Raw genomic sequence first — 113127 nt, 5'->3', positions numbered from 1 at the left:
CCTGGAGCTACGCGTGGCTGCGCCGCTTCCACGCCGCGGCGAGCGGCACCATGGTCAGCACGCCCTCGCTGGAGCGGGAGCTTGCGGGCCGCGGCTTCACCCGCCTGATGCGCTGGACCCGGGGCGTCGACACCGACCTGTTCCGCCCCCGCGGCGAGGACACCGGAGCCGACCTCTTTCCGCACCTGCCCCGGCCGATCTTCCTCTCGGTCGGGCGGCTGGCGGTGGAGAAGAATCTCGCTGCCTTCCTCGCCCTCGACCTGCCGGGCTCCAAGGTGGTGGTCGGCGACGGACCGGATCGGGCCCGGCTCCAGGCGCTGGCGCCCGACGCCCATTTCCTCGGCGCGCTCACCGGCGAGGCGCTGGCGCGGGTCTATGCCGGCGCCGATGCCTTCGTGTTCCCGAGCCTCACCGACACCTTCGGCATCGTGCTGCTCGAAGCCCTGGCCTCGGGCCTGCCGGTCGCGGCCTTCCCCGTCACCGGTCCGCTCGACGTCATCGGCGGTACGGGGGCCGGCGCCCTCGACACGGATCTGCGCGCCGCCGCTCTCGCCGCGCTCGCGATCCCGCGGGAGCGCTGCCGGGCGGAGGCCCTGCGCTACACTTGGAGTGAGAGCGCGCGCCAGTTCTACGACAACATCGCGACCGCCCACGCGCTCGGGCCGATGCACCGCGCCGCCCGCCCCCCGAACGGTGCCGCCCTGCCCCGCCCGGGCTGATTCTTTTCCGTCACAGCCCTCCTTGTCCGCAGGGCGTTCGCCGCCCGCGGGATGACGGGCACGCGCGGGGATGCGAGGGTCCGCGCCATGGCCCCTCGACCGAAACCCACACAAGCCCCGTCTCCCAAAACCTTGCCCCCGAAAGCCCTGCGCCCGTTCGATCCGGCGCGCGCGGCGACCTATCCGGCGGTGATCGGCTGCGACGAGGTCGGGCGCGGCGCCCTGTGCGGGCCGGTGATGGTGGCCGCGGTCTGGTTCGATCCCCTCGCCTTTCCCGCGGAGATCCTGGCCCGGCTCGACGACAGCAAGCGTCTCGACCGCGCGACCCGCGAGGCTCTGACGCCGCTGATCCGGGCGCATGCGCGGGTCTCGCTCGCGGCGGGCTCGCGGGCCTTGGTGGACCGGGTGAACGTACGCGGGGCGACCCTCGATGCCATGCGCCGGGCGGTCGCCGGGCTCGGCCTCGACGCCGCCGTGCTGGTGGACGGGCGCGACGCGATTCCCGGCCTGGTCCAGCCCTGCCGCGCGGTGGTGGGCGGCGACCGTCTCGTGCCGCAGATCGCCGCCGCCTCCATCGTCGCGAAGACGTGTCGCGACGACCTGATGCGCCGGCTGGCGCTGCGACACCCGGCCTATGCCTGGGAGCGCAATGCCGGCTACGGCACCGCCGCCCACCTCGCAGGGCTGACCGCGCAAGGGCGCAGCCCGCATCACCGCGTGAGCTTCACGGGACGCTTCGCGGCCGCGGGCGTCGTGTCAGGTTCGTCACGTAGCTCCAACGACTGAAGTGCCCCTCCCCGCAAGCGGGGAAAGGGAGGCACTCTCAACACGCAGTGCCCTCAAAACAGCGCGAGTTGGTCCCCCGCCGCCTCCGGCCTGCGAAACAGCGCCGTCGTCTGGCGGAGTGGCTCGTCGGAGTAGCCGAGGCGGCGCTTGGCCAGGGCGAACCGGCTTCGGATCAGATCGGCGTAGGGGCCCTGGCCGATCATGCGGGTGCCGAAGGCGGCGTCGTAGGTCTTGCCGCCGCGGGCCCCGCTCAGGAGCGAGAAGACATGCGCCTTCCGCCCCGGATAATGCTCGGTGAACCAGTCGCCGACGAGGTCGTCGAGTTCGTGCGGCAGGCGCAGCAGCACGTAGCCGGCCTCCCGCGCCCCCGCCGCCCGGGCCGCTTCCAGGATCGCCTCGATCTCGTGATCGTTGAGCGAGGGGATGACGGGAGCGGTCAGCACCATCACCGGCACGCCCGCTTCGCTCAAGGCGCGGATCGCCTCCAGGCGCTTGCGCGGATGCGGCGCGCGGGGCTCCATGCGGCGGGCCAGATCCGGATCGAGGGTGGTGACCGAGATCGCCACTTTCACGAGATCCTGCGCCGCCATCGCCGCGAGGAGGTCGCGGTCGCGCAGGATCAGGTTCGACTTGGTGACGATGCCGACCGGATGGCGGAAGCGGGCCAGCACCTCCAGCACGGAACGGGTGAGGCCGTGGCTGCGCTCGATCGGCTGGTAGGGGTCGGTCGCGGTCCCGAGCGCGATGGTCCGCGGCCGGTAGCCGGGAGCCGACAATTCGCGCTCCAGAAGGGCCGCCGCGTCGGGCTTCGCGAACAGCCGCGTCTCGAAATCGAGCCCCGGCGAGAGGCCGACATAGCCGTGGTTCGGCCGGGCGAAGCAGTAGATGCAGCCGTGCTCGCAGCCGCGATACGGGTTGATCGAACGGTCGAACGAGATGTCGGGCGAGGCGTTGCGCGTGATGATGTGGCGGGCGCGCTCCGGCGTCACATCGGTGCGCCGGGCGCCCGCCGCCTCCTCCGGCCAGCCATCGTCGAAACCCTCGCGCCGGGTCGCCTCGAAACGCCCGTCCGGATTGGCCGTCGCCCCGCGCCCGCGCCGCGCCTCGGGCGCGATCCGCGCGCCCTCCATCCGGCCCCGAGACGGCGTTCGTTCCTCACCCACACCCGATCCCCTCGCCATGCCAGCGCTCCGCTCGCCCCTGCCATAGGAACAAATAGAGAACATGGAAAGCGCGAATGCACAAGTTTGATGCAGGCGCGGGCTTTGTCGGCCTTTCCGGGCGCGTCTTCGGGAATGGTCGTGCAACGAATGCTTTGCAGCCGCGGAAAATCGGTTATTCGCCCGGCATGATCTCCGGCCTCATCCACGTGGCGCGCTCCTCCGACCCGGCTGCGATCGAGTGCCTCGCCGACACGCTGAGCGCGCTCGTCGCGGGCGTGGCGGCCGGGCTCGTGGGCGATGCGGTGATCGTGACGGCGGAGGCCTGCCCCGCCCTGGAGACCGTGGCCGAGGGCAGCGGCGCCACCCTGGTGGTGTGCCCGCCCGGCGCGAACCCGTGGGGCGCGGGGGCCAAGGCGGCGCGGCGCGAGTGGCTGCTGTGCCTGGAGCCGGGCGACATCCCGGCCGAGGGCTGGATCCGCAGCCTGGACCGGTTCGTCGGCACCGCCCGACCGGACATCGCCCTCGGCCGGATGCGGCGGGCGCACGCGGCCTTGCCGGACCGGATCGCCGCGCGGGGGGAGCGCGTCGTCGGCGCCCGCGGGCCGCGGGCGGGCGACGTCGTGCGGCGGGCGCACCTGCTCACGGGCCTGCCGTTCTCGCCCCGCCTCACGGTACGGATGCTGTCGGTCCGGCTCGACCGCGCCTGACCGCGGCCCGGATGAATCGGGATCAGCCGACCCGGAACCACGTCGGCGCGGCGCGCACCAGCACCATCAGCGCGGCCGCGGCGAGCGCGGCGCTGATGGTGATCTCGGCCGAATGCGCGTAGCCGGCGCGGTCGAGGGCCGTAGCGGCGGAGGCGATCGTCAGCGCGATGCCGGCGGGAACAAGATGCGAGGCAGAGGCGTTCATACCTTTCGGTCTACACGATCTCGCTTGCACGGGGATGGCCTCGACGCCGCGGCGGCGTGACAAAATCCCGCGAGGGTGATCGCCCGGCGCCTCGTCCCACGCGTCCAATTCCCATGCCTCTCCCATGCCTCGAACGCAAAAGGCCGCCCCGTCACCGGAGCGGCCTCGAACCATCCGCGAAGGGATGGAAGCGAAAGCGGGATCGAGCCCTGCTTACTTGATCTTGGCTTCCTTGAACTCGACGTGCTTGCGCGCGACCGGGTCATACTTCTTCATGACCATCTTCTCGGTCTGCGTGCGGGAGTTCTTCTTCGTGACGTAGAAGTAGCCCGTATCGGCGGTCGAAACGAGGCGGATCTTGACGGTAACGGCCTTGGCCATGGCTGGGCGCTCCTAAAGCGGGTCGAGGGGCGATTCGCTGGTGGCGCGCCAGCGCGGGCGAAACGCAAAAGGCCGGGAAGCCCCGGCCGAATTCCGGCGCGGTCAATGCCCGATGAGGCCGGTTTCGTCAAGCCGCCAGCGGCCCGGCGCCTTCACCGCGGCGGGTAGGTGTGCCCGTCCGCCGGGAAGCGGCCCGCCAGGACCTCGTCGGCATAGGCGCGCACCGCCTCCTCGATATGGGCACGCAGCGAGCCGTAGCTCTTGACGAATTTCGGCACCCGGTCGCTCAGGCCCAGCATGTCCTCGAGCACGAGGATCTGCCCGTCGCAGGCGGCGGTGGCGCCGATGCCGATGGTGGCCGCGCGGATCGACGGATCGGTGGCGATGGCCCGGGCCACCGGCTCGACGATGCCCTCCATAACGATGGCGAAGGCGCCCGCCTCGCTGATCGCCCGGGCATCCGCCCGCAGGCGGTCCTCGTCGCCGGCCCCGTGCCCCTGGACCTTGAAGCCGCCCATGGTGTTCACGGATTGGGGGGTGAGGCCGATATGGCCCATCACCGGCACGCCCCGCTCGGTCAGGAAGGCGACCGTCTCGGCGAAGCGTGCCCCGCCCTCCAGCTTGACCGCCCCGGCCCCCGTCTCCTTGAGGACGCGGGCGGCGTTGAGGAAGGCCTGCTCGCGGCTCGCCTCGTAGGAGCCGAACGGCATGTCGACCACGACCAGGGCGCGCGCGGTGCCGCGCATCACCGCCTGGGCCTGGAGGATCATCATTTCCAGGGTCACCGGCAGCGTCGATTCCATCCCATGCATGACCATGCCGAGGGAATCGCCCACCAGCACGAAGTCGCAGTAGGAATCGACGATGTTGGCGGTGTGCGCGTGGTAGGCGGTGAGCGCGATGATCTTGCGCCCCTCGGCCTTGCGCTTGATCAGATCGACCGCCTGCAGACGACGGGTGTGGACGACCTGCGACATGGCTCGTGATCCGGAAGGCTAGCGATCCCGGGAGCGTCCGGCGGGCCGGACGCGGCGTGACGGAACGCCTCTATAAGCCCGTTCGTCCCTCGCCAAAGGGGCATATGGGCCGGTTCCGGTGGATCGGAAGGAAGTGTCACGGCGAGAAGGGGCACCCGGAGGGGCAAGGCCTTCTCCTGCGGCGACGATCCGGTTCCCTCACGCCATGGCCACCGGGAGCGGCAGCCGACGGCACTGTAAGATCTGGTTCGGTCGTCGCCTCTGCCCTTTTCGGGCCTTTCCTCCCTAGACTTCGAGCCGCCTCCGGGCTTGCCGTTTTTCCGCCACATCCGGGCCGGTGTCAATGGCACGGATGGACGGTCGAGGCGATTGAGATTGCTGCCGTTTCAGCCGTGCTGACCGGCCTCCGCAAATTGTGGCGGAATCGTGTCACAGCGCCCTTTCGAGGAGTTGCTCGATCCATTCCGCCTGGGTCTCGCCGACGGAGCGGGCCACCTCGGCGGCGCCCTTGTAGACGATGAGCGTGCTCTGCATCTGCGCCCCGAACCGGCGCACGAGGTCGCGCTGGCTGTCGAAGTCGATCGTGAAGATCGCAAGGTTCTTGAAGCGCGGATCGGCGGAGAACGTCGCCAGGATCGGCTTCTGCGCCCGGCAGATCGGGCACCAGGGCGCCGAGATCTGCACGAGGATGGGGCGCCCCTCGGCCTGCGCCGCCGCGAAGGCTGCCGGGTCGAAGGCGACGGGGGCGGCGGCCTGTCCGGCAGCGGGCAGGCCGCCCGCCATGAGCGCGGCCGCGAGGACGAGGACGTGGCGGCGGGTCGTCATCGGTTCATCCTCACGGCGTCTCGCGTCGCGGCCTCAGCGCTGGGCCGCACGCTCGCTGGCGGCGGCCATCCAGGCCGGGTCGGGCCGGGCGACGGCGGTGTCGTGATCGTCCTGCCAGCCCTCGACGCCGAGGGGGAACCAGTGGACGCGGCTGTAGCCGGCCGCGACCAGCCGCTTGCCCGCGTTCCAGCTGCCCCAGCATTCCGGCCGGCAGAAGGTCACGATCGGCTTGGCTTTGTCCCCGCCGGTCAGCGCGGCGACCCGCGCGAGGAAGGCGTCCTCCTTCTCCGGCGCGAGCGGCGCGGCGCCCGCCCCCGGCATCCAGACCGCGTCGGGGATCGAGCGGTGGGTCGGCAGCCAGGGCCGGTCGGCGGGCAGGCCCGCCGGCCGATGGTCGGCGAGCACCACGTCGATGAGAACCGGCCGCTCCGGCAGCAGCGCCTCGAGGCCCTTCAGGTCGATGACCGTCGCGCCCTTGAGGGTCGCCGGCGTGTAACCCCGCGGCGGCCCGGTGTAATACCCCTCCGGCTCCGGCACGTTGACCGGCGAATCGGCGGGACCGGCCGCGCCGAGCATCAGGCCCAGCGCGGCGAGCGCCGCGCCTCTCGCAATCACCCGCATCCGCATCGACATCCCCACCGGCGTCAGTTGCTGGCCGAGGGAACCGGGAAGCTGTGCTCCCAGCGCCCCTCCTGGTTGTCGGAGGCCACGACCTTGAGCGAGCCTTGCCCCTCCGGCTTGAAGGCGAAGTTGATGACCGGGTTCGAGGCGATGGAGATGTCGCCGTCGAGGTGGAACACGAGCTTGTCGCCGTAGGTGACGTCGAGCTTCTGGATGTAGCGGGCCGGGGTGTAGTCGCGGGTGAGCTGGTTCATCTGCATCCCGGAGAAATTCGGGTGGCGCACCATCAGCGTCGCCTCGGCCGGCTTGCCCGGCTGGACGTCGCCGACGAACTTCATGCGCATCTCGCCCATGCCCTTCATCGCCTCCTCGTCGCTCATGCCCATCGGCGCCGAGCAGCCGCCCGAGGCTTTGACGAACTTCGCCGATTCGAGGAGCCGCCCGTCCTTGGTCTCCACCACCGCGTGGACGTTGGTGTAGTTGTTCACCCGCACCCGCATCTTGATCTCGCCCGGATCGGCCGCCGGCCCGAAGGTGAAATGCGCCGCGTAGGGCGAGGGGTTGTCGTCGATGATGAAGTAGAGGCCCTTGACGCTGTCCTTGTCGGCGAGCGTCAGGCCGATCGGCACCAGGGCGGCGTCGAGGGCGCGGGCGGGGGCGTCGATGGTCACGGCGCTCGGGCTGGCCTCGACCTTGCGGTCGCCGAAGATCGACGCCTTGATCTCGGACCAGCGGGCGGCGCGCTCCTCGTCAGTATCGGTGGCGCCGGCCCTCACTGGGGCCGGCGCGAGCGCGGCGGCCGAGAGCGTGAGGCTGAGGGCGAGCATCAGGCGTTTCATGACAGGGCCTTTCATGGCGTGTCTCCTTCCGGCGAATCCCCCGAACCGTGCGGCGGTCATTCCCATTCGAGTTCTTGGTAGGCCTGGGTGACGTTGCGGCCGTTATAGGTGTCGAACAGCGCCCACCTGTCCTTCTCCCCCAGCGCCACGCTCTGGACCGCGGCCTCGATCGGCACGCCGGAGGCCACCGCCTTGCGGGTCTCGTCGCGCAGCGCCGTGAGATAACGCGCGAGATCGGCCATCGCGGGGGCGAAGGCGACGCGGGTCGGGCCGTGGCCCGGCACGGCATCGGCGGCGCCCATCGCCTTCAGACGCTCGATCTCCTTGAACCAGCCGAGCAGGCTGCCGTCGAGCGAGGGGATGCGGCCGACGAAGAGCAGGTCGGCCGGGAACAGCAGGCCGCTGCCGGTATCGAGCATCGACAGGTCGCAGCTGGTGTGGGCGCTGCCGTGGGCCGTGAGCCGCAGGGTCCGGTCGCCGAGATCGATCTCCGCGCCGTCCTTCACCTCCATCGTCGGATAGACCACCTCCCCCGCCTTGTCTTCGCCGAGGATCTCGGCGAGGCGCTGGCGGTAGAACGCGCCCCGGGCATCGAGCGCCCCGCGCAAGGCGGCGTGGCCGACGAAGGTCGGGTTGTCGCCGCGGAAGGCGGCGGCGCCGAAGACGTGGTCGGGATGCACATGGGTGAGCATCACGTAGCGGATCGGCTTGTCCGTGCGCCGGGCGATTTGTTCGCGCAGCCATTGCCCGTCGGCGAGGCTGCCGCCGGATTCGGTGACGAGCACCCCGTCGCGGCCGACGATGAAGCCGATATTGGCGATGCCGTCGGCGTTCTCGGGGGTCGCCTCGGCATCGGGGCCGCGCCGGATGAAGGTGCCGGGCGCGACCTCCTCCATCGACAGCGCGTCGACGGCGAAGCCCGGCCGCGGCAGGCAGCACAGGCAGAACCCGCCGAACAGGGCGGCGCGGCGCGTGACGGACGCGCTCAACGCCCGCCTCCGGCCGGCTCGCAGTTCCGGCGTGCAAGGGCCGCCATCGGCCGATCCTCCCGGCGAATTTATCGATATAGTGCAAACCATCTAGTAGGTAGATTTTTGGTGCGTCAAGTGCCACCATCACCCAGCGTACGGGTCCGTCGCGATCACGTGATCGACCCCGCACGGATGGATGAACCGCGAGCGGACGGACGTTGAGAGACAGGCGATGAGAGACACGCGCGCATCGCTGCTCAGCGAGGCCGAGATCCTGGTGCGCGGCCGGGGCTATTCCGGCTTCAGCTACGCCGATCTCGCCGAGGCCGTCGGCATCCGCAAGGCGAGCATCCACCACCATTTCCGCACCAAGGAAGCGCTCGCCCAGGCGCTGATCGAGGCCTACGACGCCCGCTACGACGCGGCGCTCGACGACATCTCGGAGCGGACCCGGGACGGAGTGGCGCGGATCGTGGCCTATGGCCGGCTCTATCTCGGCGGGGTCGAGCAGGGGCTGGGCTGCCTGTGCGCGGCGCTCGCCGTCGAGCTGGAGACGCTGCCCGAGGCGCTGCGACGGGCCATCACCGCCTTCTTCGACAAGCACATCGCCTGGCTCGCCGGGGTGATCGAGGAGGGGCAGTTCGACGGCAGCGTCCGCGCCGGGCTCGACCCGCAGGGCCATGCCCGGATGATCGTGGCGGCGCTGGAGGGGGCCTTGCTGCTGGAGCGCTTCCTGGCGGGGCCGGAGGGGTTCGGGCGGACGCTGGCGGCGCTCAGCGAGGGGCTGCGGCCGGCGCCCTCCGGCAGCCAAGCCTGACAGGAGGCTGCGTTGCGTCGACGCGGCCTTTCATGAACGCCGGATGATACAATATGACAGCCTGACACCCCGTCACCGAACAAGCTGCCCAGGTCCCTCATGTCCGACGCCTCTCCCGTCTCCGCCTCGTCCGAAAAGATCCCGGTGACGGTGCTCACCGGCTATCTCGGAGCCGGCAAGACGACGCTGCTCAACCGCATCCTCACCGAACAGCACGGCAAGCGCTACGCCGTGATCGTCAACGAGTTCGGCGAGATCGGCATCGACAACGACCTCGTCGTCGGCGCCGACGAGGAAGTGTTCGAGATGAACAACGGCTGCGTCTGCTGCACCGTGCGCGGCGACCTGATCCGCATCATGGACGGGCTGGTGAAGCGCCGCGGCAAGTTCGACGCGATCATCGTCGAGACCACCGGGCTCGCCGACCCCGCCCCGGTCGCTCAGACCTTCTTCGTCGACCAGGATGTCGGCGAGGCGGCCCGGCTCGACGCGGTGGTGACGGTGGCCGACGCCAAGTGGCTCACCGACCGGCTCGCCGACGCGCCCGAGGCCAAGAACCAGATCGCGTTTGCCGACGTGATCCTGCTCAACAAGTCCGACCTCGTCTCGGGCGAGGATCTCGACCGGGTCGAGGGCCAGATCCGCGCGATCAATCCCTGGGCCAAGGTCCACCGCACCGAGCGCTGCGCGATCCCGCTCGATCAGGTGCTCGACCGCAATGCCTTCGACCTGTCGCGCATCCTCGATGTGGAGCCCGACTTCCTGGAAGAGGGCCACCACCATCACCACGACGAACAGATGCAGTCGGTCTCGGCCAAGATCGACGGGCTGGTCGATCCGGAGAAGTTCATGCCGTGGATCTCGAACCTGACTCAGGTCCAGGGGCCGGACATCCTGCGCTGCAAGGGCATCGTCGCCTTCCCCGACGAGCCGAAGCGCTTCGTCTTCCAGGGCGTGCACATGATCCTCGACGGCGACGTCCAGGGTGAATGGGGTGCCGACGAGCCGCGCGTCTCCCGCGTCGTCTTCATCGGCCGCAACCTCGATCCGGAGGCGATCCGCGAAGGCTTTTTCGCCTGCAAGGCGTGAGGCGAAACCGCGCCCCTTGCAACCGCGCACGAAAAAAGGGCCGCCCGTCGGGGCGGCCCTTTCTCATGGATCGTCATCTCGACCGGGCGACGGTCGGACGGAGGCCCCTGCCATCAGAGGTTGAGCAGCAGGTTCGCGGCTCCGACCACCGCGGTCGCGAGTCCGAGGGCGAACACACCGATCATTCCGTAAGAAAAGGCCTTCATCATCCGCATACGTCGCGTTTCCTCCGTTCGAGATCGGCGGCAGCGGGAGCGCGCCGCCTTTTAGGGTCAGTCGGGGCAAAGAAGGCCCGATCCCGCAGGATCGGGCCGGCATCGTGATCTGAGCCTTGGCCAGAGCCTTGGCCGTGGCCGGCCTTAGCAGCGATAGCCGCCGGTGGTCTGACCGTACTGCTTGACCGGGAAGTTCTGCTGGTTGGCATTGCCTTCCGCGGCGGAGTTCATCGGGCAGGCGGCGTAGAACGGGCCGTCGTGAACGCCGAGCGGCGCGGACCAGCCGGTGACCAGCGGAGCCGGACGGGTATAGCTCTCGCTGAAGGCCAAGGCGGAGGTCACGGGGGCAATGCCCAGAACAACGGCGGCGACGGCGGCGGCAATACGGGTCTTCATCTGTTTTTCCGATCCTATTCTCAAGAGAGACCCGATCATCCGGCCTCGTTTCGTCTCGATGAATTGGATATGGGGACGCCTCGCCCGGCGTGACGTGTCATGGCGCACGCGATGAAGCGGAACAAACGCACCGCCGATTTCTGTCTGTCTTGTCGTGCATTCGAGAGCGGCGCCGCTCGATCAGTCTCTCCCACGAATCCGACGTCGCGCGGGGCAAAACCTCGTCCCCTGCATGGTGGCCGGCATCGTGGCTGAACCGGTCTCAGCGCATCCCTTCGACGGCGATGCCCGGCCGCTCGATCCACCCGGAGCGGCCCTCGCAGGCGGGTCTCCGGAGGGCAAGCGGCGGATCCGAGCCTCTCGGCGCAGGGCGCCATGCCCTGGAAGGAGCGCGGTTCGTCCGCCTCGGTTCATTGGGCAAAACGCAACCTTTCAGTGGTTCGATCAGCCCGGTTGAAGGGTCCGCAATCCTGCCGGGCGCCGCCTCGCGCGGTTCCGGCGGGTGGCGTGCGCGGCGCCCCGCGAGAGTTCGAGTTCGCCGATGTCCTCCACGACAGTCGCGCTGACGGGCGCGACGGCCGACCCGTCGCGATCGGCCGCGGGCTCATCACCATGGGCCGCAGGCACTTCGCCATGGGCCGCAGGCGCCTGGGGCCGCGTCCCCGTCCTGCGCGCGGTCCAGGGGCTGGCGAGCATCCTCCACGCGGCGTTCATCTTCTTCGCCTGCTTCGCCTTCTCGGACGCCTCGCCCTACGACCTCGTGGCGATCCCGACGATCGTGCTGTGGCTGGCGCTCGGCATCCGCCTGCACCGGGGCGCGATGCCCCTGGTGCTGCTGCTCCTCGCCTATCTCGCCTCGATCGGAATCGCGCTGCTGCCCTATCTCAACGAGCCGCTGTCGGTGTCGTGGACCGTGCAGCTCGCCTACCTCGTGGTGACGTGCATCTTCTTCGCGATGCTCTACGCCGACGACACCCGGGCGCGCATCGAGGTCGCGCTCAAGGCCTATACCGCGAGCTGCGTGCTCTCGGCGGCCCTGGGCATCGTCGGCTACCTCCAGCTCCTCGGTATCGAGGACCTGTTCTACAAGTACGGCCGGGCCTCGGGCACCTTCCAGGACCCGAACGTGTTCGGCTCCTTCCTGACGCTCGGCGCGCTCTACCTGATCCACGGCCTCCTCTCCGGCTCGACCCGGCGGCCGCTGTTGTCGCTGGCCAGCCTCGTCGTCGTGATGGCGGGCATCTTCCTGTCCTTCTCCCGCGGCTCCTGGGGCGGCACGGTGGTGGCGGTGGTCGTGATGGTCGGGGCGCTCTACGCGACGAGCCGATCCCGCGCCCTGCGGCGGCGGATCGTGACGCTCGGCCTCGTCACCGTCGGCTTCGGTGCGGTCGCCCTCGCCGGGCTGCTGTCGATCGACAGCGTCGCCCAGACCTTCCAGACCCGCGCCGCGGTCACGCAGGACTACGACGAGGGCGAGACCGGCCGTTTCGGCAATCAGATCCGCGGCATGGGCATGCTGCTGGAGGAGCCGTTCGGTTTCGGCCCCTTACGCTGGCGCCAGATCTTCAACCTCGAGCCGCACAATTCCTATATCGGCAGCTTCGCCAACGGCGGCTGGGTCGCGGGCACCGTCTTCATCGCCCTCGTGGCGGCGACCACCTTCGTCGGTGTCCGGCTGATGCTGCGCCCCTCGCCCTACCGCGCCTACGCGCAGATCGTGTTCCCGGCGCTATTGATGTTCTTCCTCCAGGCCCTGCAGATCGACGTGGAAAAGTGGCGCCATGTCTACATGATGCTGGGGATGATCTGGGCGTTGGAGGCCGCCCGCCTGCACGCAGCAGGCTTACCTCTGATTTCACCCCTGATTTCACCCTTGACCGGCCCCTTCCGGGGGCGCATCGCAGGACATCCAAGCGTTGCAGTGCCGGCCGGAACGGACGGAGGACGCGAGGTGGGAGGCGGAGGCGAGCGCACGGTGTCCGGAGCGAAGGTGAGGCCGTGACCACGGAATCGGCGAGCGAGGCCGAGCGCCTTGCGGCCCTGCATGCGCTGCGCCTCCTGGACAGCGATCCGGAGACGCCGTTCGAGGCCGTCTGCCGGACGGCGCAGCGCCTGTTCGGGGTCGCGGCGGCCTATATCTGCCTGGTCGATGCCGAGCGGCAGTGGCTCAAGGCCTGCTCCGGCACGATGCCGGTGGAGACGCCGCGAGAAGGCTCCTTCTGCGACCGGACGATCGAGCAGGACGCGATCCTCGTGGTCCGCGATGCCCGCCGCGACCCGCGCTTCTCCGGGCTCGGGATCGTGACCGGCCCGCCCCACGTCGTGTTCTACGCTGGCGCCCCGCTGATCCTGCGGCCGGGGGTGCGGCTGGGCGCCCTCTGCCTGGGCGATTCGCAGCCCCGGGACTTCACGCCGGACGACGCGGCGGCCCTGCGCGATCTCGCCGAGATCGTGACGGCGCAGATGCGGCTGCGGCGCGACAATCTGGTCACCGCCAGCGAGAAGGCCCTGCGCCGAATCCACGAGAGCACCATCCGCGCCCAGGGCGTGGAGATCGAGCAGCGGGCGAGCGCCAACTCGCTGCTCACCATGGCCGAGCAGATCGCTCAGGTCGGCCATTGGCGCATCAACTTCGTCAGCGGCCACCCGCTCTACTCGGAGAGCCTGCTGCGCATCGCCGGCCTCGACCCCGAGGCCCCGGCGGCGCAGCATCCCCACCTCGCCGAACTGTGCCACCCCGCCGATCGCGGGAGGGTCGATGCGGTCATCGCCGCGGCGATCGCCGGTGGGGGCGACTTCGAGTTCGAGGCGCGGTTCGCGCGCCCCGACGGAACGGTTCGCGACGTGATGGTGCGCGGCACCGGCAAGACCGACGAGGCCGGCCGGACCATCGGGCTGTTCGGCATCCTCATGGACGTGACCGACCGGCTGCGGATCCAGGCGGAGATGCGCCACAGCGAGATGCGTTACCGCAGCCTCTCCGACGCGCTGCCGCTGCTCGTCTGGACCGTCGATCCGGAGAGCGGCGAGGCGACCTACGTCAACACGCGCTTCGCGGACTATTACGGACCGATCGGCCTCTCACGGGAGCAACGGCTCGCCCGCAACCATCCCGACGACGCCCCGGCAATGGAGGCGGCCTGGGAAGCGGCCCGGACGAGCGGCCAAGGGTACGACGGCCAGTGGCGCCTGAGGGCACGGGACGGCTCCTACCGCTGGCACAAGCTGTCGCTCACCCCGATCCGCAGTGCGGCCAATCCGGCCGAGGTGACCGAGTGGATCGGCACCGCGCTCGACATCGACGAGATCGTCTCCGCCCGCCTCGCCATGGAGGATACGAGCCGCCTGCTCGGCATCGCCCTGGAGGGCGCGGAGGCCGGCACCTTCGACTGGAACCTGCGCACCGGCATCACGCTGCTGTCGCCGGAGAGCGTGCGCCTCTACGGCCTGCCCGAGACCGGCGGGCCCCGCGCCCTGTCGCCGACGGAATGGACGGCGACGATCCATCCCGACGACGTCGTCGAGGCATGGAATCATATCCACCACGCCGTCGACAGCCGGAGCCGCTTCACGGCGGAGTATCGCGTGGGCGAGCGCTGGCTCTACACCTCCGGCCGCACCCTCTACGACGGCGAGGGCCGGCCCTACCGGATGCTCGGGCTGCATCTCGACATCACCGACCGCAAGGCGGCGGAGGCGGCTCTGCGGGCGGCCACTGCCGAAGCCCGGGCCGCCACGGTGGAGGCGGAGCGGGCGAGCGCGGCCAAGAGCGAGTTCCTCGCGGCGATGAGCCACGAGATCCGCACGCCGCTCAACGGCATCCTCGGCTACGCCGACCTGCTCCTCGACCGTCCCGAGCGGGATCCGGAGGATCAGCGCCGGCTGGAGCTGATCCGCGTCTCGGGCGAGGTCCTGCTCACCGTCGTCAACGACGTCCTCGACGTCTCCAAGATCGAGGCCGGCCAGCTCGCGCTCGACCCGCTTCCCTTCGCCCTCGGCAAGCTGATCGAGGACACCGTCGCAATCATCCGGGGCAGCGCCCTCAAGAGCGCGCTGACCGTCGAGGCGCGGATCGATCGGAACCTCCCCGCGAGCGTGATCGGCGACGCGAACCGCCTGCGGCAGGTGCTGTTCAACCTGCTCAACAACGCGGTCAAGTTCACCCCGGCCGGCTCGGTCACCCTCACCGTCCGCTACGAGGGTTCCGTCCGGGACGCGGAGGGCGGGCGGCGGGAGGCGCTGCGCTTCGAGATCCGCGACACCGGCATCGGCATCGCGCCCTCGCAGCAGCACCGGCTGTTCAAGCCCTTCAGCCAGGTCGACGGCTCGATCAGCCGCCGCTTCGGCGGGTCGGGCCTCGGCCTCGCGATCTGCCAGCGCCTCGTCACCATGATGGGGGGTGCGATCGGGGTCGAGAGCGTCGAGGGGGTCGGCTCGATCTTCTGGTTCACCCTGGCCCTGCCGGCCGGCGCCCCTCCGCGCGCCGCCGAGGCCGCGCCGCAACGCCTGGAAGCGGCGCGGCCGGCCCGGCTGCTGCTCGTCGAGGACGTGCCGATCAACCAGACGCTGGCCCGCGCCGTGTTGGAGGTGCAGGGCTACCGCGTCGACGTGGCGGGCGACGGACACGCGGCGCTGGCGGCGATCGAGGCCGCCTACGGTCCGGAGGCCGGAACCGACCCCTACGCCGTCGTGCTGATGGACGTGCAGATGCCGGGCATGGACGGTCTGACCGCGGCCCGGCGGATCCGGGCCATGGCCGGCCCCGCGGCCCGCCTGCCGATCGTGGCGATGACCGCCAACGTTCTCGACGGGCAGGTGCAGGAGTTGATCGCAGCGGGCATGGACGACCATGTCGGCAAGCCGTTCAAGCGCGCCCAGCTCTGCGCCGTGATCGAGCGCTGGCGGGTCATCGGGGCGCAGCGGGCGCGGGACGGCGCGGCTGCGGCCCTCCCGCCCGCGGAACGCGTCAGGACCCGATCCGAATGGCCGCGCGATGGGGATCGCGCGCACGGCGAGGGCGGCTTGGTGCTCGACCGCGCGACCTTCGCCGCCGTGCAGGACACGATGGGCCGTGAGCGTGTGCTGTCGCTCCTGTCCCTGCTCGAACTCGACCTCGAACTGCGCTTCCTGCCCGAGGGCGCCGAACCGGGTCGGGGCGATTTCGACCGGGAGCAGCTCGCCTACGACGCCCACGCCATGGTCGCCGCGGCAGGCGCCCTCGGCTTCGTCGCGCTCTCCGATCTATGCCGCGAGATCGAGGCCGCCTGCCGGGACGGCGGCGACCTTCCCGACCTGATCCACCGCCTCGCGGCGCTGCGGACGGATACGCTGGGAACGATCCGGGCCCTGCGCGCGGCGTGACGCACGAGGGCGTCTCCGGAACCTCTTGCAGCCTTGCTCAAACGAGCTATTTTGTTGCTCGAAGGAGCAGTCGCGATGACGGACACGACGGCCAAGGCCGTGGTCAAGCGGAGGAAGTCGCGCGGTCCCGATGCGCCTTCCGGCACGCATCCCGGTGCACATCCCGGCGCGCGGCCCTTCGCCTATCTCGATCTCTACCGCGCCTCACCCTTCGACCGCATCGAGGTCATCAAAGCCGGGGTTCCGGCCAGGACGGTCAAGGGCTTCATCACCGCGCTGCATCTCGACCAGCAAGTGATGTTCGATGCCCTCAACCTGAAGACGGCCACGGTGAACAAGAAGGCGGCGAGGGACGAGGCCCTCTCGGCCGAGGACAGCGAGCGGGTCGTCGGCCTCGCCAAGCTGGTCGGGCAGCTCGAAGCGATGATCCAGGAATCCGGCACGGCGCAGGATTTCGACGCGCCGGGCTGGCTGTCGCGCTGGCTGCGCGAGCCCCTGCCGGCGCTGGGCGGCGGCAAGCCGCTCGACCTCCTCGACACGATGGAAGGCCAAGCTCTGGTGTCGCGCGCGTTGGCGCAGATCCAGAGCGGAGCCTATGCGTGAGCCGGTCGCTGTGGCGGATCGGGACGGACGCCCGGTCCTACACCGCCGACGATATGTCGGGGACCGGCGCCAAGCTCTCCGGCGGTCGCTGGAACGACGTCGGAGTCGCGCTGGTCTACGCGGCGGGCAGCCGGGCCCTCGCCTGCCTCGAAACCTTCGTCCACCTCAATGCCGGCGGCCTGCCGCTGAACCGGTACCTCGTCGAGATCGACGTGCCGGACGACGTCTGGGCGTCGGCCGAGGTCGCAACGCCGGACACCCTGCCCGTCGGCTGGGATGCCGAGCCGGCGGGCCTCGTCAGCCTTGCCTTCGGCACGGACTGGGCGAACGGAAACCGGTCGGCGCTCCTGCTGGTCCCCTCCGTCATCGTCCCGGAGGAACAGAACGCCCTCATCAATCCCGCCCATCCCGACGCGGCGAAGATCACGGCGCGCAAGGTCCGGAAGTGGCTCTACGACCCGCGCCTCGACCGAGACCGGCTTTCGTTCGCGTGAGGGGGGACCTTCCGGTCCAGAGCGGACGCATCTTGAGATCGCCGCGCTTGCGCGCCACCTGACAGCCCGTCCCGCTTCCCACCGAAGCCCGCCGCCCGAGCCCGCCTTGCCGCCCCTCTTCGACTACGCCGCGCAAGCGGGTTCCGCGATCAAGGCCTTCGCGGAAGCCTCCAGCGACCTCCTGATCCAGCCGACGCTGCGGCTCGGCGTCACCGGCCTCGCCCGCTCGGGCAAGACCGTCTTCACCACGGCCCTGATCCACCACCTCGTGGAGGGCCATGCCCTGCCCGCCTTCGAGCCGGCGCAAGCCGGCCGCCTGCGGCGGGCGCGGCTCGTGCCGCAGCCCGACGACGACGTGCCGCGCTTCCCCTTCGAGGAGAATTTCGCCGCGCTCACCGAGGCGCGGCGCTGGCCCGGCTCGACCGACCGGATCAGTCAGTTCCGCCTCGCCATCGAGTACGAGCGCGCCGGCGGTTGGCGCACCGGCCCGGCCACCCTCATGCTCGACGTGGTGGACTATCCCGGCGAGTGGCTGCTCGATCTGGCGCTGGTCGATCAGAGCTACGTCGCGTGGTCGCGCGCCACCATCGCCGGCACCCGCCGGGCGGGCCGGGCCGGGATCGCCGCGCCCTGGCTCGCGCTCATGCAGGAACTCGACCCCGCAGCCCCCCTCGACGAGGTGCTGGCCGAGCGTGCCGCCAACGCCTTCAAGGCCTATCTCGGGGCGCTGCGTGCGGGCGCGGAATCGGTGGCCACCACGCCGCCGGGGCGCTTCCTGATGCCCGGGGATCTGGCTGGCTCGCCGATGCTGACCTTCGCCCCCCTCGACCGCCTGGAGGAAAGCCAAGTCCCCGGCAGCCTCGGTGCGCTGATGGAGCGGCGGTTCGAGGCCTACAAGAGCAAGGTGGTGGAGCCGTTCTTCCGCGAGCATTTCCAGCGGGTGGATCGGCAGATCGTGCTGGTGGACGTGCTCTCGGCGGTCGATTCCGGGCCGGCGGCGCTGGCCGAACTGGAGGAGGCGCTCGACGCGGTGCTGCTCGCCTTCCGGATCGGCCGCAACAGCCTGCTCTCGCGCTTCTTCGCGCCGCGGGCCGACCGGATCATGTTCGCCGCGACCAAGGCCGATCACCTCCACCAGTCGAGCCACGACCGGCTCGACGCGCTGCTGCGCCTGCTCGTCTCCCGCGCCATGCGCCGGACCGAGGCCGCGGGCGCGCGGGTCGGCACCGTGGCGCTCGCCTCCGTCCGCGCCACCCGCGAGACCACGGTCCACGATGGCGGCGAGGTGCTGCGCGCGGTCTCCGGCACGCCGGAGGCGGGCGAGCATGTCGGCGACGAGATCTTCGACGGTCTCTCGGAAGCCGCGGTGTTTCCCGGCGAATTGCCCGCCGACCCGCAAGCGGTGCTCGATGGGGCGGTCCCGCCGGGCTCGTTCCGCTTCCCCCGCTTCCGCCCGCCGCCGGTCCGGCCCGACGCCCTCGGACGGCCGGGCCACCTGCCGCAGATCCGGCTCGACCGGGCCATGCAGTTCCTGATCGGGGATCGGCTGACGTGACCAACCCGCAGCGCCCGCGCGCCTTCCGCATCCCCTCCACCGACCAACCGCCGCCGGAGGCCGCGTCCGCCGAGGCGCCGCCGCGGCCCGAGTTGCGGCCCGATGTGCGGCTCATCGACGAGCCCTACGAGATCGTGGACGCCGCCGACGGCGTCGCGGTGCCTGTGGCGCCCCGGCGCCGGGCGCCGTGGCTGTCGATCCTGTTCAGCGCGCTGGGCGGCCTCGTCACCATCGCCGTCGGTCTCTCGGTCGAGCGCCTGATCACCGACCTGTTCGCCACCGCGCCCTGGCTCGGCTGGGTCGCGCTCGCCCTCCTCGCCGTCGCCCTGGTCGCGCTCACGGCCCTCGTCGCCCGCGAGGCGCTCGGGGTCTGGCGCGAGCGCAAGATCGAGGCGTTGCGCGGGCGGGCGCTCGCGGCGCTCACGGCCCGCGACCACACCGCGGCACAGGGCGTGGTGCAGGAGCTGCGCGGCTTCTACGCCGACCGGCCGGCGCTCGCGCCCGCTCTCCGACGCCTCGACGCGGTGGGCGATGCGATCCTCGACGTGGACGACCGGCTGGCGCTGGCCGAGGGCGAGTTGCTGAGCCCCCTCGACCGGCAGGCCAAGGCGGCGATCGCCCAGGCGGCGAGCCAGGTTTCGGCGGTGACGGCCTTGAGCCCGCGGGCGATCGTCGACGTCGCGTTCGTGGTGTTCTCCGCCGCGCGGCTGCTGCGCCGGATCGCGGCGATCTATGGCGGGCGCCCCGGCCTGCTCGGCTTCCTCCGGCTCGCCCGGGCCGCGCTCGCCCATCTCACCGTGACCGGCGGCATGGCGGTCGGCGAGGGCATGCTGCATCAGGTGCTCGGCCTCGGGCTCGCGGCCCGCGTCTCGGCCAAGCTCGGCGAGGGCGTTCTCAACGGCCTGATGACCGCCCGCTTCGGCCTCGCGGCACTCGCCGTCTGCCGTCCCCTCCCCTTCGTGCGCGTGAGCCCACCGACGGTCAACGACGTCGCCGGCCAGCTTTTTCGCAGTGGCGAGGGTCAGGAATAGCGGGATCCCAAAGGGATCATTCCTTTGGCGGGGATTGGGGCTGCGCCCCAAAAAGAAGCTCCCGGGGCCGAATGCCCCGGGAGCTTCTTTCCTTTACGGCTCAGGCGCTGCGATCAGCAGTCGTCGCCGCCCTTCTTGTCGCCGAGCTTCTGGTCGTGGCCAGCGGCGTTCATCGCGCCGACCGTGCCCGGCGCTGCCGGCTGCTCGCCGCCCGCGGTGTTCTTGGCGGAAGCCGTCTGCTCGGAACCCGGCTTGTTGCCGACGCCCTGGCCGGCGCCGACATTGTTCATCGCACCGACCGTGCCGGGCGAAGCCGGCTGCTGGCCGCCCGCCAGGTTCTTCGAGCCGGCATCGGCGCCGCTGCCGGTGCTGCTGTTGGCGGCGGTGGAATCGCTCGGAGCCTTGGCGTTGGTGCTGCCGGTGTTGCACGGCGCGGCGAGCGCGGAACCGGCGATGAAGGCGAAGGCGGTGGCGGTAGCAATGGTCTTCGTGAGCGTCACGTTTGCGTCCCTCCGGAATTGTACGACCGGCTTTGCCGGCCGGTCTGCCCGGAGAAAGCAATTAAGGAAATTTAAGTTCCCAATTTATCCTGGGTCAAAGAATATTTTTAGAGCCGCGTTCCCACGCATTTGATGAAAATCGGCCCAAGCCCCTGAGCGGTAATACACTATTCGAGCAGCCGCCAACGGCTCCGCCGCCTCAGAGCGGGGCGAGGAAGCCCGCCAGCCGCATCAGGCCTTCCGGCCAGGGGCCGTGGCCGCTCGCGACGTTGATGTGGCCGGCCTCGCCCGCATCCACCAGCGCCGACCCCCAGGCATAGGCATAGTCCTCCGCCCGCTCGTAGGTGCAGTGCGGATCGGTGCGGCTGGCCACCAGCAGCGAGGGGAAGGGCAGCGGATCGCGCGGGACGGGGGCGAAGGCGCGCACGCTCTCGGGCAGGTCGGCGCCCGCCTCGATGTCGGGGAAGGCCACCAGCAGGGCGCCGCGCACCACGCCTTCGGGAAAGCGCGGCGCGGCCTCGACCGCCGCGACCACGCCGAGGCTGTGGGCGATGAGGATCACCGGCCGGGTCGCGGCCTGCACGGCGTCCACGACGCGGCTGCGCCACGCCTCCGGGTCGGGCCGGTGCCAGTCGTCCTGCGCAACGATCCGCGCGGTCTTCAGCCGGGCCGCCCAGCGTGCCTGCCAATGCTCCTCCTCGGAGCCGGCATAGCCGGGCAGGATCAGGATGTCGCAATCGGCAGTCTTCATGAGCAATCTTTTGAGGTTGGCAACACCCTTACGCAACGGGCAGCGGGCCTTCCGGCTCCGCGGCGATCCTCAGGCGAGCCAGTCGGGCAGGCGGTCGAGGCGGATCAGGTCGTCATAGCTCGGGCGCGGGCGCACCACCGCCGCGCGGTCGCCGCTCACCAGCACCTCGGGCACGAGGCGGCGGCTGTTGTAGGTGCCGGCCTGGACCGCACCGTAGGCGCCCGCGCTCATCACCGCGATCAGGTCGCCCGGCGCCGCCATCGGCATCTCGCGGCCCAGCGCGAGGTAGTCGCCGCTCTCGCAGACCGGGCCGACCACGTCCGCCGTGAGCCGGGGCGTATCGGGGGCGGGCTCGCGCAGCGGGCGCAGGGCGTGGAACGCCTCGTAGAGCGTCGGGCGGATCAGGTCGTTCATCGCCCCGTCGACGATGACGAAGGTCTTCTCGTCGGTGGGCTTCACGTAGATCACGCGGGTGACCAGGATGCCGGCATTGCCGGCGATCATCCGCCCGATCTCGAAGACCGGGCGCAGGCCGAGCGGCTTGAAATGCGGACGCAGGATCGCCGCGAGCGCCGCCGGGTCGGGCGGGGGCGCGTTGTCGTCGCGGTAGGGGATGCCGAGGCCGCCGCCGAAATCGACATGGTGCAGCCGGTGACCGTCGGCGAGGAGGTCGCGGGCCAGTTCGCAGAGCAGGCGCGCGGCGTTGTCGAAGGGGGTCAGGTCGGTGATCTGGCTGCCGATATGCGCGTCGACGCCGACGATCTCCAGGCCCGGCAGACGCGCCGCCCCGGCATAGACCGCGCGGGCGCGGGAGATCGGGATGCCGAACTTGTTGTCGGACTTGCCTGTGGAGATCTTGGCATGCGTGAGCGCATCGACATCCGGATTGACCCGGATCGAGACCGGCGCCTTGCGTCCGCGGGAGGCCGCGACCTCCGACAGCGCGGCGAGTTCGGGCTCGCTCTCGACGTTGAAGCAGAGGATGTTCGCGTCGAGGGCGGCGGCCATCTCCTCGCGGGTCTTGCCGACACCGGAGAAGACGATGCGCTCGCCCGGCACGCCCGCGGCGAGCGCCCGGCGCAATTCGCCCTCGGAGACGATGTCCATGCCCGCGCCCTGGCGGGCGAGGGTGGCGAGCACGGCCTGGTTCGAATTCGCCTTCATGGCAAAGCACACCAGCGCGTCGTCGCCCGCGAAGGCTTGCGCGAAGACGCGGTAATGCCGCTCCAGGGTGGCGGTGCTGTAGCAGTAGAACGGCGTACCGACCTCGTCCGCCAACGCGGTCAGGTCGACGTCCTCGGCGTGGAGCCGTCCGTCGCGGTAGTGGAAGTGGTGCATCTCAGGAAAATCCGCCGGCCCGCCCGGCCCGCTCGAATGACGCGTCCGGCGACGCGCTGTCTACACCGAACCGAACCCGGCTCGCGCGGACTCGTGCGCTACAGGATCGAGTCGAGGATGAAAGGCTCCTTGGGAACCCTGTAGCCGCGCTTGGACCCGCGGGAGGTCGTGACCGGAACGCCGTCGCCGCCCGCGGGGATCGCTGCGGCACTCAGTTCGTCGCCCGCCTGCACCGCCTCGGGATCGGGGGCGGCGCCGCGATCGCCCACGGAGATCGTGCTGCCCGGCAGGCTCCGCGCCGAGGCCGGAACGCCGGGGCGCGTGCCCGGCGCGGGCTCGGACACGGCCGCGCCCGGCGGCTCCAGGCTGCCGCGCCGGCCGCAGGCCGAGCAGGCCAGGGCGAGGCCGAGCGCGATCAGGATCGAGAGGCGGGCGGAGCGGGCGGGCATCGGGATTTCCGGCGATTCTTTCCGGCGAGGCGGCGTGGCAGCGGTCTGGCCGCGCGAGCTTAGCCGTTGAGGCCCCGTCCCGATAGGGCGTGACCGCCACGGCCCCGCAGCGCGCCTCAGCCCTTCTTGTTGCCGCGCGCGGAATCCTTCGGCGGGGTGTAGGCGTCGATCGCCCGGCGGCAGTTCTCGGAGAGCTTCGACCAGTTGGTCTTGAAGCACTGGTCGGTGGCCGGATCGTCCGGATCGAGATTGCCGCAATAGCTGAGGTAATCGCCGGTGCAGTACTTCTTGAGCGTCTCGTTGCCGCGCTTGGACTGCTGCGCCTGCACGGGAGCAGCCAACAGGACGGCCGCCCCCGTGAGGGCGAGAACCAGGGGCGTCAGCTTCAAAGCCATGATGTTCGCTCGATCGCGGTTCGTGGGAAGAGAGTTGCGAGAGGAGATCCCGGCGCGATGATGCCCCCGCATGGTCGAAACAAGGCGGGTCCGGGGCAAACGCAAGATGGTTACGGTGCTTACGGACTCGTGCCGGAGGCCGCAAGGGACGCGACCGGGGATGAGGGCAGGATAGGCCGCGGCCACGCTTCGTTCGGTGCGTTTCGGCTCCCGGCGTTTCGGCTCCTGGCGTTCGGGTTCTCGGCGTTTCAGCTTTCGGCGAGCGCCGGGGAGGCGGGCGGGAAAGCACCGGCCTGGGGCAGACGGTCGCGCCGGGCGAGCGCGTCGGCCACCTCGGAGATGCGGCGGCGCAGCTCGGCCGTGTCGTCGCTCCCCCGCGCGGCCAGGGCGGCCTGGGCCGCCTTCAGCTCCGCGCGCAGGGCCTCGACCTCGGCCTCGATGCCCGCCTGCGGCGAGATCTCCGCGTCCCCGGCGATCGACGGCGCGCTCGCCCCATGCGTCCGGCGTGTGGCCTTGAGGTCGTCGAGAATCGCGCGGTGGGCCTCCTCCAGGGCGTGGAGGGTGGCGAGCCCGGTCTCGCCCTCGGCGCGGGCCTGGGCGAGTTCCCGGTCGAGCCCGGCGATGCGCTCGAGGGCGCGGGCCACCTCGGCCTCGCTGAGGATCCGGGCCGCGACCGCGGCCTCCGCCTCCATGGTGCGGGTCCCGATGGCGGCCATGTCGGCGTGGCGCCGGGCGGCGACCGCCTCGGCCTTGCGCTCCAGCCGGCGCTGCGCGACGGCGAACTCCGCCCGCAGGTGGTCGCGCTCGGCCACGACCTCGGACACGCTGACCGGCAGGGTCGCCTCGATCCGCCGCCGGGCGAGGCGGGCGGCGCGGGCATTCACGGTCGGCAGGATCGTCAGGGCGCACAGGCTCGCCAGGAGGAAGCCGAGCCCGAAGATCATCACGGTCTCGATCACGAACGGACCCTCACGCCGCCTCGGCCGGCAGGTCCGGCCGCCGCGTCTTTTGCCTGTCTTGCCCGCGCGGAGGCAAGCGCCCTGTCTTCGTCTCGAGCCTTAAGCGTCGGCAACCGCCTCCGCGGGCGCTTTGCGTGCCCGACCGCCGGCCCCGTCACCGGACAGGCGACTGCGGCGCGCATGCCCGGTTGCGGCAGGAGTCGACCGGAGGGAGATCAGAACGGGTTCCAGGTCGGGCGGCCGGTAAATTTCAGGTAGCCGACATTGATCCCGAGACGGGCGCCGACGCCGGAACGGATCGGCACCACGATGATGCCGCCATCGGTCACGGCCGTCATGCCGAAGCCGCCGATGAAGTAGGCCGAGCCGTCGACGCCGCCGAAGCGGCGGTAGAGGTCGCGCACGGCAGGCAGGTTGTAGACGAGCATCATGGTGCGCGCGCCATCGCCGCCGACGTCGAAGCCCAGCGTCGGGCCCTGCCAGTAGATCCGGCGCTGCCCGGCATTGCGGGTGTAGAGCGTGCCCTCGCCGAAGCGCAGGCCGCCGACGATGGCACCGGACGCCTCCTGGCCGAGGATGTAGCCGTTGGGCTCGCCCCAGCGCCGGGTCGCCTCCTCGACGGTGAGGGCGAGGCCGCGGGACACGCTGCCGAAGAAGCGGTGGCCGTTCTCGACCACCTCGGACGCACGGAACGAGTCCGGGCGGACGCCGTCATCCTGGTAGGCCGCGGCGGGGACGACCGCGCCCAGAAGTCCGCTCGAGAGCCCGGCGGAGAGGCCGAGCAGGGCGGCGCGGCGGGTCGTCGCAGCGGGTCGGATGGGATCGTGCGGCATGTCGGTCTCCCTTAACCGGCTCCCTCCGACCGGTCTCCTCCACCGGTGTCCTTGCCCGCCTCTCCGGCCGGGTCCTGCCCGGCGCACGGGTGCTTCCATCGGCGGAAGCGACATCGGATCGAGGCCCGCAGGGAGCGCGCAGTCTCGGTGCCGATCAAGTCAAGTTTGGGTTAACGGCCGGTTAAACCCGCCGTCAGGAGCCCTTTGCCGCATCCGGCGCCACCAGTTCCCCCGCCCGGCGGCGGTCGAAATAGGACACGGCGCTCTGTCGCGGCAGGTCGAGGGCGTCGCGGTAAGCCGACGAGGCGAGCGCCGCGAAGGGGCCGTTGCGGTAGAGGCGGGCGTGATGGCCGTAGGTGATCGTCGCCCCGTCCGGCCCGACGACGCATCCGCCGGCCATGGTGAGCACGTGGTCGCCGGCCGCCGTGTCCCACTCCATGGTGGGGACGCAGCGCACGTAGAGATCCGCCTCGCCCGACGCGATCAGGCAGAACTTGAGCGCCGAGGAGGCGACCCGACGCTCGCCGATGGGTAGCCGCTGCAGGCAGGCATCGGTGTCGCTGTCGCCGTGCAGGCGGCTGACGAGGGCGACGAGACCGTCCGCGCGCGCCGCGCGCACGCCCACCGCCCGGAACGTCCCCGGCCGCCCCTCGCGGATCGGCGCCTCGCGGGCGGTGGTGCCCGCCGCCCAGACCCGGCCGAGGCCCGGGGCCGCCAGCGCCGCGGCGATCGGGCGGTCGCCCTGCACGAGGCCGATATTGACACAGTATTGCGCGTTGCCGGCCAGGAAGTCGCGGGTGCCGTCGAGGGGATCGACGAGGAAGAACAGGGGCGCGGCCCGCGCGGTGCAGGAGGTCTCCTCCGCGATCACCGGGATGCCAGGGAAGGCCTGCGCCAGCGCCGAGACGATCAGCTCCTCGGAGCGCGTGTCCGCGAGGCTCGCGGGCGAGCCGTCGGGCTTGATGACGTGCGGACAATCGCCGCCGTGATAGCCCCGCAGGATGCGCCCCGCCTCGCAGGCGATCCCGGCGAGCTGTTCCGCGATGGCGTCCCGCATCGCGGCCGGAACGGGCGCCGTCAGGGAAACCGGCGGGATGGCCGGAGCACCGGCCGGAGCGGAGGCCGGGATGGAGGCGGGGGCGGTCATCACACTGTCATCAATGACGGAAGGGGGCTTGTCGATCCGAAAGCCGGCCAATCCCCTGTGCACGCTTTCGTGACGCGGCCTCCATGCGCGCCGGTTGCGGCGAATTCGGGACCTCGTGCCCTGCGGGCGCTGCCTCGCCCCGCGGGCCACCGAGACCGGAGGCCGCCGCCCCGCCGTCGCCCGCACGGCGCGCAAGCAGAGGGCGCGCAAGGATTCGAACCTCGGGATCGATGTCCGCGGCTTTCCAAAGTGGCCGGCGGTGACTATTCGCTTGGGCCCTATCCGGTGCCCGCCGCATCCGAGGGGCGGCTCACCGATCGACGACACCTCGCGAACCCTCTTTCGACAGCCGGACGACAGGCCGGGAACGGAGCGCGCCATGAGCGGTAGTATGAGCGGTACCACGAGCCTCACCCTCGACGCCCTCGACCTCTCGGCCCTGCTGTGCTCGCGCGTGTGCCACGACGTGATCAGCCCGATCGGTGCGATCGTGAACGGCCTCGAAGTGCTGGAGGACGACGACGACCCCTCCATGCGCGAATTCGCGCTCGAACTGATCCGCAAGAGTGCGCGCACCGCCTCGGCCCGGGTGCAGTTCGCCCGCATCGCCTTCGGCGCGGCGGGCTCGGCCGGCGCCTCGATCGATCTGGCCGACGCCGAGAAGGTCTCGCGGGCCATGTTCGCCGACGAGAAGACGCAGATCACCTGGAGCGCTCCCCAGGCCCTGTTCCCGAAGAACAAGGTCAAGCTCCTGCTCAACCTCGTGGTCATCGCCTCCAGCGCGATCCCCCGCGGCGGCGTGATCGACGTGGCGGTAACCGGCGGCGGCGACGCCCCGCGCCTCGTCCTCCGCGCCAAGGGCAGCCACGCCCGCATCCCGCCCCATGTCGAGGCGCTGATCGCCGGCACGCCCGAGGGCGGCAGCGTCGATGCCCACGGCATCCTGCCCTTCTATGCCGGCCTCGTCGCCCGCGCGGCGGCGATGGATGTGCGCTTCGCCATCGAAGGCGACGAGGTGACGGTCACCGCCACGCCCACCGAGGCCGCGGTGGGCCTGCCCGGCGCGCCCGCCCCCAGCGTCGAGGACGAGCGCCCCTCCGACAGCGCCCCGCCGGACACGCAGCTCGCCTGAACCCCTCGCCTTAGGCCTCTCGCCGCAGGCCCGCCGCGCGGTGGCCGGCGGCCGGAGCGTCCACGGCCGATGACCGGTGGGTCCGAAGGATCCGGGCCTCTGCCCGGACGCCTCTTCTTCCGGAACCCGGCCTGCTCTTTCTAAAAACAATTGTGAAGCGGGCCCCGCCCTCAACGCTTCACTAACTTTCCAAGGCGAGAGTGCTCGTCGCACGCCTCTTTGTGCGCGTAGACGAGTACCCCCCATGGACGATCTGCTTCGCGAGTTTCTGGTCGAGAGCGCCGAGCATCTGGACACGGTCGATGCGGAGCTGGTCCGTTTCGAGCAGGATCCCAACAACCAGCAGATCCTGCGCAACATCTTCCGGCTCGTCCACACCATCAAGGGCACCTGCGGCTTCCTCGGGCTGCCGCGGCTCGAAGCGCTGGCCCACGCGGCCGAGACGCTGATGGGGCGCTTCCGCGACGGCTATCCCGTCAGCGGCGCCTCGGTCACCCTGATCCTCGCCACCCTCGACCGGCTCAAGGCGATCCTCGCCGATCTCGAAGCCACCGGTTCCGAGCCCGCCGGCGCCGATGCCGACCTGATCGGCGCCCTGGAGGCGATGGCCTCCGAGGAGGCGCCCGCCGCCGCGGCTCCGCCGCCCCCGCCGCTGCCCGATCTGCCGCCGATCGTGGAGCGTGAGCTGAAGCCCGGCGAGGTCTCGCTGGAAGACCTGGAGCGCGCCTTCATGGAAGCGCCCGGCCCCGATGACTTTTCCGCTCCGGCCGCTCCCGCGCCCGTCTCTGCGCCGGCCCCCGCGCCCGCGATCGAGCCCGTCCTCGAAGCCGCCGAGCCCGATTTCGAGAGCGCGCCGGAGCCGACGGCACCCGCCCAGGCTCACGAGCGCCCCGCGGCCACGGCGCCCGCCTCCGAAGGGAGCGGGGAAGGCCCGGTGGCCAAGGTTCAGACGATCCGCGTGAACGTCGACACCATCGAGCACCTGATGACGATGGTCTCGGAACTGGTGCTGACCCGCAACCAGCTCCTCGAGATCGCCCGCCGCCACGAGGATTCCGGCTACAAGGTCCCGCTCCAGCGCCTCAGCCACGTCACGGCCGAGCTGCAGGAAGGCGTGATGAAGACGCGCATGCAGCCGATCGGCAATGCGTGGCAGAAGCTGCCCCGCGTCGTGCGCGACCTCTCGGCCGAACTCGGCAAGGGCATCGACCTCGTGATGTCGGGGGCCGAGACCGAACTCGACCGCCAAGTGCTCGACGTCATCAAGGACCCGCTCACCCACATGGTGCGCAACTCGGCCGACCACGGCATCGAGGCCACCAACGAGCGCCTCAAGGCCGGCAAGCCCGCCCGCGGCTCGATCCGCCTCTCCGCCTATCACGAGGGCGGCACGATCACGATCGAGATCGCCGACGACGGCAAGGGCCTCGACCTCGCCGCGATCCGCAAGAAGGCGATCGAGCGCAACCTCGCTCCCGCCGCCGACGTCGAGCGGATGACCGACGCGCAGGTCGCGAAGTTCATCTTCCACGCCGGCTTCTCGACCGCCAAGGCGGTGACCTCGGTCTCCGGCCGCGGCGTCGGCATGGACGTGGTCAAGACCAATATCGAGACCATCGGCGGCGTGGTCGACATCGCCACCGAACTCGGCAAGGGCACGACCTTCACCATCAAGATCCCGCTGACGCTCGCCATCGTCTCGGCGCTGATCGTCAAGGCCGGGGAGCAGCGCTACGCCGTGCCGCAGATCGCGGTGCTGGAGCTGGTGCGGGTCGATCCCAAGGACGAGAACAAGAGCACGAACTCGATCGAGCGCATCCACGGCGCGCCGGTGCTGCGCCTGCGCGAGCGGCTCCTGCCGATCGTCACCCTCGACGGGCTGATGCGCGGACAGGCGATCGCCGAGGAGAGCGAGATCGTCGAGGCGGGCTTCGTGGTGGTGGCCCAGGTCGGCCGGCAGCGCTTCGGCGTGCTCGTCGACGAGGTCTTCCACACGGAAGAGATCGTCGTGAAGCCGATGTCGTCGAAGCTGCGGCACATCCCGCTGTTCGCCGGCAACACGATCCTCGGCGACGGCGCGGTGGTGCTGATCGTCGATCCCAACGGCGTGGCCAAGCTGGTGGGCCAGAGCGCCCAGTCCGGCGCGGCGACGGAGGCCGAGACCGAGGAGGTCGAGGCCGGCGACGCCAAGGCGACGCTCCTGGTGTTCAAGGGCGGCGCGGGCGGCTTCAAGGCGGTTCCGCTCTCCCTCGTCACCCGGCTGGAGGAGATCGACGCCTCGAAGATCGAGCATCTCGGCGGGCGCCCGCTGATCCAGTACCGCGGCCGCCTCATGCCGCTGGTGCCGGCCGATCCGGGCATCGCGATCCGCTCCGAGGGCAGCCAGGCGCTCGTCGTGTTCTCCGACGGCGACCGGGCCATGGGCCTCGTGGTCGACGAGATCGTCGACATCGTCGAGGAGCGCCTCGACATCGAGATCTCGGCCGATCGCTCCGACCTCATCGGTTCGGCGGTGCTGCGGGGCCGGGCGACCGACATCATCAACATCGCCCACTTCCTGCCGCTCGCCTACGACGACTGGGCGCGGGGCCCGCGCAAGACCGTGGTCAAGGCGCCCTCGCTCCTGCTGGTCGATGACTCGGCCTTCTTCCGCGACATGCTGACCCCGGTGCTCAAGGCCGCCGGCTACAGCGTGACCACCGCGGCCTCCGCCGACGAGGCGCTCGGCCTGCTCAAGGGCAATGCCGGCATCGACCTCGTGGTCAGCGACCTCGACATGCCCGGCCGCAGCGGCTTCGACCTCGTCGCCGCCATGCGCGGGACCGGGGGGCGGCTGGCCGAGATGCCGGTGATCGCGCTGACCGGGACGGTCGCCGCCGATGCCATCGACCAGGCCCGCCGCCTCGCCATCAGCGACCTCGTCGCCAAGTTCGACCGCAGCGGCCTGCTCGCGGCGCTCGCCGAGATCGGCGAGGCCGGCCAGCCCGCCGACACCCGCGCCGCCGCCTGAGACCCGAACGGACCGGAAGAGGACACGCCGCCATGCAGGCCGCCAACGGAAACGCCGTTCCCACCGACACCACCGACTACGTCACCGTCTTCGTCGGCGAGACGATGTTCGGGCTCACCATCGACCGGGTGCACGACGTGTTCGTGCCCGCCGGCATCACCCCGGTGCCGCTGGCACCGCGGGAGATCGTCGGCCTCCTGAACCTGCGCGGGCGCGTCGTCACTGCCCTGTGTCTGCGCCGCCGCCTCGGCATTCCGGGGCGCGAGGCGGGCGCGGCCGAGATGGCCATCGGCCTGGAGCAGGCGGGCGAGACCTTCGCCCTCATCGTCGACGGCGTCGGCGAGGTGCTGAAGCTCGGCGCCGACACGCAGGAGCCGGTGCCGATCAACCTCGATGCCCGCTGGCGCGACATCTCGCTCGGCGTCCACCGTCTCGACGGACGCCTTCTCGTCATCCTCGACGTCGATGCGCTGCTCGCCTTCGGCGACGCCCGCGAGGCGAAGGTCGCCTGAAGCCGAGGAATGCGCCCATGAAGACCGGTTCGGCCACAAGCGCCATCAAGACGGCCCTGATCGTCGACGACTCGGCGGTGATCCGCAAGGTCGCCCGCCGCATCCTGGAGACCCTCGACTTCAGCGTCCGCGACGCCGAGGACGGCGCGACCGCGCTGGCCCTGTGCGCCGAGGCGATGCCGACGGTGATCCTGCTCGACTGGAACATGCCGAACATGGACGGCTACGAGGTGCTGCGGCAGTTGCGGCAATCGCCCCTCGGCGACCGGCCCAAGATCCTGTTCTGCACCACCGAGAACGATGTCGGCGCCATCGCCCGGGCGCTGCGCGCGGGCGCCGACGAGTACATCATGAAGCCCTTCGACCGGGAGATCATGATGGCCAAGCTCGACCAGGTCGGCTTCGCGGTCCGCCCGTCCGAAGCCGCCTGATTTGTCTCCGGGGGCCCCTCCGGGTCTCCGCCCCTGTTCGATCCCCGGAAACGAGTCCCCCATGTCGGCATTCCCGGCCGTCGCACACGCTCCGGCGGCCCGCAGCCCGATCAAGGTGCTGGTCGCCGACGATTCGGCCGTGGTGCGCGGGCTCGTCTCGCGCTGGCTCGGCGAGGCCGGCCACGAGGTGGTCGCCACCGCTCCCAACGGCCGCGCCGCCGTGGATGCGCTCGCCCGCTGCAACCCCGACGTCGTGCTCCTCGACATCGAGATGCCCGAACTCGACGGCATCCAGGCTCTGCCCCTCATCCTCGCCAAGCAGCCGGGGGTGCAGGTCGTGATGATGTCGACGCTGACCCAGCGCAACGCCGACGTCTCCCTGCGCTGCCTCGCGCTGGGCGCCGTCGATTACATCCCCAAGCCCGAGAGCAACCGCGGCGTCACCACCTCGGACGGCTTCCGCAACGACCTGATCGAGCGCATCCGCGTCTTCGGCGCCGCCCGCGCCCGGCGCCGCCCCGCGCCGACCGCGGTCGAGGCCGCCGCTTCCGCCACCCCCGCCGCGCCGGCGGTCTCGCGCCTGTCGGGCACGGTGACGCTGCGGCCGAAACCCCGCACCGTGGCCCCGCCCCGCGTCCTGCTGATCGGCTCCTCCACCGGCGGCCCGCGGGCGGTCGGCGAGGTGCTGGAGAAGATCGGCGCGGCCACGCTCCGTCGCCTGCCGGTGCTGATCGTGCAGCACATGCCACCGGTCTTCACCGCCGTCTTCGCCGAGCATCTCGGCGCCCGGATCGGCCTCCCGGCGGCCGAGGGCAAGGCCGACGAGCGGATCCAGCCCGGCCGCATCTACGTCGCCCCCGGCGGGCGCCACATGCGGCTCTCCGGCTCGGCCGCGGACACCGTGATCCGCCTCGACGACGGGCCACCGGTGAATTTCTGCCGCCCGGCCGTGGACGTGATGTTCCTCGACGCCGCCGCCCTCTACGGCGGGGCGACGCTCAGCGTCATCCTCACCGGCATGGGCTCGGACGGAACGGCGGGCGCCCGCGCGCTGGTCGAGGCCGGCGGCACCCTGCTTGCTCAGGACGAAGCGACGAGCACGGTCTGGGGCATGCCCGGCAGCGTCGCCAAGGCCGGCCTGTGCCACGCCGTCCTGCCGCTCCCCGAGATCGGACCGGCCCTGCGCAGCGCGATCGCGGAGCGGGTCTGATGACCGAGGCGGATTTCGCGTTCCTGCGCGACTATCTCAGGAAGCGCTCCGGCTTGAGCCTCGGCGCGGAGAAGCGCTATCTCGTCGAGAGCCGGCTCACCCCCGTCTGCCGCCGCTTCAACATCGCGACGCTCACCGACCTCGTCGGCACCCTGCGCCTGTCGCGGGAGGGGGCGCTGGAGAAGGCGGTGGTCGAGGCGATGACCACCAACGAGACCTTCTTCTTCCGCGACCGGGCTCCGTTCGACCTGTTCCGCGACGTGCTGCTGCCCAAGGCCATCGCCGCCCGCGCTTCGCAGCGCCGCCTGCGGATCTGGTCGGCGGCGGCCTCCACGGGGCAGGAGCCGTACTCGCTCGCGATGATGCTCCACGAGGCCGCGGCGCAGCTCGCCGGCTGGCAGATCGAGATCGTCGGCACCGACCTCTCGACGGAGGTTCTGGAGAAGGCGCGGCTGGGCCTCTACAGCCATTTCGAGGTGCAGCGCGGCCTGCCGGTGCAGCTCCTCGTCAAGCACTTCACCCAGGTCGGCGAGCAGTGGCGGATCAGCCCGGCGCTCGCCGGGATGGTGAGCTTCCGGCCGCTCAACCTGCTGAGCCCGTTCGAGCATCTCGGCCAGTTCGACATCGTCTATTGCCGCAACGTGCTGATCTACTTCGACGCGCCGACCAAGACCGACGTGCTGGAGCGGATCGCCAAGGCGCTCGCTCCCGACGGCGCCCTGCTGCTGGGCGCCGCCGAGACGGTGATCGGCCTCACCGAGGCGCTGGTGCCCGATTCCCAGCATCGCGGCCTCTACCGGCAGGCTGCGGCGGCCGGGCGTGGGGCGATGCCCCACCGCCTCGCCGCCGGGTTCTGATCGCGCCGCCTCGCGAGCGGCCGCCGGATCGGCTAGCCTGCGACGCATGACGCACGACGCGCCGCGGCTGCTGCCCTGCGGGGACACGGCCTTCACCATCGAGTTCGGCGCGCAGATCGACGCGCGCCTCAGTGCCCGCGTGCTGGCCCTCGATGCGACGCTCGCGGCGCATTCTCTCCCCGGCGTGCTGGAGACGGTGCCGACCTACCGCTCGCTCACCGTCCATCTCGATCCGGTCATCGCCGATCCGGCCGAACTCGGCCGCGCCGTGCTGGCGCTGGCCGATGAACGGCCCGAGGCCGGTCCGGCCCCGCGGCTGTGGCGCATCCCCGTGGTCTATGGCGGCGCCTTCGGCATCGATCTCGAGGCGGTCGCCGCCCATCACGGGCTGGCGCCGGAAGCGGTGATCGCGCGCCACAGCGCCCCGGACTACCGGGTGGCGATGATCGGCTTCCTGCCCGGCTACGCCTATCTCGAAGGACTCGATCCCGGGCTCGCCCTGTCGCGCCGCCCGAGCCCGCGACCGGTGACGCCGGCCGGCACCATCTCGATCGGCGGCGCCCAGGCGCTGGTGGCGAGCATCGCCGCACCGAGCGGCTGGCACCTCCTCGGCCGCACCCCCGAAAAAGTCTTCGCGCCGCAGCGCGATCCCGTCTTCCTGCTCCGCCCCGGCGACCGGGTGCGCTTCGTGCCGACCCCGCCCGAGCGGTGGGCGGCGCTGGACGCCGCCGCCGAGGCCGGCGAGCCGGTGGCCGAATTGTGCGAGGGGTGATGGCACCGATCCGCCCTGACTGCCGACGGGGCCGTTTCTTCCCCCTCTCCCCACACGCGGGGAGAGGGGGTGCACGAAGCATCGCCGTGCGGGAGCGGCAGCTGGCTTGGCCACGCCCGGTTCGCGCCCCATCCCGATGAGCGCCCGCCTTCACATCACGCGCCTGACCGGCGCGGCCTCGCTGCAGGACGGCGGACGGCGCGGCTATCTCCGCTTCGGCCTCTCGGCCTCCGGCCCGATGGACCCGCTCGCCTTCGCCGCGGCCAACGGCCTCGTCGGCAACCCGGCCGACGCCGCGGCGCTCGAACTGGGGCTGGCCGCGGTCCGGCTCCGGGCCGAGGGCGGCGCGGCGCGCCTCGCTTTGGCGGGGGCGCCGAGCGGCCTGCGCCTCGACGGCGAGCCGATCGCCGCGCACCGCTCCTTCCTCCTGCGCGAGGGATCGGAACTGACGGTGGAGCGGCCCCGCGAGGGCGTCTTCGCCTATCTCGCGGCCGCGGGCGGCTTCCCCGTCCCTGCCGTGATGGGAAGCCGGGCGCTGCACCAGCGGGCGGCGCTTGGCGGCCTCGGCGGACGCACCTGCCGCGAGGGCGACCGCCTGCCGCTGTCCGCCCCGCCCGCGATCGAGGCCGATCGCTGTGTCGACCCGATCCCGCTGGAGCGGGAGGCGCCGATCCGTGTCGTCCTCGGCCCTCAGGACGACCTGTTCGCGCCGGCCGGCCGCGTGACCTTCCTCTCCGAACCCTTCACCGTCTCGAACCGCGCGGACCGGATGGGCTATCAGCTCGACGGGCCGGAGATCGCGCACGGGCCGGGCGGCTTCAACATCGTCTCCGACGCCACCGTCGCCGGCTCGGTGCAGGTGCCGGGCTCGGGCCGACCGATCGTGCTCCTCGCCGACCGCCAGACCACCGGCGGCTACCCGAAGATCGCCACCGTCATCTCCGCCGACCTCAGGCGGATCGCGCAGCGCCGGCCCGGCGAGGCCGTGCGCTTCGAGGCGATCGATCTCGCCGCCGCCACCCGGCTGGCCCGTGCGCGGGCCTCGCTGATCGCCGGGCTGGCCGACCGCCTCAGACCGGTCGAAGGCGAGGCCGAGCGGCTGATGCGGGCCAACCTCGCCGGCGCGGCGGTGGACGCTCTTCACGCGGAGGATTGATGTCTTTCAGCGGGGGCCGAATACGGATCTGACGCGTTGTCGGGCCATGTCGCGCACTGCAAAAGCCTCCGAAAAAGCCTCCGAGCCGCCCCGCCTCGGCTTCTGCTGCACCTTCATCCCCGATCCGGATCCGGCCCACAAAACCCTGAAGGCCGCCAAGGACGCGGCCAAGCTGATGAATCTCGGCACGGTGACGATGGCGCATCTGGAGCGTCTCGGGCCGGCCGCGCGGTTCGAGAAGCTGGAGGGCGTGGTGCGCCACAACCTCGCGGCCCTGGAGCGCCAGATCGCCTGGGTTTCGGCCCGGCCGCCGCTGGAGCGTCTCCTGCGCATGGCGAGTTCGGTCCTGCCCGGCTACACCCACCCAGTGGCCGAACCGCTCTACGCGCAAGCCCCGATGCGCGCCCTGATCGAGACCGGTCTCGCCCGGATCGGCGAGCGCGCGCGGGCGGGGGCGGTGCGGCTCAGCATGCATCCCGGCCCGTTCTGCATCATCGCCTCGCGCAACCCGAACGCGCAGCGCAACGGCATCGCCGAACTCGAATACCATGCCGAAGTGATGGCGATGCTGGGCTACGGCACCGGCTGGCACCCGCACGGCGCCCATGTGAACATCCATATCGGCGGGCGCGAACCCGGCATCGAGGGGTTCCGGGAGAGCCTGTCGCTGATCTCGGAGACGGCGCGCAACCTGCTCACCGTCGAGAACGACGAGTCGCTGTTCGGCCTCGACGCGGTGCTGCGCCTCGGCGACCGGGTGCCGGTGGTGCTCGACCTGCACCACCACTGGGTCGAGAGCCGCGGCGAATACATCGAGCCCGACGATCCCCGCATCCAGGCGGTGATCGCCTCTTGGCGCGGGGTGCGGCCGGTGAGCCATATCAGTGTTTCACGGGAAACGGTTCTGCCCGAGCACGACACCGGCACGCTGCCGGACTACGCGGCGCTGGCGGAACAGGGCCATTCCTGGCGCGATCTCGCCGCCCATTCCGACCTGATGTGGAACGAGGCGGTCAATGCGCTGGTCGCCCGGCACCTCGCCTGGAGCGATTTCGAGATCGAGGCCAAGGGCAAGAACCAAGCAAGCGTCCCGCTCGCTGCCCGGATCGGCCGCGATCTCGCCCTGGCCGCGGCCTGACGCCCCCCAAGCGAGACTGGCAAGCGCGGCTGGGCGGATTTGACCCGGCGGAGCGCGCCCGTCACCATGCTAGCTTCCTCATCCGTGCGCGGGGCTCTCTGCCCGGCGCCCGTGGGAGCCGCGACCGTACACGATGAGCGAGGCCGAACGGACGAATCCCGTCAGCGACGACCGTCAGGGTGAGGCGACGCGCCGCCTCGACCGGCTGGTGGCGCAGGCGCGGGCAGCGGGCCTGTGGGAGCGGGCTTGGCCGGTGCTGTGGCGCGGCCTCGGTGTCGTCCTCGCCTTTCTCGCCGTCTCCTGGCTCGGCCTGTGGCTCGACCTCCCCCCGCTCTGGCGCATGGTCGGGCTCGGCCTCTTCGCTGTCCTGCTCGTCGCCGCCCTGCTTCCGGCCTTGCGCCTGCGTGCCTTGAGCCGGCGCGAGGCGCTCGCCCGGATCGATCGGGAAGCTGCCCGCGGCGGTGGGACCGCGCATGATCCGGCCTCTTCGATCGAGGACACGCTGGCCGTCGGCCAGAGCGATCCGGTCACCCGCGCCCTGTGGGCCCTGCATCAGTCGCGCGCCGCCGCCGCCGTCGCGCGGCTGAAGGCCGGGCGCCCGCGCCCGCACATGCCGGGGCACGATCCGCTGGCGCTCCGCGCGGGCGTCCTCGTCGCCGCGCTCGCCGCCCTGTTCGTCGCCGGCCCTGAATGGCGCGGGCGCGTCGCCGCCGCCTTTGACTGGCGCGAGCCGCAAGCCGCCGCGCCGAGCTTCCGTGTCGATGGCTGGATCGACCCGCCGATCTACACCCGCGTGCCGCCGCTGATCGTGACGATGTCGGGGAGCGGGGGCGGCCCCGCGGGGGACGCGGTGCAGCGCCTGCGCGCGCCGGTCAATTCCATCCTGATCGTGCGCATCGCCGGCCAGGGCGAGGCGGAGCTGACCCCCAACGCCGCCCTGGTGCCGGTGGCCAAGGACGAGAAGGCCGCCTCCGCCCGCCCCGCGCCCCAAAGCGCCACTCAAGGCACCAGCCAGGGCGCCGCGAGGGGCAACGAGACCCGCGCGAGCCTGCGCGAGGAGCGCTTCCGGCTCGCCGGCGGCACCGCCGAACTCGGCATCGCCGCCTCCGGCGCGCCGCCGCAGCGCCTGGTGATCGAGACGATCCCCGACCGGCCGCCGGAGGTGCGCCGGGTCGGCGACCTCGAGGTCAACGGGCGCGGCACCTTCAACCTCACTTACCGCGCGAAGGACGATTACGGCATCGCCTCCGCCGAGGGGCTGGTCGAGCCGGTCAAGCCCGGCCGCTCGCTCGTGCCGGTGCCCAAGATCGGGCTCGCGCTCCCCACGGACGCGACGGGCGAGAGCGACACCAAGACGCTCGTCGATCTCACCGACAATCCCTGGTCCGGCGCACGGGTGAAGCTCACCCTCGTGGTGCGAGACGAGGCCGGACAAGAGGGCCGCACCGAGACCGCCGAGGTCGTGCTGCCGGCCCGGGCCTTCAGTCAGCCGCTCGCCCGGGCGCTTGCCGAGGAGCGCCGCCGCCTCGTCACCGCGCCGGACGAGGACCGCGCCCGCGTCCAGACCGCGCTCGACGCCCTGCGGATCGCACCGGAGCGCTTCACGCCGCAGCCGGCGATCTTCCTCGGCCTCACCACCGCTGCCAACCGCCTGCGCGCGGCACAATCCGACGAGGATCTCACCGGCGTCGCCGACCTCCTGTGGGAGATGGCGCTCAAGATCGAGGACGGCGATCTCTCGGATGCGGAGAAGGCCCTGCGCGCCGCCCAGGACCGCCTCAAGGAGGCGATCGACCGAAACGCGCCGGACGAGGAGATCAAGAAGCTCACCGAGGATCTGAAACAGGCCCTCGACAAGTTCATGAAGGAGTTCGCCCAGCGCGCGAAGCCGCAGAACCGGCAGCAAGCCGAGCGTCAGCAGCAGCAGCAGCGCGGCCAGACCGTCACGCCCGACGATCTGGAGAAGATGATCAAGGACATGCAGGAGGCGATGCAGCGCGGCGACACGGCGGAGGCTCAGCGCCTGCTCGACCAGCTCCGCAACGTGCTCGAGAACCTCCAGAACGCCGAGGGCGGCCAGAAATCCGACGGCGGCATGGCCGAGATGAACCGCCAGCTCGACGAGCTCGACCAGATGTCCCGCGATCAGCAGGACCTGCGCGACGAGACCTACAAGGAAGGGCAGCAGGGCCAGCAGGGGCAGCGCCCCGGCTCGCGCCAGCGGCCGCAGGCCGGCCAGCCGCAGGGGCAGCAGGGCCAGCGCGGGCAGCAGCCCGGCCGGCAAGGCGAGGGTCAGGACGGGCAGCAGGGGCAACAGGGCCGTGGCCAGCAGGGGCAGAAGGGCCAGGGGCAGGGCCAGCAGGGTCAGGGCGGCGGACAGCAGGGCCAGAGCACGGGTCAGCGCCAGCAGGGGCTGCGCCAGCAGCTCGAGGACCTCAAGAACCGGATGAAGCAGCAGGGCCTTCAGGGCGAGGAAGGTCTGGCGGATGCCGAGGACGCCATGCGCGAGGCCGAGGAGGCGCTCGGCCAGGGCCGCAACGGCGATGCCGTGGACGCGCAGGGCCGTGCCCTCGACGGGTTGAAGCGCGGCGCCGAGGGCATGCAGAAGCAGATGCAGCAGATGGCCGAGGGCGAGGGCCAGGGCGAGGGCCAGGGCGAGGGCCAGTCGCAGGGCCGGCAGGGCCGCTCCGGCTCCGCCGACGACGATCCGCTCGGCCGTCCGACCCGCGGACGCGACCTCTCGAACGGCAATGTGCGGGTGCCGAACGCCGATGAATCCGCGGTGCAGCGCGCCCGCCGGATCATGGAGGAGCTGCGGCGCAAGCTCGGCGACCCCTCGCGTCCGCAGGAGGAACTCGATTATTTCGAGCGCCTGCTCCGGCGGAACTGACGCCCCGAACACCGACCGCCCGGACCGCGCTCGCGTGAGCGCGGTCGCCTACGAGATCACCGACTCGAGATTCCCGCCTCATGTCCGCCAACCAGCTCGTCCTTCTCGCCTGCCTCGCCGTCGCCGTGGTGCTGCTCCTCGGCCTCGTCAACATGATGCGCGGCGGCAGCGCCAACCTCTCGCAGAAGCTGATGCGCCTGCGCGTGCTCCTGCAATTCGTCGCGATCATCGTCATCATGGGCGTGGTCTGGTGGCGGACGGCCTGAGCGCCCGCCCCTGCCTTCTCAATCCTTCGCGCGCTCGAAGGTGACGATGCTGCGGGTTTCGCCCTTGTCGGCCCAGTTCGGCATGACCCGCCAGGGGGTCAGCACCCGCAGGCGCCCGCCGTCGAGCGTGAACGTGCGGGTCTGCTCCGTGCCGACCCATTTCGGATCCCAGGCGACATCGAGATCGGCGATCCACTTGTCACCGTCGAGGCGGAACTTGCCGGTGTAGGAGACGAGAGTCTCCAGGAGTTGGGCGCGCTGCGCGTCGTCCTTGGCGGGCTTGCGGCCCTCCCCCGTCAGCACGAAGAACACGCGCTTCTCCGGGGTGAAGTAGGCGTAGCCGGTCGGATGTTCGCCCATCACCGGCAGCGTCTCGCCATCCTTGCGGACCTCCACCTCGTAGGAGACCAGCTTCCACAGGCCCTCGAGCGGGGTGTCGCTCTGCGCCCGAGCCACCGTCAGTGCCGAACTCGCCGCCAAGGTCACGGCCAAGGTCGCGGCTGCCGGCATTCTCATCGTTGTCCGCATGGTCCATCCTTTTGCCTGTGGCGCCTCTCGGAAGAGGCTCGCGATCAACGCGATACCGGCCGGTGCGACGCATCATCCGCTGCATTGCAGCCATGCCCGTCTCAGTCAGACCTGCGGAACCCTGCGCGGTGTGGTTGCAGTTCAAGCCCGACTGTGGCGTCGGCGCCCCACCGGACCGGCAAAAACGTGGAAGCCGGATGAATCCGCGGGCTGCGCTTCGGGCACCGTGATATTCGAGGCGGGTTGAAACGGACGGACCGCCCGCCGATGAAGTCACCCCTTGCCCGGATTCTCGTCGGCGTCCTCGCCGCTTCGGCCGTCACGGCCACGCAGGCTGCCGATCTCGGCGCCGCCCGGGCCCCCGCACCGCCGCCCTACTTCGCTCCCGTCCAGCCCTACTCGATCGTCTCCGAGGTCCGCATCGGCGGCTCGGTTCAGGATCCGGGCAGCGCCGAGGGCAAGCTGCCGGGCTTCAGCACCGCGAACGTCAACGGCGAAATCCTGTTCGCCAAGCCGCTCGTGACCACCGATCCATTCTGGCAGGCCTTCGTGCCGCGGCCGACCGTAGGCGGCAGCTACAACACCGGCGGCCGCACCAGCTATGCCTATATCGGCGCCACCTGGACCGTGGATCTCTTCCCCGAGACGCTGGGCCGGCGCGTCTTCCTCGAAGGCTTCTTCGGCGGCGCCGCCCATAACGGCTATACCGGCCTGAAGGCGAACGCCCCCTACGGCTTCAATGCTCTGGGCTGCAACCCGCTGTTCCGCGAGGCGGCGGCGCTTGGCTTCCGCATCGACGAGCATTGGAGCGTGATGGCCACCGTCGAGCACATGTCGAATGCCGGCCTGTGCGGCGACAACCGCGGCCTGACCAATTTCGGCGGCAAGCTCGGCTACACCTTCTGACCGCGGGCCGCTTTTGCGGCCCGCCAGGCTTTTACGGCTTGCAAAGACCCGCCGGGCGCGAAACATCGCCCGGCGGGTCTTTCATTGCGAAGAACATCGGGCCCGCGGGAGAGACGCCTTGGTCAAGCTCAACCGCATCTACACCCGCACCGGCGACCAGGGCACGACCGGGCTCGCCAATGGCGAGCGTCGCTCTAAGGCGGATCTGCGGGTGGAGGCCTACGGCACGGTCGACGAGACCAATGCCTGCATCGGGCTCGCCCGCCTCACCGCCGAACCGGCGCTGGATGCCATGCTGGCGCGGATTCAGAACGACCTGTTCGATCTGGGCGCCGACCTCGCCACGCCGCCGAGCGACACGCCGCTGGGCTACGAGCCCCTGCGGGTCGTCGCCGCCCAGGTCCAGCGGCTGGAGGCGGAGATCGATGCGCTCAACGCCAACATCCCGCCGCTGAAATCCTTCGTCCTGCCCGGCGGCTCGGCCACAGCCGCCGCGCTCCACCTCGCCCGCACCGTCTGCCGCCGCGCCGAGCGGCTGGTGGTCGCCCTGTCGGGGGTCGAGAGCGAGGCGATCTCGGCCGAAGCCCTGCAATACCTTAACCGGCTGTCGGACTTCCTGTTCGTGGCCTCCCGCGCGGCCAACCGCGACGGCGCCGACGACGTGCTCTGGGTGCCGGGCCAGAACCGTTGAAGTTCCGCAGGTCACGCCCCCGATAAGGCGCGTTGACAAGCGGGAAATCGCCTCGCTACGGTCCCGCCGCCCTGACAATCCCATCGAATGCGGTCAAGCGGGTCCGAGAGCCGTCCGCCAAGTGACGCCGGGACTTCGCAGGAACGGAGGAAAGCGACAGCCATGAAGGTTCTGGTGCCCGTCAAGCGGGTCGTCGATTACAACGTGAAGATCCGCGTCAAGGCCGACGGGTCGGGCGTCGAGCTTGCCAACGTCAAGATGTCGATGAACCCCTTCGACGAGATCGCCGTCGAGGAGGCGATCCGTCTGAAGGAAAAGGGCAAGGTCACCGAGATCGTCGCCGTCTCGATCGGTCCGCAGCAGGCGCAGGAGACCCTGCGCACCGCGCTGGCCATGGGCGCCGACCGGGCGATCCTGGTCAAGACCGATGTGAACTGCGAGCCGCTCGCCGTCGCCAAGGTGCTGAAGGCGGTGGTCGAGAAGGAGAGCCCGAACCTCGTCATCCTCGGCAAGCAGGCGATCGACGACGACTCGAACCAGACCGGCCAGATGCTGGCGGCGCTCCTCGGCTGGCCGCAGGGCACCTTCGCCTTCAAGCTCGAATTCGGCGAGGGCGCGATCGACGTGACCCGCGAGGTCGATGGCGGCCTCCAGACGGTCTCGCTGAAGCTGCCGGCGATCGTCACGACCGACCTGCGCCTCAACGAGCCGCGCTACGCGAGCCTGCCCAACATCATGAAGGCGAAGAAGAAGCCGCTGGAGGAGCTGTCTCCGGAGGGGCTCGGGATCGACGTCACGCCGAAGCTGACCGTGCTCAAGGTCGCCGAACCGCCGGGCCGGCAGGCGGGCGTCAAAGTCGGTTCCGCGGCCGAGCTGGTGCAGAAGCTCAAGGTCGAAGCCGGCGTGCTCTGATCCCGTCGGCGCCGCTCCCGGATCCGGTCGAGCGGCGCCCCCTCCCCTCTTTCTGAGAAGTTTCGCCGATGACCACGCTCCTCTACGTCGAGCACGCCAACGGACAGATCAAGGACGGCACGCTGAAGGCGCTGACCGCGGCCAAGGAACTGGGAGCGCCCATCCACGCCCTGGTGCTTGGCTCCGGCTCGAAGGCGGCAGCCGAGGCTGCGGCTAAGCTCGACGGCGTCGAGAAGGTGCTGAATGCCGAGGACGGCACCTACGACCACGACCTCGCCGAGCCGAGTGCCGCGCTGATCGCCGCGATCGCCGAGCCCTACGAGGCGATCGTCGCCGCCGCCACGACGACGGGCAAGAACACCCTGCCGCGCGTGGCCGCCCTCCTCGACGTCGCGCAGATCTCCGACATCATCAAGGTGGTCGCGCCCGGCACCTTCGAGCGGCCGATCTACGCCGGCAACGCGATCCAGACGGTGCAGGCGGGCGCGGGCAAGCGCGTCATCACCGTGCGCACCGCGGCCTTCAAGCCGGCGGAAGAGGGCGGCGCGGCCGCTCCGGTCGAGTCCCTCTCGGCGGCGGCACCCGACGCGCTCGGCGCCGCCTACAAGTCGGAAGAGATCGCCAAGTCCGACCGGCCGGAGCTGGCCTCCGCCAAGTTCATCGTCTCCGGCGGCCGTTCGCTCGGCTCGGCGGAGAAGTTCAAGGAGCTGATCGAGCCGCTGGCCGACGCCCTCGGCGCCGCGGTCGGCGCCTCCCGCGCGGCGGTGGATGCGGGCTACGCCCCCAACGACTGGCAGGTCGGCCAGACCGGCAAGGTGGTGGCGCCCGACCTCTACGTCGCCGTCGGCATCTCCGGCGCGATCCAGCACCTGGCCGGCATGAAGGACTCGAAGATCATCGTCGCCGTGAACAAGGACGAGGACGCGCCGATCTTCCAGGTGGCGGATTACGGGCTGGTCGGCGACCTGTTCCAGGTCGTTCCGGACTTGCAGGCCGAGATCGCCAAGGCCAAGGATCGGTAAGCGGGATCGGTAAGCGGTTCGGTCACGCGCCTCGCGGCACCGTCGAACCGGCTCAGGTGCCTGCGGCTTGAGACCGGTTTGACGCATTTGTTGCAGTGCCGCATTCTAGGGGTGCGGTCGAGAGGACGATGCCGCAGCAGGTAGGACGCGAGACGGGTATGGGCATCGAGATCAAGACGGTCGGCATCGTCGGTGCCGGCCAGATGGGGAACGGCATCGCGCATGTCTGCGCGGCGTCGGGCCTCGACGTCCGGCTGAACGACCGCGATCCCGACCGGATCGAGGCTGGTCTCGCGCTGATCGATGCAAACCTCACGCGGCAGGTCCAGAAGGGCTCGCTCAGCGACGAGCAGCGCCGCAGCGCCCTGGCGCGCATCGCCGCCGCGCGCAGCTACGACGACCTCGCGCCCTGCGACCTCGTCATCGAGGCCGCGACCGAGGACGAGGCGACCAAGCGCAAGATCTTCCAGGCGCTCTGCCCCTCGCTCAAGCCCGACGCGTTGGTCGCGACCAACACCTCCTCGATCTCGATCACCCGGCTCGCGGCTTCGACCGATCGGCCGGACCGCTTCATCGGCATCCACTTCATGAACCCGGTGCCGGTGATGCAGCTCGTCGAGCTGATCCGCGGCATCGCCACCGAGGATCCGACCTACGAATCGGCCAAGGCCTTCATCGCCCGGCTCGGCAAGACCTCGACCATGTCGGAGGATTTCCCGGCCTTCATCGTCAACCGCATCCTGCTGCCGATGATCAACGAGGCGATCTACACCCTCTACGAGGGCGTGGGCTCGGTCGAGTCGATCGACACCGCGATGCGGCTCGGCGCCAACCACCCGATGGGGCCGCTCCAGCTCGCCGACTTCATCGGCCTCGATACCTGCCTGTCGGTGATGCAGGTTCTCTACGAGGGGCTGGCCGATTCGAAGTACCGCCCCTGCCCGCTGCTGGTGAAGTACGTCGAGGCCGGCTGGCTCGGCCGCAAGACCAAGCGCGGCTTCTACGATTATCGCGGCGAGACGCCGATCCCCACGCGCTGAACACGGGCCTCCGGCCTCAAAAGAAAAGCCGCCCGAGACACAGTCTCGGGCGGCTTTTTCGTGGGTCCGGGCGCCGGACCTTACTGGGCCGACTTCTGCGCCGGCTGCGGATAGGCCGGGTTCTCGGCCGGCACGTTGCCGCTGTTGGAGGACGGGGCCTTGTTGACGGAACCCGTCGTCATCTCGCGGGCGGATTCCTGGCTCTTGCCGGCGTAGTCGGAGGTGGTCTCCGCCCGGTTCCAGCTCAGGAGGCCGACCGTGGCGACCGCCAGCAGCACGAGGCTCGCCACCAGCACGTAGAGGACCGGCTTGCCCTTCGCGCCCTGGCGGGCATCGGTTTGGTTCTCGATCTGGGCCATGAAATTCCCTCTCTTCCGCCCGGCGAAAGGGGCGGCGTCAGCATCGGTTATGCTTGGCCAACGCCGGTCCGGCTTCGAGGGTTCCTGAGGCAAGCTGCGCCTTGAGCGCCGCATCCCGAATGTCGTCTCCGGCTTTCGAGACAGACAGGGTGCAGCAACGGAAGGCTAGCGGCCGGTCGTGAGCAGGATCTTGCCCGAATGGCTGCTCGTCTCCATCAGCTCATGGGCCTTGCGCGCCTCCTCCAGGGGGAAGGTGGCGTGGACGATCGGCCGGATCTTGCCTGCTTCGACCAGCGGCCAGACATCCCGCTTCAGCCCCTCGGCGATGGCGGCCTTGGCCTCCTTGGCCTGAGCCCGCAGGGTCGCGCCGGTGAGGGTCAGGCGCTTGAGCATGATCGGGGTCAGCGTCAGGTTCTCGGCCTTGTAGCCCTGCATGAAGGCGATCTGGACGAGGCGCCCTTCCACCGCCAGCGAGGCGATGTTCTTCTGCAGATAGGCCGCACCCACCATGTCCAGGATCACGTCGACGCCGCGGCCGTCGGTGAGGCGCTTCACCTCCTCGGCGAAATCCGACTCGCGGTAGTTGATCGCGGCATCCGCTCCCAGTTCCTCGCAGAAGCGGCACTTCTCGGCGGAGCCGGCGGTGGTGAGAACGCGGGCGCCGTGCTGCTTGGCGATCTGGATCGCGGTGGTGCCGATCCCGCTCGATCCGCCATGGACGAGGAAGGTCTCACCCTTCTTCAGCCGCCCGCGCTGGATCACCGTGGAATAGACGGTGAAGGTGGTCTCGGGCAGCCCCGCCGCCTCGACCAGGGAGAGCGGCTCCGGCCGCTTGAGCACCTGCCCGGCCTCGGCGACGGCGAACTCGGCATAGCCGCCGCTGATGACCAGCGCGCAGACCTCGTCTCCTTCGGAAAATCCCGTCACGCCCTCACCCAGCGCGGCGATGCGGCCGGCGATCTCCAGGCCGGGGATTTCGGTCGCGCCCTTCGGCGGCGGGTAGCTGCCCTGGCGCTGCATGATGTCGGGCCGGTTGACGCCTGCCGCGACCACCTCGACCAGCACCTGCCCGGCCGCGGGCTTGGGCAGCGGCACGGTCTCGACCGCGATGACCTCAGGCCCGCCCGCGCCGGTGAAGCGGATCTGGCGCATGGTCTCGGGCAGGTTCGTGGGCATGGGGCCTCCTCGGGGCTCACGCGGCGGGTTCATCGCTCGCGATGCGGGTCACATGGCGCACGGGACGGGGCGCGTCGAGCCGTGAATGATCTTCGGCATGACGAAGCGCGAACCTATCGATCCAGAGAGAATCAGCGCGTGCCGTACATCCGGTCCCCCGCATCGCCGAGGCCCGGCACGATGTAGCCGTGATCGTTGAGGTGGCTGTCGATCGCCGCGGTCCAGACCGGGACGTCGGGATGCGCCTCTTGGAAGCGGGCGATGCCTTCCGGCGCGGCGAGCAGGCAGACGAAGCGGAGATCCTTCGCGCCCCGGCTCTTGAGCCGCTCCACCGCCGCCACCGCGGAATTGGCGGTGGCGAGCATGGGGTCGAGCACCAGCACCGTGCGGTCGGCCAGATCCGACGGGCTCTTGAAATAGTATTCCACCGCCTGAAGCGTGTCGGGGTCGCGGTAGAGCCCGATATGGGCGACGCGGGCCGAGGGCATCAGCGAGAGCATGCCGTCGAGGAAGCCGACGCCGGCCCGCAGGATCGGGGCGAGCACCAGCTTCTTGCCGGCGATCCGGCGCCCCTCCATGGGCTGGAGCGGCGTCTGGATGGTGACGGGTTCGAGCGGCAGGTCGCGGGTCACCTCGTAGGCGAGCAGCATGCCGATCTCGTTGAGGAGTTCGCGGAACCCCTTGGTCGAGCGCTCGCCGTCGCGCATCATCGTCAGCTTGTGCTGGACGAGGGGGTGATCCACCACCGTCACCCGCGCCGCGCCGCCGCTCTCCACCTGCATCGATACTATCCCTTTGCCTGTCTTGATCCGGGCCGCACGATGCCACGGAGGGCCGAGGAAGCCGAGGTCATCGGTTGATTTTCCGCCCCGTTGCCTGTCGCGACGATGCGCCTCGGTCCGACCTGCATCTCACACGCCAAATCGACAACTTTTAACTGCATAAGTTGCAGCTTAGCTTGCGTCCCGGATTGCAAGAGCAGAAGCTCCTGGGCGAGGAAGTCCGATATGGCGGGTCAGCCGGGCGCGGTTCTCTATGGTCGCGCCATGCCGGCCCAAAATGCGAGGCAATGGGATCACACCTATGTCGCCAGTTCCTGCGGGCTCAGATGGGGCTGCTTCGGTCGCCATCAGGGAGGCCGCGAAATCTGCAGCGGGCAAGGAGACTCATCGATTGCAGACTGCCTTTCGAGACCGGATTCGACGACGGGCCTCATCTATGGAGTAACGGGTGTCTGCCACCAGGCGGCGAACTGGATCCTCGGTCCGGCCAACGTCTTGGTAACCAAAGCACGCGGTTACGCTTTGTCAGTTTTTACCTACGGCACTTATGGAAAGAACAGGCAGCATCCGTCGTTCAGTTCTTGCTATGGTTCCAACGGCGGCACCGACCGGCCGCTGGATGCAGGCAGAACGGCCGGCACGTATCTGGAATTCCGGATCGGCGCCCATGGCTTGAAAGCCGATCCGGCAGCATCGGAGACGGACACAATGTTGGACGTTTACCATCCGGCGCGAGTTGCCGAACTTCGCGCGCTGATCGAGGCGGCGCCTGGCGTCAGGGTCAGCCAGAAGACCTTCGAGGATCTCCTCGCAATCAGAAGCCGGCTATGGGAGGAGCAGTCGCACCTCGCCGCCCTTCTCGATCAGCACCAGATCGACGAAGACGACTTCCTAGCAGAGATGAATCGAACCCAGCACGCGGCAATGATGGAGTGTCGTTCGCTTCTCGGGAACGATTTCATCCGCGTCTTCGGGGAAGCCGGGTTGGAACCCGAACACGTCATCGATCGCGACATCTTCCTCGAACAGCATAATAGTCAAGATCCGTATCAGGCACCGTCTCCCGGCGGGCCATAGGGCGACGATGGAACGCCGGTCGCGTGCCGCGCTCCGGCTGATGCCTTGCGCCGATGCCGTAAGATAGGCGGAGCCGCGGTGCGCGGCACATTTCCCGGACGGATCGTTGAGAAGCCCCTCAATCGAGGATGGGGGGCGACTTCAGCACCAGCACCGCCCGCTCCGGCAGATCGACGATGCCGCCGGCCCGGACCGGAGCGCGGGTCCCGTCGGGCACCGCGCCGGTGTCGAGGGTGGTGTCGAAGACCGGGCGCCAGGGGCCGCCGAGATCGGGCGGCAGGGCGAAGGGGCAAGGTTCGGGCGCTGCGTTCATAAGGATGAGGACGCGCTCCGAGCCCTCGATGTCGTTGCTCATCTGCATGCCGAAGGCACGGCGCTCGCCGTCGCCCCAGGCGGCCTCGTCCATCTCGGTGCCGTCGGGGGAGAGCCAGTGCACGTCCTTCAGCTCGGTTTCGCCGACGCGGCTGCCGACGAGGAAGTGCCGCCGCCGCAGGGAGCGGCAGACCCGGCGCAGGGCGGCAAGGTTCGCGACGAACTCGGTCAGCTTCGGATCGGGATCGCTCTCCCAATCCATCCAGCTCAGGGCGTTGTCCTGGCAATAGGCGTTGTTGTTGCCCCCTTGCGAACGCGAGCGCTCGTCGCCCATCAGCAGCATCGGCACGCCCTGGGCGAAGAACACGCAGGCCAGCATGTTGCGCTTCTGGCGGGCGCGAAGGCTGAGGATGCGAGGATCATCGGTCGGGCCCTCGATGCCGTAATTGGCCGAGAGGTTATGGCCATGGCCGTCGCGGTTCTCCTCGCCGTTGGCCTCGTTGTGCTTCTCCGCGTAGGCGACGACGTCGGCCAGGGTGAAGCCGTCGTGCGAGGCGACGAAGTTGATGCTGGCGAGCGGCGAGCGGCCCGACGGCAGGAAGATCTCGCGGGAGCCCGAGATGCCCTGCGTGAGCTTGGCGAGCGTGCCGGCATCGCCGCGCCAGAAGCCGCGCAGGTTGTCGCGGAACTGGTCGTTCCATTCGCTCCAGCCGTAGGGGTAGGCGCCGAGCTGGTAGCCGCCCATGCCGATATCCCAGGGCTCGGCGATGAGCTTGACCCGCGACAGGACGGGATCCTGCTGCACCGCCTGGAAGAAAGCGGCCTGGGGGGAGAAGTCGCTTGGGGCGCGGCCGAGGCTTGTAGCGAGATCGAAGCGGAAGCCCGCGACACCATAGGCAATCACCCAATGGCGCAAGGAGTCGAGCACCATCCGCATCACCCGCGGATGGGCGACGTTCAGGGTGTTGCCGCAGCCGGTACAATCGATGTTGCGGCGCGGGTTTTCCGGGTCGAGCTTGTAGTAGCTCGCATTGTCGATGCCGCGGAAGGACAGCGTCGGCCCGAGATGGTCGCCCTCGGCCGTGTGATTGTAGACGACGTCGATCAGGGTCTCGATGCCGGCCGAGGCGAGTTCGCGGATGGCGAAGCGCAGTCCGCTCGCCCCGCCCTCGCCGAGATAGCGCGGCTCCGGCGCGAAGTAGTTGTAGGGCTGGTAGCCCCAGAAATTGACGAGCCCCTTGTCGACGAGGAAGCGGTCGTCGGCAAAGGCCTGGATCGGCAGGAGTTCGAGGGCGGTGACGCCGAGCTTCAACAGGTGCTCGATGATCGCCGGGTGGGCGAGTCCGAGAGCGGTGCCGCGCTCAGCCTCCGAGAGCGCCGGATGCGTCATGGTCAGCGCCTTGACGTGGGCCTCGTAGATCACCGTCTCGTGGAGCGGGCGGGGCGCCGGCAGGGGAAAAGCATCCGGCGTCTCGGGGCGGGTGACCACGCCGCGGGGCAGGAAGGGGGCGCTGTCGCGCCGGTCGATCTGATCCTCGCGGGCACTGCCGCGACGGTGGCTGTAGAGCGCGTCGTGCCAGCGGATGCGGCCGGCGATCTCGCGGGCATAGGGGTCGAGGACGAGCTTGGCCGGGTTGAAGCGATGGCCGGCGGCCGGATCCCAGGGGCCGAACACCCGGAAGCCGTAGAGCTGACCCGGCAGCAGGCCGTGCAGGTAGCCGTGGAAGACGTCGTCGGTCCGGCAGGGCAGACGGATCGTGCGCGATTCGTGCCGCGCGCCGGGCTCGAACAGGCAGAGATCGACCCGGGTCGCGTTCTGCGAGAAGAGGGCGAAGTTGACGCCGCGGCCGTCGAAATGCGCGCCGAGCGGCGTCGGCAGGCCCTCCTCGATGACGATCATTCCGGTCCTTCGTGAAGCGTGGCCTTGAAAACGAGGCCACGCTTCGACTTAGGCCGATTCGTCGCCCGGGCGAAGACTACTCCGCCGCCGCTGCCGTGGTCGGCGGCTCGCGCTCGACGGTGCGGAAGGTCTCCAGCTCCGCCATGAAGTTGCGCGCCCACCAGTCGACGTCCTCGCGCAGCATGCGCTCGGCCATCGGCTTCCAGCGCTCCAAGCGCTCGCCGCGGGGCATGTAGAGCGCCTGCCGGATCGCCTCGGCGACCTCGAAGCGATCGTAGGGGTTGACGAGCAGCGCTTCGGGGAGCTGCCGGGCGGCGCCGGCGAACTTCGACAGCACGAGGACGCCGGGATCCTCCTCGCTCTGGGCAACGATATATTCCTTGGCCACCAGATTCATGCCGTCGCGCATCGGCGTGACGAGGCCGACGCGGGCCGCGCGGTAGAGGCCGGCGAGCACGGGCCGCGGATAGGCCTTGGTGACATACTGGATCGGCGTCCAGGCCGGCTCGCCGAGCATGCCGTTGATGTCGCCGACCTTCTCGTTCACCTCGCGGGAGAGCTGCTCGTATTCCGGCACCTCGCTGCGGGATTTCGGGGTGATCTGGATGTAGACGACGTTGCCGCGCTGGTCCGGGTTCGAGGCGAAGAAGCGGTCCACCGCCTCCATCCGCTCCGGCACGCCCTTCGAGTAGTCGAGCCGGTCGACGCCGATCAGCAACTTTCGGGTGCGCAGGCCCGCCATGGTCTCGCGGACCACCTTGTTGGAGCCGGCCTTGTCGGCGGCGTCCTTGAAGCTGGCGACATCGATGCCGATGGGGAAAGCGCGGATCCGGGTGCGGCGCCCGTCCACCATCATCGAGCCGCCGCCGAGGGGGATCGCCCGCATCGTGTCGATGAAGTTGCGCGAGAGGTTCTGGACGTCGGAATCGGTCTGCAGGCCGATCAGGTCGTAATCGGCCATGGCGCGCAGCAGCTCGCCGCTGGCGGGCAGGGTGTTGAACACGTCGGCGGCCGGCCACGGAATGTGGTGGAAGTAGCCGATCGGGTTGGCGATGCCCTGGCCGCGCAGCTCGCTCGCCAGCGGCAGCAGATGGTAGTCGTGCACCCAGATCAGGTCGTCGGGCTCGACCAGCTTGGCGAGCGCTTGGGCAAAGGTCTGGTTGACGCGCTGGTAGCCGGCATAATCGGAGCGGGAGAAGGTCCCCAGCCCGATCCGGTAATGCATGATCGGCCACAGCGCCCGGTTGGCGAAGCCGGCATAGTATTCGCGGTGGTCCTGCGGCGAGAGGTCGAGAACCGCGTACTGGATCGGCCCGCGGTCGATCAGCTCGGGCTCGGGGCTCGGGTTGTCGCGGATATTGCCGCTCCAGCCGAACCACAGCCCTTCGTAGGCGGAGAAGGCTTCCTTGACCGCGACGGCGAGTCCCCCTGCGGAGACCGCATCCTTGCCCTCTGCGGGCACGGCGACACGGTTGGAGACAATGATCAGACGTGCCACGAACCCGGCTCCGGTCCTCGCTGGGGCCGGCACGCAGGGCGCGCCGGCCTAAGGGTCTTGCGTCTGGGGGAAAACGCGCGGAAGCGGAGCGCGATCCGTCGGGCGGCAGCCAAGCGCATCAACCCCTGCGGGTCAAGCAGGCGGCCCGACGATGTCACCGCTGTCCCACCCCGCATCCGTCCGCCCGGCCCCCGTGCCTTCCCGCGTTCCCCGCAGTGCAGCAGAGCCGCCGCCACCATGCAAGGCCCAAGCTGAACGGGCGCTGACATCCGTCTCTGAGCGGACATCCGGTCGGAGCGCGCGATCGCCGGGGGCATCACCACGGGAGCAACATGGGCGCGTCGGGGCCTCCTCGCACGTTCTTCGCATTTTCTTCTTGCGTTCGAACCCCCTCCAGCCGGCAGCCGCCATTCGGAAGGCTTTCGAGAAACGGAACCCCGCGAGGCAGCCAATGGTTCTCCGGCCGAGTTCATCACGCGATCGAAGCGCATCCGCACCGATCCAGTGGTCTTGACCCCAACGACCTTGCCCGGAGACACGCCCATGACCTCGTCCGCGTCCCCAGATCCCATCGGTGGCGCCAAGCCGGCCGAGACCAAGGCCGACCTGGAGGATCTGCGCCACGACGTGGAGGACACCGCGAGCCTCGCGGCCGAGCGCAGCAAGGGACTCGCCGCGGCGGCGCGCCAGCAGGCCCTCTCCTACGTCGACGACCGCAAGGGCGAAGCCGCCCGCTCCGTCTCGGACCTCGCCAAGTCCCTGCGCGATTCCGGCAAGACCTTCGACGACCGCCCGAACATCCGCGCCTTCTTCGACAGCGCGGCGGAGGGGCTCGACGATCTCGCCGGCTCGATCGAGCGGCGCAGCCTCGACGACTTCTACCGCGAGGCGGAGGCCTATGCCCGCCGTTCCCCGGTGACGGTGGCGGTCGGCGCCTTCGCCGCCGGCTTCCTGCTGTCGCGCTTCGTCAAGGCGTCGGGCAACACGGAGACGGGCCTGTCCCACGGCCTCCGTCACGACCGCTACCGGGCCTGAGGGGACGGACCATGGCAAGCCCCAATCCCCCCCCTCCTCCGCCGCCCTCCTCCTCGATCCAGACCCTCGTCGCCGACGCCCTGCGCGAGGCCAGCGAGCTTGCCAGCAAGGAGATCGCCCTCTTCCGCACCGAGATGACGAACAACGTCCGCTCGTTGTTCATCGGTCTCGCGATGATGGTGCTGGCCGCGGTGTTCGCGGTCACGGCGATGCTGGTGCTGATCGGCGCGCTGGTGAAGTTCGTGGCGACGCTGGTCGGCTCCGAATGGCTTGCGGCGCTTCTCGTCGGCGGCGGCATGCTGCTCGTCGCGGTGGTGCTCGGCGTCATTGGTGCCCGGGCGATGTCGCTGTCCAACCTCGCTCCGACCCGGACCTCGCGGCAGGTCCGGCAGGATGCCCGCGCGCTGACAGAAAGGGTTTCGGGATGAGCGAATCGATCTCGGACCTGGAAAAGGACATCGAGCAGAGCCGCGCCCGGCTCGACGAGACCATCGACCGGATCCAGGGGCGCCTGAACGCGTCGAGCCTCGTCGACGAGATGCTCGGCTCGGCCCGGCAGACGCCCTATAGCGGCTTCTACGACGACGCCCTGCTGGCGGTGCGGCGCAACCCCCTGCCGGTCCTGCTGATCGCGGCGGGCGTCGGCCTCCTGCTCAATGGCATGCGCACCGTCCGCCGGCCCACCTCCCGTGCCGTGGTGCCGGTGGAGGTCAAGCCCGTCACCGTGACGGGGGCCGACCGCACCTACGATCCCGACGCCCCGGGCGGGCGTCCGCCCCACGACCTGCCGCCCGAACGTCAGGTCTGACCCTCACCCGAGGCCGCGCGCGGCACCCCGCGCCGACGGCCTAGCCAGGAAACGGAGTCCATCATGAGCCAAGGTCCCAGCCATCAAGGCCCCGTCACCACACCGCCCACCGGCGCGCCCGTGGAGACCCTGCCCGAGAACATCGCCGGCCGCTCCGGCATGCCGCGCGAGAGCGGCGTCGAGCACAGTCTGCACGACATTTCCGACCGGGCGACCACGCAGGGCCGCGAGGCCAATGCCCGCCTGCAGGCCGGCCTGCAGGACACCACGGAGCAGGCCCGCGAGGGCGTGCGCACCCTACGCGACCAGGCCGCGGACCAGGCTTCCGACGTGCGGAACCGGGTGAGCGAAGCCGCCGATTCCGTCCGCGAGCGCGCGAGCGAAACCTACGAGGATGCCCGCTCCTGGGCCGAGGACCGCTTCGAGACCCACCGCCGGCGCGCCGCCGATCTCGCCGACCGGGGCACCCGCCGCCTCCACGAGGGCCGCACCGCCACGGAGCAGTTCGTCACCGAGAACCCGCTGCTCGTCGGCGTGGTCGGGCTGGCCGCCGGCCTGCTGCTCGGCGCGCTGCTGCCGCGCACCCGCCAGGAAGACCGGGCGCTCGGCCCTTATGCCGACGACCTGCGCGACCAGGGCATCCGCTACGCCCGCGACCTGACCCATCGCGGCCGCGCCTTCGTCGAGACGGCGCTCGATCCCGAAAACCTCGACGCGGCGGTCAAGCGCGCGCAGGCGCAGGGGGACGTGCAGGGGGACGTGCATGGAGGCCCTCAGGGCGGTCCGGCGACGGGCCAAGCAACCGGTCAAGCGGCGGCCCCTCGGCCGGGCTTCAACCCGACCGAACGGACGACGCACCGTCTCTGACGGAGGCGCCACTTCCCCTCTCCCCGCGTGGCGGGGAGAGGCGTGCCTTTGAGGCGACCGGAGAGACGCCACCCCGATCGGCGTCTCACCCGAAATGCCGGGCCAGCGTCTCGCGGACCGTCTCGACCATCCGCTCCACCGGCACCGAGACCTGAGCGGGGCGAGCGGCCTTCCACTCGGCGTTGCTGGCGATGGCTTCCGCCGCCCGGGCGCCCTCGATCAGGTCCTTGATCTGGACCTCGCCGGCCTCGCGTTCGTTCGAGCCCTGGATCACCACTACGGGCGCGCGGCGGCGGTCGGCATATTTCATCTGCGCCTTCATCCCGGCGGCACCCAGGTAGAGTTCGGCCCGGATGTTTTCGGAGCGCAGCCGCGCGACCAGCGCCTGATATTCTGCGATGTTCTCGCGATCCAAGACCAGCACGACAACGGGACCGGGCTTGGCTGCGCCCTCGACCAGCGGGCTCTTGGTCAGCCGCAGGGCCGAGAACAGCCGCGAGACGCCGATCGAGAAGCCGGTCGCCGGCACCGGCTCGCTGCGGAAGCGGCCAACGAGCCCGTCGTAGCGCCCGCCGCCCGCCACCGAGCCGAAACGTACGGTCTGGCCGTCCTCGTTGGTGACGGGGAAGGTCAGCTCCGCCTCGTAGACCGGGCCGGTATAGTATTCGAGCCCGCGCACCACGCTCGGGTCGGCCCGCACCCGGTCGTGGCCGTAGCCCGCCGCCTCGCACAGCCGCATGATCGCGTGGAGTTCGGCGATGCCCTCCCGGCCGGTCTCGGACGTGCCGACGACGGCCTGCCAGGAGCCGAAGAACTTTTCCCAGAACGCCATCCGGTCGGCGCCGTCATGCGGGCTGGCCTCGAACCCGACATAGGCCAGGATGCGCTCGATGGCGTCGTCGCCAAGGCCGGCGCCCTTGGTGAAGTCGCCGCTCTCGTCCTTGCGACCGGGGCCGAGCAGCAGGCGCACGCCGTCGGCGCCGAGGCGGTCGAGCTTGTCGATGGCGCGCAGCACGGTGAGGCGCTGGCCGGCCTTGTCGGGCCCGGCGAGGCCGATCGCCTCCATCACCCCGTCGAGCACCTTGCGGTTGTTGACCTTGACCACGTACTGGCCGGCGAGCCCGAGCCGCTCCAGCGTGTCGGCCATCAGCATGCAGGTCTCGGCGTCCGCCGCGACGGAAGCCGCCCCGACGATGTCGGCATCGAACTGCATGAATTGGCGGAAGCGGCCCGGCCCCGGCTTCTCGTTGCGGAAGACGTAGCCCGCCCGGTAGCTGCGATAGGGCTTCGGAATCGCATCGAAGTTCTCGGCCACGTGGCGGGCGAGCGGCGCCGTCAGGTCGTAGCGGAGCGAGAGCCACTGCTCGTCGTCGTCCTGGAACGAGAACACGCCCTCGTTCGGCCGGTCGAGATCGGGCAGGAACTTGCCGAGCGCCTCGGTGTACTCGACGAACGGCGTCTCCAGGGCCTCGAAGCCGTAGAGTTCGAAGGTCTGCCGGATCGTGTCCAGCATGCGCCCCTGGGCCAGGAGGTCGGCCTCGGTGCGGTCGGGGAAGCCGCGCGGCAGGCGGGGTTTGAGGGTGTCGGCCTTGGCCATGTCGTCGCCGATCGAGCGGGATGGGTCGGGAATGTGGCTTGGGCTCTATCGCAGCCGCGGGCGGGGCGGCAACCCGAGGACGCCTCAGAACAGTCGGCTGCCGTCCGGCACGGGCTTGTCGGGGGCGAACAGCACCACGGCGCCGGCCTTGTCGGCAAAGCCGACGGTCAGCACCTCCGAGAGGAATTTCCCGATCTGGCGCGGGGGGAAGTTCACCACCGCCGCAACCTGCCGGCCGATCAGGGCCGCGGGGCTGTAATGCTCGGTGATCTGCGCGCTGGAGCGCTTGGTCCCGATCACCGGCCCGAAATCGATCACGAGCTTGATCGCGGGCTTGCGCGCCTCCGGGAAGGCTTCCGCCGAGACGACGGTACCGACCCGGATATCGACGGCGAGGAAGGTGTCGAACCCGATCTTTTCGGATTCCGGAGCTGTGGGATCGTGGGTGACGTGCATGGTGATCGAGGAGCGTCTGCGGTGACGGGCTCGGCTTTATGGCGAAGGCCTCGCCCGCCGTCATGCCCCGCGTGGCTCAGGTGGCCCAGCGATAGGCCAGGAGCGCGGCGAGGCTCAGCACCGCCAGCGGGATCTGCGCCGGCCGCAGGCGCTCGAAGAACAGGGGCGCCTCGCCGCGGCGGGCGGCGATCGGATCGAGGATCGTGATCGCGGTGAAGCCGGCGATCAGCAGGCCCAGCGCGATCATCGGCCGGCCCAGCGCGAAGGCGAAGAGGGCGCCGTAGCCCAGCAGGAACAGGCTCAGCATCGTGGCGATCTGCGCGAAGGTCGCCCCGCCCTCGGTGCGGAAACTGACGCCGCGGCGCACGCCGGAGAGGAACAGCAGGATCGCGCAGCCCCAGAGCAGGGTGAGGGTGAAGACCGCCTCGGCGGCGGGCCCGCGCAAGACCCAGACCAGCACCGCCCCGGCGACGAAGGGCAGCATCGGCCCGTAGCCGAACACGACGCTGAGCCAGGGCACGGCGCGGGGCTCGTGCGCGTGGATCGTGCGGCCGGTCTCGTCATTCGGGGATCGGGCCGGGGATCGGGTCATGATGCGCGCCTCGCGGCCGGGGAGAAACGCCCGGTGAACGGCCGGCGGGCCGGCCTGTTCCGTGCCGGTCAGGCCGGCGTCTCGGCGGAGCGCGCGGCGCGGCGGCGCTCCTCGCGCCGGGTGCGGCGCCGCTGCGAGCGGCTCTCCTCCGTGGTGGCGGCGAGCCACCAGACCAGGGCGAGCGCCCCGACGCCCGCCGCGCCCAGCGCCAGGAACGATCCGCTCCAGCCGAACCAGCCCTGGGCGAGGCCGCCGTACCAGGCCGAGAGCGCCCCGCCCGCGCCCTGCACGGCGTTGACGGTGCCGAGCGCCGTCTGGGTGCGGCCCGAGCCCCAGGTGAGGTCGGCCACCACCACCGGCACCGCCACGCCGATGATGCCCGAGGCCACGCCGTCGAGGATTTCCGCCGTGATGAGCCAGTACGGGTCGTCGATGAAGGCCGAGAGCGCCGCCCGGATCGGTAGAACGAGGCAGGCGGCGATGAGGATCTGGCGCCGGCCGCGCCGATCGGCGAGCGAGCCGGCGGCGAGCGCCACCGGCACCATCACGAGCTGGGCCACCATGACGTAGCGGGCGGTCCAGGCGGTGGGGTTTTCGGCGGTGTGGACGAGCTTCTGCCCCAGCAGGCTCAGCATGCCGCCGTTGCCGAGCTGGAACAGGGCGAGCGCCACGGCGAGCACGAGGAGCCGCCGGTTGGTGAAGACCTGGACGTAGGAGGAGCGGGTCGGCTCCGCCTCGTCCTCCTCCTTCCAGCCCGCCGCCCGGCGCCGGCTGAAGGCGCTGGCCGGCATCGCCAGAGCCGCGGCAATGGCGGCGGCGGCCATCGCGCCCAGCACCCAGAAGGCGATCTCGGGCCCGAAATGGGCGGTGCCGAGGGTGATGAGCCCGGCCGCGATCAGGATGCCGACATGGTTGAAGGCCTGGTTGCGCCCCTGCTGGCGCGGGAACGCCTCCTTGCCGACGACGCCGAGCGTCAGCGCCGTGACCGCGAGCAGCAGCAGCGTGCCGCCGGCCGCGGCCAGGAACTGCGCCGCCAGCACCGGCACGAAGGAATGGGCCGGCATCAGCAGCAGCGTGCCGGCGAGGATTGCGGCGCAGGAGACCACGATGAGCAGGCGCGGGCGTCCGAGCCGGTCGACCAGGGCACCGAAGGGGCCGCTCAGCAGCAGCGTGCCGGCCCCGACCAGCGTGGTGACGAGCCCGACCTGCGAGGGGCTCCACTGCCGCATCTGCGCGAGCCACGTGCCGAGGAACGGCCCGAGCCCGCCCTGGATGTCGCCGATGAAGACGTTGATCAAGGCAAGATGGGTGGTGGGCGCCATGCTGTCCTTGGGGCTGAGCCTTGGGGCTGAGCCGGCCGGTGGGCCGGGGCGGCCCCCTAGCGCAGCCCGGTTCGGGGGGCAATGCAGAGGACGATCCGCGGAGCCGAGCGGCTCCGCCCGCCTCAACCCCGAAGGCCGCTCTCGCGTCCGCGCGACCGCGCACAGCCCGTGACGAAAAAGACCCCGGCACCATCGGCACCGGGGTCTTGCTCGGAGACTCAGTTCGAAAAAGAGGGACGTGAAGCGCCGCCTCAGGAGGCGAGCGGCGCGCCCTGGCCGGCGGCCTGGGCCTCCATCATCTTCTGCTGGTAGAGGCCGACGAAATCGATGGGGTCGATGTAGAGGGGCGGGAAGCCGCCGTTGCGCACCGCTTCGGCGACGATCTGGCGCGCGAAGGGGAAGAGCAGGCGCGGGCACTCGATCATCACCGCCGGGTGGATCTGCTCCTGCGGGATGTTGCGCATGCGGAAGATGCCGGCATACTTCAGCTCGAAGGCGAACAGCACCTCGTTCTGAATCTTGGCGTCGCCCTCCAGCGTCAGCTCGACCTCGAAATCGGCCTCGGCGATCTGCTGGGCGTTGACGTTGACCTGGATGTTGATCTGGGGCCCGCCCTCCTGCGGCTGCAGGGAGCGCGGCGCGTTCGGGTTCTCGAAGGAGAGATCCTTGGCGTACTGCGCCAGCGCGTTGATCGCGGGCGCGAGATCCTGGCCCTGCGCGCCGTTGCCGTTCGGTGCCGCGGTGTCGGCCATGGCGTCTCTCCTTCTTGCGTCGTCTTTGCGCGCTTGAGGTTCCGCGCAAGAGCGCCCCTCCGGCGCGGGCTGCGGCTACCATGCCCGTATCCGGCGAACAAGCCGAACCGCAGCAATCGGCGGCCCCTCGGGCGCGGCGGCGAAGACCGGTCTCTCGTCTCCGCGTCATCCCTGTCGGGACGCCGGTGGGAACGCGCGTGAATGGGACGCGGAGGCTCGTCTCATCCAATTGCCTGGAATACCTCGCAGGTGCGCCCATATCACGATAAGGTCACGCACTTCGAACAGGCGGAGACACTCAGACCCGAGCGCCTCTCAAGACACCCGTTCCCGGCTCGATCCCCGCGCCGCCCTCGGCTAAGAGCCGGTACCGCGAAGCTTCCCCGGCCGATGGCCGGAGCCGAGCGGAGCCCGCTTCCGGAGTGGGCGGGTGGGATCACGGGGTGGGCCTTCTCGTCCGGTCGGCCTTCACGGGCGCCGGACTCACGTGTGCGACGGTCACGATTCGGATCGGTGATGCAGGATTCCTTCGACGCAACCACTCTGATTTTCCTGGCGCTCGCCGTCTTCGTGATCTGGCGGCTGCGCTCGGTCCTCGGCCAGAAGACCGGCACCGAGCGCTCGCCGTTCCGGCCGGTGGAGCGCAACCGCACCGAGCCGCCGGCCGGCCGCGGCGAGGGCGACAACGTGGTGCGCCTGCCCGGCGCCGACCGCGCCCAGGCCGGCGCACAGGCGGGGACCGCCACGCAGACCGCGACCCGCGACTGGCGCGGCATCGCCGAACCGAACTCGGCCGTCGCCCGCGGCCTGGAGCAGGTGGTGCAGGTCGAGCCCGGCTTCGATCCCCGCGCCTTCCTCGAAGGGGCGAAGGGTGCCTACGAGACCATCGTCACCGCCTTCGCCAAGGGCGACCGCAAGACCCTGCGGGCGCTGCTCTCACGGGAGGTCTGCGAGGGCTTCGAGCGGGCGATCTCCGAGCGCGAGAAGCGCCGCGAGACGGCCGAGACCACCTTCATCTCCATCGACAAGGCGGAGATCGCCGCGGTCGAGGTGAAGAACCGCGCCGCGCAGATCACCGTGCGCTTCCTCTCGAACCTCATCACCGCCACCCGCGACGCGGACGGCAAGGTGATCGACGGCAATGCCGAGACCGGCGTCGAGGTGCCCGACGTGTGGACCTTCGCCCGCACGCTCGGCTCGCGCGATCCGAACTGGCAGCTCGTCGCCACCGACGCGGGCGGCTGATCGATCCGCGTCATGCCGCGCCCAATGCCGCGTCCGCGTGTTTCCCTTCCGGCCGCAGCGGTCCTCGCCGCTGCGGCCGTTTCCGTTCCCGCCGCCCTGCCCGCCGCCTCGCCGCGTGCGGCCGAGCCCCCGCGCGTGCCCGGCGCGGTGCTGGAGCCGGTCGCGCTCGCTGCCCTGCCCGGCTGGCGCGAGGATGACGGGGCCGCCGCCCTCGACGCCTTCCGCCGCACCTGCGCCGGGAGCGGCCCCAACCCGCCCCAGGCCGAGGGCGTGACCGGCTCGCCCGCCGACCTCGCGGCCGCCTGCTCCGCCGCTGCCGATGTCCGGCCGGAGGGGGCAAAAGGATTCTTCGAGGCGCGGTTTTCCGCCTACCGCATCCTGCGCCCGGCCTCCGGAACGGAGCCGGAGCGCCGGGTCGGCTTCCTCACCGGCTATTTCGAGCCGGAACTCACCGGATCGCTGGAGCCGGGCCCCGGCTACACCGCCCCGGTGCTCGCCCGGCCCGACGACCTCGTCAGCCTCGCCCCCGGCGAGACCGCGCCGGGACTCGATCCGATCTACCGCGCCGGCCGGCGCACCGAGACCGGGCTCGTGCCCTATCCCGACCGCGCGGCGATCGAGGACGGGGCGCTCGGCGAACGCACCCGGCCGCTGCTGTGGCTGCGCGATTCCGTCGATCTGTTCGTGCTGCAGGTGCAGGGCTCGGGGCGCGTGCGCCTGCCGGACGGGCGCGGCATGCGGGTGCTCTACGACGGCAAGAACGGCCAGCCCTACACGTCGATCGGCAAGCTGCTCGTCAACGAGGGCCACCTGCCGATCAACGGCCTGAGCCTGGAGCGCTGGACCTCCTGGCTGCGGGCCCATCCGGATCATGCCCGCCGTCTGATGCGGATGAACCAGTCCTACATCTTCTTCCGGACCGAGCCGGTGACCGACCCGGCCCTCGGCCCGCCCGGCGCGGCGGGCGCCCCCCTGAGCCCCGGCCGCACCATGGCGGTCGACGGCAACCTGTGGCGCTACGGCCTGCCGTTCTGGCTGGAGGGCAAGCTGCCGGGCCAGCCCGGACGCGGGCACCTCGTCGTGGCCGCCGATACCGGCTCGGCCATCGTCGGGCCGGCGCGGGGCGACCTCTATGTCGGCACCGGGGCCGCCGCCGGCCGGGCCGCGGGCGACCTGCACGACCGGATGGGCTTCGTCGTGCTGATCCCCAAGCCCGCGCCCGCTCCGGGCGAGGCCCCGAAGGACGCGTCCGCGCCGGAGGCCAAAGCCGGGGAGGCCCGGCCGTGAGGGAGCGGCCGCCGCGGCGCCCGCGCCTGCTCTCGCGTGAGGAGGCGCATCTCTGGGGTGAGATCGCCAAGCTGATCACGCCCCTGCGGGGCCGCGCCAGGCCGAGGAAGCCTCAGACGGCCCCCGCCGAGGCCGAGCGATCCGCTGCGCCGGCGCTTCCGGTCCCTGCGCCGCCGACGGCGCGTCCCGCGGCAAAGGGGGCCTCGAAGGCGATCGCGAAACCGGCCGCGAAGCCGGCCGCCAAATCCATCGCGCGCCCCCCCGCCAAACCCGCCGCCCCTCCTCCGGCCCGGCCGGGCCCGGCGATGCCGCTGCCGCGCCCGGCGACCAAGCCGCTCAAGCTCGGCGACCTCGCCCCCGAGATCGCCCGTGCGACGGCCCGCGCGACCGCCGCGCCGGTGCAGGTCGCCGCCCCGCCCCCACCGGGCGCGCCGGGGCTGGAACGGCGCGAGCGGCGCGGGCTGGAACGGGGCACGCTTTCGATCGATGCGCGCATCGACCTGCACGGCCTGTATCAGGCGGAGGCGCACGCCGCCCTGGTCGGCTTCCTGCTGCGCGCCCGCGCGGCGGGGCATGCCCGCGTCCTCGTGGTGACCGGCAAGGGCGGTGAGAGCTTCGGCGGTCAGGACCGCGGCGGCTTCGCCGAGCGCGGCGTGCTCCGGCGCAGCGTGCCGCACTGGCTGAGAGGGCCGGAACTGCGCGGCCTCGTGATCGGCTTCGAGGAAGCGGCGCGCCATCACGGCGGTGCCGGCGCCCTCTACGTGCGCCTGCGGCGGCGATAGCTCCGAGTTCGCCGAAGGGCGCAGCCCCTCCGAGCGCGGGTTCAGCGGAACCTGAGGTGGAAATCGGCGGGCGGGGTCTTGAGCCGCGGAACGAAACGCGCTACGGAACCATGCTCTCCCATTGCAGCCGTGTCGCATTCCGAGGTCTATCCGGCCCAGCGGAACCGATGCGTGGGCCGGGCCGCGCGCCCGCGACGGCTACCGACCCCGGGGCGCTTCCCCGGCGCCTGGCCCTGCTCCCGAACCGGCCGACTTCTTCCCGCCCTTCGTTGGTTGCATCTCCCCACATGACGTCACAGAACGACGCTCTCGCCCCCGTCGAAGCTCCGGCCGAAGCCGCCGTCGCGCCGGCCGACCTCGCCGCCCGGCGAGAGGTGAAGCTCCAGGACCTCAAGTCCAAATCGCCGACCGAACTCATCGCCTTCGCCGAGGAGGTCGAGGTCGAGAACGCCTCGACCATGCGCAAGCAGGAGTTGATGTTCGCGATCCTCAAGCAGCTCGCGGCCAACGAGACCGAGATCATCGGTGCCGGCACGGTCGAGGTGCTTCAGGACGGGTTCGGCTTCCTGCGCTCGAACGACTCGAACTACCTCCCGGGTCCGGACGACATCTACATTTCGCCGACCCAGATCCGCCGCTTCGGCCTGCGCACCGGCGATACGGTGGAGGGCCCGATCCGCGGCCCCAAGGACGGCGAGCGCTACTTCGCGCTGATCAAGGTCAACACGATCAACTTCGAGAACCCGGAGAAGATCAAGCACAAGGTCCACTTCGACAACCTGACGCCGCTGTTCCCGACGAAGCGGTTCAAGCTCGAACTGGACAACCCGACCAAGAAAGATTTCAGCCCCCGCATCATCGACATCGTCTCGCCGATCGGCAAGGGCCAGCGCGCGCTGATCGTCGCGCCGCCGCGTACCGGCAAGACCGTGCTGATGCAGAACATCGCGCAGTCGATCACCCTCAACCACCCCGAATGCTACCTCATCGTGCTGCTCATCGACGAGCGCCCGGAGGAGGTGACCGACATGATCCGCTCGGTGAAGGGCGAGGTCATCGCCTCGACCTTCGACGAGCCGGCCACCCGCCACGTGCAGGTCGCCGAGATGGTGATCGAGAAGGCCAAGCGGCTCGTGGAGCACGGCCGCGACGTGGTGATCCTGCTCGACTCGATCACCCGGCTGGGCCGCGCCTACAACACCGTGGTGCCGTCCTCCGGCAAGGTGCTGACCGGCGGTGTCGACGCCAACGCCCTGCAGCGGCCCAAGCGCTTCTTCGGCGCGGCCCGCAACATCGAGGAAGGCGGCTCGCTCACCATCATCGCCACCGCGCTGATCGATACCGGATCGCGCATGGACGAGGTGATCTTCGAGGAGTTCAAGGGCACCGGCAACTCCGAGATCATTCTCGACCGCAAGGTCTCCGACAAGCGCATCTTCCCGGCCATCGACATCACCCGCTCCGGTACCCGCAAGGAGGAGCTGCTGGTGCCGCCGGATTCGCTCAAGAAGACCTATGTCCTCCGCCGCATCCTCAACCCGATGGGCGTCACCGACGCGATCGAGTTCCTCATGGACAAGCTGCGCCAGACCAAGAGCAACAGCGACTTCTTCGACTCGATGAACACCTGAGGCGCGACGCCTCTCCAAAGGGCCGGCCGATCGCATCGGCCGGCCCTTCTCGTTTCAGGATCGCACTGTGCGGCGCGAAGGACCGGACACCATCCAGTTCTTGCTGATAAAGGGACAATCATGCCGGCGCGCACAGCGTTGGCATGCGAAATTATGCAGTAATCACAAAATCTTCCGGTCGCTCGAACCTTCGCTTGTGTGTGACGTTGGCCCGCCATCACCGCCCTCGGCGGTCCTGTTCGGAGATGGCGCATGGCAACCCGCAACGTATCGGATCTTGTGGTCGAGACGCTCCAACAGGCGGGCGTGCGCCGGGTCTACGGCCTCGTCGGCGACAGCCTGAACGGGATCACGGAAGCGATCCGCAGCCGCGGCGTGATCGACTGGGTGCATGTCCGCCACGAGGAGGTCGCCGCCTTCGCCGCCGCGGGTGAGGCGCAGGTGACCGGCGAACTCGCGGTCTGCGCCGGCTCCTGCGGACCGGGCAACCTCCACCTCATCAACGGCCTGTTCGACGCCCACCGCACCCGCACGCCGGTTCTGGCGATCGCCGCCCACATCCCGTCGAGCGAGATCGGCCTCAACTACTTCCAGGCGACGCGGCCCGAGGAGCTGTTCCGCGATTGCAGCCATTTCTGCGAGATGGTCTCGGACCCGGAGCAGCTGCCCAACGTCCTCGAATCCGCGATCCGCACGGCCGTGGGCAAGCGCGGCGTCGCCGTGGTGGTCATTCCCGGCACGGTCGCGCTGAAGGAGGCGCCCAAGCGCGCGCTCGCCGCCCCCGCGACCCTGCGCCCGCGCGCGCCCGTCACCGTGCCGCCGGCCGACGAACTCGACCGCCTCGCTGGTCTCCTCAACAACTCCACAAAGATTACCCTGCTGTGCGGGCGCGGCTGCGCCGGGGCGCATGCGCCGCTGATGCGGCTGGCCGAGCGGCTCAGGAGCCCGATCGTCCACGCGCTCGGCGGCAAGGAGCATGTCGAGCACGACAACCCCTACGATGTCGGCATGACCGGCCTGATCGGGTTCTCCTCGGGCTACGCGGCGATGGAAGCCTGCGAGACCCTGCTGATGCTCGGCACCGATTTTCCCTACCGCCAGTTCTACCCCGAGCACGCCAAGATCGCGCAGGTCGATCTGCGCCCGGAGAATCTGGGCAAGCGCTGCCGGCTCGAACTCGGCCTCGTCGGCGATGTCGCCGCGACGATCGAGGCGCTGCTGCCGCGGCTGACCGGCAACGACAGCGCGCGCCATCTGGAGGCCAGCCTCAAGCATTACGCCAAGGCCCGGGAAGACCTCGACGACCTCGCCACCGGCAGGCCGGGGCGCAAGCCGATCCACCCGCAATACCTCACCCGGCTCCTCAGCGCGGCGGCGCACGACGACGCGGTGTTCACGGCCGATGTCGGCACGCCGACGGTCTGGGCGGCCCGCTACCTCACCATGACCGCCGGTCGGCGCCTGATCGGCTCCTGGGCGCACGGTTCGATGGCCAACGCCCTGCCCCACGCCATCGGCATCCAGGCCGCGAGCCCCGGCCGGCAGGTCATCTCGCTCTCGGGAGACGGGGGCTTCGCCATGCTGATGGGCGACATCCTCACCCTCCGCCAGGAGAAGCTGCCGGTGAAGGTGGTCATCTTCAACAACGGCACGCTCGGCTTCGTCGAGCTGGAGATGAAGGCCGCGGGCTATCTCGAGACCGGCGTCATGCTCGAGAACCCGGATTTCGCCGCCATGTCCAACGCCATCGGCATCCATGCCCGCCGGGTGGAGGATCCGGGCGATCTCGAAGGCGCGATCCGCGACGTGCTGGCCCATCCCGGTCCCGCCCTGCTCGACGTGGTGACCAACCGCCAGGAGCTGGCGATGCCGCCGAAGCTCCAGGCCGAGCAGGTGAAGGGCTTCAGCCTCTACGCACTCCAGGCGGTGATGAACGGCCGCGGCGACGCGATCCTCGATCTGGCCAAGACCAACCTGCTGCGCTGACGCTGCGCGTCCGCCGCGCTCGGGAACCGGTCCGGGCGCGGCGGATGACATCGTCGAACCCGGGCCGCGCCGACGACCGCATGCCGTTGCCGGGCAGTCACACTTGGCGGCAACATCGGTCGCGCATTCGACGGCTCGTCATCCGCAAGCGCCTGCCGACACAGCGCAATCCACACGGCGCCTCACTTTATAATAACTACAAGTACCTGATTTTACTTTGATTTCCCTTGTCGATCCGGCTCGGGGCGACATTCATGGCTGTGGTCTGCCTCAAGGGTCCGCCATGCCCGCGTCCCGATACGCTCGTGTTACTCCCCCTCTCGCCGCCTTCCTCTTGATCGGATCGGCCCCCGCCCTGGCCCAGCAGGCGAGCGCGACGCTCGATACGATCTCGGTGGAGGCCTCCCGCGCCCGGCAGCCGGCTCCGGGGCCGGCAAGCGACGGACCGTCCGCGACCCCGGTCGCCGCGCCGTCCGGCCCGGCCGGCGCCGCCGGCGTCGGCTCGGCCACGAGCGGCGGCGGCGGCGGCCCAACGGGCGTCGTCGGCTACACCGCCCGCGGCAGCGCGGCGGCGACCAAGACCAACACGCCGATCATCGAGACGCCGGCCTCGGTCTCCGTCGTCACCCGCGAGCAGCTCAACGACCGCAACGTCCAGACGCTGAACGAGGCGATCGCCTACACGCCGGGCGTCTCCTCCAACGTGTTCGGCTTCGACCCGCGCTTCGACGCGTTCTATATCCGCGGCTTCGAGGTCACGAATGTCGGCATCTACCGCGACGGTCTGCGCCAGCCCTCCGCGCCCTTCGCGATCCCCCGCGTCGAGCCCTACGGCCTCGACGCCCTGACGATCCTGCGCGGGCCGGCGGCGGGCCTCTACGGCCTCGGCGCGCCCGGCGGCATCGTCGATGTCACCTCGAAGCGCCCGACTTCCGTGCCTTTCGGCGAGATCTGGCTGCAACGCGGCAAGTACGACCGCTATCAAGGCGCCTTCGATCTCGGCGGCCCGATCGAGCAGAGCGACGGACAGCTCTCCTACCGCCTCACCGGCCTGTTCCGGCAGAGCGACAGCTTTTTGCCGGGGGGCCGGGAGGACCGCAACGTCATCGCCCCCGCAATCACGTGGCGGCCCGATGCCGAGACCAGCCTGACGGTGCTGGCCGAGTATCTCGACAACACGGTGCCGGGCAACGCCTCGTTCTACTCGAACTTCGCCGATCCGCGCTTCCAGAAGACGAACCTGTTCTCGGGCGATCCCGCCTTCCAGGATTACACTACGCGGCAGTACCGCATCGGTTACGCCTTCGAGCACCGCTTCGGCCCGGACGTCGTGTTCCGGCAGAATTTTCGCACTTACAACGTCTTCGGCGACCTGAGATACACGCAGATCGACACGATCAGCCCCGATCTCCAGACCGCCGGCCGCTCGAACGGCCGCATCACCAACGCCCTCGACACGCTCTCGCTCGACAACCAGCTCGAGACCCGCTTCACGACGGGCCCCGTGGCGCACACCCTGATCGGGGGCATCGACTACACCAATTCCCGCTACACCGACCGGCGCGGCTTCCTCGTCGTGCCCGATCTTCAGATCGGCGGCCTGATCCGTCCGAATTACGGCGCGCAGTTCATCCCGACCCCGGCGCTCACGGGCGCCTCGCGCCAGCGCATCGAGCAGCTCGGCACCTATGTGCAGGATCAGGCGCGGATCGGATCGCTGATCCTCACCCTGACCGGGCGACACGATCAGGTCTCGCAGCTTGCCGAGAGCTACAGCGCACCCGCGGCCGCCGGTCCGACGATCGCCCACGACCGCGCCTTCTCGTACCGGGTCGGCGCCAACTACCTGCTGACCGACTTCATCGTCCCCTATGCGAGCTTCGCCACGACCTTCGCGCCGCAGCTCGGCTTCGACCGGAACGGCGCCGCCTTCCAGCCGACCACCGGCGAGCAGTTCGAGGCCGGTATCAAGACCCAGATGCCCGGCCGCAACGTCTTCCTCAACATGGCGGTGTTCGACATCACCCAGTCGAACGTGCTGAGGCCCGATCCGGTCAACCCGATCCTGTTCCAGGCCGCCATCGGCGAAGTGCGCTCGAAGGGCGCCGAGCTGGAGCTGACCGCCAATCTCGGTCCCGGCATCAACGTGCTCGCCTCCTACAGCCACGTCGACATCCGCACGACCCGCAATCCCGGTGCGCCGGAGACGGTCAGCATCCCGCTCTCGGGCATTCCCGCCAACACGGTCACGGCGTTCGCCAACTACGCCTTCCAGCCCGACACCGACCTGTTCGGCCTGAGTCTCGGCGGCGGCATCCGCTACGCCGGCACCAGCCCGGCCAACGAGGTTCCGGGCAGCTTCCGCAACTCCACCGTCACCCTGTTCGATGCGGTCGCGGCCTACGATTTCGTCAAGGCCGATCCGCGGCTGAAGGGCATGCGACTTCAGGTCAACGTGAACAACGCGTTCGACCGCCGCTATTTCAACTGCCAAGCGGGCGCCTGCTACCGCGGCCAGCCCCGGCAGTTCTTCGCGAGCCTGATCTACCGCTGGTGAGGCGGATTCCGCCCTGACCCTCATCGTCCAGACATCCCTCGACGGCGTCCTGACCGGAGCCTTCGCGCCCTTCGCCGGCCGGCTATGCCGTGATCCCGACCCTCGGGCCTGTGCGCTCTCGGAACTTGCACGCAGCGGCACGCTCGCCGAAGGGGTCGCCCGCTTCGCGGACGTCCAGTCCGGGGGCGAGCGCAAGGCGGTGGCCTCGCTGTGGAGCGCCTACCTTTTCGCCGCGCTGATCGCGCCGACGCTGGCGGCGGGCGCACGGCTCGGCGTAGGTCTCACCCCCGATGCGGTTCGTCTCGCGCCGGAGACCGGATTGCCGGTGGCGGTCCATCTCGCGCCGGAACTGGCGTTCCCCACCCCTCTTCCGGCGCAGGTCGACCGGCTTGTCGCGGAGAGCCTCGCGCCCGTCATCCAGGGCTTGCGGGCGGAGACAGGCCTCTCGAGCCGGCTGCTGTGGGAGAATGCCGGCGGCCACCTGTTCTGGACGCTCAGGACGATCGCGCGGGAGAGCCCGGAGCGGGCCGCCGAGGCGACCGAGGCGCTGCAATCCCTGCGCTGGCCGCGGGAAGCCTGCGCGGCGCTCACCCTGATGCGCGCCGACGCGCTGGCGGGCCTGGAGGCGCCGCGCCGCCGGCTCTGCTGCCTGCGGCACGGCCTGCCGGGCTTCTCGAAATGTGAGGGCATCTGCCCCCTGCTCCGGCAGAGCGGCGAGGGCCGCCTCTCCGAGGCACCCTCCTCGTCGTGACCTGCCGCAAGCGGCGGCCGTCTTCGGGGCCGCTCCGCGTCACCTCAGGACGGGGTTGAATGTCGGAGGAGCGATCCCGCGCTCAGCCGCTGCGCCCGGCTTCCGCGCCGAGACCGCGCTGCGCCTTGGAGCGCAGGCGCTTGTTCTGGAAGACCAGCGTGATCGTGGCGCCGCTGTCGCGGTCCGTCCAGAGATAGGTCTCGAACGTGCCGAGCCCGGGGATCGTCGCGGTGGCGTCGATGGCGCCGCGGCAGCCGAGCAGGCCTTCGACCTCGGGAAGACGCATCTCGGCCTGGAGCAGCTCGAAGGTGCCGAGGCTCATGGGGCACTGCGTCCGCTCCGTCTGCGGCCGGTGGGCGGCGACCGCCGGATGGGGCGGTACGGCCGGTGCCGGCTCGGCGGCCGCCGGCCGTGCAGGGAAGGTTCGGCCGGGCGGCGCGTCATCCCACGCCCCGGGGAATGCGGCCGGCATCGCGGGGACCGGGTGCGACGGGTCCGTCTGCGGCTCGCCAAAGGGTGCCGGGACGGGTCGCGGTCCGATCGGGGTGCCGCCGCTCCGCAGGGCAGGGGTGAAGGCTTGGCCCTGGCGCAGCCGAGAGGGCCCGGACGGGGCGTCGCCACGACCGGATCCGTGCGGCGCCCGCTCCTCGCCCGCCTCGAGGGGCGCGCGGGCAAGCCCGACGACGATGGCTCGGCGCAGTGCCGCGTCCAGGCCGCGCAGATCATGGGCGAGGCGCTCGCTCCGCCCGGTGCCCGCTGGTCCCGAGCGGATCTCACAGGCGGCGAAGGTGGCGAGGGCGTCCTGGATCTCGCCCTCGGTCCACGCCCCGGCCGGCTTGCCGAACAAGTCGCCTCCGCCCTGCGGCACAGCCGGTATTGCGACGGCGCCGAACTGGCCGAGCCGTTCCTCCGCGAGGGCACGGTGCGCGCCGCAGCCGCCGGCCGCCGCGAGCGCCGCACGGAACGGCGAGGGTGCGGCGGCAAGGGCGGAGCCACACGCGGCGGCGAGCACGGCCGGCGCGAGAAGGAAGCGCATGAAAGGGTCGCCTGAACTCAGGTCAATCGACCCATGCGACCGCTTCGGCGTCAACAGACCATTACTGCGCCGGCGGGAGCCGCCGACCTTCTGCCGCGATGCTTTCCCGTCCGTTGGCTCATTCGCTCGGATCGACGCAGCCGGTCCCGCACGGTCCCTCCGCCGCGGATCCTGGCACCGCGCGGACGACAGACCGCCCTCCCCGCGCCGAGATGGTTTTCACGGGAAAACTGCCGCGCTTCAGTTCATCGCCGTCGACGACCGTGCCCGCCTGCGGCGCCGGGCCAGCATGTTGAGGCCCTCGACGCCGGCCGAGAAGGCCATGGCGGTGTAGATGTAGCCCTTCGGCACATGCGCCCCGAACCCCTCGGCCAGCAGCGTCATGCCGATCATGATGAGGAAGCCGAGCGCCAGCATCACCACGGTGGGGTTGGCGGCGATGAAGCGCGAGAGCGGGTCGGCGGCGATCAGCATCACGGTCACGGCGGTGACGACGGCGATCACCATGATCGGCACGTGCTCGGTCATGCCGACGGCGGTGATGATCGAATCGATCGAGAAGACGAGGTCGAGGATCAGGATCTGGCCGATGGCGGCACCGAAGCCGATCGCCGCCCGGCCGACCGGCTTCTCCTCCGGGCTCGGATCGACGCTGTGGTGGATCTCCTTGGTCGCCTTCCACAGGAGGAACAGGCCGCCCGCGATCAGGATGAGGTCGCGCCAGGAGAAGCCTTTGCCGAACACCTCGAAGACCGGCTCGGTCAGGTGGACGATCCAGGCCACGGTACCGAGCAGCGCCAGCCGCAGGATCAGCGCCAGCCCGATGCCGATCCGCCGGGCCCGGCTCTGATGCTCCGGCGGCAGCTTGTTGGTGAGGATCGAGATGAAGATCAGGTTGTCGATGCCGAGGACGACCTCCATCACCACGAGGGTGGCGAGGGCGGCCCAGGCGGTGGGATCGGCGGCGAGCTGAAACAGGCTGTCCACGGGGCAATCCGTCGATCAGAAGGGGAGAGGGAAGCGGCTCCTGCCGCCGGGGGCGGCATCCGGCGGCGCCAGCACGCGCACCGCCTTCGGCACCACCTTGAAATGGGCCGGTGTCCAGGTGGTCAACTCGCCGTCGGTGTTGACCGCCCGCGGCTTGCGGGTCGTCAGCACCAGCTCGGTGGTCTCGAAGGCGCGCACATCCGCCGCCTTGCCGTGGGTGCCGCGGCGCAAGGCCGGCAACAGCGCGATCAGCCGCCACCAATGGGCGACCTCCAGGCTGTAGAAATCGAGCCGCCCGTCATCGACGGTGGCGTCCTCCTGCACGGTCATGCCGCCGCCGTAATGGCGCCCGTTGCCGACGGAGGCCTGGATCGTCGTCACCTTCTCGACCTTGCCGTCATGCTCGATCGTGACGGTGAAGGGACGGGCGCGGCGCAGCAGGCGGATCGCGGCGATGGCGTAGCCGACCGTCCCCCAGGACTTCTTCGCCTCCGCCGTCAGCTCGCTGGCGAGGTCCGCGGAGAAGCCGACACTCGCCACATTGAAATAGTAGTGTCCGTTGACCCAGCCGAGATCGATCGCCTTTTCCGGCGCCGTGGGGATCAGCTGCGCGGCGGCCTCCGGCTCGAGGGGAAGGCCCAGCGAGCGGGCGAGGTCGTTGGCGGTGCCGAGCGGCAGGATTCCGAAGGGCAAACCCGTCTCGACCAGGGCCGAGGCCGCCGCGTTCATGGTGCCGTCGCCGCCGCCGAGGACGACGAGATCCACCGATCCGGCATGGCGCCCGATCACCTCGGTGCAATCCTTGCTGTTCTCGGGCTCGATCAGCTCGAGGCCCCCGTCGCGCAGGATCGTGCGGATCGCGTCGAGCGGCGCGGATCCGCTGCGCGCCTTTCCGTTCACGAGGAGGAGGGCCCGACGCGCCGTCTTGGGGGTCGCGCTCAAGCCGCCGCTCCGTTCTTCTCGGGACGGAACAGGGAAACCAGCATGGCCGGCAAACGATGACCCTCACGCTTCCGCGCCGCGTTCGCGCCAGCGGTGATGGGAGTCCGACATCACGGTCGACGCCTCGACCGTCAGAGGGGCCCGGACCCGTCTTCGGCGGCCCCCCGAGCCGCGGCTGGACCGGGCTCGGCTGGAATGGCCCGGCCTGCCGCGGCGGGCGGGCAGGACGAGCCGGGACCGTCACGCTCAAGGTGGGCACTTCCCGCCCAATGGCAAGGGCACCGCAGGTGAACGCCTCGTGAGGGCGCCTCCTGCCGTTGCCTGATCGCCGGGGATGACGGGGGAACGGCAGGCGGGACAACGGGGGTAACGGGCGTTCCCGCCGGGCGCCGGTCGCGCGGGTGCCCGGTTCGGTGTAGGGGACGGGGCCGGTGGCCGAAAAGCGTGGAACCGTAGCGGTGCCGTCACGCGTTCCGTCCCACCGGACCGCCTCCCGCGGAACGCCCGCTGCCGTCACCCGTCCGCGGTGAGAGCGACGGTCACCGGGGTTTTTCGCGAGGCACCTTCAGGCCTGCTCGCCCGATCGGTCACGTCATGCGCCCCGTCCTGTTTCTGACCTTCCTCCTCTCGTCGGCCTGCGCGACCGGGGCCGCCTTGGCCCAGCAGGGATCGAACTGGGTCGATCCACCGGCCAAATCCGGCGCGTCCGGCGGCAGCGAGCGAGCAAAGCCGACCACGAAGGCACCGCCCCGCTTCGAGGCCGAGCCGGAGGCGGCCTCCCGCGCGCATCGCGCGGCCGCGTCGTCCGCCGCCCGGCGGGAGTCACGCCGTCAGGATCAGGCCCGCCAGGAGAACGCGCGTCAGGAGCACGCGCGTCAGGATCGCAGCCGCGCCGCGGAGATGCGCCGCGCCCGCCGGGCCGCCATCCGCGAGCGGGCCCGCGCCGAGAACGACGCCAACCTCGCCCGCGCCGAGCGCCCTGCCCCGCCGCCCGCGCGGATGAGCCGGGCCGAGCCGGATCCGCGCTTTTCCGACTGGGCCGTCACGGCGCGGCGCCTGAGCCTCGACTATCTCGACAGCGTGTCGGCGCCCAACGGCGCGGCCCTGGCCGCCGCGCCGCGCTTCTACGGCGGCTCGGTCCGATTCCACGGCCGGACCTTGTCCATCGGCGCGCTGATGGCCGAGAAGCGGAACTTCATGCGGCGCTGGCCCGAGCGGCACTACGAGCCGCAGGGTGAGCCGCGGGTCGCCTGCGACGGTGCGAGCGCCACCTGCCTCGTGCGCGTCGTTCACGATTTCACGGCGGTGAGCCCGGCCCGCGGCGCGCGCTCGCAGGGCGTCGCCGAACTCACCCTGACGGTGAGCTTCGCCAATGGAGCCCCGGTCATCGTGTCCGAGGCGAGCCGCGTCCTGAGCCGGGCAGGGGCGTGAGCACGGGGCTTGAAACGAGCCGCACCCGGACGGGATCAGCCGCCGCATCGACCGGATACTCTGGCCGGTCCATGCTGTAGAAGCACCGGAGACACACCGGACGGACGCTGCCTCGGGGGCGCGTCCGCGACGAACGAGAACAGGGCATCGCGCGCGTGAAGGGATCGGCAAAGGCCGCAGGCCGGAGCAAGGACGAGACGGCGGCCCCGCCGGAGGCGCCGGTCTCCGAGGACGATCGCCGGATCCGCGCACTGATCCTGGCGGAACTCGACCGGCGCGGGGCCCGGCCGGTGGCGCGCCGGACCCTGGCGCTGATCGCCGAGGGGTTCGTCGAACCCGCCGACGGGGTGCCCGGCTACCGCATCGTCGACCGGACCGGCGCGGTACGCCTGCGGGGCGAGGGCGTGGCCGGTGTGCCGCTGACCCTGCACGACCTCGTCGAGGAGCTTCGCGCGCAGCACGCGCCGCTGTTCCTCCCCCCTGCCCCCGAACCGGAGCCGGAGCCCACCCGCGACACCATCGCCGATGTGCGGGCCGCGGGCGCCCGCTTCGTGGAGACGCAATCGGCGCTGGCCCGCTCCCTGGCGAACAGCTCGGCCGAGCGCAGCCGCGCCCTGGCCAGCGCCGCGAGCGAGACCGTCGAGGGCTGGCGCAGCCGGCTCGCCGAGCGCCTGAAGGCACGGCCGCGCCCTGCGGCAGCCGGGGCCTCCCTCGATCCGGCCGAGCCGGCGCCGAATGCGGCGGAGCGTCTGGCCGAGGCCCGCGCCCGGGTCGGTGAGGGGTGGCGCCGCGTGGCCGGCGGGCTTCAGCCCGGCCAGACGGCGACCCGGCTGCGCGACCGCGTGGAGGATGTGCTGGCCGCCGGCAGCCGCCGGCCGGTCGCGCTGATGGCGCTCGGCGCCGTGGCGGGCGCGGCCCTCGTCGCCGCGCTCTCCTTGAGCGGACGCGATGCGGAGGAGACCGGGCGCCCGGCTCAGCAGATTGCCGAGGCGCCGCCGCAGACGGCGCCGGCCGAATCACCGCCGGCCGCGGGCCCCGCTCCGGCCGAGGAAGCGGCGCCCGACGCCTCCACGGACATGCCGCCCGCGGAAACCGAACGGCCGCCCGAGCCGGAGCCGCCGCGCAAGGGCGGCAACGCCATCGTCGGCGTGCCGGAGGTGATCGACACGGCGACGCTGCGGGTGGGCGGCAAGGTGGTGCGCCTGTTCGGCGTCGAGTGGGTCCGCGGCGGCCAGGCCGACGAACTGAGCAAGTATCTGCGCAAGCGCTCCGTGACCTGCCAGCCCGCCCCCGGCAGCAGCGCGCATATCTGCACCGTCGAGGGGCGCGATCTCTCCGAGGTGGTGCTGTTCAACGGCGGCGGCCGAGCCTCGTCCGAAGCCACGCCGGATCTCGTCGCGGCCGAGGACCACGCCCGCACCGAGCGGCTCGGCGTCTGGAAGCGCTGAGGCGGACGGACGTCGTCAGAGCAGGGGCTGGCGCGCCGCGGCCTCCTCGCGGGCGCAGAGCGTCGGGTCGGGCTTCGCCCCCTCCCCGCTCAGCGCGCGCGTCAGGTCGGCACGGGCGCGCTCCAGATCGGCGCGGAAGCCGGGTTCGGCGAGCAGCACCGCCATCAGCGCCGAGGCGCCGGTCCGCGCGGCCTCGACGTCGCTGAGCCAGTGGACGCCGCAGACGACCCGGCTCTCGCCGTAGAGCCGGCTGCGCACGAGGAACTGCGTCGCCTTCTCCGGCATCAGGCTCGCCATGATCAGCCCGTAGGCCCAGCCCTGGCTGGCATGGCCGGAGGGATAGCTGAAGCTGTCGGCGAGTTCGGGGGTGCGGGCGACGCAGATCGGCGCCTCGTTGCCGACGAAGGGGCGCAGGCGGCGGTAGCGCCGCTTGGCTGTGCGGGTGGCGCGGGCGATGTCGATGCGGGCGCGGTCGAGGAGCCGCATCAGATCGGGCACGCGCGTCTGGTCGATGCGCTGCCCGAGGACGCAGGCATAGTCCTCCAGAAGCGCGGCGCCCCCATCGGCGACGTCGTTGGTGGCGAGCGCCCAGCGCGGGCTGCCCTCGAAGGCGCGGGTCGCGTTGTAGACCGCCCGGTCCGCGGCCTCCGCCGCCGAGTGGCCCGCGGGCGGCGGCGGCAGGATCGCCACGAGATTCGGTGTCGCCTCCTCGCTCAGATAGCCCTTCGGGGCGGCGGCCGCGAGCTTGTCCTTCTCCAGGGATGGGGCGGAGGCCGGACCGGGCGCCGCCGGGCCGGACGGCCCGACCGGCTCGGCGCGGAGGGGCAGGATCGGGAGCGGCCCGGCAGCGAGGATCAGTGTCAGCAGGGCGGCGAGGCGCACCGGCGCACGGGTCGGGCGGAGCATCGGACGAGCAGCTTTCGAGAGCCGGAGGGAAGGATCGGAGCAACGGAGCGGAGGCCGGGCATCAGTCTCGAACCGATGCTCCGGGTCTGTCTAGAAGGGACGTGCGACAGACGCGTCACAGTCCCCTCCCCTGTCAGCCCTCGTCCATTCGAGGCCGGGTCAGGCCGCCCGGATCGCGGCGGCGATGTCGCGGGGAAACTCCTCGTGGGCGCTCAACGCACCGGGCACGGGGGCGGAGGCGACCCGGCCCGTGCCGATCAGCGCATCCATCTCGGCGCCCGAGCGGCGCGGCGCTCCTTCGGGGCGCAACACCTGCACCGGCGGAAGGCGGTCGTCGAACAGGGCGAGGAAGTCGGCGCGGGACGCGGCCGGATCGAGCCCGCCGGTCACGAAGGCCGCCGTGCCGAACCGGCCGCGGCTCTGACGGGTGATCCGGTGCTTGGCGGCGATGACGGCGGGCGTGACATGCGCCGGCTCGGCATAGACGTGGGCGCGCATCATCCGCCCGATGATCGGCGGGCTGATGTTGATCCGGTAGAGCGCCTCGCCGAGGAGCGGCATTTCCACCGCCCGGCGGATCCGGCCGAACCACGCCGCGCGCTCCGGCCCCATCGCCGTCGGCAGCGGCCCGCGCCAGGTCGGCGCCACGAGCACCAGCCGCGCGAAGGCGCCGGGATGACGCTGCGCCGCCGCGACGAGGTAGGGGGCGGCGTGGCCGGCGGCGACGCCCAGGGCGTAGGGGCCGGGGGCGGCCGCCAGCAGCGCGTCGAGGAAGGCGTGCAGGTTGGCCGGGTTCAGCGGCAGCCGCGCCCGCGGATGGGCGCCGAAGCCCGGCCAGTCGGGCACGAGGCAGCGATACGTCTGCCCGAGTTCACGGGCGAGGGGCAGCATCTCCTCGCGGGCCGAGATCGAGGAGAGGGCGGGCAGGAGCAGGGCCGGCGCGCCCTCCCCGATCTCGGCGCAGGGCGTCGCCACCCGGTGGCCCGCGACGGTGAGGTCGAGGATCTTGGCCTGATCGTGCGATACGTCCACTCTGGGCCTCACGCGGTTTCCAGGGCTCGCCGCACGACTTCAGGTTCGCGGCTGATGACTGTGAGATAAGCCTGCATCGCGGGATCGAGCTGCGCCCTGCCCTGCTCCAGGTCACGCACGATTTCGACCGGAACACGGTAGCGGGCAGCGAAGGCATCTTGAGTCAGGCCGAGCGATTCGCGGATCAACCGCACGTCGATTGCGAGCGGACGATGCACGACGTAACTGTTAGGCTCCGCCTCGCCTCGTGCGATGGCGACAGCTTCGTGGGCGGCCTGGATCAGACGCTGACCGAAATCCGTCATGGCCTTGTCTCCCGACCTGAGATGTCTCTTCATTCCCGTGACGAGGAGCCGCCCGCGCGAATCCTGCTGGCCACGCCTTGTCGATACGCCTCCGCGAGGGTCCCGACGACGGCACGAAGAACGTTCCGCTCGGCCTGACTGATATCCGCGCGTTGCCCCTTTGAAACAAGGGCGAGGAGGAACACCGGCACGTCGGCCGCTGCATAGTAGCTGATAATGCGATAACCGCCGGACTTGCCCCTGCCCTTGCCGGCGATCCTGACTTTGCGAAGGCCGCCGGTTCCAGGGATCACATCTCCGGCCGCAGGATTGATGCGATGGCAAGTACGATCGCGGCTCGCTCCTCGTCGGTGACACCGGCCGACTATGCATCGCTCAGATAAGTCGGCGTTTCGATGACCGCGTGCATCCATGCGATGGATGCACGCGGTGGGCACCGTGTTCAAGCGGCTTCGCAGGAGAGAATCAGGTCCGCAGCAGCTCGTTGATGCCGGTCTTGGCGCGGGTGCCGGCATCGACGCGCTTGACGATCACGGCGCAGTAGAGGCCGGGGCCGGGGGTGCCGTCGGGCAGCGGCTTACCGGGGGTCGTGCCGGAGACGACCACGGAGTAGGGCGGCACGCGGCCGTAGAAGGTCTCGCCCGTGGTGCGGTCGATGATGCGAGTCGAGGCGCCGATATAGACGCCCATCGACAGGACCGAGCCCTCGCCGACGATCACGCCCTCGGCGACCTCGGCGCGGGCGCCGATGAAGCAGTTGTCCTCGATGATGACCGGGTTGGCCTGGAGCGGCTCCAGCACGCCGGCGATGCCCGCCCCGCCGGAGATGTGGCAGTTCTTCCCGACCTGGGCGCAGGAGCCGATCGTCACCCAGGTGTCGACCATGGTGCCCTCGCCGACATGGGCGCCGAGATTGATGAAGCTCGGCATCAGCACCGCGCCGGGCGCGATGTAGGAGCCGCGGCGCACGAAGCAGCCCGGCACGGCGCGGAAGCCCGCGGCGCGGAACTCGGTCTCGCCCCAGCCGGAGAACTTCGAGGGCACCTTGTCCCACCACGCGGAGGAGCCGGGCCCGCCCTCGATCGGCACCATGTCGTTGAGGCGGAAGGAGAGCAGCACCGCCTTCTTGAGCCACTGGTTGACCTGCCAGGCGTCTCCCGCCTTCTCGGCGACGCGAGCCTTGCCGGAATCGAGCAGGTTCAGCGCCTCGTCCACCGCCTCGCGCACGGCGCCGGTGGTCGCGGTCGAGATCCCGGCGCGCTCTTCCCAGGCGGCTTCGATGGTCTGTTCGAGATTGGCGTATGACATCGAGTTTTCCGGACTGTTCGGGCGCAGGCGATTGAGAGGGTCGTGCTTACAAAAGCCGTCCGGTCCTGTCACCGTTTGCGTGGCGCGAGGCCCACAAGCCGCTCGCGCACACCGGACAGGCCGCGCACGAGGTCGAGGAGTTCCTCGCTCATGCCGCCGTGGATCGCCGCCGCCGCATCGGGGAACTCGCGCAGGACGCGGCTCATCACGGACGGGGTCACGCGCATCACCTCCGAGGCCTCCCGCGCCCGGGCATCGGCCGGCCGGGCGACCGACCGGAACAGGGCGTTGCGCCCGATCACGCCGGAGCGGGAGACCGTGACCGGCGCCGCATCGGCCGCGCTATCGGCCCGGAACGGAATGAGTTCGATGGTGCCGGACATCACGACATAGCCGCCGTCGGAGGGCTCTCCGCGGGCGAACAGCAGCTCGCCCTCCCCCAGGAGTCGGCGGTCACCGGCGAAGCTGAGCAGGCGCAGGGCGTCGCGCTCGAACAGCTCGAACACCGGCGCCGCGGCGAGGATCGCGATGTCGTCGTCGAGCCCCAACGCCTGTCCGCCCCTCGGCCGCGATCCACCCTGTCATCGAGGGGCCGAGCTTAGCCGATGCGCAAGCGCTGCGATACGCTGCTCGGCCGTGGGCTGTGCGCGGAGGTGGATAGCACCCGCCCGGGGAGGCGGATCAGGGCAGCAGCTTGTAGCCGCCGCCCTCGGTGACGAGGATCGCGGCCACCGCGGGGTTCGGCTCGATCTTCTGGCGCAGCCGGTAGATGTGCGTCTCCAGGGTGTGGGTGGTGACGTGGGCGTTGTAACCCCACACCTCCGCGAGCAGCGTGTCGCGTCCCACCACCTCGCGCCCGGCCCGATAGAGATAGCGCAGGATCGCCGTCTCCTTCTCGGTGAGCTTCAGCTTGGAGCCGCGCTCGCCCACCAGCAGCTTGGCACCGGGGCGGAAGGTGTAGGGGCCGATGCGGAACACCGCGTCCTCGCTCGCCTCGTGCTGGCGCAGCTGCACCCGGATGCGGGCGAGCAGCACGGCGAACTTGAACGGCTTGACCACATAGTCGTTGGCGCCCGCCTCCAGGCCCTCGACCATGTCGTCGTCGGATTCCTGGGCCGTCAGCATGATGATCGGGCCGCGGTAGCCGTTGCGGCGCAGGGTCCGCACCGCCTCGCGCCCGTCCATGTCGGGGAGGGCGACGTCCATCACGACGAGATCGACCGGCTCCTGCGCGACGCGGCTCAGGGCGCCCTCCGCCGTCGGTTCGCCGATGACGGAGAACTCGTCATAGGCGTCGATCTGCTCCGTCAATGCCTCACGCAGGGCGTCGTCGTCGTCGCAGACGAGGAGGCAATAAGGGTTGGACATCGACGCAGAGGCTCTCGACAGGCTTTGCGGCCACCTGGACTTCGCACAAGAAACAGGCAGGCAGCCAAGACATTTTCATGGCGGCACGCCGATCCGAATAGGCATACCGCCCATTGGCTGGCCGCGGACGGGAACCCGCACGGCCCCGCCTGACGACAAACCTAGTTCGTTTTACGCGCCGGGAAATCCGGATTGCGCGCTTATGCAGAATTATCGCCATGTTCCACCTTTCTCTGCCGCGACATGACGTCAGACTGGGCGTGGAACCGGTGGGTTTGGGACAGATCGGCAATGCGGCGTCTTCAGACAGCGAAGCGGAACGGAGCCGGGGCGAGCGGGCAGGGCGGGCGATCCGGCGTCCTCAGCCTGCTGCGGGTCCGTCCCCTGCCGGGTGATCCGACGCGCGGCACGCTGATCGCGGGCGGGGCCGTCATTTCCTGCGCGCTGGGCCGCGCCGGCATCACTGCGCGCAAGCGCGAGGGGGACGGGGCGTCGCCGCGGGGCGTCTTCCGCCTGCGCGGCGGCTTCTATCGCCCCGACCGCTTTCCCGTCCGCCCGGTGAGTGCGCTGCCCCTGCGGGCGACGCGACCCGACGACGGCTGGTGCGATGCGCCGCAGGACCGTCGCTACAACCGGCCGATCCGGCTGCCGAGCACGGCCGCCAGCGCCGAGCAGCTCTGGCGCGACGACGGACTCTACGATCTCGTGATCGATCTCGACTACAACCGCGGCCCGATCCGGCCGGGGCGGGGCTCGGCGATCTTCCTGCATATCGCCCGCAGCGGCTACCGCCCGACGGAGGGTTGCGTCGCGCTGAAACCCGCCGACCTGCTGCGCCTGCTCCGCCGCCTCGGGCCGCGGACCCGGATGAAGATCGGGCGCTGACGCCGCCTGGACCGCGCGCCGGCTCAGCCGCGCTTCGCCCGTCGACCGAAGATCGCCGTGCCGACACGGACATGAGTGGCGCCCATCTGAATCGCCGCGGGAAAATCGGCGCTCATGCCCATGGACAGCATGGACAGGCCGTGGCGCTCGGCGATGCGGGCGAGCAGGGCGAAATGGGGGGAGGGCGGATCCTCGGCCGGCGGGATGCACATCAGGCCATGGATGGCGAGGCCATGCGTTTCGCGGCATTCCGAGAGGAGTACGTCCACCTGATCGGGGGCGACGCCCGCTTTCTGCGCCTCGTCGCCGGTATTGACCTGAATCAGCAGCTTGGGCGCCCGGCCGCTCCGCTCGATCTCCTTGGCGAGCGCCGCAGCGAGCGACAGCCGGTCAAGGGAGTGGATCACGTCGAACAATTCGACCGCCTCGCGCGCCTTGTTCGACTGGAGCGGGCCGACGAGGTGCAGTTCGACATCGGGAAAGCGCGCCTTCAGCGCCGGCCACTTCGCCTTCGATTCCTGCACGTAGTTCTCGCCGAAGAGGCGCTGGCCCGCCGCCAGAGCCGGCAGGATGCCCTCGGCCGGCACCGTCTTCGAGACGGCGACGAGGTGGACGCCACCGGGATCGCGTTCGTTGTCCTCCGCCGCCCGGCGGATCTGCGCGTGCACCTCCGCGAGACCGGCGGCGACGTCGGCTTCCCCGACCGGCGGCTTGTCGTCGAGGGTCGGGCTGTGAGCGGTGTCGGACTGGTCGGTCATGGGCCCTCCTTGCGGCGGCGCTGCCGGGACTTCAAGGGCGGCCGCGCCTTTCCCGGATCCCTGCCCGCGATATGCTGGCCTCTCCCGAGGCAAACGGAGAAGCCCCGCCCGATGTTCGATACGCCCGCCGACGCCCAGGCCCAACTTGCCCCGTACTTCTCGCGTCCGCAGGTGGAGATGATCGTCGGGGCGCTCGAGCCGGCCCTCGTGTTCCGCCCGCTGCCGAGAGACAAGGCGGGTGACAGAGCAGAGGGCAGGGAAAGCCTCGGCGGCACGCGGATCGGCGGGACACCAGACCTTCCGCCGGGTCTCGCATGGCCGCGCCGGGCCAATCCGGCCGATGGGGAAGCCATTGCCGGGCGCGGCAACGCGGAGGCCGGGGAGGCAATGCGACGGCATTTCCGCAAGGAATTGCCCTACGCCTTCTTCGCACAGGTCGACCTCGGCGAAGCGGCGCGCCAAGCGAGGGGACAGAACACGCCCGCCGCCGCCCTGCCGGGGCAGGGCCGGCTCCTGTTCTTCTACGATCTCACCGCCGGCCCCTGGGACAACGGCACCGGATCCGCCCGGGTGATCTGGGACGAGAGCCCGCGCGAGAGCCTCGTGGTCCAGGCCATGCCGCCCGATCTTGCAAGGGCGGCCGAGGCACACCGGGCGGAGATCGCGACGGTGAACCGGGCGTTCAAGCTGCCGCTCCCGAAGCCTGATTCCGGCACGCCCTATGGCGGCCCGGCGCGGCCGGTGCGCCTCCACGCCACTCTGCGCCCGCCGGCCGTCGAGAGCCTGGAGATGGAGGCACGGCCGGCCCTGAAGGCGGCGCTGGCCCGCGATGACGACGAGGCGGGCTTTCGAGACGCGTATCAGGATCTCTTCGCGAAAGCATTCGACAGCTATCACGGCGTCGCCAATGCGGGCCGGCGCAACCAGCTCCTCGGCTCACCGCTGCCGGAGCAGAGCGACCCGCGCTTCGAGGCGGAGGTCGTCACCCGCTTCGGGGTGCAGCATCTCGACCGGGACCGGATCGCGGCGCACCGGGCCGAGATCGAGGCCGGCCAACGGACTTGGCGCCTGCTCCTGCAGATCGATGTCGGCGACTTCCTGCAGGCGGACGGGGAGGGCACCGTCTACTTCCTGATCCGCGACACCGACCTCTCGGAACGCCGCTTCGACCGGGTGGTGGCCGTCTACCAGCAGACCTGAGCCGCACCGATCGTTGACCCGCACGCCTCCGGATATGCTACGTGCCGGGCTTCCGGCTCCCGCGGCACCGTCGCGCGGCCTGCCCCCTTCTTCCGCTGATCCCGGCGCCCACGATGACCGATTCCGCACAGCCCCTTCCGACGGCGCAAGAGCGCCAGCACGAGCGCTACAACGCCAAGGACGCCGAGCCGCGCTGGCAGCAGGCCTGGGACGCGGCCAAGCTGTTCGAGACCAAGAACGACGATCCGCGCCCGAAATACTACGTGCTGGAGATGTTCCCCTATCCCTCGGGGCGCATCCATATCGGTCACGTGCGCAACTACGCCATGGGCGACGTGGTGGCCCGCTACAAGCGCGCCAAGGGCCACAACGTGCTGCACCCGATGGGCTGGGACGCCTTCGGCCTGCCGGCCGAGAACGCGGCCATGGAGCGCAAGGTCAACCCGCGGGACTGGACCTACGCCAACATCGCCACCATGCGCGGGCAGCTCCACAGCATGGGCCTGTCGCTGGACTGGAGCCGGGAGATCGCGACCTGCGATCCCGGCTACTACAAGCACCAGCAGCGGATGTTCCTCGACTTCCTGGCCAAGGGGCTCGTCACCCGCCGCACGGCGAAGGTGAACTGGGATCCCGTGGATCACACCGTGCTCGCCAATGAGCAGGTGATCGACGGGCGCGGCTGGCGCTCGGGCGCGCTGGTGGAGCAGCGCGAGCTGACCCAGTGGTTCTTCAAGATCACCGATTTCGCCCAGGATCTGCACGACGCCCTCGACGGGCTGGAGCGCTGGCCGGAGAAGGTGCGGCTGATGCAGCGCAACTGGATCGGCCGCTCGGAAGGGTTGGAGGTGCGCTTCGCCCTGACCCAGCCGTTCGCCGGCACGGACGAGCTGACGGTCTACACCACCCGGCCCGACACGCTGTTCGGCGCCAAGTTCCTGGCGATCTCCGTCGATCACCCGCTGGCGAAGGCGCTGGCCGAATCCGGCCCGAGGGCGGCGGAGTTGCAGACCTTCGCGGAGGAGTGCCGCCGCATCGGCACGGCACAGGAGGCGATCGACACCGCCGAGAAGCTCGGTTTCGACACCGGGCTCACCGTGCGCCACCCGCTCGATCCGTCCTGGGCGCTGCCGGTCTTCGTCGCGAACTTCGTGCTGATGGAATACGGCACCGGCGCCGTGTTCGGCTGTCCCGCCCACGACCAGCGCGACCTCGACTTTTCCAACAAGTACGGGCTCGGCAACACGCCGGTGGTCTGCCCCGAGGGGCAGGACCCGGCGACCTTCGTCATCACCGACACCGCCTATGACGGTGACGGGCGGATGATCCATTCGCGCTTCCTCGACGGCATGACCACGGACGAGGCGTTCAAGACCGTCGCCGACCGGCTGGAGAGCGAGATGCTGGCGGGCGCCCCCGTCGCGCGCCGAAAGGTGCAGTTCCGCCTGCGCGACTGGGGCGTCTCGCGTCAGCGCTACTGGGGCTGCCCGATCCCGATCATCCACTGCGACGCCTGCGGCCCCGTCCCGGTGCCGGTGGACGATCTGCCGGTGAAGCTGCCCGACGAGGTCTCGTTCGACCAGCCCGGCAACCCGCTGGAGCGCGACCATGCGTGGCGGCAGGTGCCGTGCCCGCGCTGCGGTCAGGCGGCCCGGCGCGAAACCGACACCATGGACACCTTCGTCGATTCGTCCTGGTACTATGCCCGCTTCACCGCCCCCTGGCTCACGGACGCGCCGACCGACCGCAAGACCGTCGATCACTGGCTCGCGGTCGACCAGTATATCGGCGGCGTCGAGCACGCGATCCTGCACCTGCTCTACTCGCGCTTCTTCATGCGGGCGATGCAGGCGACCGGCTGGGCCGGCGTGTCGGAGCCGTTCGCCGGCCTGTTCACGCAGGGCATGGTCGTCCACGAGACCTACAAGGATCCGGCCGGCGCCTGGGTGCCGCCCGCCGAGATCCGCTTCGAAGCCCAGGGCGGGGAGCGCAAGGCATTTCACGTGAAAACCGGCTTGGCCGTTGAGATCGGCCCAACGGAGAAGATGTCGAAGTCGAAGAAGAATGTCGTCGATCCCGACGACATCATCGCCAGCTACGGCGCCGACACTGCCCGCTGGTTCATGCTCTCCGACTCGCCGCCCGAGCGCGACGTGATCTGGACGGAGGAGGGGGTGCAGGGTGCCGCACGCTTCGTCCAGCGTGTCTGGCGTCTGGTCCACGGCGCGGCGGCCGCGAACGGGCCCGGCGGCACGGCCGACGCCACCCTGCGCAAGGCCGCCCACAAGGCGCTGGCCGCGGTCGGCGAGGACATCGAGCGCCTGCGCTTCAACCGCTGCGTCGCCCACATCTACACCCTCGCCAACGCCCTCGACGAGGGTCTGCGCGGCGGCGCCTCGACGGCGGCGGCAGGCGAGGCGGCCCGTATCCTCGTGCAGCTCATCGCGCCGATGATGCCGCATCTGGCCGAGGAGTGCTGGCGCCTGCTGGGCGGGGAGGGACTCGTCGCCGAAGCCTCCTGGCCGGTCGCCGATCAGGCCCTGCTGGTCGAGGACGAGATCACCCTGCCGGTCCAGATCAACGGCAAGAAGCGGGCGGACGTGACCGTGCCGCGCGATGCCGACGCCAAGGCGGTCGAGGCAGCGACGCTCGCCCTTGAGCCGGTGCAGCGCGCCCTCGAAGGCCGTGCCCCGAAGAAGATCATCGTCGTGCCGGGGCGGATCGTGAACCTGGTCGTGTGACCGCCCGCTCGAAGCGATCGTATTGAAGCGCCGGCCCCTCCTCCCCCGGGGAGGCCGGCGGGACGGACCGCGAGACCATGACCGACGCCCTCCCCGTCCGTGAGGAGACCATCTTTGCCCCGGCGAGCGGCTTCGGCCGCGCGGCGGTGGCGGTGGTGCGCGTCAGCGGGCCGGCGGCGGGGCCGGCGCTCGATCAGCTGGCCGGCGGACGTCCGGAGCCGCGCCGCCTCTCCCTGCGCCGCCTGCGCGATCCCGGGACCGGAAACATCCTCGATCAGGCGCTCGTCGCGTGGCTGCCGGGCCCCGCCACCGCGACCGGCGAGGACATGGCCGAGCTGCATCTCCACGGCGGTCTTGCCGTGCGTGCCGCCGTACTCCGGGCGCTGGGACGGGTGCCGGGATGCCGGCCGGCGGAGGCCGGAGCGTTCAGCCGCCGCGCCTTCCTCAACGGGCGGATCGACCTGACCGAAGCCGAGGGCATCGCCGATCTCATCGACGCCGAGACCGAGGCGCAGCGCGTCCAGGCCCTGCGCCAGCTCGACGGCGCCCTCGGCCGTCAGGTCGCCGCGTGGCGCGAGACCGGCATCGAATTGCTCGCCGGCGCGGAGGCCGCCCTCGACTTCGCCGACGAGGGCGATGTGGACGAGGACGGCCTCGACGCCGCCCTCGCCGGGCGCGCCGCGGCCCTGCGCGACGCGATCCGAGCGACGCTGGCCGACGGGCGCCGGGGAGAACGCCTGCGCGAGGGTTTCTGCGTGGTGCTGGCCGGGGCACCCAATGCCGGGAAATCCACGCTGCTCAACGCCCTGAGCGGGCGCGACGCCGCCATCGTCTCGGACATCCCGGGCACGACCCGCGACGCCATCGAAGTGCGCTGCGATCTCGGCGGTCTGCCGGTGGTTCTGGTCGATACGGCGGGCCTGCGGGAGACGGCGGATGTGATCGAAGCGGAGGGCGTGAAGCGGACGCACCACCGCATCCGCAGCGCCGACCTCGTGCTCCATCTTGTGCCGGCGGATGGTGAGGCCGGCCCCGAAGACTTTGCGGAGGTGCCCGTCCTGCGCGTCCGGACCAAGAGCGATCTTCCGTCCGGGGCTCCGGGGGAGGGCGGCCTTGCCGTCTCCGCCGTGACCGGGGCGGGGCTCGACGCCCTTCTCGATGCCATCCAGGGATCGGCGGCGTCTGCCCTCGGTGGAGATGATGCCCTCGTCACCCGCGAACGGCACCGGGAGGCGCTGTCGCGGGCGGCTGGGCATCTCGACCGCGTCGCGACCGCCCCCGCCGGCTTCCCGCCGGAACTGGTCGCGGAGGATCTGCGATTGGCCGTCCGCGCGCTCGGCGAAGTCGGCGGCCATGTCGGGGTCGAAGAGATGCTGGACCGCCTCTTCGCCGGTTTCTGCATCGGGAAATAGGGATGCGCCGCGCGAGCGCCTGAACACGGCGATTCGGTTTCCCTCGGCGATCCGAACGCCGATCCCCGCCCGCCGACGCACCGCGACCGCCCTGTCATGCCTGAGGGCGCGGCATCCACCCCGATCGAGCCCTTCGAGATCATTGCCAGGGCACGGGCGCGCCTGCACGTTCCAGGGGCTGCCGTCACTCGAAGGCCAAAAGCTCTGATCACCGTATTCGTGGATGCCGGCGCAGAGATGTCAGGCGGCGGGAAGCGATCTGAGCGACTTCGGCTCATTCTTCCGTCGACGCGGCAAACCTGCAACGCACTGCGCGATCCAACATGCAGAATAACGACAGCGATCTCGCCGAAATCTCTTCCAATCGCGCTTCCATACTCCCAACATGTCACGCCCGCATCGGCCATAATGCATGATTATACCTTCCGCCAAAGCATTCGCCGGTGAGCAGTTTTTGCCAGACAAGAGAGTGCGATCTCGACGATTGAGCAAAAAGTGCTCAATAAATTTTCCAAACTAGCCTTTATTCGCGCGGGGCCATCGGGCATGATTGCTGACTATACGCCCAACCTGCGAACGCAATATGCCAAAGTACTTCTTCAACGTGAACGACGGTCTCAACTTCGCGGATGACGAGGGACTGGACTGTGCCAGCCTCGACGTGGCCCTGCGCGAAGCCGTCCGCTACGCCGGCTCTCTCCTCAAGGAGTCGGGCGACCGTCTGCATCTCGGCGACACGTGGTCCCTGGAAGTGACGGAGGAGGCGACCGCTTCGGCCTTCTGCATCGATCTCCGGATTCGTCCCTGCCTCGCCTCGGCCGCCAAGGACGTCCGCTGGTCCGCCGCCTGAGCCGCTCTCACAGGAACGCCTACGACGCCGTCGGGGCCAGACACGACCCAGCCGAGAAGCGCGCGATTCATGCGGTTCCAAGAGCCGCGATGACGCGCCTTCCCGCCGCCTCGGCGCAAGACCTGCGCTGCCTTTCCGCTCAGCGCTTGTCCCGAGGTCGATGAGCCGGAGGCAAACGCCGCGTTGACCTTCTCGCCGGCCCGCGCGTAAGCACGGACCATGCACGCAGAGTCCACCCGTTACGACGTCATCGTCGTCGGCGGCGGTCATGCCGGCGTCGAGGCGGCCGCAGCGGCCGCGCGCGTCGGTGCCCGCACCGCACTGGTCACCCATCGGGCCGAGACCATCGGCACGATGTCCTGCAACCCGGCCATCGGCGGCCTGGGCAAGGGCCACCTTGTGCGCGAGGTCGATGCCCTCGACGGGCTGATGGCCCGCGTCGCCGACGCCGCCGGCATCCAGTTCCGCCTGCTCAACCGCCGCAAGGGACCAGCCGTGCGCGGCCCCCGCACCCAGGCCGACCGGGCACTCTATGCCCGTGCCATGCAGGCGGCGGTGGCGGAGACGCCCGGCCTCACCGTGATCGAGGGGGAGGCCGACGACCTCATCGTGGAAGCGGGCCGCGTGGCGGGCGCGATGCTCGCCGATGGGCGGCGCCTCGCGGCAGGGGCGGTGGTCATCACCACGGGCACCTTCCTGCGCGGGCTGATCCATATCGGCGAGCGGCAGATCCCCGCCGGCCGCGTTGGCGAGGAGCCGGCGCTCGGACTGGCCCGGACCCTCGACCGGCACGGCTTCCGCCTCGGCCGGCTGAAGACCGGCACGCCGCCGCGCCTCGACGGACGCACCATCGACTGGGCCGCGCTGGAGATGCAGCACGCGGATGCGGATCCGGTGCCGTTCTCGACCCTGACCGAGCGGATCACCACGCCGCAGATCGCCTGCGGCATCACCCGCACGACGCAACGGGTCCACGATCTGATCCGTGAAAACCTGCACCGCTCACCGATGTATTCCGGCGGCATCAGCAGCCGGGGCCCCCGCTACTGCCCCTCGATCGAGGACAAGGTCGTGCGGTTCGGCGACCGCGAGGGTCACCAGATCTTCCTTGAGCCCGAAGGTCTCGACGACCCGACGGTCTACCCGAACGGCATCTCGACCGCACTTCCCGAAGCGGTTCAGGCGGACATCATCGCCGCCATTCCGGGTCTCGAGCGCACCCGCATCCTGCGGCCCGGCTACGCCATCGAGTACGATTACGTCGATCCGCGCGAGCTCGATGCGACGCTCCAGACCAAGCGCCTGCCGGGCCTGTTCCTGGCCGGCCAGATCAACGGCACCACCGGCTACGAGGAGGCGGCGGGGCAGGGATTGGTCGCCGGGCTCAACGCGGCGCGGCTCGCAGGCGCGTCCGAACTGGCGGTCTTCGACCGGGCCGAATCCTATCTCGGCGTGATGATCGACGACCTCGTCACCCACGGGGTGAGCGAGCCCTACCGCATGTTCACCTCGCGTTCGGAGTACCGGCTGAGCCTGCGCGTCGACAATGCCGACGAGCGTCTCACGCCCCGCGGCGCGGCTTTGGACTGCGTCGGCTCGGTTCGCGCCGCGCATTTCGCCGCCTCGCAGGGGGCGCTCTCGAAGGCACGGGCCCGTCTCGACGCGTTGAGCCTGACGCCGAACGAGGCCGCCGCTCACGGCCTCGCCCTCAACCGCGACGGCCTGCGCCGCAACGCCTTCCAGCTCCTGTCCTATCCCGAGATCGGCTGGGACCGGCTCGCGGCGATCTGGCCGGACCTGGCGGCGGTGCCACCGCGGATCGCCGAGCGGCTGCAGACGGATGCGACCTACGCAGTCTATCTCGACCGGCAACAGGCCGACATCACCGCGTTCCGCCGCGACGAGGCCGTGCGCCTGCCGGCCGCCCTCGATTACGGCACGATTGCCGGCCTCTCGAACGAGATGCGGGTGAAGCTCGACGGCGTGCGTCCGACGACCCTGGGGCAGGCGGCGCGCATCGAGGGCGTCACCCCGGCCGCCCTGACCCTGCTCGCCGCCCATGCGCGCCGCGGCCGGACGCAGGCGACGGCGTGAGGGCGATGCGGATCTCGTCCCGAGAAAACCAGCCGGCCGACCACATCCGCCGGGCGGTCTACCAGCGACACGACGTGGACCATCGCGACGGATGAGCACTGATCTGCGCAGCCGTGTGCTCACCGAGCACAATGTTTCACGTGAAACAGCTCAGGCTCTCGACCTCTACGTTGCTCAGTTGACCCGCTGGCAAGCGGTGAAGAACCTGGTCGGCCCGGCAACACTGGCCGAGGTCTGGCAGCGTCACGTCGCCGACGCGCTGCAACTGCTGACCATCGCCCCGGAGGCACGGCGCTGGCTCGATCTCGGATCGGGCGCCGGCATTCCGGGCCTGATCCTCGCCATCGCCGGGAGGGGGCGCAGTGGCTTCCACGTCGAACTCGTCGAGAGCAATGCGCGCAAATGCGCTTTCCTCTCCGAGACCGCGCGCCTCACGGGCGCCCCGGTCACCGTGCACAACGCGCGCATCGAAGCGGTCATCGGACACCGCGCCGGCATCGACATCGTCTGTGCCCGTGCGCTTGCCCCGCTCACGCAACTGCTGGCGTGGAGCGAACCTTTGTTGACAAGCGGCACCGTCGGGCTGTTTCCGAAGGGCCGTGATGCAGCCGCGGAATTGACCGAGGCCGAGGATGCGTGGACATTCGCCCGCGACCTGATTCCGAGCCGCACCGACTCGCAGGCACGGATCGTGCGCGTCACGTCGCTTTCCCGCGTGGACCCATGACCGATTCATCCACGGCCGTCCCGGCCCAGGCGGCTCCTGCTCAAGCCAAACCGCTCCGCGTGCTCGCGCTCGCCAACCAGAAGGGCGGCGTCGGCAAGACGACCACGGCGATCAATCTGGGCACGGCGCTCGCCGCCATCGGCGAGCAGGTGCTGGTGATCGACCTCGACCCGCAGGGCAACGCCTCGACCGGCCTCGGCATCGACCGCCGCCGCCGCAAGGTCTCGACCTATCACGTCATGGCGGGCGAGGCGTCGCTGGCGGAGGCGATCACGCCGACGGCGGTACCGCGCCTTTCCGTGGCGCCCTCGACCATGGACCTGCTCGGACTCGAGCTCGAACTCGCGAGCGCGCCGGACCGGGCGCATCGCCTGCGCAACATCCTGCGCGAACTCACGACGCCGGAGGGGATCGAGCCCGTCAGCTACGTGCTGATCGACTGCCCGCCCTCGCTCAACCTGCTCACCATCAACGCGCTGGCCGCCGCCGACGCGGTAATGGTGCCGCTGCAATGCGAGTTCTTCGCCCTCGAAGGCCTGAGCCAGTTGCTGCGCACCGTCGAGCAGGTGCGCGGGGCGCTGAATCCCAAGCTCCAGATCCAGGGCGTCGTGCTGACCATGTACGACCCGCGCAACAACCTCTCGACCCAGGTCGTCGCCGACGTCCGCGGCTTCATGGGCGACAAGGTCTACGAGACCATGATCCCGCGCAACGTGCGCGTGTCGGAAGCGCCGTCGCACGGCAAGCCGGTGCTCCTCTACGACCTCAAATGCGCCGGCTCGCAGGCCTATCTGCGGCTCGCCTCGGAAGTGATCCAGCGCGAGGGCCGGGCGCCCCCGCCCGCGGCCGCCGCTTAAGTCATTCAAAGGTTTGGAGTTTAGATCGTGGCAATGGCGGATGATACGGCGCGGCCGCGGCTCGGGCGCGGTCTTGCGGCGCTGATCGGCGACTTTTCCGACGACGCGCCCGAGGAGGCGGCCCGTACCTCCGGCCACCCGCAACGCAAGGTGGCGGTGGAGTTCCTGCGCCCGAACCCGCGCAATCCGCGCCGCCGCTTCTCGGAACCGGAACTCGACGAACTGGCCGCCTCGATCCGCCAGCGCGGCGTGATCCAACCGATCGTCGTGCGCGCGCTCTCGGGCGTGCCTGGGACCTTCGAGATCGTGGCCGGCGAGCGGCGCTGGCGCGCGGCCCAGCGGGCGGGCCTCAACGAGGTGCCGGTGGTGGTCGTCGAGATCGACGACCGCACCTCGCTCGAATACGCGATCCTGGAGAACGTCCAGCGCGCCGACCTGAACGCCATCGAGGAGGCGTCGGGCTACGAGCGGCTGATGGGCGAGTTCAAGTACACGCAGGCCGAACTCGCCGACCTGCTCGGCAAGAGCCGCAGCCACCTCGCCAACACGCTGCGCCTGCTCCAGCTTCCGCCGGCGATTCAGGATCGGGTGATCGCCAGCGAGATCACCGCCGGCCATGCCCGCGCGCTTCTCTCCGTGCGCGATCCGGAGGCCGTGGCCCGCCGCATCGTGGCCGAGGGGATGTCGGTGCGCGAGGTCGAAGCGTTGGCCGCGGCCGAAGCCCCGCAGGACGACGCGCCCCGACCCGGCCGCCCGCGCCGCTCCGCCGAGGGCGACGCCGCCCTGCGCTCCCTGGAGGACGTGCTGGGCCGGGCGCTCGGCTACAGCGTCGCGGTGAAGGCCAAGGCGAGCGGGGAGGGCGAGATCCGCATCCGCTACGCCAGCGCCGAGGAGCGCGACGCGCTCTGCCGCAAGCTCGGCGGGGCCTGATCGATCCACGAACGGGACGGTGCGAGGAGGTCGGCGCCGCTCGGCGCCGAACCGTCCTGTTCAGAACCGAGCGGTGACCGGCTCAGCCGCGCCGCCGTGACGCCTCGATGGCGATCCGCAGGAACACGCCCTGCGCCTGCGCATGGGCCAGATCCGGTTCCGAGCGGCGGCAGGCGAGAACCGCGTCCTGAAGCCAAGCCACCGCCTGCTGCAATCCCGGCGCCGACCAGCGGCTGAGCTGGGTCTCGGCCAGCGCCTTGCGGCGGAAATGCAAGCCGCGCCAGTTGGCGACGAGCTGGCTCGCGCTGCCGCGCGGATTGTCGAGACGCAGCGACAGCAGGGTCAGGGCGTGCCGCAGGCCGGCGCCCAGCATCGCTGAGGGATCCATTCCCTCGTGGCGGAAACGGCGGTATTCGCGCTCGGCTTCGCCCGCGCGTCCGGCGAAGGCTGCATCGATCAGCGCGTTGAGAACGCTCGCACCGACATCGCTGACGATGGCTTCCACGTCCTCGACGCCGACGCTGCCCTGGCCGCGGGCATAGAGGGCGAGCTTGCCGATCTCGGAAAGGCTGGCGCGGCGATCGCTGCCGAGGCTGCCCGCCAGCAGGTCGCGGGCATCGCGGTCGATCCGCAGGCCGTCCTCCTGCAGCGTGCGCTCGATGAGGTCGGCGAGCGTGCGCTCGTCGTCGGGGTAGCAGGGCAGGGCGAGCGCCTTGGCCGAGCCCTCGCAGAGGGTGCGCAGGGGGGCCGAGCGGGCGAGGTCGCCCGCCTCCACCACGATGCGGGCCCCCTCGGTCGGTGCCTTCAGCACCGCATCGACGGCGGGGGCGTAGTTGCGGCTGCCGGAGCGCACCCAGATCGTGCGGCTGCCGCCGAACAGGCCGACGGTACCGGCCTCGTCCACCAGCCGGCCCGGATCGGCAGCGAGGGTGTCGCCGTCGATCTTGATCAGGGCGAAGGGATCGTCGGGATCGGCCACCATGCCCCGCACCAGCCGCGCCGCCCGATCGGCGACGAGGCCGGTATCCGGCCCGTAGACCAGCACCACCGCGATGCGCGGATCGGGGCCGCGCCGGACCAGCCCCTCGACGTCGCCGGCCTTGACCGCCGTCATGCAGCCGCCGTCAGGGGTTCGGCTTGACGGTGAGGACGGAGGCGATCCGAGTCTTGATCTGGTCGGCCAGCACCTTGGCGAGGCGGATCTCGGCGTCGCGCGCGGCGCGCAGCGAAGCGAAGCGCTGGATCGAGCGATCGTAGGTGGCGGTGCCCGTGGCGACGCCCTCGGTGAGGACGCGGCGCCCGTCCAGGCTTTCCAGGGAGAACTTCACGGTGCCGACGATGGTGCCGGCCTCCGCCCGCGCCGTGGTCGAGGAGACGATCGGCGTCTGCACCTGTTCGGAGCCCTGCATCGTCAGCCGGTAGCGCTTGGGCACGGCGGGCTGGCCCGAGCCGTCGAGATCGAAGATCAGCTCGCTGCGCAGATAATGGCCGAGGCGCTCTTGATCCTGCGCCATGTTGACGTCCTCGACCTGGATCGCCGCGAGCAGGCCCTGCATCGACTCGCCCGAGGCGGTCGGTCCGTAGAGCGGGCGGAAACAGGCGCCGAGATTCAGCGCGAGACCCGCGGCGAGCGCAAGCCGCGCGATTCGAACCCCCGGCCTGCTCGTCGCCACACGCATTCCACGCCCCAAGGCTACTCCCCGCCGCATCACGTCTTCCCGTCTGGACAACCTGCGCCCGGACCCTGGCGCGCGGCGGCACGGCTCCGCTTGTACGGCAGGCACCGCGCCCGGTCACCCTGCCAGATCCATGCTTTACGAAGGCTGTGCGGCGAGACGATGTTCGATCGATCGAAACGGAACATCGCAGGCGGCAAGCCGCCGTCTCCGCTTGTGGAACCGCGCGGCGATTCCCACCTTAAACTGACCCCGGAACCCGTTCCGAACCAGCGCCTTGACGGCGATCGGACGAGCGTCGTAGAACAGAACAAATGGCGAACAAACGAGCCCTGTCCTGGTCGGTCGCGCTCCGCGATCTGAAGGACGATCGATCCCGGAGAGCGGATGTGCGCGAGGAGCGTCTCCGAACCATGGCGGGCCTGCGCGGCCCTGCCGCCCCCGCCCTCAGCGCGTGGCGCGGGCGGTCCGGCCGGCGCTACGTCGTCGGCGTCCACGAGCTGGCCGAACCCGAACTCGCGGAGGTCGACGAGGCGGTGGTGATCGCTGTGCGGCGCGACGACACCGGCATCGCCCAGGCCGTCTCGATCGCCGCGGCCGGCAAGGGGCCGCGCGAGCGCCTGCACCGCAACTGGCTGGCCCGCGCCCGCCAGGAGGGCGCCACCGAGATGCACGTTCACCGCCTCGCCGAGAGCGAGGACGAGCGGCGTGCCGTCGTGGCCGACCTCGCCGCCGATACGGAGCCGGCGACCGCCTGACCGGTATCCGGGCCGCCCGCGCTCTCCAGCCCGTGACGGGTGGCGAGCGGGCAGGGCCCTTGCCTTGCGCCGCCCCTCTCTCCAAACACGGGGGCGTCCGGCCGGTTCTGCCGGACCGCGCAGGAACGAGGCCGATGGCGCAGACACCCGAACCGATTTCCGGCGGACCGGTCCCGCGGCCGCGCAGACGGATCGGCCTGTTCCTGCCCTACATCCTGCTCGCCGCCCTCGTTGTCGCCTGGACCGCCGCGTGGTTCTTCATCCGCGGCAAGGCCGAGAGCGAGATGGATGCGTGGCTCGCCCGCGAGGCCCAGGCCGGCCGCCAATGGACCTGCGCCGACCGCTCGATCACCGGCTACCCCTTCCGCCTCGAACTGCGCTGCGCCGCTTTGCGCTTCGCCCGCTCGGACGGCCGCTTCACCCTCGGGCCGACCACCGCCGTGCTGCAGGTCTACGATCCGCGCCACGTCGTGCTCGAAGTCGATGGACCCTTCCACGTCGAGCAGGGCGACCTGAGCGCCGACGTGACCTGGACCTCCCTGGAAGCGAGCTTCCACGCCGCCTCGAACGGCTTCAGCCGCGTCTCCCTTGTCATCGACGGCCCGAAGGGCCGGGTGCAATCGCCCGATCCGGGCCCGGTGGACTTCGCCGCGCAGCACCTCGAACTGCACGCCCGGCCCACCCCCGGCCGCTTCGACAGCGACGGCGCCGTCGATGTCAGCCTGCGCCTCGCCAAGGCCGCCGTGCCGCAACTCGATGCCCTGAGCGGCAGCAGCGACCCGGCCGATGTCGATCTCGACACCACCATCGAGCGCGCCACCGTGCTGCGCACCGGCACGGTGGCGCGGGAACTGGAGAAATGGCGTCAGGCCGACGGACGCCTCGACGTGACGCGCCTCTCCGTCGCCAAGGGCGAGCGCCGCCTCCAGGCCAAGGGCGAGGTCGGCCTCGACGAGGCGCATCGCCCCGAGGGACGCTTCGACATCCGTGCCGTGGGGCTCGAAGCCCTGGTCGGGCAGGTGATGGGCCAGCGCTTCGGTTCGGATAAGGGCGCGCTGATCGGCAACCTCGTCGGCCAGTTCCTGGGCGGCCTGCGCAAGCGCGAGGATGCCTCCGGTGAGGCGCAGGCGGCGGACAGTCCCAACGGCCTCAAGCCCCTGCCGACGCTGCGGCTCGGCGACGGGCGCCTGATGCTCGGGCCGCTGCCCGTGCCGAACGTGGTGCTGCCGGCGTTGTACTGAGCACCGGCCGCCCGGCGCTTTTCACCGAAGGCGACTGCGGAGAAAATGCGGGCTACCTGTCGAGCGAGGTGGACGAGATCACCTCCACGATCCGGATCGCGGCATAGGGCGATGCATCGCCCCGGCGCCTCCTCCGCCTCCTGCTACCAGGGCCGGGGTGTCCCGAAGATCGTTCGGCGGACATAGCGGCCCGCGGCCTCGATCCGCGGCCTGTGAAGGTTGTGGAGGCGCCAGAGGCGGTGCGCCCGCGGTGTGACCGGCTCGGCCAGTTCGGGCACGGCGGACATGCGGGTCCGCAACTGCGCGGCCACGGTCGGCGCTGCCTTGTCCATGTAGGCCAGGATATGGCGCATCGCGTCGAGGGTCGGCCCGATCCAGCTCTCCGTCCGACGGCAGGGCTCGGTCTCCGGGTGCGCCCCGGCGGCGGACAACCCCGAGGGGGGGCGGGGATAATGGTTCAGCCGGATCTCCCCGTGCCGCACGCCGCGGACCGCGTCGGGCCGGTGCGGGTCCGGCTCGGCGGGGCTGAAATCGCTCATCAGCCGCTCGCCCTGGACCAGCTCCACCAGATTCGTGTCGCGGATCGAGCTGATGGCGCCCTGCCGGTAGATCGCGGTGACGACGCGGTTCTCCGCGCTCTCGGTGAGACCATGGGGGAAACGGCGCAGCAGGAGCCCGCCGGGGGGGCCTTCCGGCGCCGCCGTGTCGAAGACGCGCCGGTTGACCATGACCGCGCCGGCATGGGCCGGGATGCGGGCGAGCCAGCGGTCGATCGGGCGGCCGGGAGCCGGCATCAGGACAGCATCGAGATCGAGGAAGGCGGCGAAGCGGAACAGCCGCGCCCGCGAGGCGAGAAAATGCTCGTAGGCGGCGAATTTCGGCGCACGGTCGATGCGTGTCGGGCAGGGCAGGGTGGTGACGCCGATCGCCTCGTGCGCCTTCAGGAGCGCGGCGGCCTCGCTGTCGAGGCCGTTGTCGTAGATCACGAAGTGGCGCACGCCGACGGCCCGGTGGAAGGCGAGCCACTCGAACAGATCGGGCGCCGTCCCCTCGACGACGGCGACGATGGCAAAGGTCCGCATCGCGGGCGCTCTCTCCTTCAGCTCTGCTTCGCCGCGGGCGCCGCCGCGTTGCGGGCGCGGCCGAAATCCGGCTCCGCCGTCTCCTGACCCATGGCGACGATGCCGCGGCGGATTGCCCGGGTGCGGGTGAACAGGTCGTGCAGGGCCTCGCCGTCGCCCCAGCGGATCGCCCGCGAGAGCGCCGACAGATCCTCGTTGAAGCGCCCGAGCATCTCCAGCACCGCCTCGCGGTTGGTCAGGAAGATGTCGCGCCACATGGTCGGGTCGGAGGCGGCGATGCGGGTGAAGTCGCGAAAGCCGCCGGCGGAGAACTTGATCACCTCCGACTGCGTGACGGCTTCGAGGTCGGCCGCCGTGCCGACGATGTTGTAGGCGATCAGATGCGGCACGTGGCTGGTGATGGCGAGCACGAGGTCGTGGTGCTCCGGCGTCATCGTCTCGACGATGGCGCCCAAGCCCTGCCACAGGCCCTGCACCCGTTCGACGGCAGCCGGATCCGCGCCCTCCGGCGGCGTCAGGATGCACCAGCGGTTCGAGAACAGGGTGGCGAAGCCCGAATCGGGCCCCGAGTACTCGGTGCCCGCCACCGGGTGCGCCGGCACGAACGGGTTGTCTTCAGAGAGATGCGGTGTGACGGCCGCCACCACCGCGGCCTTCACCGAGCCGACATCGGAGACGACGGCGCCGGGCTTCAGATGCGGCGCGATCTGCGCGGCCACGTCGCCGATGGCGCCCACCGGCACGCACAGGATGACGAGATCGGCCCCGGCCACGGCCGAGGCTTCGGAGCTCGCCACCTCGGCCAGTCCCAGCGCCTTCACCCGCTCGATCACCCCCGCATCGCGGTCGATCGCCACGATCTCCCGCGCCAGCCCGTAGGTGCGGGCGCCGCGGGCGATCGAGGAGCCGATCAAGCCGAGCCCGACGATGGCGAGACGGTCCACGACCGTCGTCACGAACGAGAGCCTCCGAGAAACGAAGTCAGCGCATCGATGAAGGCGCGGTTGGCCTCCTCGCTGCCGACCGTCACCCGCAGGGCATTGGGCAACCCGTAGGAGGACACCCGCCGCACGATCACGCCCGCTTGCGTCAGGTGCGCGTCGGCCTCCGCGGCGGTGCGGCCGGGCTCCTCCGGGAAGTGGACGAGCAGGAAGTTGCCGACGCTCGGCGTCACGGTGAGGCCGAGCGCCTCGACCGCGCGGGTGAGCCAGGCGAGCCATTCGTCGTTGTGGGCCACCGCCGCCGCGACATGGGCCTCGTCGGCGATCGCCGCCGCGCCGGCGGCGATGCCGCCCGCCGAGAGATTGAACGGTCCCCGGATGCGGTTGATCGCATCGACCACGGCCTCGGACCCGACCATCCAGCCGATGCGCTGCGCGGCCAATCCGTGGATCTTCGAGAAGGTGCGCGTCATCACGACGTTCGCGGCGTCGAGCGCCATTTCGAGGCCGGCGGTGTAGTTGTTGGCGCGCACGTACTCGGCATAGGCGCCGTCGAGCACGAGCAGCACATTGCCGGGCAGGCCGGCCTGCAGGCGGCGCACCTCCTCGAACGGCAGGTAGGTGCCGGTCGGGTTGTTGGGATTGGCCAGGAACACGATCCGGGTGCGGGGCGTGACCGCGGCGAGGATCGCGTCGACATCCGCCGTGAGGTTCGTCTCCGGCGCCACCACCGGGGTGCCGCCGGCCGTCAGGATCGCGATGCGGTACACGAGGAAGCCGTGCTCGCAGAAGATGCCCTCGTCCCCCGGGCCGACGAAGGCCAGCGCCAGCAGCGTCAGCAGCTCGTCCGAGCCGGCGCCGCAGACGATGCGGGCGGGATCGATCCCGTAGCGGGCGCCGATCGCCGTGCGCAGGCGGGTCGCGCTGCCATCGGGATAGAGAGCGAGCGTCGCGGCCTCGGCATGCACGGCCTCGATCGCCCGCGGGCTCGGCCCCAGCGGCGTCTCGTTGGAGGAGAGCTTGTGGATCTTCGCGACACCCGGCGCGGCGCTCTTGCCGGGCACGTAGGCCTCGATGGCGAGCACGCCGGGACGCGGCTGAGGGCGGAGCGCGGGGTCGGTTGCGGACATGGGGCCAGGGCCAGCGGAAGAGTCGGACGAGGGTATCGTCCGTCCCTCTACAGCATTTCGCGGGAACGGGGAGCCGCCGACTTCGCGGTCCGGGCCCGCCCTTGGCCGACGGGGGCGGCTACGGCTGCGCCGGCTTTTATGGCTGCGCCGGCTTGCCCTCGGGCGCGGCGGGCGGCGCATCGGAGCCCGGCGGCAGCAGGACGTTCTTCACCACATTGCCCTCCGGCCCGTACTCGCCGGCCACCGCGAGGCAGGCCTGCTCGCGGTTGAGGTTCATCTGGTTGGACATCAGGGTGAAGATGCCGATCACCCGGTTGCCGAAGGGCCCGCGGGGGCTGACATCCTCGGGCCGCGTGTTCTGCTTGGCGAGCAGCGCCTCGAATTCGGTCGTGTTGAGCCGGTAGCCGCAGACATTGACCGCCGAGAAGATGTAGGCGGCGAATTCCAGCGCCCGCGGGCTCGGCGCGTTGCGGATCGGCCGCGAGGTCGCGGCTTCCTTCGCGGGCTCCTGCGGAGCGGGCTGCGCGGGCGGAGCGGCGGTTTCCTGCGCGGCGGCAGGACAAGCGAGGCCGCCGATCAGGGCGGCGGCGATGAGAGAGCGGGCGATCATGGCGCGTGGACGTTCCTCGAGGCGCGGATTCTCACGATCCGCTTAGGCGAACCCGAGATAGCCCGGCCGCCCGCCGGCTCCAAGGTCGCGCAGGGCCCGCCGACGGGCCCTGCGACGGTTCACCACTTGTAGCTGATGCTCCCCAGCACGCGGCGGGCCTCGCCGTAGAAGCACTCATTGGCCGAGATGCACGAGGAGACGAAGCGGCGGTCACCGATATTGGTGGCGTTGATCGCCGCGCGCCAGTTGCCCCAGTTGTAGTGGATCTGCGCGTCGAACAGCACGTAGTCCGGCACCGTCAGGGTGTTGGCGACATCCGCGAAGGAGCGGCCGACATAGCGGACGCCGCCGCCGAAACCGAAGCCGCGCCAGTCGCCGGTGGGGATGGTGTAGTCGGCGAAGACCGAGGCCAGCACCTCCGGGATGCGGGTCGGCGTGCGCCCGACCTGATCGGCGTTGCCCTTGATGGTCTGAAGATCGTAGGCGGTGAAGGCACCCACGAGGTTCAGCCCCTCGGCGAGGTTGGCCACGGCCTGCACCTCGACGCCGCGGGAACGGACCTCGCCGAGCGGCGCGCTGAAGAACGTGCCCGGAATCGGCTGCAGAACGTTCTGGCGAACGAGATCGAAGGCCGCCGCCGTCAGGAAGAAGCCGTAGCCGAGGGGCTCGAACTTGACGCCGACCTCGACCTGCTCACCGTATTCGGGCGCGTAGCTCTGACCGTTGGCGTCCGAGCCGATCTGCGGCTGGAACGAGGTCGAGTAGCTGACATAGGGCGCGAGCCCTTCGGGGAAGTTGTAGATCAGGGCCGCCCGGCCGCTGAAGGCCTCGTCGCTCCGGCTGCTGCTGTTGGCCGGGCTGAGACGGTCGCGCACGACGTTGTCGGCGAAGTCCTGGCGCCCGCCGAGGACCAGGGTCAGGCGGTCGGTGAGCTTGATCTGGTCCTGCGCATAGATGCCGAGTTGCTGGAAGGTGTCGGCGTTGACGAGGTAGGGCGCCGGGCGGCCGCGGATCTGGCCGTAGATGGGGTTGAGAAGGCTGAGCCCCGGCACGGTGTAGCCGGCGGCGAAGTTGGTGCCCTGGTTGTCGTGCAGGCTGTAGTGCTTGTAGTCGAGACCGATCAGCAGATCGTGGGCGAACATGCCGTCGAAGAAACGCGCCTCGGCCTGATTGTCGACCTGGAAGATCCCGACCTTGGAACTGGTGAGGAACTGGTAGCGGCTGAGGGTCGTCTCGGTCGCCGGGTCGGCGTAGCCGGTCTGGTTCAGGTAGGAGTTCTGGAACGCGTCGCTGAACGAGTAGCGGAGGTTCTGGCGGAAGGTCCAGGTCTCGTTGAAGGCGTGCTCGAACTCGTAGCCCGCGAAGGCCTGCTCGCGCTGGAAGGTGTTGATCGCCGGATCGCCGACATTGAGCGAGCGCGGGATGCGCAGGCCGCCGAGATTGCGCCGCACGGTGCCGGAATAGGGCAGGAAGTTCGCCGTGACGGCGGTCGAGTCGCGCTGGTAGCTGGTCAGGATGGTGAGCGAGGTGCCCGCGTCCGGGCGATAGGTCAGGGCCGGGGCGATGTAGGCCCGGTCGTCGGGAGCCCCGTCGACCTGCGTGCCGCCCTGCCGGCCGAAGCCGGTGAGGCGGTAGAACCAGTGGCCCGAATCGTCGACGGGGCCGCCGATGTCGAAGGCGCCGTAGGCCTGCCCGAACGAGCCGCCGCCGAGCTCGACATAGCCGAAAGGCTGGGTCGTGGGCCGCTTGGTGATCTGGTTGATGATGCCGCCGGGATTGCCCGCGCCGAACAGCACCGCGGCCGGCCCGCGCAGCACCTCGATGCGTTCCAGGCCGAAGGTCTCGACCCGGAAGGTGCCGAAGCCGTAGTTCAGCACCTGGAGGCCGTCGCGGTAGATGCCGTAATCGCTGGCGATGAAGCCGCGCAGGGTGAAATAATCGACACGGGTGTCGGCGCCGAACGTGCCCGAATAGACGCCGGCCGTGTACTGGGTCGCCTGCGTCAGGGTCTGAGCCTTCTGCGCGTCGATCTGCTCGCGACCGACGACGGTGATCGATTGCGGCGTCTCGATGAGGGGCGTGTTGGTCTTCGTCGCGGTGGCCGAACGGGTGGCGACATAGCCCTGGACGGGGCCGCGCGGATCCTCGGGCGCGGCACGGCCGTCAGGGCCGCGTTGGGCCGCCTGCCCTTGACCGGTGGCGCCGGCACCGCGGCCGCTGCCCTCGACCGACAATTCCTCCAGCCGCGCTGTCGCCTGCTGCGCGGCGGCGCCCACCGTGAGGGCAAGCAGCGAGGCGCCGGCCAATGCCGCGGCCCGCAGGATGCGGATGCCGGCGAGCGTGTGAATCGACCCCATCACCTTCGCTCCCTTTGACCGCACAGCCGATCGCCTCCGCAGGACGGATGCGGAACGCGGCAGGTCGGTTGTTTGGAATTATGCTAAACTGTTGTTCTTGCTTGCTTTTCGCAAGCCAAGCCGTACGGGGCCGCGTTCAGGGGCGCAAGTCGGTCGCGCGCAAATGGTCGTCCTGTAGCTGGCAAGCCACAGGATTGAGCACAATCATTCGTTGGAATGCCGAACGAGGCTACAGCCAGACCGCACATCTCGCGCGACGATACACTCGTCTCGTGGCTGTGCTCCCGCTCTTGCCTCGTCTTCGGCCTCGTCCCCTAGCTTCGTCCTTTACTCGACTTCGCCCGAGGGCAGCGTCCCTTTCGGAATGCTGCCCCTACACCGTCACCTGCGTACCGACTTCGACGACGCGGCCGGTCGGGATCTGGAAGAAGTCCGTGGCGTCGTTGGCGTTCTTGGCGAGCGTGATGAAGATCCGGTCCTGCCACAGCGGCATCCCGGAATGGGCGGCCGGGCGGATCGAGCGGCGCGACAGGAAGAACGAGGTCGACATGATGTCGAACTTGAAGCCTTCGCGCTTGAGCAGGGCCAGGGTGCGGGGGATGTTGGGCGTCTCCATGTAGCCGAAGCGCATCACCACCCGGTAGAAGCCGAAGCCCACGGGCTCGATACGCACCCGCTCCGCCTGCGTCGCCCGGGGCCGATCCATGGTCTCGACGGTGAGCACCACGTTCTTCTCGTGGATCACCTTGTTGTGCTTCATGTTGTGCAGGAGCGCGGCCGGCGCGATCTCGGGATCGCTGGTGAGGAACACCGCGGTGCCCTTCACCCGCTGGTAGGAGGTGCTCTTCTCCAGCATGCCGACGAGTTCGATCAGCGGCACGTCGGTCTTGCGGGTCTTGTTGAACAGGATCGTGACGCCCCGCACCCAGGTCCACATCATCAGCATCAGGCCGCCGGCGAGGATCAGGGGCACGTAGCCGCCCTCGTGCAGCTTCAGCAGGTTCGAGAGCAGGAACAGGGTTTCCAGCACGATGAACGGCATGATGATGGCCGCCGAGACCAGCGGCGAGAGCCGCACCACCTTCCACAGCACCACGTAGGCCATGGAGGCGGTGAGCAGCATCGTGCCCGTCACCGCGATGCCGTAGGCCGAGGCCAGGGCCGAGGAGGAGCGGAAGGTCACCGCCAGGATCACCACGCCGAGGCCGAGCAGGGTGTTGATCTGCGGCAGGTAGATCTGGCCGGAATGCGCCTCGGAGGTATGGCGGATCTCCATGCGCGGCAGCATGCCGAGCTGGATCGCCTGCCGCGACAGAGAGAAGGCACCGGTGATGACCGCTTGGCTCGCGGTGACCGTGGCCAGCGTCGCCAGCAGCACCATGGGGATCAGGCCCCATTCCGGCACGAGCTGGTAGAACGGGTCCGTGGTCTCGGGCTTGGCCAGCACCAGGGCGGTCTGGCCGAGATAGTTCAGGACGAGGCAGGGGGCGACGAGGCCGAGCCACGCCACCTGGATCGGGCGGCGCCCGAAATGGCCGAGATCGGCGAACAGGGCTTCCGCCCCCGTCACCGCCAGGAACACCGCGCCGAGGGCCACCAGCGCCCCGGTGCCGTGACCGAGCAGGTAATGCACCGCGTACCAGGGATTGAAGGCAGCGAGCACGCCGGGATTGCCGGCGATGTGGGGCAGGGCGGCGGCGGCCATCGCCAGGAACCACACCACCATGGCCGGGCCGAAGAAGGTCGCGACACGGGCCGTGCCATGGCTCTGGACCGCGAACAGGCCGAGGATGATCGCCACCGTGATCGGCAGCACGTAGTCGTCGAAGGCCGGCGTGACCAGCTTCAGGCCCTCCACCGCCGAGAGAACGGAGATCGCGGGCGTGATGACGGAATCGCCGTAGAACAGCGAAGCGCCGAGCAGGCCCAGCATGAACACGACCTTGGAACCGCCGAGCGCATGGCGGGCCTGGGCCATCAGCGAGAGGATGCCGCCCTCGCCGTTATTGTCCATGCGCAGAAGGATCGCGACGTACTTGATCGTCACGATCAGGAGCAGCGCCCAGATGATCAGCGAGGCGGTGCCGATCACCTCCTCGGACAGCAGGATGCCGTCGGCGCGCGAGGGCGCGAGCGCCTCACGGAAGGCGTAGAGCGGGCTCGTGCCGATATCGCCGTAGACGACGCCGACGGAGCCGATGGTGAGCGCCCAGAAGCCGGTCTTGGCGTGGCCGTGCGCCTCCTCCGGCGTCGCATCGACGGCGCCCGCCGACACCGCGACCGGGCCGCCCTCGCCGGGCGCCGGCCCGCCCGCGGCGGGGGCGGCCGACGGGCTCGGACGGGCCGCCTCTGGGCTCGCCGAATTCGGGCTGGCAGGCTGGGTCATCGGGCAGGAACGCCTGAGTTCGCGCATCGTCCGGCCGGGTGTGCCGGGTTCGCATGAAGGGAATGCGTCGGTGGTGCGGACCGATCGGGCCGGAGCGGGCACCGGGTCACGACAGAGCGGCGCGCCGGAGGCGGCGTGGGGCAGGTTCGGATCGCGGGGCGCGGACCGGACATCGCGGCGGCCGGAAAGAAGGAGAGATGCGCGTCGGGGTGGGCAGCCCGCCCCGAAACGGAAAGACGGCCGCCCCATCCACCCGCGCGGGCGATGAAGGCGGCCGCCTCACCGGAGATCCTCACTCGGCGGCGTCGCGCTTGCCCTGGCCGAAGCGGCGCTCGATGTAGTCGATCACGATCGCCTCGAAGTCCTTGGCGAGGGTCGCGCCGCGCAGGGTCATCGCCTTCTTGCCGTCGATGAAGACCGGCGCGCTCGGGCTCTCGCCGGTGCCGGGCAGCGAGATGCCGATATCGGCGTGCTTCGACTCGCCCGGCCCGTTGACGATGCAGCCCATCACCGCGACGTTGAGGCCTTCGACGCCCGGATAGGTCTTCTTCCATTCCGGCATGGAGGTCGAGATCCAGTTCTGGATGTCGCGGGCCAGTTCCTGGAAGGTCGTCGAGGTGGTGCGGCCGCAGCCGGGGCAGGCGGCCACAAGCGGCACGAAGGTGCGGAAGCCCATGGTCTGCAGGAGTTCCTGCGCCGCCTTCACCTCGACCGTGCGGTCGCCGCCGGGCTCCGGCGTCAGCGAATAGCGGATCGTGTCGCCGATGCCTTCCTGCAGCAGCACGCCGATGGCGGCGGAGGCCGCGACGATGCCCTTCGAGCCCATGCCCGCCTCGGTGAGGCCGAGATGGATCGCGTAATCGGAGCGGCGGGCCACCTCGCGGTAGACCGCGATGAGGTCCTGCACCGCCGAGACCTTGGCCGAGAGGATGATGCGGTCCTTCGGCAAGCCGAGCGCCACGGCCCGGTCGGCCGAGGTCAGGGCCGACTGCACCATCGCCTCGCGCATCACCGCGCGGGCGTCGATCGGGTGGGGCGAGCGGGCATTCTCGTCCATCAGGTGGGTCAGCAGCTCGCCGTCGAGCGAGCCCCAGTTGGCACCGATGCGCACGGTCTTGCCGTACTTGATCGCCTGCTCGACGATGGTCGAGAACTGGGTGTCCTTCTTCTCCTTGAAGCCGACATTGCCCGGATTGATCCGGTACTTGGCCAGCGCCTCGGCGCAGGCCGGATGGTCGGACAGGAGCTTGTGGCCGATATAGTGGAAGTCGCCCACCAGCGGCACGTGCACGCCGATGCGGTCGAGCCGCTCGCGGATCTTCGGCACCGCCGCCGCCGCCTCGTCACGATCGACGGTGATGCGCACGAGCTCCGAGCCGGCGCGGGCGAGCTGGGCGACCTGGGCCACCGTGCCGTCGATGTCGGCGGTGTCGGTGTTGGTCATCGACTGGACGACGATCGGCGCGCCGCCGCCGACGGTGACCGCACCTTCGCCCTGCCCGATCTGCACGCCGACGGTGCGGTGGCGCGGCGCGGGACCTGCGATCTCCGGCCCCTTCATGTTGGGGCTCTGAGCGTCGAGCCGGTTTGCCAGGGCGTCGGGAGCTTCCATGACTTCCATCGTGCCTTCGCGGGTCAACTGTCGTCCGCGCGTGCCGGCCTTCGGCGTCCCGCAGGCGCGGGAGCGATCCTAGCCGAATCCGGTGCGATCCGCGACCTGCCGCCGCGCCCGCGCGAACGGATGCGCAGCATGCCTCACTACAAGGCCGCTTCCATGTCGCATCCCGAGCGGGATGTCGAGCGCGAGTCGTGCCGATGCAAGGATGCCGACGCGGCCCGACGCGTTATCTCATATGGCATTGCTCGCCCGCGAGGCAAAGGATCGCACGGGCTTTTCTATCGCATCGCACCATCTATGGGTGCATCGCAACAACCGCGCGAGGCACGATGGACAGATCCGCCCCCGAACAGGTCGCCAGGACCGACCGGCCCGACGCGCCGCACGACGACGCCCACAATCCGGCGACCGCCGTGCCGGCCCCCATCGCCGATTCGACGCGGATCGGGAACGGCTTCCGGGGCTTGGCCGGTCCGCGGGCCGAGAAGGCGGTCTCGCTGGCGCTCCAGGGCGGCGGCTCGCACGGTGCCTTCACCTGGGGCGTGCTCGACGCGCTGATCGAGGACGGGCGCGTCGGCTTCGAGGCGGTGACGGGGGCGAGCGCGGGGGCGATGAACGCCGTCGTCCTCGTGGATGGATGGCTCGCGGGCGGCCCCGACGGCGCGCGGGCGGCCCTGGAGACATTCTGGCGCGAGGCGAGCCTCGATGCCGACCTGAAGCCGGTGCAGCAGAGCTGGATCGATGGCGTCTTCCACTTCTGGAAGGGCAACCCCTTCGTCGAAGCGTGGCTGAAGGCACTCAATCCCGGCCCCTACGCGGCCAATCCGCTCAACATCAATCCGCTGCGCGGTGCGCTGGAGCGCACGGTCGATTTCGAGCGGCTGCGGCGGGCCGATACCGCCAACGTCTTCGTCTCGGCGACCAATGTCTGGACCGGCAAGCTCGCCGTGTTCGACCGCGAACACCTGACCGCCGACCACCTGATGGCCTCCGCCTGCCTGCCCACGGTGTTCCAGGCGGTCGAGATCGACGGCGTGCCCTACTGGGACGGCGGCTATCTCGGCAATCCGGCGCTCTACCCGCTGCACGGGGCGAGCACGCGCGATGTTCTGCTCGTCCAGATCAACCCGGTGGAACGCCGCGAGACGCCGCGCTCGGCCCGCGACATCCAGGACCGGCTCAACGAGATCACCTTCAACGCCAACCTGATGCGGGAACTGCGCGCGATCGACTTCGTGCACGGCCTGATCGAGGAGGGCGGTCAGGCGGTTCCGGGCCTGGAGCGGGTCTTCCTCCACCGCATCGACGGCACCGACCTGCTCGACGACTACGCCGCCTCCTCCCGCATCGACGCCCGCTGGCGGATCATCGAGCGTCTGCGCGACAAGGGCCGCGCCGCGGCCAAGGCATGGCTCGAAGAAGGTTACGCGGATGTCGGCGTGCGCTGCACCCTCGATCTGAAGAAGGCGTACCAGTAGCCGACCGTCCGGCCCGCGGCACCGGAGAGCGGCAAAACCCTCTTGCGTCCGGCCCGCTACGCACATAAAGATATCTTTATGTCTAGCGAGAGCGGCCCCACGAACAGCACGACCCCGGTCCCGGTGCCCTTCGCCGAGGCGCTCGCCGTGCTGCGGGCGGCGGCGGAGGAGACGCGGCTGCGCATCCTCGCGCTGCTGGCCGAAGGCGAGCTGTCGGTCTCCGACCTCACCGACATCCTCGGCCAGTCGCAGCCGCGCATCTCGCGCCACCTCAAGCTGCTGGTGGAATCGGGCCTGATCGAGCGCCATCGCGAGGGCGCCTGGGCCTTCTTCCGCCTGCGCGAGGCGGCCATGGGCTTCGTCGAGCCGCTGATCGCCGCCCTGGACCGCGTCGCGCCGCCGCTCTCCGAGGACCGCGCCCGGCTCGATTCGGTGCGGACCCAGCGCGCGGAGGCGGCCCAGGCCTTCTTCGCCCGGCTCGCCCCCAAATGGGACGGGCTGCGTTCCCTGCACGTGCCCGAAACCACTGTCGAGGCGGCGGTGCTCGACGTGCTCGGCGACCGCCCGATCCGCCACGTGGTCGATCTCGGCACCGGCACCGGCAAGATGCTCGGCCTGCTGGCGCCGCTGGCCGGCCGCGCCACCGGGCTCGATTCGAGTCACGCCATGCTCTCGGTCGCCCGCGCCAACCTCGAACGGCTCGGCCTGTCGCGGGTCGATCTGCGCCAGGGCGACATCCACGCGCCGCCCTTCGGCCGCGGCGGCTTCGATCTCGTGGTGCTGCACCAAGTGCTGCACTATCTCGACGATCCGGCCCGTGCGCTCCGCGAGGCGGCCCGCCTCGTCGCGCCGGGCGGGCGCCTCCTCGTCGTCGATTTCGCGCCGCACACTCTCGAACAGCTGCGGGAGAGCCAAGCCCATCGCCGCCTCGGCTTCGCGGCCGATCAGATCGCGGGCTGGCTGGTGCAGGCCGGCCTCGGCGATGTCGAGAGCCGCGACCTCGCCCCCGAGGACGGCACCGAATTGCCGCTGACCGTCACGCTCTGGCTGGCGCACGACGCCTCCGCCGGGATCGGGGCGGACCATTCCGAACGCGCCGTGGCCTGAGCCGCGGCTGACGACCAACAGCCTTCAAACGAACAGACTTCAGGAGAAGGGACGACAGATGCCCAACAGCTCCCGACACCGCGCCAGCCGCGACGGCTTCCGCCCGATCCGCGTCTCGATCGAGTTCTTCCCGCCGAAGACCGAGGAGATGGAGAAGATCCTCTGGTCCTCGATCGAGCGCCTCGCGCCGCTCCAGCCGAAATTCGTCTCGGTGACCTACGGCGCGGGCGGCTCCACCCGCGAGCGTACCCACAACACTGTGGCACGCATGGTGCGCGAGACGAGCCTCAAGCCCGCCGCCCACCTCACCTGCGTGAACGCCACCCGCGAGGAGATCGACGCCGTCGTGCAGTCCTACTGGGATGCGGGCGTGCGCCACATCGTGGCCCTGCGCGGCGATCCGGCGGAAGGCGTCGGCCACACCTACCGGCCCCATCCCGGCGGCTACGCCCAGACCTGCGACCTCGTGGCGGGCATCAAGCGGATCGGCGACTTCAAGGTCTCCGTCTCGGCCTACCCGGAGAAGCATCCTGAGGCCGCCTCGCTCGATGCCGACATCGACGCGCTGAAGGCCAAGGTCGATGCGGGCGCCGATCAGGCGATCACCCAGTTCTTCTTCGATAACGAGATTTATCTCCGCTACCTCGAGAAGGTGCGTGCGGCCGGCATCGACATCCCGATCATCCCGGGCATCCTGCCGGTGCAGAACTTCAAGCAGGCGGCCAGCTTCGCCCGCCGCACCGGCGCCTCGGTTCCGTACTGGCTCGCGGCCCGGTTCGAGGGTCTCGACAACGACGTGGAGACCCGCCGCCTCGTGGCCGCCGCGGTCGCCGCCGAGCAGGTGCTCGATCTCGTGGACGAGGGCGTGGAGGACTTCCACTTCTACTCGATGAACCGCTCGGACCTCGTCTACGCCATCTGCCATCTGCTCGGCCTGCGCTCGCAGGCGCCGGCCAAGCCGGCCGCGAAGCCGGAAGCCAAGGCGGCCTGATCGCTCGCTTCTCCACCCCTGACCCTCATCCCCGGAAGCGACCGCGCCGCGGTCGCCGCGAGGGAGGGTACCAGGAGCAACCACGTTGTCTGGAGGCCTTCGAGGCCTCCGCTCCGGCGCCTCAGGATGAGGTGGGTTGATGCGGCCGACGCTTTCGGCCATCGCCGTCCCGGAACATCCCAGGATCGTCCGACATGACCGCTTTCCCCCCCGTCGACGGCACCGAGATCGAGCGCGCGCTGCGCCAGCGCGCCTCGGAAAAGATCCTCGTCCTCGACGGGGCGATGGGCACCGTCATCCAGCGCCTGAAATTCACGGAAGAGGATTTCCGGGGTGAGCGCTTCAAGGACCACGGGCACGACCAGAAGGGCAACAACGACCTCCTGATCCTGACGCAGCCCGACGCGATCCGGCAGATCCATCTCGACTACTTCCTGGCCGGCGCCGACGTCTGCGAGACGAACACGTTTTCCGGCACCACGATCGCCCAGGCCGATTACGGCATGGAATCGATCATCCACGAGCTGAACGCGGAAGGCGCGCGGCTGGCCCGCGAGGCGGCCAAGCTCGCGGAGGAGCAGGACGGGCGCCGCCGGTTCGTGGCCGGTGCCATCGGCCCGACGAACCGCACGCTGTCGATCTCGCCCGACGTCAACAATCCCGGCTACCGCGCCGTGACGTTCGACCAAGTGAAGCAGGCCTATGTCGAGCAGGTGCGCGGCCTCATCGACGGCGGCGCCGAGCTGATCCTGATCGAGACGATCTTCGACACGCTCAACGCCAAGGCGGCCATCGCCGCCGCGTGGCAGGTCTTTTCCGAAGTCGGTATCAAGCTTCCCATCCAGATCTCCGGCACCATCACCGACCTTTCGGGCCGCACCCTGTCGGGCCAGACGCCGGCGGCGTTCTGGAACTCGCTGCGCCACTCCGATCCGCTGACCTTCGGCCTCAACTGCGCGCTCGGCGCGCGTGAGATGCGCGGTCACATCGCCGAACTCTCGCGCATCTGCGACACGCTGGTCTGCGCCTACCCGAATGCCGGCCTGCCCAACGAGTTCGGCCTCTACGACGAGAGCCCGGAGGCGATGGGCAAGCTCGTCGGCGAGTTCGCCGAGAGCGGCCTCGTCAACATGGTCGGCGGCTGCTGCGGCACCACGCCGGACCACATCCGCGCCATCGCGGAGGCGGTGGCCGGCAAGACCCCGCGAAAGATCCCCGAGATCCCGCGCCTGATGCGCCTCTCGGGCCTGGAGCCCTTCGTGCTCACGAAGGAGATCCCCTTCGTCAATGTCGGCGAGCGTACCAACGTCACCGGCTCGGCCAAGTTCAGGAAGCTCATCACCAACGGCGACTACGCGGCGGCGCTCGATGTCGCCCGCGATCAGGTCGCGGCCGGCGCCCAGGTCATCGACGTCAACATGGACGAGGGCCTGCTCGACAGCCAGAAGGCGATGGTCGAGTTCCTCAACCTCGTCGCCGCCGAGCCCGACATCGCCCGGGTGCCGGTGATGGTCGATTCCTCGAAATTCGAGGTGATCGAGGCCGGCCTGAAATGCATCCAGGGCAAGCCGATCGTGAACTCGATCTCCATGAAGGAGGGCGAGGAGAAGTTCATCGAGACCGCCAAGGTCTGCCGCTCCTATGGCGCGGCGGTGGTGGTGATGGCCTTCGACGAGCAGGGGCAGGCCGATTCCTACGAGCGCAAGGTCGAGATCTGCACCAAGGCCTACAAGATCCTGACCGAGCAGGTCGGCTTCCCGCCGGAAGACATCATCTTCGACCCGAACATCTTCGCGGTCGCCACCGGCATCGAAGAGCACAACCCCTACGGCGTCGCCTTCATCGAGGCGACCCGCACCATCCGCGAGACCCTGCCCCACGCCCATATCTCGGGCGGCGTCTCGAACCTGTCCTTCGCCTTCCGCGGCAACGAGCCGGTGCGCGAGGCGATGCACGCGGTGTTCCTGTTCCACTGCATCAAGGCGGGCATGGACATGGGCATCGTCAATGCCGGCCAGCTCGCGGTCTACGACGAGATCCCGGCCGAACTCCGCGAACTGTGCGAGGACGTCGTCCTCAACCGGCGCGAGGATTCGACCGAGCGCCTGCTGGACGCCGCCGAGCGGTTCAAGACCGGCGCCTCGGCCCAGGCCAAGACCGCCGACCTCTCCTGGCGCGAGGCCCCGGTCGCCAAGCGCATCGAGCACGCGCTGGTCAACGGCATCACCGAGTACATCGTCGCTGACACCGAGGAGGCGCGTAAAGAGGCCGAGCGCCCGCTCCACGTCATCGAGGGCCCGCTGATGGCCGGCATGAACGTGGTCGGTGACCTGTTCGGCTCAGGAAAGATGTTCCTGCCGCAGGTGGTGAAGTCGGCCCGCGTGATGAAGCAGGCGGTGGCCTATCTCGAACCCTTCATGGAGGAGGAGAAGCGGGCCAATGGCGGCACCGGCCAGCGCCAGGCCGCCGGCAAGGTGCTGATGGCGACCGTGAAGGGCGACGTCCACGACATCGGCAAGAACATCGTCGGCGTGGTTCTGGCCTGCAACAACTACGAAATCATCGATCTCGGCGTGATGGTGCCGGCCGCCAAGATCCTCGAGACGGCCAAAAAGGAGAACGTCGACATCATCGGCCTCTCGGGCCTGATCACGCCCTCCCTCGACGAGATGGTGCATGTCGCCGCCGAGATGGAGCGCGAGGGCATGGAGATGCCGCTGCTGATCGGCGGCGCCACCACCAGCCGCGTCCACACCGCGGTGAAGATCCACCCGGCCTACGAGCGGGGCCAAGCGGTCTACGTGACCGATGCGAGCCGCGCCGTCGGCGTCGTCTCCAGCCTGATCTCGAAGGAGACCCGCGGATCGACCATCGAGCGGGTGCGGGCCGAGTACGCCAAGGTGGCGGATGCCCATCGCCGCTCCGAGGCCGACAAGCAGCGCCTTCCGCTCGCCAAGGCGCGCTCGAACGCCTTCAAGATCGACTGGTCCGGCTACGCGCCGAAGAAGCCGAGCTTCACCGGCACCCGCGTGTACGGCTCCTACGAGGTGGCCGACCTCGTCCCCTATATCGACTGGACGCCGTTCCTGCAGACCTACGAGTTCAAGGGCCGCTACCCCGCGATCCTCGACGATCCCGAGCAGGGCCCGGCGGCCCGCGCCCT

The 113127-nt window shown here is 70.4% G+C and carries 104 protein-coding genes (2 of these 104 only partly in view); 56 read left to right on the top strand and 48 right to left on the bottom strand.

Features of this window, described 5'->3' with window-relative positions; translation table 11 throughout:
- Together HNR51_RS01065 and rnhB are read left to right on the top strand one after the other, a co-directional pair.
- On the top strand, positions 1 to 719 hold the 3' portion of the coding sequence (locus HNR51_RS01065) for a glycosyltransferase family 4 protein (protein ID WP_182553729.1). It extends 358 nt beyond the left edge of the window; only the last 719 of its 1077 coding nucleotides appear in the window; the start codon falls outside the window, past its left edge; the stop codon is at positions 717 to 719.
- Between the two features lie 87 nt (positions 720 to 806).
- Positions 807 to 1505 carry a ribonuclease HII gene (gene rnhB / locus HNR51_RS01060; RefSeq protein ID WP_182553728.1) on the top strand — a complete coding sequence of 233 codons (699 nt, stop codon included), beginning with the start codon at positions 807 to 809 and terminating at the stop codon, positions 1503 to 1505.
- 53 nt (positions 1506 to 1558) lie between these two features.
- Here rnhB and HNR51_RS01055 read toward each other — a convergent pair whose 3' ends face one another.
- Positions 1559 to 2686: a PA0069 family radical SAM protein gene (locus HNR51_RS01055; protein WP_182553727.1), complete on the bottom strand. Its 1128-nt coding sequence runs from the start codon at positions 2684 to 2686 to the stop codon at positions 1559 to 1561.
- Positions 2687 to 2853: 167 nt separating this feature from the next.
- Here HNR51_RS01055 and HNR51_RS01050 point away from each other — a divergent pair, with 167 nt between their 5' ends.
- A complete protein-coding gene (locus HNR51_RS01050; RefSeq protein ID WP_182553726.1) occupies positions 2854 to 3375 on the top strand; it encodes a hypothetical protein in 522 nt (173 codons plus the stop codon).
- 22 nt (positions 3376 to 3397) lie between these two features.
- On the opposite strand, the gene HNR51_RS01045 is transcribed toward HNR51_RS01050, so the two are convergent.
- The 7 genes from HNR51_RS01045 to HNR51_RS01015 all read right to left on the bottom strand — a co-directional run bounded on the left by HNR51_RS01045 (position 3398) and on the right by HNR51_RS01015 (position 8212).
- Complete coding sequence (locus HNR51_RS01045; RefSeq protein ID WP_012453650.1) at positions 3398 to 3580, bottom strand: hypothetical protein; 183 nt, start codon at positions 3578 to 3580, stop codon at positions 3398 to 3400.
- Positions 3581 to 3793: 213 nt separating this feature from the next.
- Positions 3794 to 3961: a 50S ribosomal protein L33 gene (gene rpmG, locus HNR51_RS01040; RefSeq protein ID WP_003602581.1), complete on the bottom strand. Its 168-nt coding sequence runs from the start codon at positions 3959 to 3961 to the stop codon at positions 3794 to 3796.
- Positions 3962 to 4113: 152 nt separating this feature from the next.
- On the bottom strand, positions 4114 to 4938 hold the full coding sequence (gene panB, locus HNR51_RS01035) for a 3-methyl-2-oxobutanoate hydroxymethyltransferase (protein ID WP_182553725.1): 825 nt from the start codon (positions 4936 to 4938) through the stop codon (positions 4114 to 4116).
- A gap of 429 nt (positions 4939 to 5367) precedes the next feature.
- Positions 5368 to 5763, bottom strand: a complete 396-nt coding sequence (locus HNR51_RS01030; RefSeq protein ID WP_182553724.1) for a thioredoxin family protein — start codon at positions 5761 to 5763, stop codon at positions 5368 to 5370.
- Between the two features lie 33 nt (positions 5764 to 5796).
- Positions 5797 to 6384 carry a rhodanese-like domain-containing protein gene (locus HNR51_RS01025; protein ID WP_152276581.1) on the bottom strand — a complete coding sequence of 196 codons (588 nt, stop codon included), beginning with the start codon at positions 6382 to 6384 and terminating at the stop codon, positions 5797 to 5799.
- A gap of 23 nt (positions 6385 to 6407) precedes the next feature.
- Positions 6408 to 7223 (bottom strand): quinoprotein dehydrogenase-associated SoxYZ-like carrier, encoded by an 816-nt coding sequence (locus tag HNR51_RS01020; protein WP_152276741.1) that lies wholly within the window; start codon positions 7221 to 7223, stop codon positions 6408 to 6410.
- 56 nt (positions 7224 to 7279) lie between these two features.
- A complete protein-coding gene (locus HNR51_RS01015; RefSeq protein WP_012453645.1) occupies positions 7280 to 8212 on the bottom strand; it encodes a quinoprotein relay system zinc metallohydrolase 2 in 933 nt (310 codons plus the stop codon).
- Between the two features lie 214 nt (positions 8213 to 8426).
- On the opposite strand from HNR51_RS01015, the gene HNR51_RS01010 reads away from it, so the two are divergent.
- On the top strand, positions 8427 to 9011 hold the full coding sequence (locus HNR51_RS01010; protein WP_182553723.1) for a TetR/AcrR family transcriptional regulator: 585 nt from the start codon (positions 8427 to 8429) through the stop codon (positions 9009 to 9011).
- Positions 9012 to 9110: 99 nt separating this feature from the next.
- Positions 9111 to 10100, top strand: a complete 990-nt coding sequence (locus tag HNR51_RS01005; RefSeq protein WP_182553722.1) for a CobW family GTP-binding protein — start codon at positions 9111 to 9113, stop codon at positions 10098 to 10100.
- Between the two features lie 359 nt (positions 10101 to 10459).
- Here HNR51_RS01005 and HNR51_RS01000 read toward each other — a convergent pair whose 3' ends face one another.
- The gene (locus HNR51_RS01000) at positions 10460 to 10711 is read right to left on the bottom strand and encodes a hypothetical protein (RefSeq protein ID WP_141951090.1); all 252 of its coding nucleotides are present in this window, start codon (positions 10709 to 10711) and stop codon (positions 10460 to 10462) included.
- A 541-nt stretch (positions 10712 to 11252) separates the two neighbouring features.
- Here HNR51_RS01000 and HNR51_RS00995 point away from each other — a divergent pair.
- The 6 genes from HNR51_RS00995 to HNR51_RS00970 all read left to right on the top strand — a co-directional run bounded on the left by HNR51_RS00995 (position 11253) and on the right by HNR51_RS00970 (position 19755).
- Positions 11253 to 12713, top strand: a complete 1461-nt coding sequence (locus HNR51_RS00995; protein WP_182553721.1) for an O-antigen ligase family protein — start codon at positions 11253 to 11255, stop codon at positions 12711 to 12713.
- Positions 12710 to 16072, top strand: coding sequence for a PAS domain-containing protein (locus HNR51_RS00990; RefSeq protein WP_182553720.1), 3363 nt, complete (start codon positions 12710 to 12712; stop codon positions 16070 to 16072). Before HNR51_RS00995 ends, HNR51_RS00990 begins: the two co-directional genes overlap by 4 nt.
- A gap of 75 nt (positions 16073 to 16147) precedes the next feature.
- Positions 16148 to 16675 carry an Xre family toxin-antitoxin system antitoxin gene (locus HNR51_RS00985; protein WP_152276574.1) on the top strand — a complete coding sequence of 176 codons (528 nt, stop codon included), beginning with the start codon at positions 16148 to 16150 and terminating at the stop codon, positions 16673 to 16675.
- Entirely contained in the window at positions 16672 to 17169 is a 498-nt protein-coding gene (parT, locus tag HNR51_RS00980) for a type II toxin-antitoxin system Prs ADP-ribosylating toxin ParT (RefSeq protein WP_012453636.1), read from the top strand. The genes HNR51_RS00985 and parT overlap by 4 nt, the downstream gene beginning before the upstream one ends.
- Positions 17170 to 17275: 106 nt before the next feature.
- On the top strand, positions 17276 to 18724 hold the full coding sequence (locus tag HNR51_RS00975; RefSeq protein WP_182553719.1) for a YcjX family GTP-binding protein: 1449 nt from the start codon (positions 17276 to 17278) through the stop codon (positions 18722 to 18724).
- Positions 18721 to 19755, top strand: a complete 1035-nt coding sequence (locus tag HNR51_RS00970) for a YcjF family protein (protein ID WP_182553718.1) — start codon at positions 18721 to 18723, stop codon at positions 19753 to 19755. The genes HNR51_RS00975 and HNR51_RS00970 overlap by 4 nt, the downstream gene beginning before the upstream one ends.
- A gap of 113 nt (positions 19756 to 19868) precedes the next feature.
- Here the strand turns inward: HNR51_RS00970 and HNR51_RS00965 are convergent, their stop codons facing one another.
- The 8 genes from HNR51_RS00965 to HNR51_RS00930 all read right to left on the bottom strand — a co-directional run bounded on the left by HNR51_RS00965 (position 19869) and on the right by HNR51_RS00930 (position 26127).
- Entirely contained in the window at positions 19869 to 20255 is a 387-nt protein-coding gene (locus HNR51_RS00965) for a hypothetical protein (protein WP_012453633.1), read from the bottom strand.
- Between the two features lie 199 nt (positions 20256 to 20454).
- Complete coding sequence (locus tag HNR51_RS00960; RefSeq protein WP_182553717.1) at positions 20455 to 21006, bottom strand: RBBP9/YdeN family alpha/beta hydrolase; 552 nt, start codon at positions 21004 to 21006, stop codon at positions 20455 to 20457.
- Positions 21007 to 21075: 69 nt separating this feature from the next.
- Positions 21076 to 22344, bottom strand: a complete 1269-nt coding sequence (gene lysA, locus HNR51_RS00955) for a diaminopimelate decarboxylase (protein WP_012453631.1) — start codon at positions 22342 to 22344, stop codon at positions 21076 to 21078.
- 98 nt (positions 22345 to 22442) lie between these two features.
- Positions 22443 to 22793, bottom strand: a complete 351-nt coding sequence (locus HNR51_RS00950) for a hypothetical protein (protein WP_182553716.1) — start codon at positions 22791 to 22793, stop codon at positions 22443 to 22445.
- 116 nt (positions 22794 to 22909) lie between these two features.
- A complete protein-coding gene (locus tag HNR51_RS00945) occupies positions 22910 to 23188 on the bottom strand; it encodes a 3',5'-cyclic-nucleotide phosphodiesterase (RefSeq protein WP_141951084.1) in 279 nt (92 codons plus the stop codon).
- Positions 23189 to 23436: 248 nt separating this feature from the next.
- Positions 23437 to 24132 (bottom strand): hypothetical protein, encoded by a 696-nt coding sequence (locus tag HNR51_RS00940; protein ID WP_152276740.1) that lies wholly within the window; start codon positions 24130 to 24132, stop codon positions 23437 to 23439.
- Positions 24133 to 24362: 230 nt separating this feature from the next.
- A complete protein-coding gene (locus HNR51_RS00935; protein ID WP_152276567.1) occupies positions 24363 to 24980 on the bottom strand; it encodes a DUF1134 domain-containing protein in 618 nt (205 codons plus the stop codon).
- Between the two features lie 193 nt (positions 24981 to 25173).
- Positions 25174 to 26127: a 3'(2'),5'-bisphosphate nucleotidase CysQ family protein gene (locus HNR51_RS00930; RefSeq protein ID WP_182553715.1), complete on the bottom strand. Its 954-nt coding sequence runs from the start codon at positions 26125 to 26127 to the stop codon at positions 25174 to 25176.
- Positions 26128 to 26518: 391 nt separating this feature from the next.
- Between HNR51_RS00930 and chpT the strand changes: the two genes are divergently transcribed.
- The 11 genes from chpT (at position 26519) to HNR51_RS00875 (ending at position 39501) form a co-directional block, all read left to right on the top strand.
- Positions 26519 to 27259 (top strand): histidine phosphotransferase ChpT, encoded by a 741-nt coding sequence (gene chpT, locus HNR51_RS00925; RefSeq protein ID WP_041371212.1) that lies wholly within the window; start codon positions 26519 to 26521, stop codon positions 27257 to 27259.
- Between the two features lie 244 nt (positions 27260 to 27503).
- Entirely contained in the window at positions 27504 to 30269 is a 2766-nt protein-coding gene (locus HNR51_RS00920; RefSeq protein ID WP_182553714.1) for a hybrid sensor histidine kinase/response regulator, read from the top strand.
- Between the two features lie 32 nt (positions 30270 to 30301).
- A complete protein-coding gene (locus HNR51_RS00915) occupies positions 30302 to 30781 on the top strand; it encodes a chemotaxis protein CheW (protein ID WP_012453623.1) in 480 nt (159 codons plus the stop codon).
- Between the two features lie 44 nt (positions 30782 to 30825).
- The gene (locus HNR51_RS00910) at positions 30826 to 31212 is read left to right on the top strand and encodes a response regulator (protein WP_041371937.1); all 387 of its coding nucleotides are present in this window, start codon (positions 30826 to 30828) and stop codon (positions 31210 to 31212) included.
- 61 nt (positions 31213 to 31273) lie between these two features.
- Complete coding sequence (locus HNR51_RS00905) at positions 31274 to 32422, top strand: protein-glutamate methylesterase/protein-glutamine glutaminase (RefSeq protein ID WP_182553713.1); 1149 nt, start codon at positions 31274 to 31276, stop codon at positions 32420 to 32422.
- Positions 32422 to 33279 (top strand): CheR family methyltransferase, encoded by an 858-nt coding sequence (locus HNR51_RS00900; RefSeq protein ID WP_182553712.1) that lies wholly within the window; start codon positions 32422 to 32424, stop codon positions 33277 to 33279. The genes HNR51_RS00905 and HNR51_RS00900 overlap by 1 nt, the downstream gene beginning before the upstream one ends.
- 46 nt (positions 33280 to 33325) lie before the next feature.
- The gene (gene pxpB / locus HNR51_RS00895) at positions 33326 to 34051 is read left to right on the top strand and encodes a 5-oxoprolinase subunit PxpB (protein WP_182553711.1); all 726 of its coding nucleotides are present in this window, start codon (positions 33326 to 33328) and stop codon (positions 34049 to 34051) included.
- 136 nt (positions 34052 to 34187) lie between these two features.
- Complete coding sequence (locus HNR51_RS00890; RefSeq protein ID WP_182553710.1) at positions 34188 to 35207, top strand: 5-oxoprolinase subunit C family protein; 1020 nt, start codon at positions 34188 to 34190, stop codon at positions 35205 to 35207.
- A 46-nt stretch (positions 35208 to 35253) separates the two neighbouring features.
- Positions 35254 to 36345 carry an apurinic/apyrimidinic endonuclease family protein gene (locus HNR51_RS00885; RefSeq protein WP_182553709.1) on the top strand — a complete coding sequence of 364 codons (1092 nt, stop codon included), beginning with the start codon at positions 35254 to 35256 and terminating at the stop codon, positions 36343 to 36345.
- Between the two features lie 133 nt (positions 36346 to 36478).
- Positions 36479 to 39235, top strand: a complete 2757-nt coding sequence (locus HNR51_RS00880; RefSeq protein ID WP_182553708.1) for a TIGR02302 family protein — start codon at positions 36479 to 36481, stop codon at positions 39233 to 39235.
- An 80-nt stretch (positions 39236 to 39315) separates the two neighbouring features.
- A complete protein-coding gene (locus HNR51_RS00875; RefSeq protein ID WP_012453615.1) occupies positions 39316 to 39501 on the top strand; it encodes a twin transmembrane helix small protein in 186 nt (61 codons plus the stop codon).
- Positions 39502 to 39519: 18 nt separating this feature from the next.
- Here HNR51_RS00875 and HNR51_RS00870 read toward each other — a convergent pair whose 3' ends face one another.
- Positions 39520 to 40011: a lipocalin-like domain-containing protein gene (locus tag HNR51_RS00870; protein WP_182553707.1), complete on the bottom strand. Its 492-nt coding sequence runs from the start codon at positions 40009 to 40011 to the stop codon at positions 39520 to 39522.
- A 285-nt stretch (positions 40012 to 40296) separates the two neighbouring features.
- Between HNR51_RS00870 and HNR51_RS00865 the strand changes: the two genes are divergently transcribed.
- From HNR51_RS00865 to HNR51_RS00845, 5 genes are all read left to right on the top strand, one after another.
- Positions 40297 to 40935 (top strand): acyloxyacyl hydrolase, encoded by a 639-nt coding sequence (locus HNR51_RS00865; protein ID WP_012453613.1) that lies wholly within the window; start codon positions 40297 to 40299, stop codon positions 40933 to 40935.
- 118 nt (positions 40936 to 41053) lie between these two features.
- On the top strand, positions 41054 to 41626 hold the full coding sequence (locus tag HNR51_RS00860) for a cob(I)yrinic acid a,c-diamide adenosyltransferase (protein WP_012453612.1): 573 nt from the start codon (positions 41054 to 41056) through the stop codon (positions 41624 to 41626).
- Positions 41627 to 41788: 162 nt separating this feature from the next.
- A complete protein-coding gene (locus HNR51_RS00855) occupies positions 41789 to 42538 on the top strand; it encodes an electron transfer flavoprotein subunit beta/FixA family protein (protein WP_012453611.1) in 750 nt (249 codons plus the stop codon).
- A 68-nt stretch (positions 42539 to 42606) separates the two neighbouring features.
- Complete coding sequence (locus HNR51_RS00850; RefSeq protein WP_182553706.1) at positions 42607 to 43560, top strand: electron transfer flavoprotein subunit alpha/FixB family protein; 954 nt, start codon at positions 42607 to 42609, stop codon at positions 43558 to 43560.
- Between the two features lie 158 nt (positions 43561 to 43718).
- On the top strand, positions 43719 to 44600 hold the full coding sequence (locus HNR51_RS00845) for a 3-hydroxybutyryl-CoA dehydrogenase (RefSeq protein ID WP_012453609.1): 882 nt from the start codon (positions 43719 to 43721) through the stop codon (positions 44598 to 44600).
- An 80-nt stretch (positions 44601 to 44680) separates the two neighbouring features.
- Here the strand turns inward: HNR51_RS00845 and HNR51_RS00840 are convergent, their stop codons facing one another.
- The 3 genes from HNR51_RS00840 to upp all read right to left on the bottom strand — a co-directional run bounded on the left by HNR51_RS00840 (position 44681) and on the right by upp (position 46917).
- Complete coding sequence (locus HNR51_RS00840) at positions 44681 to 44959, bottom strand: hypothetical protein (RefSeq protein WP_012453608.1); 279 nt, start codon at positions 44957 to 44959, stop codon at positions 44681 to 44683.
- Between the two features lie 165 nt (positions 44960 to 45124).
- The gene (locus HNR51_RS00835) at positions 45125 to 46135 is read right to left on the bottom strand and encodes an NAD(P)H-quinone oxidoreductase (protein WP_182553705.1); all 1011 of its coding nucleotides are present in this window, start codon (positions 46133 to 46135) and stop codon (positions 45125 to 45127) included.
- A gap of 131 nt (positions 46136 to 46266) precedes the next feature.
- Positions 46267 to 46917 carry a uracil phosphoribosyltransferase gene (gene upp, locus HNR51_RS00830; protein ID WP_012453604.1) on the bottom strand — a complete coding sequence of 217 codons (651 nt, stop codon included), beginning with the start codon at positions 46915 to 46917 and terminating at the stop codon, positions 46267 to 46269.
- Positions 46918 to 47142: 225 nt separating this feature from the next.
- On the opposite strand from upp, the gene HNR51_RS00825 reads away from it, so the two are divergent.
- On the top strand, positions 47143 to 47994 hold the full coding sequence (locus HNR51_RS00825) for a hypothetical protein (protein WP_182553704.1): 852 nt from the start codon (positions 47143 to 47145) through the stop codon (positions 47992 to 47994).
- A 118-nt stretch (positions 47995 to 48112) separates the two neighbouring features.
- Here HNR51_RS00825 and glgX read toward each other — a convergent pair whose 3' ends face one another.
- Together glgX and HNR51_RS00815 are read right to left on the bottom strand one after the other, a co-directional pair.
- A complete protein-coding gene (gene glgX / locus HNR51_RS00820) occupies positions 48113 to 50206 on the bottom strand; it encodes a glycogen debranching protein GlgX (protein WP_182553703.1) in 2094 nt (697 codons plus the stop codon).
- 76 nt (positions 50207 to 50282) lie between these two features.
- Entirely contained in the window at positions 50283 to 51704 is a 1422-nt protein-coding gene (locus HNR51_RS00815) for an alpha,alpha-trehalose-phosphate synthase (UDP-forming) (protein ID WP_012453601.1), read from the bottom strand.
- A 543-nt stretch (positions 51705 to 52247) separates the two neighbouring features.
- On the opposite strand from HNR51_RS00815, the gene HNR51_RS00810 reads away from it, so the two are divergent.
- The 4 genes from HNR51_RS00810 (at position 52248) to HNR51_RS00795 (ending at position 54414) form a co-directional block, all read left to right on the top strand.
- On the top strand, positions 52248 to 52739 hold the full coding sequence (locus HNR51_RS00810; RefSeq protein ID WP_182553702.1) for a hypothetical protein: 492 nt from the start codon (positions 52248 to 52250) through the stop codon (positions 52737 to 52739).
- An 11-nt stretch (positions 52740 to 52750) separates the two neighbouring features.
- Entirely contained in the window at positions 52751 to 53167 is a 417-nt protein-coding gene (locus tag HNR51_RS00805; RefSeq protein WP_012453599.1) for a phage holin family protein, read from the top strand.
- Positions 53164 to 53547, top strand: coding sequence for a DUF3618 domain-containing protein (locus HNR51_RS00800; RefSeq protein WP_141951069.1), 384 nt, complete (start codon positions 53164 to 53166; stop codon positions 53545 to 53547). Before HNR51_RS00805 ends, HNR51_RS00800 begins: the two co-directional genes overlap by 4 nt.
- Positions 53548 to 53610: 63 nt before the next feature.
- Positions 53611 to 54414, top strand: coding sequence for a hypothetical protein (locus HNR51_RS00795; protein ID WP_182553701.1), 804 nt, complete (start codon positions 53611 to 53613; stop codon positions 54412 to 54414).
- An 85-nt stretch (positions 54415 to 54499) separates the two neighbouring features.
- On the opposite strand, the gene hisS is transcribed toward HNR51_RS00795, so the two are convergent.
- The 5 genes from hisS to secB form a co-directional block, all read right to left on the bottom strand.
- Positions 54500 to 56011 (bottom strand): histidine--tRNA ligase, encoded by a 1512-nt coding sequence (gene hisS / locus HNR51_RS00790; protein WP_141951067.1) that lies wholly within the window; start codon positions 56009 to 56011, stop codon positions 54500 to 54502.
- An 84-nt stretch (positions 56012 to 56095) separates the two neighbouring features.
- Entirely contained in the window at positions 56096 to 56467 is a 372-nt protein-coding gene (locus HNR51_RS00785; RefSeq protein WP_182553700.1) for a tRNA-binding protein, read from the bottom strand.
- Positions 56468 to 56543: 76 nt separating this feature from the next.
- Positions 56544 to 57059, bottom strand: a complete 516-nt coding sequence (locus tag HNR51_RS00780) for a DUF3429 domain-containing protein (RefSeq protein ID WP_182553699.1) — start codon at positions 57057 to 57059, stop codon at positions 56544 to 56546.
- Positions 57060 to 57127: 68 nt separating this feature from the next.
- The gene (locus HNR51_RS00775; RefSeq protein ID WP_182553698.1) at positions 57128 to 58381 is read right to left on the bottom strand and encodes an MFS transporter; all 1254 of its coding nucleotides are present in this window, start codon (positions 58379 to 58381) and stop codon (positions 57128 to 57130) included.
- A gap of 251 nt (positions 58382 to 58632) precedes the next feature.
- Positions 58633 to 59133, bottom strand: a complete 501-nt coding sequence (gene secB / locus HNR51_RS00770) for a protein-export chaperone SecB (protein WP_012453592.1) — start codon at positions 59131 to 59133, stop codon at positions 58633 to 58635.
- A 516-nt stretch (positions 59134 to 59649) separates the two neighbouring features.
- Between secB and HNR51_RS00765 the strand changes: the two genes are divergently transcribed.
- The 7 genes from HNR51_RS00765 (at position 59650) to fhuF (ending at position 69372) form a co-directional block, all read left to right on the top strand.
- The gene (locus tag HNR51_RS00765) at positions 59650 to 60378 is read left to right on the top strand and encodes a Tim44/TimA family putative adaptor protein (protein ID WP_012453591.1); all 729 of its coding nucleotides are present in this window, start codon (positions 59650 to 59652) and stop codon (positions 60376 to 60378) included.
- A 24-nt stretch (positions 60379 to 60402) separates the two neighbouring features.
- Entirely contained in the window at positions 60403 to 61665 is a 1263-nt protein-coding gene (gene mltA / locus HNR51_RS00760; RefSeq protein WP_182554003.1) for a murein transglycosylase A, read from the top strand.
- Positions 61662 to 62447, top strand: coding sequence for a Smr/MutS family protein (locus HNR51_RS00755; protein ID WP_182553697.1), 786 nt, complete (start codon positions 61662 to 61664; stop codon positions 62445 to 62447). Before mltA ends, HNR51_RS00755 begins: the two co-directional genes overlap by 4 nt.
- A 287-nt stretch (positions 62448 to 62734) precedes the next feature.
- Complete coding sequence (gene rho / locus HNR51_RS00750; protein WP_012453588.1) at positions 62735 to 64078, top strand: transcription termination factor Rho; 1344 nt, start codon at positions 62735 to 62737, stop codon at positions 64076 to 64078.
- Between the two features lie 252 nt (positions 64079 to 64330).
- A complete protein-coding gene (poxB, locus tag HNR51_RS00745; protein WP_182553696.1) occupies positions 64331 to 66064 on the top strand; it encodes a ubiquinone-dependent pyruvate dehydrogenase in 1734 nt (577 codons plus the stop codon).
- Positions 66065 to 66398: 334 nt separating this feature from the next.
- Positions 66399 to 68621, top strand: a complete 2223-nt coding sequence (locus tag HNR51_RS00740; protein WP_239681648.1) for a TonB-dependent siderophore receptor — start codon at positions 66399 to 66401, stop codon at positions 68619 to 68621.
- 199 nt (positions 68622 to 68820) lie between these two features.
- A complete protein-coding gene (gene fhuF / locus HNR51_RS00735) occupies positions 68821 to 69372 on the top strand; it encodes a siderophore-iron reductase FhuF (protein WP_182553694.1) in 552 nt (183 codons plus the stop codon).
- Positions 69373 to 69454: 82 nt separating this feature from the next.
- Here the strand turns inward: fhuF and HNR51_RS00730 are convergent, their stop codons facing one another.
- The 3 genes from HNR51_RS00730 to HNR51_RS00720 form a co-directional block, all read right to left on the bottom strand.
- Complete coding sequence (locus HNR51_RS00730) at positions 69455 to 70408, bottom strand: hypothetical protein (RefSeq protein ID WP_182553693.1); 954 nt, start codon at positions 70406 to 70408, stop codon at positions 69455 to 69457.
- A 240-nt stretch (positions 70409 to 70648) separates the two neighbouring features.
- The gene (locus HNR51_RS00725) at positions 70649 to 71395 is read right to left on the bottom strand and encodes a TerC family protein (protein WP_182553692.1); all 747 of its coding nucleotides are present in this window, start codon (positions 71393 to 71395) and stop codon (positions 70649 to 70651) included.
- A 15-nt stretch (positions 71396 to 71410) separates the two neighbouring features.
- Positions 71411 to 72337 (bottom strand): lipid kinase, encoded by a 927-nt coding sequence (locus HNR51_RS00720; RefSeq protein ID WP_182553691.1) that lies wholly within the window; start codon positions 72335 to 72337, stop codon positions 71411 to 71413.
- 594 nt (positions 72338 to 72931) lie between these two features.
- Between HNR51_RS00720 and HNR51_RS00715 the strand changes: the two genes are divergently transcribed.
- A complete protein-coding gene (locus tag HNR51_RS00715) occupies positions 72932 to 73768 on the top strand; it encodes a hypothetical protein (protein WP_182553690.1) in 837 nt (278 codons plus the stop codon).
- 155 nt (positions 73769 to 73923) lie between these two features.
- A complete protein-coding gene (locus tag HNR51_RS00710) occupies positions 73924 to 75216 on the top strand; it encodes a thermonuclease family protein (RefSeq protein WP_182553689.1) in 1293 nt (430 codons plus the stop codon).
- A gap of 15 nt (positions 75217 to 75231) precedes the next feature.
- Here HNR51_RS00710 and HNR51_RS00705 read toward each other — a convergent pair whose 3' ends face one another.
- From HNR51_RS00705 to HNR51_RS00675, 7 genes are all read right to left on the bottom strand, one after another.
- Complete coding sequence (locus HNR51_RS00705) at positions 75232 to 76122, bottom strand: acid phosphatase (protein WP_182553688.1); 891 nt, start codon at positions 76120 to 76122, stop codon at positions 75232 to 75234.
- Positions 76123 to 76281: 159 nt separating this feature from the next.
- Positions 76282 to 77154 carry an alpha/beta fold hydrolase gene (locus HNR51_RS00700; protein ID WP_239681649.1) on the bottom strand — a complete coding sequence of 291 codons (873 nt, stop codon included), beginning with the start codon at positions 77152 to 77154 and terminating at the stop codon, positions 76282 to 76284.
- Between the two features lie 8 nt (positions 77155 to 77162).
- Positions 77163 to 77459 (bottom strand): helix-turn-helix domain-containing protein, encoded by a 297-nt coding sequence (locus HNR51_RS00695; RefSeq protein WP_141951051.1) that lies wholly within the window; start codon positions 77457 to 77459, stop codon positions 77163 to 77165.
- A gap of 29 nt (positions 77460 to 77488) precedes the next feature.
- Positions 77489 to 77752, bottom strand: a complete 264-nt coding sequence (locus HNR51_RS00690; RefSeq protein WP_239681650.1) for a type II toxin-antitoxin system RelE/ParE family toxin — start codon at positions 77750 to 77752, stop codon at positions 77489 to 77491.
- A 172-nt stretch (positions 77753 to 77924) separates the two neighbouring features.
- Positions 77925 to 78767 carry a 2,3,4,5-tetrahydropyridine-2,6-dicarboxylate N-succinyltransferase gene (dapD, locus tag HNR51_RS00685; protein ID WP_012453576.1) on the bottom strand — a complete coding sequence of 281 codons (843 nt, stop codon included), beginning with the start codon at positions 78765 to 78767 and terminating at the stop codon, positions 77925 to 77927.
- Positions 78768 to 78835: 68 nt separating this feature from the next.
- Positions 78836 to 79315, bottom strand: a complete 480-nt coding sequence (locus HNR51_RS00680) for a Crp/Fnr family transcriptional regulator (RefSeq protein WP_012453575.1) — start codon at positions 79313 to 79315, stop codon at positions 78836 to 78838.
- 133 nt (positions 79316 to 79448) lie between these two features.
- Positions 79449 to 80135 carry a response regulator transcription factor gene (locus tag HNR51_RS00675; RefSeq protein ID WP_012453574.1) on the bottom strand — a complete coding sequence of 229 codons (687 nt, stop codon included), beginning with the start codon at positions 80133 to 80135 and terminating at the stop codon, positions 79449 to 79451.
- A gap of 291 nt (positions 80136 to 80426) precedes the next feature.
- Here HNR51_RS00675 and HNR51_RS00670 point away from each other — a divergent pair, with 291 nt between their 5' ends.
- On the top strand, positions 80427 to 81020 hold the full coding sequence (locus HNR51_RS00670; protein WP_182553686.1) for a L,D-transpeptidase family protein: 594 nt from the start codon (positions 80427 to 80429) through the stop codon (positions 81018 to 81020).
- A 23-nt stretch (positions 81021 to 81043) separates the two neighbouring features.
- On the opposite strand, the gene HNR51_RS00665 is transcribed toward HNR51_RS00670, so the two are convergent.
- Positions 81044 to 81778 carry a YggS family pyridoxal phosphate-dependent enzyme gene (locus HNR51_RS00665; RefSeq protein ID WP_182553685.1) on the bottom strand — a complete coding sequence of 245 codons (735 nt, stop codon included), beginning with the start codon at positions 81776 to 81778 and terminating at the stop codon, positions 81044 to 81046.
- 111 nt (positions 81779 to 81889) lie between these two features.
- Between HNR51_RS00665 and HNR51_RS00660 the strand changes: the two genes are divergently transcribed.
- The 8 genes from HNR51_RS00660 (at position 81890) to HNR51_RS00625 (ending at position 92589) form a co-directional block, all read left to right on the top strand.
- Positions 81890 to 82978: a DUF1963 domain-containing protein gene (locus HNR51_RS00660; protein WP_182553684.1), complete on the top strand. Its 1089-nt coding sequence runs from the start codon at positions 81890 to 81892 to the stop codon at positions 82976 to 82978.
- A 113-nt stretch (positions 82979 to 83091) separates the two neighbouring features.
- The gene (leuS, locus tag HNR51_RS00655; protein ID WP_182553683.1) at positions 83092 to 85719 is read left to right on the top strand and encodes a leucine--tRNA ligase; all 2628 of its coding nucleotides are present in this window, start codon (positions 83092 to 83094) and stop codon (positions 85717 to 85719) included.
- Positions 85720 to 85796: 77 nt separating this feature from the next.
- Positions 85797 to 87131 (top strand): tRNA uridine-5-carboxymethylaminomethyl(34) synthesis GTPase MnmE, encoded by a 1335-nt coding sequence (gene mnmE / locus HNR51_RS00650; RefSeq protein ID WP_182553682.1) that lies wholly within the window; start codon positions 85797 to 85799, stop codon positions 87129 to 87131.
- 583 nt (positions 87132 to 87714) lie between these two features.
- Positions 87715 to 87981: a DUF6894 family protein gene (locus tag HNR51_RS00645; RefSeq protein WP_012453568.1), complete on the top strand. Its 267-nt coding sequence runs from the start codon at positions 87715 to 87717 to the stop codon at positions 87979 to 87981.
- A 219-nt stretch (positions 87982 to 88200) separates the two neighbouring features.
- Positions 88201 to 90075 carry a tRNA uridine-5-carboxymethylaminomethyl(34) synthesis enzyme MnmG gene (mnmG, locus tag HNR51_RS00640; protein ID WP_182553681.1) on the top strand — a complete coding sequence of 625 codons (1875 nt, stop codon included), beginning with the start codon at positions 88201 to 88203 and terminating at the stop codon, positions 90073 to 90075.
- A gap of 91 nt (positions 90076 to 90166) precedes the next feature.
- Positions 90167 to 90802 (top strand): 16S rRNA (guanine(527)-N(7))-methyltransferase RsmG, encoded by a 636-nt coding sequence (rsmG, locus tag HNR51_RS00635; RefSeq protein ID WP_182553680.1) that lies wholly within the window; start codon positions 90167 to 90169, stop codon positions 90800 to 90802.
- Complete coding sequence (locus HNR51_RS00630) at positions 90799 to 91659, top strand: ParA family protein (protein ID WP_182553679.1); 861 nt, start codon at positions 90799 to 90801, stop codon at positions 91657 to 91659. Before rsmG ends, HNR51_RS00630 begins: the two co-directional genes overlap by 4 nt.
- A 33-nt stretch (positions 91660 to 91692) precedes the next feature.
- On the top strand, positions 91693 to 92589 hold the full coding sequence (locus tag HNR51_RS00625; RefSeq protein WP_182553678.1) for a ParB/RepB/Spo0J family partition protein: 897 nt from the start codon (positions 91693 to 91695) through the stop codon (positions 92587 to 92589).
- Positions 92590 to 92671: 82 nt separating this feature from the next.
- On the opposite strand, the gene holA is transcribed toward HNR51_RS00625, so the two are convergent.
- Together holA and lptE are read right to left on the bottom strand one after the other, a co-directional pair.
- Positions 92672 to 93703: a DNA polymerase III subunit delta gene (gene holA, locus HNR51_RS00620; RefSeq protein ID WP_182553677.1), complete on the bottom strand. Its 1032-nt coding sequence runs from the start codon at positions 93701 to 93703 to the stop codon at positions 92672 to 92674.
- Positions 93704 to 93713: 10 nt separating this feature from the next.
- On the bottom strand, positions 93714 to 94268 hold the full coding sequence (gene lptE, locus HNR51_RS00615; protein ID WP_041371202.1) for an LPS assembly lipoprotein LptE: 555 nt from the start codon (positions 94266 to 94268) through the stop codon (positions 93714 to 93716).
- Between the two features lie 410 nt (positions 94269 to 94678).
- On the opposite strand from lptE, the gene HNR51_RS00610 reads away from it, so the two are divergent.
- Positions 94679 to 95023: a hypothetical protein gene (locus tag HNR51_RS00610; RefSeq protein ID WP_012453561.1), complete on the top strand. Its 345-nt coding sequence runs from the start codon at positions 94679 to 94681 to the stop codon at positions 95021 to 95023.
- Positions 95024 to 95157: 134 nt separating this feature from the next.
- Complete coding sequence (locus HNR51_RS00605; protein ID WP_012453560.1) at positions 95158 to 96264, top strand: DUF2125 domain-containing protein; 1107 nt, start codon at positions 95158 to 95160, stop codon at positions 96262 to 96264.
- A gap of 143 nt (positions 96265 to 96407) precedes the next feature.
- On the opposite strand, the gene HNR51_RS00600 is transcribed toward HNR51_RS00605, so the two are convergent.
- The 7 genes from HNR51_RS00600 to ispG all read right to left on the bottom strand — a co-directional run bounded on the left by HNR51_RS00600 (position 96408) and on the right by ispG (position 106391).
- Positions 96408 to 97346 (bottom strand): glycosyltransferase family 2 protein, encoded by a 939-nt coding sequence (locus HNR51_RS00600; RefSeq protein WP_182553676.1) that lies wholly within the window; start codon positions 97344 to 97346, stop codon positions 96408 to 96410.
- Between the two features lie 17 nt (positions 97347 to 97363).
- A complete protein-coding gene (locus HNR51_RS00595; RefSeq protein ID WP_012453558.1) occupies positions 97364 to 98302 on the bottom strand; it encodes a prephenate/arogenate dehydrogenase family protein in 939 nt (312 codons plus the stop codon).
- The gene (gene hisC / locus HNR51_RS00590) at positions 98299 to 99417 is read right to left on the bottom strand and encodes a histidinol-phosphate transaminase (RefSeq protein ID WP_182553675.1); all 1119 of its coding nucleotides are present in this window, start codon (positions 99415 to 99417) and stop codon (positions 98299 to 98301) included. The genes HNR51_RS00595 and hisC overlap by 4 nt, the downstream gene beginning before the upstream one ends.
- Positions 99418 to 99553: 136 nt before the next feature.
- Positions 99554 to 100027: a hypothetical protein gene (locus HNR51_RS00585; protein WP_182553674.1), complete on the bottom strand. Its 474-nt coding sequence runs from the start codon at positions 100025 to 100027 to the stop codon at positions 99554 to 99556.
- Between the two features lie 119 nt (positions 100028 to 100146).
- Entirely contained in the window at positions 100147 to 102384 is a 2238-nt protein-coding gene (locus tag HNR51_RS00580; RefSeq protein WP_182553673.1) for a TonB-dependent siderophore receptor, read from the bottom strand.
- A 373-nt stretch (positions 102385 to 102757) separates the two neighbouring features.
- A complete protein-coding gene (locus HNR51_RS00575; protein WP_141951032.1) occupies positions 102758 to 104770 on the bottom strand; it encodes a potassium transporter Kup in 2013 nt (670 codons plus the stop codon).
- Between the two features lie 292 nt (positions 104771 to 105062).
- Positions 105063 to 106391 (bottom strand): flavodoxin-dependent (E)-4-hydroxy-3-methylbut-2-enyl-diphosphate synthase, encoded by a 1329-nt coding sequence (gene ispG / locus HNR51_RS00570; RefSeq protein ID WP_182553672.1) that lies wholly within the window; start codon positions 106389 to 106391, stop codon positions 105063 to 105065.
- Positions 106392 to 106717: 326 nt separating this feature from the next.
- On the opposite strand from ispG, the gene HNR51_RS00565 reads away from it, so the two are divergent.
- From HNR51_RS00565 to metH, 4 genes are all read left to right on the top strand, one after another.
- Positions 106718 to 107866 (top strand): patatin-like phospholipase family protein, encoded by a 1149-nt coding sequence (locus HNR51_RS00565; protein WP_182553671.1) that lies wholly within the window; start codon positions 106718 to 106720, stop codon positions 107864 to 107866.
- A gap of 78 nt (positions 107867 to 107944) precedes the next feature.
- A complete protein-coding gene (locus HNR51_RS00560) occupies positions 107945 to 108973 on the top strand; it encodes an ArsR/SmtB family transcription factor (RefSeq protein ID WP_182553670.1) in 1029 nt (342 codons plus the stop codon).
- Between the two features lie 58 nt (positions 108974 to 109031).
- Positions 109032 to 109964, top strand: coding sequence for a methylenetetrahydrofolate reductase [NAD(P)H] (metF, locus tag HNR51_RS00555; protein WP_012453550.1), 933 nt, complete (start codon positions 109032 to 109034; stop codon positions 109962 to 109964).
- Between the two features lie 194 nt (positions 109965 to 110158).
- A protein-coding gene (gene metH / locus HNR51_RS00550; protein WP_182553669.1) for a methionine synthase crosses the window boundary here: on the top strand, positions 110159 to 113127 show its 5' portion. It continues 784 nt past the right edge of the window; only the first 2969 of its 3753 coding nucleotides appear in the window; its start codon is at positions 110159 to 110161; its stop codon lies off the right edge, out of view.

The sequence above is a fragment of the Methylorubrum thiocyanatum genome, assembly GCA_014138645.1.
GTDB classification, from domain to species: domain Bacteria; phylum Pseudomonadota; class Alphaproteobacteria; order Rhizobiales; family Beijerinckiaceae; genus Methylobacterium; species Methylobacterium thiocyanatum.
This window is presented reverse-complemented; position numbering and strand designations above follow the sequence as displayed.

Coding starts and splice junctions, on each gene's coding strand:
- rnhB (WP_182553728.1), top strand. CDS start 807: ATGGCCCCTCGACCGAAACCCACACAAGCCCCGTCTCCCAAAACCTTG.
- HNR51_RS01055 (WP_182553727.1), bottom strand. CDS start 2,686: ATGGCGAGGGGATCGGGTGTGGGTGAGGAACGAACGCCGTCTCGGGGC.
- HNR51_RS01050 (WP_182553726.1), top strand. CDS start 2,854: ATGATCTCCGGCCTCATCCACGTGGCGCGCTCCTCCGACCCGGCTGCG.
- HNR51_RS01045 (WP_012453650.1), bottom strand. CDS start 3,580: ATGAACGCCTCTGCCTCGCATCTTGTTCCCGCCGGCATCGCGCTGACG.
- rpmG (WP_003602581.1), bottom strand. CDS start 3,961: ATGGCCAAGGCCGTTACCGTCAAGATCCGCCTCGTTTCGACCGCCGAT.
- panB (WP_182553725.1), bottom strand. CDS start 4,938: ATGTCGCAGGTCGTCCACACCCGTCGTCTGCAGGCGGTCGATCTGATC.
- HNR51_RS01030 (WP_182553724.1), bottom strand. CDS start 5,763: ATGACGACCCGCCGCCACGTCCTCGTCCTCGCGGCCGCGCTCATGGCG.
- HNR51_RS01025 (WP_152276581.1), bottom strand. CDS start 6,384: ATGCGGGTGATTGCGAGAGGCGCGGCGCTCGCCGCGCTGGGCCTGATG.
- HNR51_RS01020 (WP_152276741.1), bottom strand. CDS start 7,223: ATGAAACGCCTGATGCTCGCCCTCAGCCTCACGCTCTCGGCCGCCGCG.
- HNR51_RS01010 (WP_182553723.1), top strand. CDS start 8,427: ATGAGAGACACGCGCGCATCGCTGCTCAGCGAGGCCGAGATCCTGGTG.
- HNR51_RS01005 (WP_182553722.1), top strand. CDS start 9,111: ATGTCCGACGCCTCTCCCGTCTCCGCCTCGTCCGAAAAGATCCCGGTG.
- HNR51_RS01000 (WP_141951090.1), bottom strand. CDS start 10,711: ATGAAGACCCGTATTGCCGCCGCCGTCGCCGCCGTTGTTCTGGGCATT.
- HNR51_RS00995 (WP_182553721.1), top strand. CDS start 11,253: ATGTCCTCCACGACAGTCGCGCTGACGGGCGCGACGGCCGACCCGTCG.
- HNR51_RS00985 (WP_152276574.1), top strand. CDS start 16,148: ATGACGGACACGACGGCCAAGGCCGTGGTCAAGCGGAGGAAGTCGCGC.
- HNR51_RS00960 (WP_182553717.1), bottom strand. CDS start 21,006: ATGAAGACTGCCGATTGCGACATCCTGATCCTGCCCGGCTATGCCGGC.
- lysA (WP_012453631.1), bottom strand. CDS start 22,344: ATGCACCACTTCCACTACCGCGACGGACGGCTCCACGCCGAGGACGTC.
- HNR51_RS00950 (WP_182553716.1), bottom strand. CDS start 22,793: ATGCCCGCCCGCTCCGCCCGCCTCTCGATCCTGATCGCGCTCGGCCTC.
- HNR51_RS00945 (WP_141951084.1), bottom strand. CDS start 23,188: ATGGCTTTGAAGCTGACGCCCCTGGTTCTCGCCCTCACGGGGGCGGCC.
- HNR51_RS00940 (WP_152276740.1), bottom strand. CDS start 24,132: ATGATCTTCGGGCTCGGCTTCCTCCTGGCGAGCCTGTGCGCCCTGACG.
- HNR51_RS00935 (WP_152276567.1), bottom strand. CDS start 24,980: ATGCCGCACGATCCCATCCGACCCGCTGCGACGACCCGCCGCGCCGCC.
- HNR51_RS00930 (WP_182553715.1), bottom strand. CDS start 26,127: ATGACCGCCCCCGCCTCCATCCCGGCCTCCGCTCCGGCCGGTGCTCCG.
- chpT (WP_041371212.1), top strand. CDS start 26,519: ATGAGCGGTACCACGAGCCTCACCCTCGACGCCCTCGACCTCTCGGCC.
- HNR51_RS00920 (WP_182553714.1), top strand. CDS start 27,504: ATGGACGATCTGCTTCGCGAGTTTCTGGTCGAGAGCGCCGAGCATCTG.
- HNR51_RS00915 (WP_012453623.1), top strand. CDS start 30,302: ATGCAGGCCGCCAACGGAAACGCCGTTCCCACCGACACCACCGACTAC.
- HNR51_RS00905 (WP_182553713.1), top strand. CDS start 31,274: ATGTCGGCATTCCCGGCCGTCGCACACGCTCCGGCGGCCCGCAGCCCG.
- HNR51_RS00900 (WP_182553712.1), top strand. CDS start 32,422: ATGACCGAGGCGGATTTCGCGTTCCTGCGCGACTATCTCAGGAAGCGC.
- pxpB (WP_182553711.1), top strand. CDS start 33,326: ATGACGCACGACGCGCCGCGGCTGCTGCCCTGCGGGGACACGGCCTTC.
- HNR51_RS00890 (WP_182553710.1), top strand. CDS start 34,188: ATGAGCGCCCGCCTTCACATCACGCGCCTGACCGGCGCGGCCTCGCTG.
- HNR51_RS00885 (WP_182553709.1), top strand. CDS start 35,254: ATGTCGCGCACTGCAAAAGCCTCCGAAAAAGCCTCCGAGCCGCCCCGC.
- HNR51_RS00880 (WP_182553708.1), top strand. CDS start 36,479: ATGAGCGAGGCCGAACGGACGAATCCCGTCAGCGACGACCGTCAGGGT.
- HNR51_RS00875 (WP_012453615.1), top strand. CDS start 39,316: ATGTCCGCCAACCAGCTCGTCCTTCTCGCCTGCCTCGCCGTCGCCGTG.
- HNR51_RS00870 (WP_182553707.1), bottom strand. CDS start 40,011: ATGCCGGCAGCCGCGACCTTGGCCGTGACCTTGGCGGCGAGTTCGGCA.
- HNR51_RS00865 (WP_012453613.1), top strand. CDS start 40,297: ATGAAGTCACCCCTTGCCCGGATTCTCGTCGGCGTCCTCGCCGCTTCG.
- HNR51_RS00855 (WP_012453611.1), top strand. CDS start 41,789: ATGAAGGTTCTGGTGCCCGTCAAGCGGGTCGTCGATTACAACGTGAAG.
- HNR51_RS00850 (WP_182553706.1), top strand. CDS start 42,607: ATGACCACGCTCCTCTACGTCGAGCACGCCAACGGACAGATCAAGGAC.
- HNR51_RS00845 (WP_012453609.1), top strand. CDS start 43,719: ATGGGCATCGAGATCAAGACGGTCGGCATCGTCGGTGCCGGCCAGATG.
- HNR51_RS00840 (WP_012453608.1), bottom strand. CDS start 44,959: ATGGCCCAGATCGAGAACCAAACCGATGCCCGCCAGGGCGCGAAGGGC.
- HNR51_RS00835 (WP_182553705.1), bottom strand. CDS start 46,135: ATGCCCACGAACCTGCCCGAGACCATGCGCCAGATCCGCTTCACCGGC.
- upp (WP_012453604.1), bottom strand. CDS start 46,917: ATGCAGGTGGAGAGCGGCGGCGCGGCGCGGGTGACGGTGGTGGATCAC.
- HNR51_RS00825 (WP_182553704.1), top strand. CDS start 47,143: ATGGCGGGTCAGCCGGGCGCGGTTCTCTATGGTCGCGCCATGCCGGCC.
- glgX (WP_182553703.1), bottom strand. CDS start 50,206: ATGATCGTCATCGAGGAGGGCCTGCCGACGCCGCTCGGCGCGCATTTC.
- HNR51_RS00810 (WP_182553702.1), top strand. CDS start 52,248: ATGACCTCGTCCGCGTCCCCAGATCCCATCGGTGGCGCCAAGCCGGCC.
- HNR51_RS00805 (WP_012453599.1), top strand. CDS start 52,751: ATGGCAAGCCCCAATCCCCCCCCTCCTCCGCCGCCCTCCTCCTCGATC.
- HNR51_RS00800 (WP_141951069.1), top strand. CDS start 53,164: ATGAGCGAATCGATCTCGGACCTGGAAAAGGACATCGAGCAGAGCCGC.
- HNR51_RS00795 (WP_182553701.1), top strand. CDS start 53,611: ATGAGCCAAGGTCCCAGCCATCAAGGCCCCGTCACCACACCGCCCACC.
- hisS (WP_141951067.1), bottom strand. CDS start 56,011: ATGGCCAAGGCCGACACCCTCAAACCCCGCCTGCCGCGCGGCTTCCCC.
- HNR51_RS00785 (WP_182553700.1), bottom strand. CDS start 56,467: ATGCACGTCACCCACGATCCCACAGCTCCGGAATCCGAAAAGATCGGG.
- HNR51_RS00780 (WP_182553699.1), bottom strand. CDS start 57,059: ATGACCCGATCCCCGGCCCGATCCCCGAATGACGAGACCGGCCGCACG.
- HNR51_RS00775 (WP_182553698.1), bottom strand. CDS start 58,381: ATGGCGCCCACCACCCATCTTGCCTTGATCAACGTCTTCATCGGCGAC.
- secB (WP_012453592.1), bottom strand. CDS start 59,133: ATGGCCGACACCGCGGCACCGAACGGCAACGGCGCGCAGGGCCAGGAT.
- HNR51_RS00765 (WP_012453591.1), top strand. CDS start 59,650: ATGCAGGATTCCTTCGACGCAACCACTCTGATTTTCCTGGCGCTCGCC.
- mltA (WP_182554003.1), top strand. CDS start 60,403: ATGCCGCGTCCGCGTGTTTCCCTTCCGGCCGCAGCGGTCCTCGCCGCT.
- rho (WP_012453588.1), top strand. CDS start 62,735: ATGACGTCACAGAACGACGCTCTCGCCCCCGTCGAAGCTCCGGCCGAA.
- poxB (WP_182553696.1), top strand. CDS start 64,331: ATGGCAACCCGCAACGTATCGGATCTTGTGGTCGAGACGCTCCAACAG.
- HNR51_RS00730 (WP_182553693.1), bottom strand. CDS start 70,408: ATGCGCTTCCTTCTCGCGCCGGCCGTGCTCGCCGCCGCGTGTGGCTCC.
- HNR51_RS00715 (WP_182553690.1), top strand. CDS start 72,932: ATGCGCCCCGTCCTGTTTCTGACCTTCCTCCTCTCGTCGGCCTGCGCG.
- HNR51_RS00705 (WP_182553688.1), bottom strand. CDS start 76,122: ATGCTCCGCCCGACCCGTGCGCCGGTGCGCCTCGCCGCCCTGCTGACA.
- HNR51_RS00695 (WP_141951051.1), bottom strand. CDS start 77,459: ATGACGGATTTCGGTCAGCGTCTGATCCAGGCCGCCCACGAAGCTGTC.
- dapD (WP_012453576.1), bottom strand. CDS start 78,767: ATGTCATACGCCAATCTCGAACAGACCATCGAAGCCGCCTGGGAAGAG.
- HNR51_RS00675 (WP_012453574.1), bottom strand. CDS start 80,135: ATGTCCAACCCTTATTGCCTCCTCGTCTGCGACGACGACGACGCCCTG.
- HNR51_RS00670 (WP_182553686.1), top strand. CDS start 80,427: ATGCGGCGTCTTCAGACAGCGAAGCGGAACGGAGCCGGGGCGAGCGGG.
- HNR51_RS00665 (WP_182553685.1), bottom strand. CDS start 81,778: ATGACCGACCAGTCCGACACCGCTCACAGCCCGACCCTCGACGACAAG.
- HNR51_RS00660 (WP_182553684.1), top strand. CDS start 81,890: ATGTTCGATACGCCCGCCGACGCCCAGGCCCAACTTGCCCCGTACTTC.
- leuS (WP_182553683.1), top strand. CDS start 83,092: ATGACCGATTCCGCACAGCCCCTTCCGACGGCGCAAGAGCGCCAGCAC.
- mnmE (WP_182553682.1), top strand. CDS start 85,797: ATGACCGACGCCCTCCCCGTCCGTGAGGAGACCATCTTTGCCCCGGCG.
- HNR51_RS00645 (WP_012453568.1), top strand. CDS start 87,715: ATGCCAAAGTACTTCTTCAACGTGAACGACGGTCTCAACTTCGCGGAT.
- mnmG (WP_182553681.1), top strand. CDS start 88,201: ATGCACGCAGAGTCCACCCGTTACGACGTCATCGTCGTCGGCGGCGGT.
- rsmG (WP_182553680.1), top strand. CDS start 90,167: ATGAGCACTGATCTGCGCAGCCGTGTGCTCACCGAGCACAATGTTTCA.
- HNR51_RS00630 (WP_182553679.1), top strand. CDS start 90,799: ATGACCGATTCATCCACGGCCGTCCCGGCCCAGGCGGCTCCTGCTCAA.
- HNR51_RS00625 (WP_182553678.1), top strand. CDS start 91,693: ATGGCGGATGATACGGCGCGGCCGCGGCTCGGGCGCGGTCTTGCGGCG.
- holA (WP_182553677.1), bottom strand. CDS start 93,703: ATGACGGCGGTCAAGGCCGGCGACGTCGAGGGGCTGGTCCGGCGCGGC.
- lptE (WP_041371202.1), bottom strand. CDS start 94,268: ATGCGTGTGGCGACGAGCAGGCCGGGGGTTCGAATCGCGCGGCTTGCG.
- HNR51_RS00610 (WP_012453561.1), top strand. CDS start 94,679: ATGGCGGGCCTGCGCGGCCCTGCCGCCCCCGCCCTCAGCGCGTGGCGC.
- HNR51_RS00605 (WP_012453560.1), top strand. CDS start 95,158: ATGGCGCAGACACCCGAACCGATTTCCGGCGGACCGGTCCCGCGGCCG.
- HNR51_RS00600 (WP_182553676.1), bottom strand. CDS start 97,346: ATGCGGACCTTTGCCATCGTCGCCGTCGTCGAGGGGACGGCGCCCGAT.
- hisC (WP_182553675.1), bottom strand. CDS start 99,417: ATGTCCGCAACCGACCCCGCGCTCCGCCCTCAGCCGCGTCCCGGCGTG.
- HNR51_RS00585 (WP_182553674.1), bottom strand. CDS start 100,027: ATGATCGCCCGCTCTCTCATCGCCGCCGCCCTGATCGGCGGCCTCGCT.
- HNR51_RS00580 (WP_182553673.1), bottom strand. CDS start 102,384: ATGGGGTCGATTCACACGCTCGCCGGCATCCGCATCCTGCGGGCCGCG.
- HNR51_RS00575 (WP_141951032.1), bottom strand. CDS start 104,770: ATGACCCAGCCTGCCAGCCCGAATTCGGCGAGCCCAGAGGCGGCCCGT.
- ispG (WP_182553672.1), bottom strand. CDS start 106,391: ATGGAAGTCATGGAAGCTCCCGACGCCCTGGCAAACCGGCTCGACGCT.
- HNR51_RS00565 (WP_182553671.1), top strand. CDS start 106,718: ATGGACAGATCCGCCCCCGAACAGGTCGCCAGGACCGACCGGCCCGAC.
- HNR51_RS00560 (WP_182553670.1), top strand. CDS start 107,945: ATGTCTAGCGAGAGCGGCCCCACGAACAGCACGACCCCGGTCCCGGTG.
- metF (WP_012453550.1), top strand. CDS start 109,032: ATGCCCAACAGCTCCCGACACCGCGCCAGCCGCGACGGCTTCCGCCCG.